Annotated in this window: 104 protein-coding genes and 1 tRNA gene (2 of these 105 only partly in view); 60 read left to right on the top strand and 45 right to left on the bottom strand. The window is 65.3% G+C overall.

Annotation, left to right across the window (positions count from 1 at the left end):
• The 25 genes from J7I79_RS24960 to J7I79_RS13720 all read left to right on the top strand — a co-directional run.
• A protein-coding gene (locus J7I79_RS24960) for an endonuclease VII domain-containing protein (RefSeq protein WP_214953994.1) crosses the window boundary here: on the top strand, window positions 1–278 show its 3' portion. 223 nt of this gene lie to the left of the window's left edge; the window shows 278 of its 501 coding nt (coding positions 224–501); the start codon falls outside the window, past its left edge; its stop codon occupies window positions 276–278.
• A gap of 115 nt (window positions 279–393) precedes the next feature.
• The gene (locus J7I79_RS13835) at window positions 394–579 is read left to right on the top strand and encodes a hypothetical protein (protein ID WP_214953992.1); all 186 of its coding nucleotides are present in this window, start codon (window positions 394–396) and stop codon (window positions 577–579) included.
• A gap of 190 nt (window positions 580–769) precedes the next feature.
• Complete coding sequence (terL, locus tag J7I79_RS13830; RefSeq protein WP_214953990.1) at window positions 770–2,302, top strand: phage terminase large subunit; 1,533 nt, start codon at window positions 770–772, stop codon at window positions 2,300–2,302.
• Window positions 2,303–2,326: 24 nt separating this feature from the next.
• Window positions 2,327–5,221, top strand: a complete 2,895-nt coding sequence (locus J7I79_RS13825; protein WP_251042815.1) for a phage portal protein — start codon at window positions 2,327–2,329, stop codon at window positions 5,219–5,221.
• On the top strand, window positions 5,208–5,606 hold the full coding sequence (locus tag J7I79_RS13820) for an XkdF-like putative serine protease domain-containing protein (RefSeq protein ID WP_214953986.1): 399 nt from the start codon (window positions 5,208–5,210) through the stop codon (window positions 5,604–5,606). The genes J7I79_RS13825 and J7I79_RS13820 overlap by 14 nt, the downstream gene beginning before the upstream one ends.
• On the top strand, window positions 5,603–6,664 hold the full coding sequence (locus tag J7I79_RS13815) for a hypothetical protein (RefSeq protein WP_214953985.1): 1,062 nt from the start codon (window positions 5,603–5,605) through the stop codon (window positions 6,662–6,664). The genes J7I79_RS13820 and J7I79_RS13815 overlap by 4 nt, the downstream gene beginning before the upstream one ends.
• Before the next feature lie 25 nt (window positions 6,665–6,689).
• Entirely contained in the window at window positions 6,690–8,141 is a 1,452-nt protein-coding gene (locus J7I79_RS13810; protein ID WP_214953983.1) for a hypothetical protein, read from the top strand.
• Window positions 8,142–8,200: 59 nt separating this feature from the next.
• Window positions 8,201–8,830 carry an endonuclease VII domain-containing protein gene (locus J7I79_RS13805; protein WP_214953981.1) on the top strand — a complete coding sequence of 210 codons (630 nt, stop codon included), beginning with the start codon at window positions 8,201–8,203 and terminating at the stop codon, window positions 8,828–8,830.
• A gap of 23 nt (window positions 8,831–8,853) precedes the next feature.
• Complete coding sequence (locus tag J7I79_RS13800; protein ID WP_214953979.1) at window positions 8,854–9,762, top strand: hypothetical protein; 909 nt, start codon at window positions 8,854–8,856, stop codon at window positions 9,760–9,762.
• A 71-nt stretch (window positions 9,763–9,833) separates the two neighbouring features.
• The gene (locus tag J7I79_RS13795; RefSeq protein ID WP_214953977.1) at window positions 9,834–10,337 is read left to right on the top strand and encodes a hypothetical protein; all 504 of its coding nucleotides are present in this window, start codon (window positions 9,834–9,836) and stop codon (window positions 10,335–10,337) included.
• Window positions 10,337–10,636 carry a hypothetical protein gene (locus tag J7I79_RS13790; protein ID WP_214953975.1) on the top strand — a complete coding sequence of 100 codons (300 nt, stop codon included), beginning with the start codon at window positions 10,337–10,339 and terminating at the stop codon, window positions 10,634–10,636. Before J7I79_RS13795 ends, J7I79_RS13790 begins: the two co-directional genes overlap by 1 nt.
• A gap of 11 nt (window positions 10,637–10,647) precedes the next feature.
• A complete protein-coding gene (locus tag J7I79_RS13785; RefSeq protein WP_214953973.1) occupies window positions 10,648–10,938 on the top strand; it encodes a hypothetical protein in 291 nt (96 codons plus the stop codon).
• Between the two features lie 16 nt (window positions 10,939–10,954).
• Window positions 10,955–11,947, top strand: a complete 993-nt coding sequence (locus J7I79_RS13780) for a phage tail tube protein (protein WP_214953971.1) — start codon at window positions 10,955–10,957, stop codon at window positions 11,945–11,947.
• Window positions 11,948–12,014: 67 nt separating this feature from the next.
• On the top strand, window positions 12,015–12,530 hold the full coding sequence (locus tag J7I79_RS13775; RefSeq protein WP_214953969.1) for a hypothetical protein: 516 nt from the start codon (window positions 12,015–12,017) through the stop codon (window positions 12,528–12,530).
• A gap of 161 nt (window positions 12,531–12,691) precedes the next feature.
• A complete protein-coding gene (locus J7I79_RS13770) occupies window positions 12,692–13,114 on the top strand; it encodes an HK97 gp10 family phage protein (RefSeq protein ID WP_214953967.1) in 423 nt (140 codons plus the stop codon).
• Window positions 13,115–13,132: 18 nt separating this feature from the next.
• A complete protein-coding gene (locus tag J7I79_RS13765; RefSeq protein WP_214953966.1) occupies window positions 13,133–16,456 on the top strand; it encodes a phage tail tape measure protein in 3,324 nt (1,107 codons plus the stop codon).
• Between the two features lie 16 nt (window positions 16,457–16,472).
• Window positions 16,473–17,138, top strand: a complete 666-nt coding sequence (locus J7I79_RS13760; protein ID WP_214953964.1) for a hypothetical protein — start codon at window positions 16,473–16,475, stop codon at window positions 17,136–17,138.
• Between the two features lie 2 nt (window positions 17,139–17,140).
• Window positions 17,141–18,889, top strand: coding sequence for a hypothetical protein (locus J7I79_RS13755; protein WP_214953962.1), 1,749 nt, complete (start codon window positions 17,141–17,143; stop codon window positions 18,887–18,889).
• 296 nt (window positions 18,890–19,185) lie between these two features.
• The gene (locus tag J7I79_RS13750) at window positions 19,186–20,139 is read left to right on the top strand and encodes a phage distal tail protein (protein WP_214953960.1); all 954 of its coding nucleotides are present in this window, start codon (window positions 19,186–19,188) and stop codon (window positions 20,137–20,139) included.
• 9 nt (window positions 20,140–20,148) lie between these two features.
• Window positions 20,149–21,261, top strand: coding sequence for a hypothetical protein (locus J7I79_RS13745; RefSeq protein WP_214953958.1), 1,113 nt, complete (start codon window positions 20,149–20,151; stop codon window positions 21,259–21,261).
• A 9-nt stretch (window positions 21,262–21,270) separates the two neighbouring features.
• Window positions 21,271–22,284 (top strand): tail fiber domain-containing protein, encoded by a 1,014-nt coding sequence (locus J7I79_RS13740; RefSeq protein WP_214953956.1) that lies wholly within the window; start codon window positions 21,271–21,273, stop codon window positions 22,282–22,284.
• Between the two features lie 12 nt (window positions 22,285–22,296).
• Window positions 22,297–23,187, top strand: coding sequence for a hypothetical protein (locus tag J7I79_RS13735; RefSeq protein WP_214953954.1), 891 nt, complete (start codon window positions 22,297–22,299; stop codon window positions 23,185–23,187).
• Entirely contained in the window at window positions 23,172–23,597 is a 426-nt protein-coding gene (locus tag J7I79_RS13730) for a hypothetical protein (protein WP_214953952.1), read from the top strand. The genes J7I79_RS13735 and J7I79_RS13730 overlap by 16 nt, the downstream gene beginning before the upstream one ends.
• Window positions 23,594–24,385, top strand: coding sequence for a hypothetical protein (locus J7I79_RS13725; RefSeq protein ID WP_214953950.1), 792 nt, complete (start codon window positions 23,594–23,596; stop codon window positions 24,383–24,385). The genes J7I79_RS13730 and J7I79_RS13725 overlap by 4 nt, the downstream gene beginning before the upstream one ends.
• 2 nt (window positions 24,386–24,387) lie before the next feature.
• On the top strand, window positions 24,388–24,654 hold the full coding sequence (locus J7I79_RS13720; protein ID WP_214953948.1) for a hypothetical protein: 267 nt from the start codon (window positions 24,388–24,390) through the stop codon (window positions 24,652–24,654).
• Window positions 24,655–24,720: 66 nt separating this feature from the next.
• Here the strand turns inward: J7I79_RS13720 and J7I79_RS13715 are convergent, their stop codons facing one another.
• From J7I79_RS13715 to galU, 6 genes are all read right to left on the bottom strand, one after another.
• Entirely contained in the window at window positions 24,721–25,908 is a 1,188-nt protein-coding gene (locus J7I79_RS13715; protein WP_214953946.1) for a site-specific integrase, read from the bottom strand.
• An 88-nt stretch (window positions 25,909–25,996) separates the two neighbouring features.
• Window positions 25,997–26,069 (bottom strand) — tRNA-Ala (locus J7I79_RS13710).
• A gap of 58 nt (window positions 26,070–26,127) precedes the next feature.
• Window positions 26,128–26,928 carry an SDR family oxidoreductase gene (locus tag J7I79_RS13705; RefSeq protein WP_214953944.1) on the bottom strand — a complete coding sequence of 267 codons (801 nt, stop codon included), beginning with the start codon at window positions 26,926–26,928 and terminating at the stop codon, window positions 26,128–26,130.
• A gap of 22 nt (window positions 26,929–26,950) precedes the next feature.
• A complete protein-coding gene (locus J7I79_RS13700) occupies window positions 26,951–27,916 on the bottom strand; it encodes a hypothetical protein (protein ID WP_311380580.1) in 966 nt (321 codons plus the stop codon).
• A gap of 166 nt (window positions 27,917–28,082) precedes the next feature.
• A complete protein-coding gene (locus tag J7I79_RS13695; protein WP_214953942.1) occupies window positions 28,083–28,700 on the bottom strand; it encodes a GNAT family N-acetyltransferase in 618 nt (205 codons plus the stop codon).
• Between the two features lie 6 nt (window positions 28,701–28,706).
• Complete coding sequence (gene galU / locus J7I79_RS13690) at window positions 28,707–29,612, bottom strand: UTP--glucose-1-phosphate uridylyltransferase GalU (RefSeq protein WP_214953940.1); 906 nt, start codon at window positions 29,610–29,612, stop codon at window positions 28,707–28,709.
• A gap of 98 nt (window positions 29,613–29,710) precedes the next feature.
• On the opposite strand from galU, the gene J7I79_RS13685 reads away from it, so the two are divergent.
• The 3 genes from J7I79_RS13685 (at window position 29,711) to cpaB (ending at window position 31,540) form a co-directional block, all read left to right on the top strand.
• Window positions 29,711–30,307 (top strand): 5-formyltetrahydrofolate cyclo-ligase, encoded by a 597-nt coding sequence (locus J7I79_RS13685; protein WP_214953938.1) that lies wholly within the window; start codon window positions 29,711–29,713, stop codon window positions 30,305–30,307.
• Window positions 30,308–30,445: 138 nt separating this feature from the next.
• Window positions 30,446–30,697 (top strand): FmdB family zinc ribbon protein, encoded by a 252-nt coding sequence (locus J7I79_RS13680; RefSeq protein ID WP_214953936.1) that lies wholly within the window; start codon window positions 30,446–30,448, stop codon window positions 30,695–30,697.
• A 219-nt stretch (window positions 30,698–30,916) separates the two neighbouring features.
• Entirely contained in the window at window positions 30,917–31,540 is a 624-nt protein-coding gene (cpaB, locus tag J7I79_RS13675) for a Flp pilus assembly protein CpaB (RefSeq protein WP_251042768.1), read from the top strand.
• Window positions 31,541–31,578: 38 nt separating this feature from the next.
• On the opposite strand, the gene J7I79_RS13670 is transcribed toward cpaB, so the two are convergent.
• The 7 genes from J7I79_RS13670 to J7I79_RS13640 form a co-directional block, all read right to left on the bottom strand.
• Window positions 31,579–35,814 carry an AAA family ATPase gene (locus tag J7I79_RS13670; RefSeq protein WP_214953932.1) on the bottom strand — a complete coding sequence of 1,412 codons (4,236 nt, stop codon included), beginning with the start codon at window positions 35,812–35,814 and terminating at the stop codon, window positions 31,579–31,581.
• A gap of 130 nt (window positions 35,815–35,944) precedes the next feature.
• A complete protein-coding gene (gene guaA / locus J7I79_RS13665; RefSeq protein ID WP_214953930.1) occupies window positions 35,945–37,534 on the bottom strand; it encodes a glutamine-hydrolyzing GMP synthase in 1,590 nt (529 codons plus the stop codon).
• 150 nt (window positions 37,535–37,684) lie between these two features.
• Window positions 37,685–38,197 (bottom strand): DUF3817 domain-containing protein, encoded by a 513-nt coding sequence (locus J7I79_RS13660; protein ID WP_104172110.1) that lies wholly within the window; start codon window positions 38,195–38,197, stop codon window positions 37,685–37,687.
• Entirely contained in the window at window positions 38,194–39,081 is an 888-nt protein-coding gene (locus tag J7I79_RS13655; protein ID WP_214953928.1) for an SURF1 family protein, read from the bottom strand. Before J7I79_RS13655 ends, J7I79_RS13660 begins: the two co-directional genes overlap by 4 nt.
• A gap of 68 nt (window positions 39,082–39,149) precedes the next feature.
• Window positions 39,150–39,638, bottom strand: a complete 489-nt coding sequence (locus tag J7I79_RS13650) for a PTS sugar transporter subunit IIA (RefSeq protein WP_214953913.1) — start codon at window positions 39,636–39,638, stop codon at window positions 39,150–39,152.
• 49 nt (window positions 39,639–39,687) lie between these two features.
• The gene (locus J7I79_RS13645; protein ID WP_214953911.1) at window positions 39,688–41,439 is read right to left on the bottom strand and encodes a glycerol-3-phosphate dehydrogenase/oxidase; all 1,752 of its coding nucleotides are present in this window, start codon (window positions 41,437–41,439) and stop codon (window positions 39,688–39,690) included.
• A gap of 112 nt (window positions 41,440–41,551) precedes the next feature.
• The gene (locus J7I79_RS13640; RefSeq protein ID WP_043482875.1) at window positions 41,552–42,688 is read right to left on the bottom strand and encodes a GuaB3 family IMP dehydrogenase-related protein; all 1,137 of its coding nucleotides are present in this window, start codon (window positions 42,686–42,688) and stop codon (window positions 41,552–41,554) included.
• Window positions 42,689–42,951: 263 nt separating this feature from the next.
• On the opposite strand from J7I79_RS13640, the gene J7I79_RS13635 reads away from it, so the two are divergent.
• The 3 genes from J7I79_RS13635 to J7I79_RS13625 all read left to right on the top strand — a co-directional run bounded on the left by J7I79_RS13635 (window position 42,952) and on the right by J7I79_RS13625 (window position 46,033).
• Window positions 42,952–44,850, top strand: a complete 1,899-nt coding sequence (locus tag J7I79_RS13635) for a S8 family peptidase (protein WP_251042767.1) — start codon at window positions 42,952–42,954, stop codon at window positions 44,848–44,850.
• A gap of 244 nt (window positions 44,851–45,094) precedes the next feature.
• On the top strand, window positions 45,095–45,691 hold the full coding sequence (locus tag J7I79_RS13630) for a hypothetical protein (protein ID WP_214953909.1): 597 nt from the start codon (window positions 45,095–45,097) through the stop codon (window positions 45,689–45,691).
• A gap of 6 nt (window positions 45,692–45,697) precedes the next feature.
• Window positions 45,698–46,033: a hypothetical protein gene (locus tag J7I79_RS13625; RefSeq protein WP_251042766.1), complete on the top strand. Its 336-nt coding sequence runs from the start codon at window positions 45,698–45,700 to the stop codon at window positions 46,031–46,033.
• Between the two features lie 163 nt (window positions 46,034–46,196).
• Here J7I79_RS13625 and J7I79_RS13620 read toward each other — a convergent pair whose 3' ends face one another.
• From J7I79_RS13620 to J7I79_RS13605, 4 genes are all read right to left on the bottom strand, one after another.
• Complete coding sequence (locus tag J7I79_RS13620; protein ID WP_214953907.1) at window positions 46,197–48,044, bottom strand: ABC transporter ATP-binding protein; 1,848 nt, start codon at window positions 48,042–48,044, stop codon at window positions 46,197–46,199.
• 189 nt (window positions 48,045–48,233) lie between these two features.
• Window positions 48,234–49,745 carry an IMP dehydrogenase gene (guaB, locus tag J7I79_RS13615; RefSeq protein WP_104172102.1) on the bottom strand — a complete coding sequence of 504 codons (1,512 nt, stop codon included), beginning with the start codon at window positions 49,743–49,745 and terminating at the stop codon, window positions 48,234–48,236.
• A gap of 226 nt (window positions 49,746–49,971) precedes the next feature.
• Window positions 49,972–52,029, bottom strand: a complete 2,058-nt coding sequence (locus J7I79_RS13610; RefSeq protein WP_214953905.1) for an acyltransferase family protein — start codon at window positions 52,027–52,029, stop codon at window positions 49,972–49,974.
• A complete protein-coding gene (locus tag J7I79_RS13605; RefSeq protein WP_214953903.1) occupies window positions 52,026–54,101 on the bottom strand; it encodes an acyltransferase family protein in 2,076 nt (691 codons plus the stop codon). The genes J7I79_RS13610 and J7I79_RS13605 overlap by 4 nt, the downstream gene beginning before the upstream one ends.
• A 211-nt stretch (window positions 54,102–54,312) precedes the next feature.
• Between J7I79_RS13605 and J7I79_RS13600 the strand changes: the two genes are divergently transcribed.
• Window positions 54,313–55,281 carry a DUF389 domain-containing protein gene (locus tag J7I79_RS13600; protein WP_214953901.1) on the top strand — a complete coding sequence of 323 codons (969 nt, stop codon included), beginning with the start codon at window positions 54,313–54,315 and terminating at the stop codon, window positions 55,279–55,281.
• Here J7I79_RS13600 and J7I79_RS13595 read toward each other — a convergent pair.
• The 4 genes from J7I79_RS13595 to J7I79_RS13580 all read right to left on the bottom strand — a co-directional run bounded on the left by J7I79_RS13595 (window position 55,250) and on the right by J7I79_RS13580 (window position 60,066).
• Window positions 55,250–56,368, bottom strand: a complete 1,119-nt coding sequence (locus J7I79_RS13595; RefSeq protein WP_214953899.1) for an NAD(P)/FAD-dependent oxidoreductase — start codon at window positions 56,366–56,368, stop codon at window positions 55,250–55,252. The two genes, J7I79_RS13600 and J7I79_RS13595, sit on opposite strands and share 32 nt — an antisense overlap.
• 50 nt (window positions 56,369–56,418) lie before the next feature.
• Window positions 56,419–56,730, bottom strand: a complete 312-nt coding sequence (locus tag J7I79_RS13590) for a hypothetical protein (RefSeq protein WP_214953897.1) — start codon at window positions 56,728–56,730, stop codon at window positions 56,419–56,421.
• A gap of 94 nt (window positions 56,731–56,824) precedes the next feature.
• Window positions 56,825–58,459, bottom strand: coding sequence for a helix-turn-helix transcriptional regulator (locus J7I79_RS13585; protein ID WP_214953895.1), 1,635 nt, complete (start codon window positions 58,457–58,459; stop codon window positions 56,825–56,827).
• Window positions 58,460–58,542: 83 nt separating this feature from the next.
• Complete coding sequence (locus tag J7I79_RS13580) at window positions 58,543–60,066, bottom strand: ATP-dependent DNA ligase (protein ID WP_214953893.1); 1,524 nt, start codon at window positions 60,064–60,066, stop codon at window positions 58,543–58,545.
• Between the two features lie 88 nt (window positions 60,067–60,154).
• Between J7I79_RS13580 and J7I79_RS13575 the strand changes: the two genes are divergently transcribed.
• Window positions 60,155–60,757 (top strand): dihydrofolate reductase family protein, encoded by a 603-nt coding sequence (locus J7I79_RS13575; RefSeq protein ID WP_214953891.1) that lies wholly within the window; start codon window positions 60,155–60,157, stop codon window positions 60,755–60,757.
• 352 nt (window positions 60,758–61,109) lie between these two features.
• On the opposite strand, the gene groL is transcribed toward J7I79_RS13575, so the two are convergent.
• The 3 genes from groL to J7I79_RS13560 form a co-directional block, all read right to left on the bottom strand.
• Window positions 61,110–62,720: a chaperonin GroEL gene (groL, locus tag J7I79_RS13570; RefSeq protein WP_104172096.1), complete on the bottom strand. Its 1,611-nt coding sequence runs from the start codon at window positions 62,718–62,720 to the stop codon at window positions 61,110–61,112.
• Between the two features lie 84 nt (window positions 62,721–62,804).
• Window positions 62,805–63,098 (bottom strand): co-chaperone GroES, encoded by a 294-nt coding sequence (gene groES / locus J7I79_RS13565; RefSeq protein ID WP_003805290.1) that lies wholly within the window; start codon window positions 63,096–63,098, stop codon window positions 62,805–62,807.
• Window positions 63,099–63,305: 207 nt separating this feature from the next.
• Window positions 63,306–63,692 (bottom strand): hypothetical protein, encoded by a 387-nt coding sequence (locus J7I79_RS13560; RefSeq protein ID WP_214954311.1) that lies wholly within the window; start codon window positions 63,690–63,692, stop codon window positions 63,306–63,308.
• Between the two features lie 55 nt (window positions 63,693–63,747).
• Between J7I79_RS13560 and J7I79_RS13555 the strand changes: the two genes are divergently transcribed.
• On the top strand, window positions 63,748–64,992 hold the full coding sequence (locus tag J7I79_RS13555) for a class I SAM-dependent methyltransferase (RefSeq protein WP_214953890.1): 1,245 nt from the start codon (window positions 63,748–63,750) through the stop codon (window positions 64,990–64,992).
• A 45-nt stretch (window positions 64,993–65,037) separates the two neighbouring features.
• Here J7I79_RS13555 and J7I79_RS13550 read toward each other — a convergent pair whose 3' ends face one another.
• A complete protein-coding gene (locus J7I79_RS13550; protein ID WP_311380579.1) occupies window positions 65,038–65,868 on the bottom strand; it encodes a shikimate 5-dehydrogenase in 831 nt (276 codons plus the stop codon).
• Window positions 65,869–66,006: 138 nt separating this feature from the next.
• Entirely contained in the window at window positions 66,007–67,713 is a 1,707-nt protein-coding gene (locus tag J7I79_RS13545; protein WP_311380578.1) for a glycoside hydrolase family 3 N-terminal domain-containing protein, read from the bottom strand.
• Between the two features lie 138 nt (window positions 67,714–67,851).
• Here J7I79_RS13545 and J7I79_RS13540 point away from each other — a divergent pair, with 138 nt between their 5' ends.
• Window positions 67,852–69,003, top strand: a complete 1,152-nt coding sequence (locus tag J7I79_RS13540) for a glutamate--cysteine ligase (protein ID WP_214953886.1) — start codon at window positions 67,852–67,854, stop codon at window positions 69,001–69,003.
• A 32-nt stretch (window positions 69,004–69,035) separates the two neighbouring features.
• Here the strand turns inward: J7I79_RS13540 and tsaD are convergent, their stop codons facing one another.
• From tsaD to J7I79_RS13510, 6 genes are read right to left on the bottom strand one after another with little or no spacing between them, the layout of a single operon-like run.
• A complete protein-coding gene (tsaD, locus tag J7I79_RS13535) occupies window positions 69,036–70,160 on the bottom strand; it encodes a tRNA (adenosine(37)-N6)-threonylcarbamoyltransferase complex transferase subunit TsaD (protein ID WP_214953884.1) in 1,125 nt (374 codons plus the stop codon).
• Window positions 70,157–70,648: a ribosomal protein S18-alanine N-acetyltransferase gene (gene rimI, locus J7I79_RS13530; protein WP_214954307.1), complete on the bottom strand. Its 492-nt coding sequence runs from the start codon at window positions 70,646–70,648 to the stop codon at window positions 70,157–70,159. Before rimI ends, tsaD begins: the two co-directional genes overlap by 4 nt.
• Before the next feature lie 56 nt (window positions 70,649–70,704).
• Window positions 70,705–71,376, bottom strand: coding sequence for a tRNA (adenosine(37)-N6)-threonylcarbamoyltransferase complex dimerization subunit type 1 TsaB (gene tsaB, locus J7I79_RS13525; RefSeq protein ID WP_214953882.1), 672 nt, complete (start codon window positions 71,374–71,376; stop codon window positions 70,705–70,707).
• On the bottom strand, window positions 71,376–71,960 hold the full coding sequence (gene tsaE, locus J7I79_RS13520; protein WP_214953880.1) for a tRNA (adenosine(37)-N6)-threonylcarbamoyltransferase complex ATPase subunit type 1 TsaE: 585 nt from the start codon (window positions 71,958–71,960) through the stop codon (window positions 71,376–71,378). The genes tsaB and tsaE overlap by 1 nt, the downstream gene beginning before the upstream one ends.
• Window positions 71,957–73,180, bottom strand: a complete 1,224-nt coding sequence (gene alr / locus J7I79_RS13515; protein WP_214953878.1) for an alanine racemase — start codon at window positions 73,178–73,180, stop codon at window positions 71,957–71,959. The genes tsaE and alr overlap by 4 nt, the downstream gene beginning before the upstream one ends.
• Before the next feature lie 42 nt (window positions 73,181–73,222).
• Window positions 73,223–74,314, bottom strand: a complete 1,092-nt coding sequence (locus J7I79_RS13510) for a PfkB family carbohydrate kinase (protein WP_214953876.1) — start codon at window positions 74,312–74,314, stop codon at window positions 73,223–73,225.
• 93 nt (window positions 74,315–74,407) lie between these two features.
• Between J7I79_RS13510 and J7I79_RS13505 the strand changes: the two genes are divergently transcribed.
• Window positions 74,408–75,841, top strand: a complete 1,434-nt coding sequence (locus tag J7I79_RS13505; protein WP_214953874.1) for a 6-phospho-beta-glucosidase — start codon at window positions 74,408–74,410, stop codon at window positions 75,839–75,841.
• Between the two features lie 30 nt (window positions 75,842–75,871).
• Here J7I79_RS13505 and J7I79_RS13500 read toward each other — a convergent pair whose 3' ends face one another.
• Window positions 75,872–76,408: a GNAT family N-acetyltransferase gene (locus J7I79_RS13500; RefSeq protein ID WP_214953872.1), complete on the bottom strand. Its 537-nt coding sequence runs from the start codon at window positions 76,406–76,408 to the stop codon at window positions 75,872–75,874.
• Window positions 76,409–76,529: 121 nt separating this feature from the next.
• On the opposite strand from J7I79_RS13500, the gene mshA reads away from it, so the two are divergent.
• The 3 genes from mshA (at window position 76,530) to J7I79_RS13485 (ending at window position 80,697) form a co-directional block, all read left to right on the top strand.
• Window positions 76,530–77,795, top strand: coding sequence for a D-inositol-3-phosphate glycosyltransferase (gene mshA, locus J7I79_RS13495; protein WP_214953870.1), 1,266 nt, complete (start codon window positions 76,530–76,532; stop codon window positions 77,793–77,795).
• 65 nt (window positions 77,796–77,860) lie between these two features.
• Complete coding sequence (locus J7I79_RS13490) at window positions 77,861–79,558, top strand: formate--tetrahydrofolate ligase (RefSeq protein WP_214953868.1); 1,698 nt, start codon at window positions 77,861–77,863, stop codon at window positions 79,556–79,558.
• A gap of 179 nt (window positions 79,559–79,737) precedes the next feature.
• The gene (locus J7I79_RS13485) at window positions 79,738–80,697 is read left to right on the top strand and encodes a DUF559 domain-containing protein (protein WP_214953866.1); all 960 of its coding nucleotides are present in this window, start codon (window positions 79,738–79,740) and stop codon (window positions 80,695–80,697) included.
• Between the two features lie 45 nt (window positions 80,698–80,742).
• Here the strand turns inward: J7I79_RS13485 and J7I79_RS13480 are convergent, their stop codons facing one another.
• A complete protein-coding gene (locus tag J7I79_RS13480) occupies window positions 80,743–81,252 on the bottom strand; it encodes a DUF2306 domain-containing protein (RefSeq protein ID WP_214953864.1) in 510 nt (169 codons plus the stop codon).
• 100 nt (window positions 81,253–81,352) lie between these two features.
• Here J7I79_RS13480 and J7I79_RS13475 point away from each other — a divergent pair, with 100 nt between their 5' ends.
• A complete protein-coding gene (locus J7I79_RS13475; protein ID WP_214953862.1) occupies window positions 81,353–81,973 on the top strand; it encodes a MerR family transcriptional regulator in 621 nt (206 codons plus the stop codon).
• Window positions 81,974–82,088: 115 nt separating this feature from the next.
• Here J7I79_RS13475 and J7I79_RS13470 read toward each other — a convergent pair whose 3' ends face one another.
• The 8 genes from J7I79_RS13470 to glmS form a co-directional block, all read right to left on the bottom strand.
• On the bottom strand, window positions 82,089–83,174 hold the full coding sequence (locus tag J7I79_RS13470; RefSeq protein ID WP_214953860.1) for an inositol-3-phosphate synthase: 1,086 nt from the start codon (window positions 83,172–83,174) through the stop codon (window positions 82,089–82,091).
• Window positions 83,175–83,336: 162 nt separating this feature from the next.
• A complete protein-coding gene (mgrA, locus tag J7I79_RS13465; protein WP_214953859.1) occupies window positions 83,337–84,374 on the bottom strand; it encodes an L-glyceraldehyde 3-phosphate reductase in 1,038 nt (345 codons plus the stop codon).
• A gap of 112 nt (window positions 84,375–84,486) precedes the next feature.
• On the bottom strand, window positions 84,487–86,235 hold the full coding sequence (treZ, locus tag J7I79_RS13460; protein ID WP_214953857.1) for a malto-oligosyltrehalose trehalohydrolase: 1,749 nt from the start codon (window positions 86,233–86,235) through the stop codon (window positions 84,487–84,489).
• Complete coding sequence (gene treY, locus J7I79_RS13455) at window positions 86,232–88,610, bottom strand: malto-oligosyltrehalose synthase (RefSeq protein ID WP_214953855.1); 2,379 nt, start codon at window positions 88,608–88,610, stop codon at window positions 86,232–86,234. Before treY ends, treZ begins: the two co-directional genes overlap by 4 nt.
• Window positions 88,607–90,859 (bottom strand): glycogen debranching protein GlgX, encoded by a 2,253-nt coding sequence (glgX, locus tag J7I79_RS13450; RefSeq protein ID WP_214953853.1) that lies wholly within the window; start codon window positions 90,857–90,859, stop codon window positions 88,607–88,609. The genes treY and glgX overlap by 4 nt, the downstream gene beginning before the upstream one ends.
• Window positions 90,860–90,948: 89 nt before the next feature.
• Window positions 90,949–92,475, bottom strand: a complete 1,527-nt coding sequence (locus tag J7I79_RS13445) for an NAD(P)H-hydrate epimerase (RefSeq protein WP_214954305.1) — start codon at window positions 92,473–92,475, stop codon at window positions 90,949–90,951.
• Between the two features lie 55 nt (window positions 92,476–92,530).
• Complete coding sequence (locus J7I79_RS13440; protein WP_011692749.1) at window positions 92,531–92,878, bottom strand: holo-ACP synthase; 348 nt, start codon at window positions 92,876–92,878, stop codon at window positions 92,531–92,533.
• A 5-nt stretch (window positions 92,879–92,883) separates the two neighbouring features.
• Window positions 92,884–94,776, bottom strand: a complete 1,893-nt coding sequence (gene glmS / locus J7I79_RS13435; protein ID WP_214953851.1) for a glutamine--fructose-6-phosphate transaminase (isomerizing) — start codon at window positions 94,774–94,776, stop codon at window positions 92,884–92,886.
• Between the two features lie 134 nt (window positions 94,777–94,910).
• On the opposite strand from glmS, the gene coaA reads away from it, so the two are divergent.
• The 3 genes from coaA (at window position 94,911) to mscL (ending at window position 97,315) form a co-directional block, all read left to right on the top strand.
• Window positions 94,911–95,876: a type I pantothenate kinase gene (gene coaA / locus J7I79_RS13430; protein ID WP_214953849.1), complete on the top strand. Its 966-nt coding sequence runs from the start codon at window positions 94,911–94,913 to the stop codon at window positions 95,874–95,876.
• 5 nt (window positions 95,877–95,881) lie between these two features.
• Window positions 95,882–96,823 (top strand): M15 family metallopeptidase, encoded by a 942-nt coding sequence (locus J7I79_RS13425; RefSeq protein WP_214953847.1) that lies wholly within the window; start codon window positions 95,882–95,884, stop codon window positions 96,821–96,823.
• Window positions 96,824–96,919: 96 nt separating this feature from the next.
• Window positions 96,920–97,315, top strand: coding sequence for a large conductance mechanosensitive channel protein MscL (mscL, locus tag J7I79_RS13420; protein WP_214953845.1), 396 nt, complete (start codon window positions 96,920–96,922; stop codon window positions 97,313–97,315).
• A gap of 88 nt (window positions 97,316–97,403) precedes the next feature.
• Here mscL and glmM read toward each other — a convergent pair whose 3' ends face one another.
• From glmM to rplM, 3 genes are all read right to left on the bottom strand, one after another.
• The gene (gene glmM / locus J7I79_RS13415; protein WP_214953843.1) at window positions 97,404–98,762 is read right to left on the bottom strand and encodes a phosphoglucosamine mutase; all 1,359 of its coding nucleotides are present in this window, start codon (window positions 98,760–98,762) and stop codon (window positions 97,404–97,406) included.
• Between the two features lie 163 nt (window positions 98,763–98,925).
• On the bottom strand, window positions 98,926–99,432 hold the full coding sequence (gene rpsI / locus J7I79_RS13410; protein WP_104172070.1) for a 30S ribosomal protein S9: 507 nt from the start codon (window positions 99,430–99,432) through the stop codon (window positions 98,926–98,928).
• A gap of 38 nt (window positions 99,433–99,470) precedes the next feature.
• The gene (rplM, locus tag J7I79_RS13405; RefSeq protein ID WP_078027203.1) at window positions 99,471–99,914 is read right to left on the bottom strand and encodes a 50S ribosomal protein L13; all 444 of its coding nucleotides are present in this window, start codon (window positions 99,912–99,914) and stop codon (window positions 99,471–99,473) included.
• Between the two features lie 334 nt (window positions 99,915–100,248).
• Here rplM and J7I79_RS13400 point away from each other — a divergent pair, with 334 nt between their 5' ends.
• The 17 genes from J7I79_RS13400 to J7I79_RS13320 form a co-directional block, all read left to right on the top strand.
• On the top strand, window positions 100,249–100,932 hold the full coding sequence (locus J7I79_RS13400) for an A24 family peptidase (RefSeq protein WP_251042806.1): 684 nt from the start codon (window positions 100,249–100,251) through the stop codon (window positions 100,930–100,932).
• 225 nt (window positions 100,933–101,157) lie between these two features.
• Window positions 101,158–101,355: a Flp family type IVb pilin gene (locus tag J7I79_RS13395; protein ID WP_251042764.1), complete on the top strand. Its 198-nt coding sequence runs from the start codon at window positions 101,158–101,160 to the stop codon at window positions 101,353–101,355.
• 124 nt (window positions 101,356–101,479) lie between these two features.
• Window positions 101,480–101,887 (top strand): TadE/TadG family type IV pilus assembly protein, encoded by a 408-nt coding sequence (locus J7I79_RS13390; protein ID WP_214953839.1) that lies wholly within the window; start codon window positions 101,480–101,482, stop codon window positions 101,885–101,887.
• Window positions 101,875–102,948, top strand: coding sequence for a TadE/TadG family type IV pilus assembly protein (locus tag J7I79_RS13385; protein WP_214953837.1), 1,074 nt, complete (start codon window positions 101,875–101,877; stop codon window positions 102,946–102,948). Before J7I79_RS13390 ends, J7I79_RS13385 begins: the two co-directional genes overlap by 13 nt.
• A 53-nt stretch (window positions 102,949–103,001) precedes the next feature.
• Window positions 103,002–103,784, top strand: coding sequence for a Flp pilus assembly protein CpaB (locus tag J7I79_RS13380; protein ID WP_214953836.1), 783 nt, complete (start codon window positions 103,002–103,004; stop codon window positions 103,782–103,784).
• Window positions 103,784–104,983 carry an AAA family ATPase gene (locus J7I79_RS13375; protein ID WP_214953834.1) on the top strand — a complete coding sequence of 400 codons (1,200 nt, stop codon included), beginning with the start codon at window positions 103,784–103,786 and terminating at the stop codon, window positions 104,981–104,983. The genes J7I79_RS13380 and J7I79_RS13375 overlap by 1 nt, the downstream gene beginning before the upstream one ends.
• Entirely contained in the window at window positions 104,980–106,458 is a 1,479-nt protein-coding gene (locus tag J7I79_RS13370) for a CpaF family protein (RefSeq protein WP_214953832.1), read from the top strand. The genes J7I79_RS13375 and J7I79_RS13370 overlap by 4 nt, the downstream gene beginning before the upstream one ends.
• A gap of 3 nt (window positions 106,459–106,461) precedes the next feature.
• Entirely contained in the window at window positions 106,462–107,403 is a 942-nt protein-coding gene (locus tag J7I79_RS13365; RefSeq protein WP_214953830.1) for a type II secretion system F family protein, read from the top strand.
• Window positions 107,404–107,414: 11 nt separating this feature from the next.
• Window positions 107,415–108,293, top strand: a complete 879-nt coding sequence (locus J7I79_RS13360) for a type II secretion system F family protein (RefSeq protein ID WP_214953828.1) — start codon at window positions 107,415–107,417, stop codon at window positions 108,291–108,293.
• A gap of 419 nt (window positions 108,294–108,712) precedes the next feature.
• Window positions 108,713–108,976, top strand: a complete 264-nt coding sequence (locus J7I79_RS13355; RefSeq protein ID WP_214953826.1) for a Flp family type IVb pilin — start codon at window positions 108,713–108,715, stop codon at window positions 108,974–108,976.
• 115 nt (window positions 108,977–109,091) lie between these two features.
• Window positions 109,092–109,466, top strand: a complete 375-nt coding sequence (locus tag J7I79_RS13350; RefSeq protein WP_214953824.1) for a TadE/TadG family type IV pilus assembly protein — start codon at window positions 109,092–109,094, stop codon at window positions 109,464–109,466.
• Window positions 109,454–110,485, top strand: coding sequence for a pilus assembly protein TadG-related protein (locus J7I79_RS13345; protein ID WP_214953822.1), 1,032 nt, complete (start codon window positions 109,454–109,456; stop codon window positions 110,483–110,485). Before J7I79_RS13350 ends, J7I79_RS13345 begins: the two co-directional genes overlap by 13 nt.
• A gap of 40 nt (window positions 110,486–110,525) precedes the next feature.
• Window positions 110,526–111,299, top strand: coding sequence for an RcpC/CpaB family pilus assembly protein (locus J7I79_RS13340; RefSeq protein ID WP_214953820.1), 774 nt, complete (start codon window positions 110,526–110,528; stop codon window positions 111,297–111,299).
• On the top strand, window positions 111,296–112,492 hold the full coding sequence (locus J7I79_RS13335) for an AAA family ATPase (protein WP_214953817.1): 1,197 nt from the start codon (window positions 111,296–111,298) through the stop codon (window positions 112,490–112,492). Before J7I79_RS13340 ends, J7I79_RS13335 begins: the two co-directional genes overlap by 4 nt.
• A complete protein-coding gene (locus J7I79_RS13330) occupies window positions 112,493–114,049 on the top strand; it encodes a CpaF family protein (protein ID WP_214953815.1) in 1,557 nt (518 codons plus the stop codon).
• Window positions 114,050–114,059: 10 nt separating this feature from the next.
• Window positions 114,060–114,992: a type II secretion system F family protein gene (locus J7I79_RS13325; RefSeq protein WP_214953813.1), complete on the top strand. Its 933-nt coding sequence runs from the start codon at window positions 114,060–114,062 to the stop codon at window positions 114,990–114,992.
• 7 nt (window positions 114,993–114,999) lie between these two features.
• Window positions 115,000–115,343 carry the beginning of a type II secretion system F family protein gene (locus J7I79_RS13320; RefSeq protein WP_214953811.1) on the top strand. Its footprint extends 541 nt past the window's final position, so 344 of the gene's 885 nt are visible here — the first part of the coding sequence; its start codon is at window positions 115,000–115,002; its stop codon lies beyond the right edge, outside the window.

The following is a 115,343-nucleotide window of genomic DNA, read 5'->3' as shown; positions in this document are numbered from 1 at the left end:
ACGGAATCAGCCTGGACGCGTACGACGCGATGCTCGCCGATCAAGGCGGGGTGTGCTTCATTTGCCGAGAGCCAGAGACTGCAACAGGTGCCAACGGCGTCGTGAGATTCCTCACCGTAGACCACGACCATTCATGTTGCCCCGGCCAGCGCGCATGCGGATCCTGTGTGCGCGGCCTGTTGTGCAGTCGGTGCAACGCTGGCCTCGGACTATTCCGAGACAATCCGGCGATCCTCAATGCGGCAGTCGCCTACCTCGCCCGTCCCGCCCAAGAGTGAGCCGTTACGTAAGATCACGGACCCCAAGCGCGGCGCATAACCGGAACTGACAGCCCAAGCTCACCGGAACCACAAAGAGCGGGCAACCTTTCACCCCACCATCACGGAGGCCGTCATGACCATGGAACCCATCATCTGCGCATGCGGCACCGAAAAGGACGTCGTTCACCTCATCGCCGTCTGCGGTCACTGCGACCAGCCCTGCACAGACCGTGCCGGGTGTGTCCCGTGCGGCACCTTCACCCTCGCCACACGCAAACGAGTCGACGCCGAATACAAGGCCGAGAAGTCCGGTGGCTAAGGGCGACCGTGATCAGGCGGCCCGCTATCGTGGCCGCTCCGGCAAGCGCTGCCCGGATGCCCGGAATGGCGGATGCGACTACTGCATCACCGGGACTTGCAAGCGCCCCACTCGCCGACGAATTCGGCGCCAAGCCAAGGCAGAACTCCGAATGACCGGAAGGTAAACCCTCAGCAGGAAAGGCGGCAAGGTGACGCTCACATGGGCGGAACTCGCCGCCAAACAGTTCGAAACAGGGTCCGCGCCACGGTTCCGCACCCCCGGGGACCTCGCCCGGCACCTCAACCCCCGCAGCGTCCAAACCCCCGCCCTGGACCTTGTTGATGAGGCGCTCCTCCAGGCGTACGAAACCCCCGACTCCCGCACCATGGTTTTCCTTGGTCCGCAGGAAGGCAAGTCCACCCGCGTCGCCGAAGTGTTCCCCCTCTGGGTCCTCGCCCAAGCACCTGACACGCGCATCATCACCGCCTCCTACGCGATGTCACTGGCGCGCCGTAACGGCCGTGCCATCCGCAACCACATCGAAACGCACGGCCGTGACCTTGGCGTCTCCATCCGGCCCGACGTCGCAGCGCAGTCAGAATGGCAGCTCGACGGGCACCGCGGCGGGCTGTACGCCGTCGGTATCGGTGGTGGCCTGACCGGCCGGGCAGCGGACATGATGATCATCGATGACCCGCATTCCGGTATGGACACCGCCGAGTCGGAAACGTACCAGATGCGGGCATGGGACTGGTGGACCGGCACCGCCTCAACCCGTCTCGCGCCCGGGGCCCCCGTCATCCTGATCATGACCCGGTGGCACCAGCTGGACCTCGCCGGCCGCCTCCTCGCCGCTGAGGACGGGCACCTGTGGAACGTCGTGAACATCGCCGCGCAAGCCGACCACAACCCGGACAAAGGCGAATCGGACATCCTCGGCCGTGTCCCCGGCGAATTCCTTGAATCCACGCGTGGCCGCACCCCCGAACAGTGGGAAGCCATCAAGAAACGCGCCGGTTCCCGGGTGTGGAACGCCCTCTACCAGGGCCGCCCCGCACCCACTGAGGGCGGGATTTTCAAGCGCACGGACTGGAAAGAGTACACGGCCCCGCTGTGGACCGAACTCGACGGCGCCTGCCTTGTCACGGGCGCCACGGATGAGCTGATCATGTCGTGGGATATGACGTTCAAATCCACCAAAGCCTCCGACTATGTTGTGGGGCAAGTGTGGCTGAGGCGCGGCCCGAACATTTACCTCCTCGACCAGATCCGCAAACGGATGACGTTCTCCGAGACGCTCGCCGCGGTGCGCGGATTCGTGGCGAAATGGCCGCAAGCCGCCGGGAAGCTCGTGGAAGACAAAGCGAACGGCACCGCCGTCCTTGACGTTCTCCGCAAGGAAATGCCCGGGCTGATCGCTATCAACCCGACCGAATCGAAAGAGGCCCGCGCCTCCGCGGTGTCCCCTTTCGTGGAAGCCGGCAACGTGTTCCTCCCCAACCCGCAAATCCGGGCATGGGTCAGCGAGTTCATCGAGGAAGCCGCAGCGTTCCCCAACGGCGCACACGACGACCAAGTCGACGGCTTCACCCAAGCCGGGCAACGCCTCCTCGTACGCGGCGGCACCGGATCCGCGTACCTCAACGCGCTCAAAGCCCGGGCCGAAGCGAACGGCACCACCATCCCCACCCACTCACGTGACTGGCGGCAAAAAGCCGCCGACCTCAAAAACAACCACTAGCCGGAAGGTGACCCCTTGGGACTTATGGATCTCTTCCGCGACGGCGGACTGCTGAAGCGGGCAACAACCCCGCAGATCATCTCCGACGCCATGGTTGTCCAGGGCATGAGCAACGACGGGTCCATGGGCCCCGGCGCACCCACCGCGCCCGGCCGCGGGTACAGTGTCCGGCCCCGCGCCACCGACTACCCGGCTGGCGTCAACATCAACGTCCAGTCCCGGCGGGCATGGGGACGCACCGGGTACGACGTGCTCCGCGAACTCATGCGGTCCTACGACATCGCCCAGATGTGCAAGAACCACAAGATCGATGAGCTCCGCTCCATGGAGCCGATGTTCACCCCGATGGACGGTTTCAAGGGCGACGGTGAAGCCGCTGTCGCCGCGGCACGCGCTGCCCTGTCCTTCCCTGACCGGGAACACTCATGGGATGAGTGGCTGTCCCTGTGGCTGGACAACCTCCTCACGTTCGACTCCGGGCCCCTGTACCGGCGCCGCAACCGTGACGGGCAGATCATCGCCCTCGAAGTCGTGGACGGGTCCACCATCTACCCGCTCGTCGACGGTCACGGCCGCCGGCCCCAAGCACCGGCCCCCGCATACCAGCAGGTCATCAAGGGCCAGTCCTCGGTGGACTTCACGGCGGAAGACCTGACCTACGCCCGGTTCCGGCCGCAAACTGACTCCCCGTTCGGCATGGCCCCGCTCGAGTCGATCATGATGACCGTGAACACGGACATGCGCTTCCAATGGCACCTCCTGCAAATGTTCACCGAAGGCTCCATCCCGGGCGGCTTCATGGAGCTCCCCCCGGACGTGTCCAGCCCTGACCAGGTCGCTGAGTGGCAGGACTACTGGGATGCGACGTTCATGGGTGATCAGGCGATCGCTCACAAGCTCATCGCGGTCCCGGGCGGGTCGAAGTTCACGGCCACCGCGCCGGCGTCATTCGACCCGGAGTTCCCGAAGTACCTTGCGATCAAGGTCGCTGCAGCGTTCGGTGTGATCCCGCAGGACCTGGGCCTCACTGATGATGTGAACCGGGCGACCGGTGAGACGCAGACGGACACGCAGTTCCGGGTGAACACCCTCCCGTGGGTCCGGTTCGTGGAAGCCATTGTCACCCGCTACCTCCAGCACGACCTCGGCCTCCCGGTCCAGCTGAAGCTGAAGACCGGCCGCGACGAGGAGGACCGCCTCACTGAGGCGCAGGCGTGGAAGGTGTACATCGAATCGGGTATGGCGTCCGCTGATGAGGGGCGCGAGCAGATCCTCGGCCTGCCCGTGGACAACACCCGCCCGGTGCCCCGCGGCATGATCCTGCCCCGTCAGGGTTTCGTGCCGCTGTCCTCGCTGGTGGCGGTGTCCGGCACGGTCGATCCGGAAACGAAAGCGCCCGCTGAGGGGACCCCCGTGCAGGAGGTCCTCATTGATGGCGTGAACGGTGCGCAGCCTCAGGCGCCGGCCGTCATGAAGGAACTCACCGCCGGGGTCACGTCCGCGACGGGGATCACGGGTATCGACATGGTGGGTGACGATGAGCTGGAGAAGTCCGGCCCGACTGTCGCCGGCGCCGCTGTGAAAGCGGCGGACACCGGCCGTGTCCTCATGATCCAGCGTTGCCTCGACCCGGAAGACCCTGCGGCCGGGACATGGGAATTCCCCGGCGGTCACCTCAACACCGGGGAGGACGCGCAAGCCGCGGCTATCCGTGAGTGGGAGGAAGAAACCGGGCTCGACTTCCCTGCCGACGCCAAACTCGCCGGCACCTGGGATTCCCCCGACGGGGCCTACCAAGGCCACGTGTACAAGATCGCCACCGAAGGATCCGTCCCGATCAACACCGGTGACGGGGAAGACGGCGAAACCCTCGCATGGTTCGACCCGGCCCACCTCGACGGTTTCCCGGCGCTCCGCGAAGAACTCGCCGCCAACCTGCCCAGTGATGAACTCGCGAAGGCAGCTGCCCGGGAGCTCGCCAAGTTCCGTACCTTCACCAAGGCGCGGGCCAAGACCGGCAAATGGCGGGACTTCGAATTCACGGCCATCCCCGAACCCGTCGCCAAACACCTGAACGATCAGGCGCGGGCCGACTTCGCCAAGGAAGAGCCCGGGAGTGATGCCAGCCCAAAAGCTGGTACGCCTAGCTGGAGGGACGACCCACCAGTGACGGCGGCCATCCACACCGTGGACCTCGCCCTCACGGACTACTGGTCCCCGCGGATCCGCGACTCCCTACTGGAGATGTGGAAAGCGTCCGACTACCGGGCGGCCATCACGGCCGTGAACGGTATCGGGGATAAGGGCATGGACGTCTTCCGGGACGTCGCCCGTCAGGTCCTCTCCGGCGCGGTCCAGCCCTCCACGCTGGAACGGGTCGTGTACAACGCATGGGCGGACGCGTACAACGTCGGGACCCTCGCCGCGGATGTGCAGATGGGGAAGGTTCCGAAAGGCTGGGACGACTGGGAGCCGGGCATGACCGCGAACAACAAGGTCACCGCGCTCGGCTGGAAAGAAACCCTCGCCGATGCCGACATCACCCTGAAGGGCATCACGGACACGACCGTCAACAAACTGGCGTACGCCATCGCTGACGGTGTGAACGCGGGCGACCCGTCCGATGACATCGCACGGGCGCTCACGCGGATCCTGGGTGACCCGGCACGGGCCGAACTCATCGCGCACACCGAAACGGCCCGGATGCTCAACCAGTCCGCCATGTACCAGTACGAAGCGGCCGGCGTCACCCAGTGGGACCTCATCACATCCTCCGGGGCGTGCACCGCAACATGCCTGCCCGTGAAGGACGCGAACCCCCACAACATCGGCGAAGGCCCCACCGTGCCGCTCCACCCCCGCTGCCGGTGCGCCGCATCACCACACCTTGAAGGGACACCCGCCAATGGCCGCAAATGAGCAACGCTACCTGCTCTCCATCGCCTACCAGGCCGGACCTGACCCGCGCATCGCGACCGGCGCCGACGGCTCACGCGACTTTTTCAGCCCGGAAGAGCTGGAGAAAGCCGCGTGGGAGTTCGCGAAGTCCTCCCGGTCCATCGGCCTGTTCCACAAGGACGGCACCGAAGGTCACGCCGACGTCGTCGAAAGCTACATCTACCGCGGCCCCGACTGGGACCTCGGCGACGGTGTCGTGGTGAAGTCCGGCGACTGGCTCCTCGGCACCGTCCTCGATGACACCGCATGGGCGCTGTACAAGTCCGGGGAAATCACCGGCGTCTCCCCGCAAGGCACCGCGAAACGCCGCCGACCAACCGACCCAGTGAAAGCTGACCAACCATGACCATCCCCGAAGACATGTCCGAACTGGTTGACGTGAACATTGACCGCGTCGACCTTGTTGGCAAGGCCGCGAACGGGCACCGCTTCCTACTGGCGAAGTCCGCCGACTCCCCGGCCCTGATCGACCCGGACACTGTCCGCGAGCTCATCAAGGACGCCGACGCTGAGCCTGCCACCGCGGACCTCGTCGCGTTCGAAGGCATCACGGCCGTCCTGAAAGCCGGGCGTGCACTGTCCAGCGCCAACGAAGCTGCACTGCGCAACGCATCCGCCGCCATCCAAAAAGTACTCGCATCTCTCCCGGCCCCGGAAGAGGCCCCCGTAGAAAAGGAAACCCCCGTGGCCGAAGAAACCGCCGCAGCAATCACCGCCGACGTCCCGCTCCTCGAAGCCGCCGTCGAAAAGGAAACCGCCGAGCCTGGCGCAGTGGAGGAAGTTGAGAAGGGCGGCAGCCTCATGGCCGTCTATGACGCCCGCGGCAACCTTGTCGGCGCCATCAAGCCCTCCGCGCTGACCCTCATCGACTCCAATACCCCGGCCGACGCTGCTGAGGAACCCGCGGACGAACCCTTCGAGGAAGCCGCCGCCGACGCATCCGGTGACGAAGAAATCGAACCCGAAGACGGCGCACCCGCCGAAGCTGTAGGGGAAGACGAAGAGCTCATCCCCGGCACCGAAACTGTCAAGTCCCCCGTCGAAAAGGCGGAGACTGTAGCAATCGTCACAGAGGCACCTGATGTTGCCGCACTGCTCAAAGAGGCCCTCGCCCCGCTGGTGGAGAAGATCGCGCACGCCGCCGATCTTGCCAACGAAGTGAAAGTCCTGAAGGAGCGCGTCGAAGCATACGGGCGTGAACCTGACGACCGGAAAAGCCCCCTCCTCAACGGGGCAGACGGAAAGGCTGGCATCGCCAAGCGCTCCGCAGAGTCCGACGTCCTTGTCGATCTGACCAAGGCCGTCGAAATCGCCAAAGAAGCCGGCGACCCCACGAAGCTCGTGAACGCACAGCAGGCCCTCGCGTTCGCAGCCATCAAAGACCGCTTCAGCGGCAACTCCTAACCACTTTTCCCGAAAGGCTCCCGCCGTGAACCACGACGAAACCACCCTCGAAACCCTCGCCCTGATCAAGGCCCAGACCGCCGGCGTCACCTCCGGCACCGGCATCGTCGGCGTTGACCTCAGCGAACTCGTATCGCTCATCCCGGTCAACACCCCGTTCCTTGACTCCATCAGCCGCAAAGCCGCCACGGACGGCGCCAAGTTCTGCCAGTGGCGTGTCCTGACGGACATCAACAACCTGCAGGCTGACCCCGGCACCGCGTTCGACTACGCCGCACCGCTGGCGCTGCTGAACGAGCTCGACGTCTCCGCACCCTACGGCAAGATCGGTTACGGCTACACGGTCACCGAAGACGCCATCGACTTCGCCAAGGGCTACGCCAACGCGCACGCCATCGCGGTCATGAACGCCATGAACCAGTACAAGATCGGCGCCGACCGTAAGCTCCTCGGCGGCCAGGTCTTCGCGCTGCCGACCCCCGCCACCCCGGTCACGTCCACCGCGACCACGGGCGGCACCGTCGCAGCCGCAACCTACCTGATCAAGGTAGCGGCCCGGACCCTGTCGAACTTCAACTACGGCGGCTCCACCATCGCCTCCGCACAGGCATCGCAGGCCACCACGGGCGCGACATCCACCCTGACCGCGACCGTCGCCGCCGTACCAGGTGCCGTTGCCTACGACTGGTACGTCGGCGGTTTCTACCAGACCACGACCACGGTCAACAAGATGGTTTGGACCACGACCCCGGCCGGTTCCAACCAGCCCGTCCCGAACATCCCCGGCATTTACGGTGTCGCACCGACTGCCGTTCCCGTCGCGGACACCTCGGCGAAGGCCACGGACTTCAACGGTCTGCTCGCCACCCTCGCCGGTGACTACGCAACCGGCGGCGCAACGGGCCTCGTGACCCGCGGCTCCGGCACCAGCTCGGGCGCAACGTTCCAGTCCCTCGACGGCGCCGCGTTCACCAGCTCCGGCCAGTCCATCAACGAACTGGACGCCCTGAACGCTGCCCTGTTCAACAAGATCCAGGCATCCCCGACCCGCTACCTGCTCGCCTCGCAGGAAGCGAACAGCATCTCCAAGCTGCTGCTCTCCAGCGCCGGTGGCGGCACCACGTTCCTGACCCCGAACGACAACGGCCGCAACAACATCACGGCCGGCGGCTACATCGGCTCGTACATCAACAAGGCAGCCGGAGGCGTTCCGGTTCCGCTGTTCGTTCAGCCGAACCTCGCACCGGGCACCCTGATCGCGGCATCCGACTCCGGCGCGGCTTTCGCCGGGGCGAACATCTCCAACACCCTGGAACTCCGCGACCTGCGCAGCACGCAGGACTACCAGTACGCCACCAACCGCGCAGCAGGCGCAGGCGGCGGACCCCGCAACGACGGCGAGGTCTACTCGACGTCCGCGCTGATCAACCGCGCCCCTGTGGCGTTCGGCGTGCTCAGCTGTATTGCCCCTAACTGACGCCGACTTTTAGTGCTTCCGGTGCGCGGTTTACGTGTTTCCAGTGATAAAATTGGAACATGGAGAAAGCGTGCCGGAAGTGCGGCGAGGTCAAGTCGCTAGACGAATTTCACAAATCGAGCAACAGCCCTGACGGGCGGCAGTACCGGTGCAAACCCTGCGCCATTTCAGCCGCCCGTCAAAGGGCGCTCGACAACCCGGACGCAAAGCGCGAGGCGGATCGCAAGTATTCTGCGTCCGCCAAGAGTAAGGCCGCACGGAAGGTTCGCCGTGAGGGTCCGGCGGGTGAGCGCATCAAGGATCAGAAGCGCGAGTCCTACTACCGCAATCACGAAAGCAACCTGGATAAGTTGCGGGCCCGTCAAGTTGACCCGGAGTTTCAGGCGAGGGCGCGCGAGCGTATGGCCAAGTGGCTGGCGAGCGATCCTCGCGGCCCTTGGCGCCTAAATATCAAGACCAACTACGGCCTGACCTTGGATGAGTATGACGCCATGGTGCTCCGGCAGGCGGGCCGGTGCGACATCTGCAGCGACCCTCTGGACAACGGGAACATCGACCACTGCCACGCCAGCGGCAAGGTTCGCGCCCTGCTTTGCGGCCATTGCAATCGCGGCCTCGGCTATTTCCGGGACAGCCCCGAAGCGTTGCGTGCCGCTGCTGCATACCTCGAATTACACGGAGTGGCCTAGCCACGCAATCTTAGGAGCCTGGCTTGGCTATCGTCTACACCCAGAACGTGGCACCAAGCACGGTCGTCCCGGCGCCCAACGTCGCCACCTACTCCACCCGCAAAACCTATGTCACCCCGGCCGAGTTCAAAGCCGCACCGACCGGCGTGGACGTCTCCCAGCTGGTACCGAACGGCACCGCCCAGCAACAGGCCGCCGCGCTCGTGATGCAGCTGCAGCGCGCCAGCGCGTACGCGGACAACTTCTGCCAGAAGGTCATCGCCGCGACCGTCGACGTCCAAGCCGGGCAGTATCGGGTGCAGCGTGACGTGGCCCTCGGCGCGGTCATCAAGGTCCCGCTAGACAACACGCCCGTCGTCGCCATCTCAGACATCCGGATCGGCGCCACACCCGGGGCCCTGGCGCTCATCCCCACGCCCGGAAACCTGTGGATCGGCCGCAAGACCGCGACCATCCCCGTCGCCGCCAGTTACGGCACGCACGTCTTCGCCCAAGTGTCCTACGTCAACGGCTGGGCCAACACCGCACTCACGGCTGCAGGGAACCCCGGGACGCTGAGCATCACCGTGGCGTCAACGCTCGGGATCATGCCCGGGCAGCAGCTGAACATCCAGTCCCCGAACAACGCGGAAACCGTCACCGTGGACCCGTCGTTCATCCCGTCGAACATGAACATCAACGCGCTCGTGCCGATCACCACCCCCCTCGTCGGGACCTACGCCATCGGCGACACTGTCACCGCGTTCCCGCAGGACATCAAACAGGCCGTCATCCTCATCGCCAAGTCGCTGATCAAGACCCGCGGTTCCGAGTCCATCGTCATCTCCTCCACCACATCCCAGCCGGACAGCATCGACAAGCTCGAACACGGCGTTACCTCGGATCTGGACATGGCCCTGGACCTGCTCGCCCCCTACCGCCGGGCAGCCTAACCCCCCCCCATTCCGGGAGCCCCGCCACGTGGGGATACGTGCCGGGGCTCCCCCAAACCAGAAGGACCCTCTTGAGCATCACGACTGTGACCGCCGCCATCCGGTCCTTCCTCGCCCCTGTGCCGGGCATCACGAAACTGTACAAAGACGCGCCGTGGGAAATTTCCGGCGACAACTGGCAGACCAACACCCTGCCCGGGACACCGGCGTTCATCCACATCGACCGGTCCACGGAATCCCGGATCAGTCTCGGCGGTGAGCACGGCGGCCACAAAGAGGTCGAATACACGGTCTCCCTCGTGCTGCTCTACCAATACCTCATCCCCTCCGACCTTGGTGACGCTGACAAGGACGTCTGGGTGGACGGGCTCAACACCCTGCTCGACGCGGTCGTGGACCGGATCCGCTCCGACCGGTCCTTCGGGTGCGCGGCGGCCGGGCCGATCTTCGAAGCAGGCAACCAGGACCAAGGCATCCAGATCGCCCGCGACCTGCCCCACTGGGACACCGGCGGCGGCAAGGTCCGGTCCTGGGTCCGGGTCGAATTCAAGGTCACCGAGATCGTGAACGCCTAATGGCCAAGGTCCGGTCCCGGCTGAAGCGCCGCGGGCAGACCGGGCAGAAAGCCTCGAAGTCACGGGCGGCCCGCCGCAAGGTGCAGGTCGAACGCCACTACCACCGCAAGTACGCCGGCGCCAAAGGCAAGGGCTCCACCCCCGTCCGGAAACGCTCCGGCACGGCCTCGACCTTCCGGAAGCAACCGGCGCGGCGCACCACCGTAGCGACGAAGCCCCGCGTGTACCGCAAGCGCATCAGCAAGCCAGCCCCGAAGCAGGCGCCCATCAGCGCCGCATCCTACCTGTCCATGTTCTAGGAGAACCTGCCATGACGAACTACCACTTCACCGGCGCCCACCCACGGGTGCTGGCCGGACTCTCGCAGGGCGTGAACGCCACCATCACCCCGGCCGACGGCGACGCACCCCCGCACGGCGCGACCCTCGAAGCCCGGCTCGGGGACGCCGTCCGCACTGACGAACCGTACGAGCACCCGGAACTCGCTGAGGTGATCGAGGAAGAGCCGCCCGTCGATGAGGACGGCTCCCCGATCCCGGTCCCGAAGCCGCCAAAACCCTCATCGAAGTCCCGCCCGGCGCCCGCCGACCCCACCGAATAACTGAAGGACACCCGACATGCCAACAACACCCCGTCCGGGTAGCCAGCAGTGGCTCGGACTCGCCAAAGAAACCACGTACGGCACCCCCGTCGCCACCCCCACCATGTGGATTCCCGTGGACTCCCCCAAATGGGAACCGAAAGTCACGCCCCTCGTTGACAATGCGCTTCGCGGCTACATGGGCACCGACTACGGCCAGACGCAGGGCATGCGCTACGACGAACTGTCGTACAAGACCATGATCTACGCGGACTCGATCTTCCCGCATCTCATCGCCATCCTCGGCGGCGCCGACACCATCACCGGCGCCGGCGACCCGTACACGCACGCGACGTCCCTGAACAACGCCGCGTCCACAACTCTGAACGGGCAGCCGCCCAGCTACACCGGCTTCCTGTACCAGCTCGACGGCAAGGTTGTGCAGATCCCGGGCATGATCATCTCCGGCCTGAAGATCAGCATCAAAGCCAACACCCTCCCGACGGTGGACGCCACATGGATGGGCCTCCCAGGCGCATTCATCACAGCACCGACGAACACCCCGTCTACGGTCCCGCCGATGCCGCCGTTCACGACCGCCATCACCGTCGGCGGTGTCGCGGCCACGAAGTACAGCGACTGCAGCTTCGACATCAAACGCGCAGCTGAGGCTGTCCCGGTCCTGAACGGCACCCAAACGCCGCTCGCGATCTTCGCCGGGCCCCTGTCGGTGTCCGGTTCACTCCTGGCCATCTACGAGGGCAGCACCGACGTGGACCTTGTGAGGCTCCTCGCGAACACGCAGCCGACCCTGTCCGTCGCCATCTACCAGCAGGGCGACGCCACGCATCCGCTCACCCTCCAGTGCTCCAAGATCGCATACGACTCCTCCGCGCCGGCTGGGTCGAACGGCTCGTACGCCACCATCGCGTCGAACTTCAAGTCGCTCATGAACACCACGGACGCGCTCGACGGGAAGCTCTCCCCGATCAAGGCGACCATCCTCAACGCACAGTCCACCGCCTACTAAACCCCTCCACCGCGGCGGCCGCCCACCACCGGGCGGCCGCCGCACGTATCCCCACAGGAGTATCCCCATGTCTGTCACCGTCACCATCCCCGGCGGCACCGCCGAACTGTTCGAAGCCAAAGAGCTCACCCCGCGCCGCCGCATCCCCGCCAAGGCCCTCCTGTACCGGGCAGATGACCTGCTCACCAAGATCGCCGGCGCACGCAAAGTGACCTCACCCAACGGCGACGTTGACGAAAACCCCGCCCTGCGCGGCGCTGAATACCGGCTCAGCCAGCACGAAGCGGAAACTCTCGAACACCTCCAGTACGCCACAACTTGGGGATGGCTGAAGTCGTGGACCCTCGACATCCCACTCCCCGCCACGTGGGAAGACCTCCTCGACGTCAACTCCGACATCACTGACGCCCTCAACGCGGCAGTCCAGCGGCTCGGCGACACCGACGTGGCCGCCGACTTTGAGATGAGCGAAGAGACGCTCGACAACAAAGAGTCTTTTACTGGCGCCTCCGGATCCTCACCGACGCGATCCGGGGCGAAAGGCAAGCGTCGGAACTCGACCCGGAAACCCGCGACCTCCTAAGGGCCCGGCTCTGGATCAAAACGTACGGCGGTACGTGGGCCGACTACATGAACACCCCCGAATGGGTCATCGAAATGATGCTCCGCGTTGATGACGTATACAAGCAACCCGCGCCCGTACCACTCGGGGCCGACGCCACGCCCACGATCGGCTAGGTCACCATGAGCGATTTCGACATGGACTGGACGGGGATGGACCAGCTGCAGGCGGCGTTCGTGCGGGCCGGCTCCCAAGTGGACGCCGCTGCCCGCGCCAACGTCACCCAGGCGTCCATGATCCTCATCAAGGACGCGCAAGGGAACTTCGAAGGCTCCCACAAGAAGGGTCAGCCGCACGTCGGCGGGAGCAAGCCGAACGTTGTCACCGGCAACCTGCGCCGCTCCATCATGGCCGACGGCATCACGCACATCGCCATGGGCAGTTACGCCACCACGGTAGGCCCGACGATGCGGTACGGCCGTCGCGTCGAACTCGGCCTCGCCCCCACCGGCGCCTACCCCTACTTCGGTCCCGCCGCAGCTGACCTGCGCCACCAAATGGGCTCCATCGCCGCTGCCAACTGGGAGCGGCACATCAAATTCTAAACAGCCTCGGAGGCACCCATGTCACTCCCCCCTGTCGTCATGGAGATCCGGGCCAACGCCGCACAGTTCCTCAGCACACAGGACAAGGTCATTGCCTCGGCCAAGAACACGGCGACAGAGACGGCCGCGGCCGCGCAGAAAGCCTCCGCAGCGTCACGCACCGCAGCAGCTGAAGCTGTCGCCGCCACAGACAAGCGCATCGCCGCTGAAGCCCGCGCCACGGAGGCAGCCAAAAAGGCCAACCAGATGCAGGCCAGCTCCCTCGGCGTCATGACGGAGAAGCAACGGGCCGCCTACGACGCGCAGGTCGCCGGCGCGCAACGCGCCGCCACGGCCGCCGAACTCGCCGGGGCCAAGGAAGCCCAAGCTCAGATGAAGGCCACGGCCGCAGCGGAAGCGTACACCACTGCGCAAGCCAAGGCCGCCGCCGCGGCGAAGTCCTCGCAGACGGTCATGGGCCAACTGACCGCCTCTGCTGAAAAGCATAGTCAGGCGTGGTCCACGGCCGGGACCACTCTGCTCGGCTTCGGCACCGCCGCACTTCTTGGAGTCGGCGTGGCAATCAAGTCTTACGCTGACTTCGACAAACAGATGTCATCCGTACAGGCAGCGACGCACGCAACCGCCACCGAAATGCTCCAGATGCGCGACGCCGCGATTACCGCAGGCGCTGACACGTCGTTCTCCGCCAAGGAAGCAGCGCAGGGCATCGAGGAACTCTCGAAGGCTGGCGTGACCACCGCCGACGTCCTCAGCGGCGGACTCGCTGGCTCACTTTCCTTGGCCGCCGCCGGGGCGTTGGGTGTTGGTGAGTCCGCCGAACTCGCTGCGACGGCAATGACCCAGTTCAAGCTCGGCGGGGAGAAGATACCGCACCTCGCTGACCTCCTCGCGGCGGGCGCCGGTAAGGCTCAAGGCTCCGTGCAGGACCTCGGCATGGCCCTGAAGCAGGGCGGCCTTGTGGCAGCATCCACGGGCCTGTCCATCGAGGAAACCACGGGCGGACTCGCAGCGTTCGCCTCCGCGGGCCTCCTCGGTTCGGACGCGGGCACGTCCTTCAAAACCATGCTCATGGCCCTCACGCCCAACTCAGTAGCCGCAGCCTCCGAAATGGAGAAGCTGGGCATCCACGCCTACGACGCGCAGGGCAAGTTCATTGGCCTGTCGAACTTCGCAGGGAACCTTCAGGACTCCATGAAGGGACTCTCGGCCGAGTCCCGCAACGCGTCGATGAAAATCATCTTCGGGTCCGACGCCGTCCGCGCCGCGAACATCCTGTACGAACAGGGCGCCAAGGGCATTGACGACTGGACCGCCAAGGTCAACGACGCCGGGTACGCCGCCGAAACGGCGGCCATGAAGCAGGACAACCTCGCCGGCGACGTCGAAAAGCTAGGCGGCTCCCTGGATTCAGTGTTCCTCAAGTCGGCGTCCGGGGCCAACGAGGCACTGCGCGGGCTAACCAAGGGCGCGGAAAGTCTTGTCGATGCCATCGGTCAGATCCCGGGGCCCATCCTTCAAGCTGTTCTCGGCCTGACAGGCATCGCAGGCTCCGCAGCCCTCGCGGGCGCCGCCTTCCTCACCGTGTTCCCGAAGATCATGGACGCCAAGAAGGCCTACGACCAGCTCAAGGAATCGAACGATAAAGCAGCCGGTGCACTCGGCGCCGCGGGCAAGGCCGCCGGAGTCGCAGCAGGCGCCTTCGCTATCGCCTCCGCCGGATTGATCCTGATCGCCGCAAACACGGAGAAGGCCAAGACCCCCATGGGGGAAATGACCAAGGCCATGTACGACTTCGCGGATTCATCGAAGGCCGCCGGCAAGGTCCAGGTCGACAACATTTTCTCCAAATGGGACAAGGTATTCGGCAACGCAACCTCGGAAGTGACCGGACTGGACGAAGCCATCAAGCGTTTCTCCAATCAGGACTTCAACATGGCAGTCAACCACTCGGTGGACGGCCTCGCGGGCGCTCTTGGTCAGGCAAAATCCGAAGCGGGGCAGACGGAAGACAAGCTCAAAGGCATCGGTGACACTCTCGGCGAAATGGTTGGCGCCGGCAACGCTGACATGGCCGCTAAGTCTTTCGAGCGGCTCGCCAACAAGTTCATTGAGAGCGGCAAGTCCACCGAATTCGCCCTCGACCAAATGCCCGCCTACAAGCAGGCGCTGATCGACTCGGCCGCCGCCGCTGGCGTGCAGCTCCAAGGTCAGGAGCTCGTCAACTACGCCATGGGCAAGGTCCCTCAGGGGATGCTCGACGCCATGGTGGCAACCAAGAAATACACGGACGCCGCCGGATCCATCAAACCCATCCCGCCGGAGCTGCAGGCTTCCCTCGATGAGGCTGGCGTCTCCGCTGAGGGCCTCGCCACGGACCTTGAGAAGGTCCTCGACGGGATGCTCGCCAGCGGCCTCGCCACCCTCACCACCCGCGACGCGACAACGAAATTCAATCAGGCCACGGAGGAAGCTCGCACCGCCATGGCCGGGCTCGTGAAGTCCAACGTCGACGTGTCGCAGGCCCTGAACGCGACGGGCACCGACTTCAACCTCTCGAGCGAAGCCGGCCAAACCCTGAACGGTAAGTTCCAAGACATTATGCGGTCAGGTATCAACCTGGCCAAGTCTGTTACCGGCACTGGCGTGGATGCTCAGAAACAGGTCCAGTCCGCCATGCAGGGGACGTACGACTCCATGATCAAGGCCGCGGACGGCATGGGCATCAGCGGGCAGAAGGGCATCGACCTGACCCGTGAGCTGCTGAAGATCCCGCCGAATGTGGACATCAAGACGTGGATTGACGAGTACGCGAAGGGCAGGGCTGAGGCACTGATCGGCACGCTCGATAAGGTGCCCCGGCATCTGACGACGTTCATTGATGTCCAGACCAACGCGCAGGGCGCCATCGCAGACTACGCGAACGCTGTGGCGCAGGCGAAGGCTGCGGGCAAGTCCCTCGCGTACGCCGACGGCGGGCTTGTTGCGTTCGCGGACGGCGGCCTCATCGGCGGCTACCCCGGTGGCGGGCTCCTCACGGGGCCCGGCACGGGCACGTCGGACTCCATGATCGCCCGCGTCTCCAACGGCGAGTTCATCGTCCGGCAGGCGGCCGTCGCTAAGTATGGCGTCGGTTTCCTCTCGGCGCTGAACAAGGGCACGCTCGCCCCGGCGTCCGGCTACATCGGTGCGACCGGTTCATCGTCACCGACCGGCATGGGAGCCCCGTCCGGGTCATCCTCCGGCAGCGCCACGCACATCACCAACAACGTCAACGTCCAAACAAACGCCACCGGGGCGGACATCGCCCGGGAAATCGGCTGGGAAATGCGCACTCAATAACTGAAAGGGGTCCCTCGTGACCTTCACCTTCCCCGCGGCAGTCGCTTGGGACCCCATCGGCAAGCAGGCCGTCAAGAACACCTCCTTTCAGGCGTTCGCGACGGCCGACACGGGATTCGTTACGCCGCTGACGATCACGGACACGTTCGGCAACCCGATCCCCGGGAACATCCTGAACTCGGGAACGCAGGGTGTGTTCCCCGAATTTGAGAACGCAACAAACCCGACCGTCGTAATCACCGACCCTTCACGAACCTACGTGTGGACGGTTACCGCTGTCATGGCGGACGCCTCCGTCGCCGCGTTCGTGGGCCAGTCCGGTTCCTCCACCAAGACGGCTGTGAAGAACGCCATCACCGATGAAATCAACGACCCCACCAGCCCGGCAAGGGTCTCGCTTTCTGCCACTTATGCCGGACTGATTCAGCTCGCCAAGAACCCGGATACGCTCATCGCTGGTGCGGTCACGGTGGACGGTTCGGACCTTGTGACGAGCGCCGCCGTGCTGTGGCCGGACGGTTCACCGGGGACGCTGACGATCACCGCCAGGCACGCCACCGGGGCAGTCAACGCCTACAACATCACCTACGGCTCGCCCGTAACCAAGACCTTCACGCAGCCGACGATCACGCGGAACTCGAACGGCGCGGCAACCAACGTTCCTCAGATTGTGGTGAGCTAACTATGGGAATCCTTGACGCGCCAACGATAGCGAAAGACTCCACCGGGCGGCGGCTCGATTCGTTCGCGGTCGCCCCGGCGCCTGTCGGGCAATTCGAACTTCAGCCGATCTGGGTCACAGGCCACTCGTGGTTCGGGAACAACGCCAACGCGACCCCCGGTGCCCGGTTCTTCGAGCGGGTACAGAAGCGCCTCGGCATGGGGACCATAACCAACAAGGGCGTCTCCGGCCGCACCGCTGGCGACATGGCGAACCTGACCCTGGCGGGCGCCAACTCGTGGACGCTTCGGTCCAAGGCCCTCGTGATGATGTGCTGCACCATCAACGACGTGACGATCTTCGACGGCTCCGCAGCGGCCCGCCGGCACTACTCCCACGCGTGGCGGTCAATGCTCGCCACGATCACCGCCAACGGCTCCATCCCAGCGAACACCGCAAGCTTCGTGTACTCCTCCGGCTGGACCACGGAAGCTGTCGTCGGCACTAGCGGATCGGCGCAGGGCGCGACGGCTAACTCGACCGGTGGCACCCGCTGGACGACCAGCACAACCGGGAGCTACTTTGAGTTCACCTTCACCGGCACCGATGTGGACGTGTTCCTCGTGGCACGCACGGCCGGGGCCGGGCTGGCGACCTTCACTGAAGGCGGCACCGCACGCGGCACCCTTGACCTGACGGCAACCATGGGGCAGGACACGCCCGCAGTCCACAAGATCCGCGGCCTCAGCGCAGGCACGCACACCATCCGTGGCACGCTCACGTCGGGCGCTTCCCTCACGGTGGACTCGTACCGCATCCCGTCCACCGCGCCCGTCCCCGTCCTGGTACTGGGTGAGCCGCAGGTCATCCCCGCAGTGGGCGACCAGTCCACATACCTCGCGGACGTCGAGCTCCTGAAAACGGACCTCGCTGTCGTGGTGGCCGAGTACCCGTCAGTGAAGTACCTGGACCTGAACACGACGGGCTGGGACACCGCCACCATGCTCGTGTCGGACGGAAAGCACCCGCAGGACTGGGGCTCCGCATGGATCGCGGACAAGGTTGTTTCCAAACTGGCAGAGTTCCCGTTCTCGACCGGACTGAACGTCCTCGCAGCGTCCTACCCGTCCGCCTACGCAGCACCGGCAGGGCCGACTGTCCCAACAGGAGGCAAGGACGGCACCGGCTCCGGGCCTATGACCGTCGTTGCAACGGACGACTTCAACCGGGCCGACGCCTCCACCCTTGGCACCACGACAACCGGCTCCAAGACATGGTCCGTGCTGCTCGGGACCGGCGTCAGTGCGGCAACGGCGGGCATCGCATCTAATGTTGCGAAGATCCTCTCCCGCACCGCATCGTCTGGCTGGGCTGTCGCGGCAATCGACACGGGCGCAACGAACCACCGCGTCTCCATGAAGCTCGCCAGCACACCCACCAACCTGCACGGCATGATCTTCGCCGCGGTGGACGCCGACAACTTCATGTACGCACTCGCGGATGCGTCAGGCGCGGGCTGGACAATTAAGCGGGTAGCGGCCGGCGCAGTAGTTGCGGGCGAGACGGTCACACCAGGAGGCGTGCCGGTCGTCGGTGATGTCGTAGAGGTGGACATCTTCGGCACGAGCGTGTCACTGCGCGTCAACGGTTCGCCGATCTACAGCGGCACCCACGCGAACCGGCCCAACGGCTCAAAGGTTGGATTCGGTCAGGCAACATCCAGCGCGTTCACCGCAACCTGGGACGACCTGACCGCGTCGATCCCGGCTTAGGAACCGTGGGAAGCGTCCCTGCATCCGCAAGGTAGCCCAGACTGGCCGCTGTAGTCGTACACGTTGTACTGGCAGGCAGCGGGCAGCGTCGGCAGGCCCAGCCATTTGCGGAGCAGGGACGGCCTCCTCGGCTCAGTAACCGACGGATGTTCGCACGCCACGCATTCAGTCCCCATGCACTGAGTATAGGGGTCGGATAAATCCGGTTATGCACCATAACTAAAAACGCTTCACATTCAAGGCCCTCGCCACCTCGGCGGGGGCCTTTGCTGTACCCAAAACCATAGGAGGCTGCTTTGCCCGCCGTCGTATTCGCAGCCGTAACCCTTCAGCAGTACCAGCTGTACATCTCCTCGACCGGCACGATCCTTGGCGCCGGGACGGACGTTGGCCTCATTGCCACTACCGGCCTCCGCGACCTCCCGGACATCCGGCAGGGCGACGTGAATCGCGGGCAGCGTGACGGGGCACTCCCCGGCCTGAACCTCGTTGGCTCACGCACCGTCGGCGTGACGTACCAAATCACCCGGTCCTCGACCACAACCGAGGCTGCCCTGGCGTCCGTCACCGCGGCACACCAAAACGTCATCGACCCGTCCACGATCTGCATGACCGCCGGGGACTACCTCCGGCAGAAAGCCGGGATCGGCGCCGTCAAGCCCGTCTACTCCGCGATGATCCAGCTGCCCAACCGGGCAGACCCTCTGATCTTCTTCGGCCGGCCGGTACGGTTCCGCGCCCCCATCGACGCGGACTTCCAGTACGGCCGCGTCAACATCAACACCGAATGGTCCTGCCCCGACGGGCTGCTTTACGACAACACCGTCATCTCCGGGCAGTGCGGGCTGCCCAACCCAACCTCCGGCGCGACCTTCCCTGCCACGTTCGACCTGACCTTCGGCGCGTCCTCCGGCGGGTCCTTCCAAATGGTCAACACCGGCGCGTACCCGACTGCTCCGTTCTTCACCATCACCGGGCCCGTCGCGTACCCCATCATCACAAACCAGACCACCGGGGAACGGATCAAACTCAACATCGTTCTCGGCTCCACCGACAAGCTCGGCATCGACTGCCAGTCCGGCACGGTCACCCTCAACGGATCCGCGAACCGCAACAACACGGTCGGTATCTCCACCACGTTCTTCCAGCTCGCGCCCGGCGCCAACACCATCGGCTTCGCATCCTCAGACTCGACGGCCGTCACGTCGCAGCTCACCGGGTACGCGCTCCCCGCCTACTCAGTCGCCTAGGAGGAACCCATGGCCAATATCCCCACCATCACAGCCTGGGACCTAAACACCAACACCCTCCTCACCCACCTCCGCGCCAGCCAGCCGACGTACTCAGTCCGCATGAACGACGCTGGCGAGTTCAACCTGCAGATCAACCTGACCGACGCGCAAGCCGCGAAGCAGGCCGCCGTGATCCTGGCCCTCGAAGGCATCCCGTTCAAGGTCGTGTTCTCGCAGGGCACTGATTCGATCCAGTACACGGGCATCGCTTGGAACACGAACATGTCCAGCAAGTCCACGCACCTGACGATCGCTGGTAAGGCGCTCCCGTCGTACTTCACACAGGTCGTGGCAACCAAGTCCTACGACACCACGATCAGCCCCGCGAACCTGCTCGCCAGCGTCATCAACGACACCCAGAACCAGCCCGGCGCGAACATGCGCCTCACGCCCCGGCTGGCCCTGAACTCCCCGCCGGCCCCGATCACACCCTCATACACGGTCAACCAATATGTGACCGCGGCGCAGATCATCGCCGACGCGACGGCCGCCATCACCCCCGGCACGGGCGGAGTGGACTACTACATCACGGACACGTTCGTGAACGGCGCACCGGTGCACACCTTCAACATCGCCGCCCCACGCTGTGGCCGGGACAAGAGCGTCTCGCAGGCCAGCATCGACCTGACCCAGACCATCGACTGGAACTGGCCCAGGAACGCCTCGCAGTCCGGGAACCAAGCCATTGTCGTCGGCGCCGGATCCGGCGGCGTGCAGCCCAAGTCGATCAAGAACTCCACCAAGCCCCGCGGCGGACTCGGGCAGGCGCCCCTCCTGCAAATGGTGTACCAGTTCAACCGGCTCAGCACCCAGCCGGAACTCGACGCGCAAGCGAACGGCCTGATCCAAATGTTCGGCCAGCCCGTCACGGTCCCGGTCATCACGCTCCCTGTTGACTACGCGCCCCTCCCGCTTGGCTCGTTCATCATCGGCGACGACGTGCGCGTCTACTCGCCGCCGTCCCCATGGTTCCCGCAAGGACTGGACCAGTGGTGGCGGATCGCCGCCTACACCGTCACCTACCCGGACGAAGGCGTGCCCACCTACCAGCTCACCCTCAACCGCCCACCCGTCTACTAAAGGAGCCCCGTGGTAAACGCAGTCCTCGGCATGGGGTACGACCTCAGCCAGACCATCGCCAAGATGCAGGCCCAGCTCCGGGACCTCTCCACCCAACCGATCCTCCTCAACGCATCCACCGGGCAGGACGGCGGCAAGGGCCTCACCACCGACAAGGACGGGCTGCACGTCTTCAACCCGGACGGCACCGAAGTCGCCCGCCTCGAAACCTCCGACGGCGCCCTCGTCATGTTCGATGCCTCCGGCAGTGAGATCGCCCGCTACGGCCTGCTCACGCACACCGCCGCCGGCACGTACGGCGCGGAGGTGCTCGTGGGCGCCACATGGGTCCAGCTCGGCGCCCAGACAAGCACCTGGGGCACACTGTCCGGCATCCCCGGCACCTACAACACAGGGAACCAGAAATGGGCGCCTGACGCGCACACCCACCCCGGCGGGGAAGTAACGTCCCGCACGGCCGCCGCGACGGACGCGATCGGCTCGCAGTCCGGCTGGACCAACAACGTCGGCGGAACCAGCTTCTACGCACTCTGGGTGGGTAACGACACCGACTACTCATTCGGCCGCAACGTCTCGAGTATCCGGTACAAGGAGAACGTTCGCGAGCACCGCACCGACCCGGCCAACGTCCTCGGCATCACCCCGGTGATTTACGACCGCAAGGACACGTACCCGCCCGTCCTCACAGCCGACGGCGAACCGGCGGAAGGCCCCGTCCTCCGCGTCATCGGCGCCAAGGGCGAATACGGGCTCATCGCGGAGCAGGTCGCCCAGCACTGCCCCGAGCTCATCTCGTGGTTCGACGGGAACATCGACTCCGTCCGGTACGACCTCCTGTCAGTCCAGCTGCTGAACGTCGTCAAACATCAGGACGCGCAGATCCAAGCCCTCAACCAAGCGATGGCAACCCTGATCCCCGGCTACGCGGCGCCGGGCCCTTCGCCTGTCGCCGCGAGCGTGCCGGCGTCGGCGGCCCCTTCCCCGCAGCCCGAGCCGCTGCCCTACACCATTCAGCCCCAGTAACAGGAGTCCCGCATGGCCTTCAGCGCCGTACCCTACGCACTGCAAAACAGCTCGCACAGTGCGGACCTGTTTCGGCAGGCAGTCTCATCCCTTGTCCCGCAGGGCGGCGTCGTGTCCCCGACGGACCTTGCCGTCGCCCAGACCGGCACGCCCTCCATGAACGTCTCGATCGGCGTCGGCCGGGCATGGGTCCCCGGCACGAACGTCGGCAACGTTGTCGGCGGCAATTTCTCAAAGCAGGCGATGTATTTCGTCCTGAATGACGCCGCCTACACGACCTCCGTGGCAACGTCGGACCCGATCAATCCGCGCATCGATGTCGTCTACGTCGCCATTGAGGATTCCCAGTACGCAGGCTCGACCAACGCGGTCGTGCCCGCTGTCGCTACGGGCGTCCCGGCGTCCGGCGCAACGTACCCGGCGAACGCGCCGGCCATCCCGAACAACGCCATCCCCCTGGCGTGGATCACCGTGGCCGCCAACGCAGTGTCCATCGTGAACGCCAACGTCACCTCCCTCCGCGTCACAGCCATACCGTACTTCGCGTCGGTCATCACGACGGACACCAACTGGTCGTACAGCGGTGGCCTCTACGTGGACCCCTCCCCTACCGGCAAGACCCGGGTGCACCTGAACCTGCGCCTCACGCGTATCGCGGGCGGCTCGGTGGCGCTGACGACCTCCTACATTCAGGCGCTCGACTTCATCCCCGTAGGCCTCCGGCCGGACGGGTACGGCATCACACGGCAATCGGTCCTTCAGTCGTCCGCTGGCGCGGACGTGTGGGGCCTGTACACCCGGCTCGACAAAACCGGGAAGCTGTTCCTCCGCACCGACACCGGCACGACGGGCATTGACGTCAACGAGCAGTTCGAAATCGACATGACATGGCTGCTCCCATGATGCCGGCCTGGATCAGTGACCTCATCACCGTCTCACCCATCCTCGGCGGCATCGGCCTCGCAGGCTTCATCGTCTGGAAAGTCGCTCCCGTCTTCCGCAAGTGGTCCCGGTTCATTGACCGGGTCACCGGCGTTCCCGCAGACCCGAAGACCGGCCAGCACGAGGTGCTTGGACTCTTCGAGCGCATGGACCACCAGGACGCCAAGCTCGAAGAGCACAGCGCGGCCACCACTGCGCAGAGCCTTGAGCTGGCCGAACAGAGCGCCGTCCTCGAAACCATCCGGCACGAAGTCGAGTTCAACAACGGCTCCAGCGTCAAGGACGCCGTGACGCGGATCGAGAAGCAACTCGACGATCACCTCACCCAGCCAACCACCACCATCAACGTCAACCCCGGAGGCCCCGAATGAGGCAGCTCATCACGCCAAACCCGGACATCCCCTGCAAGCCGGGGTGGTGCCTGGCCTACGTCAACGAAGCGTTCGGCGTGCCGAAGAGGTTCGGGTCCGCTACGGACGCATGGTTCGGTTCCACCACCCAGCACCGGAACCGCAACTTCCCCGCGGGAGTCTGGACCCCGGTTTGGTACGGACTGGACACCACCCCGCTGGGGCACGTGGTGCTGCTGGCCCCCGACGGTTCGGTGTACTCCACATCGGACCTCACCAACACCCCGCACCACCACCCCCACCTGGCCGACCTCGAAGCCTACTACGCCTACTACGGGATGACGCTGACCTATCGCGGCTGGACCGAAGACGTTGAGGGCACCCCCGTCATCGGCGGGGACGGCCTCGCCTACATGGGCGAAACCATCACACCAACATCCGAGGAGGATGACATGGCCTACACGCCAGCAGAACTGAAGCAGCTCGTCGCGGAAGGCGTCCAAGACTACTTCCGCCTCAAGGGCGAGTTCCAGGATGGCCGGAACGCCATCGACCACCTGAACCAGATCCGCACGGACGTCGTCTCCGCGAAAACCGTGGCGATGACAATTCCGCAAGCGGTCCTGTTCGACACGAAGGTGGACGGCCGGAACCTGTTCGACTCCATCAAGCAGGTCCGGACGGACCTGTTCGGGACCCGCGGCAACATCGACATCCCGGCACTCGCGAAGGAACTCGCGTCCCAGCTCGAAGCCACGGACATCGCGGCACTCGCCGCGCAACTGCAGATCACTGTGAAAGAAGGCTGACCATGCTGACCGCTATTCTCCGAACCCTCATCCCTGCCCTGTGGGGCAGCTTCATCGCGTGGCTGATCGGAGTCGTGCCACTGCTGTCCCCGTTGGAGTCCCAGCTGGCCGGCCTCGCGGACGTCGCCCTGCCCATCATCACGGCAGTGATCATCGGCGCTTGGTACGCGTTCTGGCGCTGGCTGGAACCGCGCCTGCCGGACTGGCTGACCCGCGCCGTGCTCGGCTCCGCGAAGACGCCGTCCTATGACGGCAAGAACGAAGCTTGACCCCTGAAACGAAAGACCCCCACACGTCCCTCATCGGGCGCGTGGGGGTCTTTTGTCGTTTCCCGGCTATGCCGCGTCTTCGTCGTCCGGATCCTCTGCTGCCTCGATGACGACCTCCGGCACGGCGCCGCCGAGCGCCTTGTGCGCGAACGCCGCACCTTGGAAGTGCGCGTCCGGGAGCAGGTGCGCGTACAGGTCCACTGTGACTTGGATGGAGGAGTGCCCCATCCGGGTGGAAAGCTTGTACATGTCCATCCCGGCCGCCAGCATGATCGCGGCGTGCAGGTGACGGATCGAGTGGACGGTGACGTGCTTTTCCGAACCGATGCCCAGCCCAGCCTCCCGACGCGCTTTCTCCCACGACTTGTTGTAGAACGCTTGGGCGGTGAACTCCCCGCCCTCCCGCATCTGGAACACGGGGCCTCCGCTGACGGCCGCTGCTTCCACGAGCGGGCGCACGGCGGCGACCGTTGACGGGGCCAGCGAGACGCGGCGCCGGGACTTCTTAGTCTTGGGCTCCCCCACGTACCGGCCGCCGGCAGCCGCCAGCTTGTGAGCCTTCGTGATCATCACGAGCGGCGGCGCGGCGTCCAGGTGGAAGTCCTTGGCCATGAGCGGTGTCGCTTCACTGAATCTGCACCCGGCGCCGACGAGGAAGTCAAGGAACGGGTGGAAGTGGCGGTCCGTCCGGGTCCTGATGGCTTTGAAATCTTCGAGGGTGATATCGTCGCCGTCGTCGCCGATCCGGACGTCCTTCGGGAGTCTGACGCCGCTGCACGGATTCCGGTCGATGACTCTCTGCCGCACCGCGGTTTCCATGGCGGCGGACAGGAGCCCGTGTTGCAGGCTGATTGTTTTCGGGCTCCGCGGCCGCAACTCCATCCACTTGATCCAGTCGATCACGCTGTCTTGTGACACCGACTTGACCTTCATCTGCCCGAGGGTCCCGCTGAAGTGGAGCCGCACGGCGTCGTGATAACGCTTGACCGTGTATTCCGTGGTTCCCACGAGCTGGTTGATGTGTGTGGTGATGGATTCGGCGACGGTTGGCCCGTCCGTGTTGGAGTCTTTGTAGACTTTCTCGGCCCGGGCCAGGGACTCGCCGTTCGCTTCGATGAGGCGCTGCCACATTTCGGCTTCTTCACGGGTTTGGTGGGTCCAGCGTTCCTGCTTCCGGGTGTCCCGGTCACGCCATGCGAGCGTGTAACTGTAGGTGCCGTCCTTGCGGGGACCCCTCGCGTGTATCGATGCCATCCGATCATTCTACCGTTCCGTGATAACACTTAGCGGGACTTAGATAACAACATCAATGTTGTATGCCTAGATCTAGGGGCGAAATGGGTGGAGCTAAGGGGATTCGAACCCCTGACCTCTTCGATGCGAACGAAGCGCTCTACCAACTGAGCTATAGCCCCCCGGGCCGCCGCCACTCCTTGGGATGTTCCCCAGGAACAGGCAACCGGTGTCCCTAGGCTACAAACTATCTGCGTGCTTCGCCAGCCAGCTCCCGAATGTCTCGCTTCCGTAGCGCTGCTCCGGGACCAGGTTCCGGCCCTCCCGCAGGAATTTGCCCATGGCACCCGGAAGGGGCAGGTGTAGCAGGCGGCCCCAGGAACCGGTGTGGCGCTTCCAGGCTTCCGCCAAATCCCCCATGGCGATGACTTCCGGTCCACCCATGGTCCGGAGCCTGTGGAGTTCCTGCGCGGGCTCCTCGAGGGCTGCTTCGAGCAGTGCAGTCGCCACTTCAGCCGGCGCGATGGTTTGGAACCGGGCGCCCTTGATCACCGGAATGAGCCCTACTTTGGCGCCGGCAGCGAACAGTTGCACCGGGAGGCTGTGAAACTGCGTCGTGCGCACGGTGACAGTCTCCAAGAGGGACCCCGCATAGACATCCTCCTTGTCCGCCTTGGACCGGTAGAACCGCAGGGGCACCTTGTCACAATTGATGATGGAAAGCAGGACGGCCTTGCGGACACCCGCGGCGTGCGCCGCCCGGAGGAGTCGGGTGCCGCCGTCGGCAAAGTTCCTGAGGGCCCTGCCCGACTTCCCTTCCAGGCAATCAATCACGACGGCGGCGCCGGCCAGCGCGGCCGATAGCCCGTTCCCGGCGGTGACGTCTGCCCGGAAGTAGGTGGCGCCGTCGTTATCCACTGACCTGCCGGAGGCCGGCGGGTTACGGCTGATGACGGAAACCTCGTGGCCCAGCGTCAGCGCTTGGCGGACCACCTCGCGGCCAACCTGTCCGGTGCCGCCGGCAACGCAGATGTGAGTCATGCTCGGGGGCTAAAGTTCACACTCAGGCGCGCCGGCGCTGCAGGACGTCGTCCAGGTTGCTCAAGGCACTCTGCGCCTTGGTGAGGGGCTTGGCAGAGGCCGCGCCGGCTGCCGGAGCTGCCGCCGGACCTTGCTTGAGGGACGGCTTCCCGGCGGCCTTGGGGGCCTCGGGGAGGTCAAGCGGCTCAGGGGCTGCCCGTTCGGCTTTGGCGGCTTCGACGTAGGTGGGTTTGGGAACGTCAACCGGCTTCCAGCTGGATTCGGTGCTGACAGCAGATCCCGGTGCAGTGGCGGTCCGCAGGGCGGTATCGCCCGAGGCCTTGGCCTCGGCGAGGGCAGCCTCACGCAGTTCCTGGGCCGTCAGCGGTTTTACTTTGGGTTTGTTGCCCGCCTCAGCGTCGAATAGCTGGCTTTCCGGGGCGTCCACGGCCGGTTCCCGGGTGGGACGCGGGACAGCAGCGCGCATCTGGCGCTCCGGGGCAGTCATGGCCGCACGGAAGGCCGCATTCATCCTGACGCGCCGGTCCCGCACCGCCAACCGCCGAAGCGACGCCACAGCCAGGACAGCCGTCAGCAGGGACACGACAGGCAGCCACGACCAACCAATCCCGAAGATGAGGAGGACACCCGACACGATCCCGGTCAGCAGGGACACGAACGCCATGAGCGCGATCGCACATCGTCCGTAACGGATCCTAAGTACACCCGGACGCGCCTTCGCCGGCCCCGGGCCGGCGGCGGGGGTCAGGGATCCCTGGGCGGATCCGGTGGCCTGCTTGGTTTCCATTGATTTCTCCTGCTGGGCGGCCATTTTCATGACGTTTCCGGCTTGGGGGGTTGCGGGTTCAGCGAAGTTGAGTTCGGGCATCAGCTCGACGGCGGGCTGCAGCTGATGCCGGCGGTTCCGGAGTACGTACGGGGCCACCCAAACAATCCAGAGCACGACAGCGACCACAAGGATCACTGAGCTGCTAAGGGGGAAGTCCACAATCAAAACCGTATGAGCATTTCGCCCCCCGCACTCGCATTACCTCCGGTGTGTCGCGGGGCAGGTGGCAAATCAATGGATTTATGACGAAGGACACTGCAGCCGACCGTCAGGGCAGCCGCAGGGAGTGCAGCAGGAGCGCGTCAGGACGGGCGGCAAAAAGGGGTCAGGACGGGCGGTTTCTCAACCATCTGGCCAGCAGCCCTTCAGGAATCTCCTCGGCGGTGAGGGCGAAGGACCGGTGGTCTGCCCATTCCCCGTTGATGTGCAGAAACCGCGGCCGGTAGCCTTCGTCACGGAAACCAAGTTTTTCGACCACCCTGAGGCTGGGCGCATTTTCGGGACGGATGTTGATTTCCATCCGGTGCAGCCCGAGCGTGCCGAAGCAGTGATCAGTAACCATGGCCACAGCCGTGGGCGCAATCCCCCGGCCGGCACACGACCTGTCCACCCAGTAGCCGAGCGTTGCCATCATTGCGGAGCCCCAGATGATCGAGGACACCGTCAGCTGCCCAACGATAAGGGGATTGCGCTGCCCCGGCGTCCGCTCGGTAATCACAAACGGCAACGCCGTGGCCTGGGCCGCCTGCGCGTTGAGGGACCTGACCATCTGCCGGTAGTCGGGAAGCGCCCCGCCGGGAGCCGGGTTGGACGCCTCCCAGGGAGCCAGCCATTCGGAGTTGCGGGACCGGACCGCCATCCATTCCTTACGGTCGCGGTACCGGATGGGCCGCAGCACAAGGTCGCCGCATTCCAGCGTCACCGGCCAGATGCTGCCCCGCATGGGCCGTTACTTGACCAGCGAGGCAGTGAATTCCGGCAGCCATTCGCGCAGCCCGGGGCCGAGGTCATCGCTGTCGCAGGCGAGCTGGACGCAGGCCTTGAGGTAGCTGAGCTTGTCACCGGTGTCATAGCGGCGGCCGCGGAACACAACGCCGTAGACGCCGTAGCCCTCACCGGTTCCCGCAGCAAGTTCCTGGAGTGCATCGGTGAGCTGGATTTCCCCGCCCCTGCCCGGCTCGGTACGTTCGAGGACGTCGAAGACGGCGGGGTGGAGGACATAGCGGCCGATCACGGCAAGGTTCGACGGCGCTTCATCGACGTCGGGCTTTTCCACGAGCTTCCTGATCCGCACGAAACCGTTCATGTCGGTTTCGTCGATGTCTGCGCAGCCGTACGCGCTGATCTGGGAAGGTTCGACCTCAATGAGCGCAACCACGGAGCCGCCGGTCTTAGCCTGGACCTCGATCATGGTGCTCAGCAGTTCGTCCCGGGCGTCGATGAGGTCATCGCCCAGCAGTACGGCGAAGGGCTCATAGCCAACGTGCTGCTTGGCCCGCAGCACTGCGTGGCCAAGGCCCATGGGGTCGCCCTGGCGGACGTAATGGATGTCGCCGAGGTTGCTTGCAGCCTGGATGGACTCGAGCTTGGTAGTGTCGCCCTTGGCTTCCAGCATCGACTCCAGCGAGGGAACCCTGTCGAAGTGGTCTTCCAGGGCACGCTTGTTCCGGCCGGTGATCATGAGGATGTCGTTGAGGCCAACGTTGACCGCTTCCTCCACGACATACTGGATCGCAGGCTTGTCCACTACGGGCAGCATTTCCTTGGGCATGGCTTTGGTGGCCGGGAGGAACCTGGTGCCGAGACCCGCAGCAGGAATGACAGCCTTGCGGACGGAAGTATTGGTGGTAGTCACTGGACTAATCTAACGTCAGGGACCAAACATTGGGTAATTGCACGGACCACCCGGTTCCGCCCGCACTGAGGCCTCCGGGCATGGAAGGACAGCCGCTGATGCCATCGAAGGAAGAGATCCGCGCCGCCCACAGAACCGAACGTGCCGCTGCCTCCGCCGCCGGGCTGGAAGCCGCCGGCGCCGGCATCGCCCGCCACGGACTCCAGTGGGCCACCATGGTTGCAGCCGGTGAGCGCAGCACTTTTGCCGCGTACCTGGGAGTGGGATTCGAACCCCCAACCCTCCCGCTCATCGCTGCACTTCACGGGACCGGGCACAGGGTGCTGTTGCCGATCTGCGGGCCGTCGCTCACCCTGACCTGGGTTTACTGGACTCCGACGACCGAATTTGTGCGCAGCAGTTACGCACCCATCGAGGAACCCGTCGGCGAGCAGCACGGCATTGAGGTCATGCACGACGTGGCCGGGATCTTCGTCCCCGCCACCGCCGTGGACCTGTCGGGTAACAGGATCGGCCAGGGCGGCGGCTACTACGACAAGTTCCTGGCGGGGCTGGAGGCAGAGGGCCTGCCGGTGCCTGCGGCAGCTGTGGTCTACGACAGCGAAGTCCTTCAGGCCGGCAGCATCGCCGCAGAGTCCTATGACCGCCGGGTTCCCGTTGCAGTCACCCCGTCAGGCCTCACACAGCTGATGTAATGCTCCCCTGCCGCTGATGATAGAATTGGCACTCAGGCCCTGCGACTGCTAAGGGACGGAACACGCCGAGGGAAATATCGGCGGTGAACCGCGCCCGGCAGCACGGGACCTGTTCGTTGTCCCAGAGGAGGATTTCCAGTGCCCACGTATGCATATGCCTGCAAGGACTGCAGCCACGCCTTCGAGATCGTGCAGTCGTTTACCGACAGCTCCCTCACGTCCTGCCCCGAGTGCGAGGGGACGCTTCGCAAGAAGTTCAACAGCGTCGGCGTCGTTTTCAAGGGCTCAGGCTTTTACCGGACCGACTCCCGCGACACCAAGGGCAGCAGCGTCTCGTCCGCCCCGGCGGCGGCTCCCGCACCGGCCGCCGCAGCCGCAGCCGCCAGCTGACGGAACCGCCCGACTCCCCTGCCGCACCCTAGCGACCCCGACCGCAACAACGGGTTGTCCACATAGGATTTCATCAGGCTGTCCGCACCACGCGTACCCTTCTAGCGTGTCGGTATGCCATCCACGCTCCGCACCAACGGATTTTCGTCACGCCGGCACGGCTTTCGGTCAGGACACCCTGGCCGTTCGGGACCATCTGCCAGGCGTCGCCTCGCTGCCTTGCTCAACCGCAACCGCAGGCTCGCCGTCGCGCTCCTGCTGTGCGCCGCCGCCGGCATCGCCGTCCAGCAACTGACACCGGCGCCCGCCCACACAGTGACCGCCATGGCCTCAGCCAGGGACCTTCCTGTCGGAGCAACCCTCTCAGGCAATGAGGTGGTGGCCATCAGGGTACCGCCCGGGATGATTCCCGCCGGCGCCTTCACCGACACCGCCGCGATCCAGGGCAAACAGCTCGCAGCCCCGCTGCGGAAAGGCCAGCTGATCTCCGACACCCAGTTACTTGGACCCGGGCTGCTGGCGGGCACCGCACCCGGCTCGGCGGCGGTGCCCCTAAGGATGGCGGATCCGTCGTCCATCCAGTTGGTGGCACCCGGCCAGCTGGTCAACATCGTCATGACCAACGGCACCGACTACGGCCAGGCGGCGGAATCGGAGGTGCTGGCGGCCTCTGTCCCGGTCCTGTGGACCTCCGGACAGGGCGGACAGACCGGCCAGTGGCTGGGCACGGCAGAAACAGAGGGGCTCATGGTGGTCGCCGCGGATCCTGACCAGGCCCGCCGACTTGCCGGCGCCTCAACGCAGGGCAAACTCTTCTTCGTACTCGTGGGAGCGCCGGGCTAGCCGCTTAACGGCCGGACAGCTCCCGTCGAGCACGCCCGTCAGCCCCAGTGCGGCGGTTTCTGTTCCTGAAGCCATGCATCGTGGTCGTAATCCGAGGCGTGATCGCCCCAGCGCTTCGGATCGTCCTCAGCGGCCTTGTTCGGCAGCACTCCGGCGGGCACGCCGGCGCCCGCGGTCTGGCGGCTCCGGTTGGCCTCGTCGGCATTCGAGCCAGGGACGCCGCCCTGGTTGCCCGCTTCGCTGCTGTTCGTCTCCATGCCGTCTTCCTTGCTGTACTCCACTGAACCGGGTCCGGCACTCATGGGCTCATCCCCGCCCGCGCCGCCCTGTTCCAAGGGTATCGAGGGATTGCCCGTCGATGCCACGCTGCCGGACTCGCTGCGGTCCTCGTCGCGAGACTCGGTCCCGGATGCGTCCTCCTGGAAGACCTCGCTGCCACGCTCGGAGCTGGTGAGAGTCAGGTTGTCCACATCGTCCTCGAAAAACCCCTGCGAAGCGGGTGCGAATCCGGTGACTGCCGGCTTCTCCAGCCCCAAGTAGCCGCCGATCCGGTCGGCACAAGCGGAAGGGTCAGTGAACACTTCGATGGTCCAGAGAGGCATGTAACGCCACCCCAGCCGTTCCAGCAGCTGCGGACGCAGCCTGCTCCGTTCCCGCACGCTCATTCGCCGGTATTGCTCCGTGCCGTCGGACTCAATGGCCACGGGCCTGGGGATTTCAGCATCATCATGACCGATGGAATTCACCGGGTCCGCGGCCGCAGCCACGTCGATAACGCCGTCGTACTGGTGCCAGACCCTGGCACCGCGGGCACGCAGTCTGTCGCCCAGGTCGGCCACGAGGGGGTCGGCACCCAGTGCCTGTTCGCTCGCGGCTGCACGGGACGCAGGGGTCCCGAGATCAGTGTTGCCGGCAATCTCACGGTCAAGGAGTTCATAAAAGTCGACGGCCCCGTGGCTGAGGCGGCTGACGTCCAGGTCTTCCGGTTTGAAGCAGCTGAGTACGTGCAGGGAACGCCGGGCACGGGTCATGGCCAGCGCGAATTTCTCCCTCCCGCCTTCGGCGGACAACGGACCGAAATTGTGGAGCGCGCGGCCATGCGGCGTGCGGCCATACCCCGGGGAAAAGATCACGTGGTCGCGGACAAGGCCCTGGGCGCGTTCCAAATCCACCACACGGAAGGATTCGGCTCCGGCCGTGAAGAAACTTGCCAGCAGCGGGTAGTTGGGCAGCTGCAGCCGGATGGCTTCACCGATCCTGGCAGCGTGGCGGAGACTCGCCGTAACCACGGCGAGCGAGGTCCGGGGCCGCAGCCGGGCGTGCTCGAACACGAGGCCAACCACCCGGTTTACCTCGGCGACCGCCGATTCCACGCCTTCCTGGTCAGCGCTCGGAAGGCCGGTGCCGTCCGGGAGGTACTCCACCAGCAGGGCCCGGTCCAGTCCGGTGGCTGTCTGTCCCTCGGGAAGCCTGCGGAGACGGCCGTCGTAGAAGCTCTTGCTCAGCTGCAGCACGAGGTCTTCGTCGACTGCCCGGTACACGGAAGTCAGCCTCCGCGTGGGCAGCACTGCGGACAACGCGGTGTACGCACTCTCAACGCTCTGGTGGGCGGTCTCGCCCGCAGCGAGCCGCTCGACGCCCACGGTGAAAGTGCGCGGGCTTGCGATCTTGTCGTCGCCGAACGCGATGACCTGCCTTGCCCGGGCGATCGCCGGAAGGACAGCTTGCAGGGACGTCGCTTCAGCATCCAGGATAACCACGGCGTCGAACTTCTGCTCGGCCGGCAGCAATCCCGTCATGAGGTAGGGGCTGACGGACCATACCGGCACCAGCATGGGAACCAGCGCAGGGGCCTGTGCCGTGAGCGCGGCCAGGGTGACCCGGCCGTCCTTCAGGAGGCTCCGAAGCAGGTCGGCCTGGCGGGGGTTTTCGCCGATACCGGCGCGCCAGCGCTCGGCGAGGGCCCACCGCAGCCGCGCCGCCCCGCTGGCGATGTGCGCATTGTCCGCCAAACGGTACTCGGCTTCGAGCTGCCGGAGGGCGTCGCCGTCGGACATTGCCAGGTAGTCATCGCCGCTGATCATCGCTTCCAGGGCGGACTGCCACCAGGCGAGTTCCAGCTCCGACGCGACGGACTCCGCGGGTACTTCGCGGTCAGCCAGGTCGGCGAGCAGTTCCCCGAGCCCGTGCTCACGCATGTTCTCAATGAGCAGCGTCCGCTCCGGAAGCGTCTTGAGCGTCCGGGTGTCCGCCACCAGCCGCTCCAGGCGCCCCATCAGTTCTTCATACGGTGTGTGCTGGAGGTCGCCGCCGGCGGCCGTGTACTTCACGGCCGCACCCAGCTGGACCAGTTCACGCTCAAGGCTGCGGTACATCACGTTCACTTCGCCGAGGCCGGACGGCACTGCAGGGTGCCGCTGCGTGGTCGCGTAGCCCGCCCAAAGCGCCCGCTGCTCCTGGACCAGCACCAATGAGCTGTGGAGGTCGGAAATGTGCACGCCGGGACGGACGTATTCCTTGGCGACACGGCGCAGCCGCGAACGCTGCATGGACGGCATCTCGATATTCCGCTCACGACGCCACGGGGACGTGGCGGTCGCGGAGATGAGGTCGTGGACCGGCCTGTCAAAGATATCCGGAGTGAATTTGTCCAGGCTTTCCCGAACGGCCATCAGCAGCTCCAGCTGGGCGCCCCACTCCGCGAATGTGGCTCCGAGGCGGATCTGGGCGTGCTCCGCCACCTCGTTCATGCGGTTGCGGAGCACCGGCAGGTTCTTCTCAACCGAGCGCGCAACCTCCTGCGCTTCCTCCGTTTCCTTGCGGGTCAGGAGCCGTGCGCCGTGCCAGGGGCTGGTGGTGGATGCCCGGCTGAAGCTGCCGAGTTCGGCTGCCCGGTGCAGGCGGCCGGCCAATTCCTCACGGTCCCGGATGTTGTCCAGGACGCTCCGCTTCAGCCGCACGGTCGTGGCGGGAGCCGGCTGGATGGACGTCAGTTCAGCCAGCGACTGCATGGCCTGATAAGGCGAGCACCCCCACCGCTGGCGGACGTTGTGCAAGGATGCCACGTGGTCCATGAGCGCGTGCCGGTGCTCGGCCAGTGTGGTGTGCAGGTTCTCGAGTTGGGGCTGAAGTGACTTCTCATTCCGCACAATGGCACGCACCAGCTGACCCTTGAGCTGAAGGGGCGACGCCGTTCCGGACAGCGCAAACAGGATGGACTCCAGGCCAAGCGTCTCCAGCTGGCCGGCAATCTCGCTGAGGCTGGCACGGCGGTCTCCCACCACCAGGACGGTCTTGCCTTCGTCCACCAGCGCGCCGATGGTGTTGATGGCGGTCTGGGTCTGGCCCGTTCCAGGCGGGCTGCTGACAACGAGGGAGTCGCCGGCGCGCACGGCGTCCACCACATACTGCTGGTCGGCGTCGGCGTCGAGCAGCAGCAGCTCGTCGGCAGGATCCCGCTGGTCGATGTCCTGGAAACGGTCTTCCGCCAGTTCGGCAACGTCTACGGCCTCCCCGGCGGCGGCGCGGGCCAGGGCTGCCACTACGGCATTGTTCTGGTTGATCCACGGGTCGTCGAGGTTCCCGGAAAGGTCAGCAAACGTTGAAACGAGCAGATTGTGCTCCACGTCGGCCCCGTGAATGGGTTTGATGAGGGTGCCCAGGCGGTCCAGGACGGGAAGGGGATCGAACCGGGCCGTGCTGTAGGCCATCCGGGTCACGGCGTTGACGTCGAACACGATGCCGTGGATGCTCTTCAGGTGCCGGATGAGAGCCGGGTTGATGTGGGCCTGCTCAGTCAGCTGGAGCTCGTAGTCATCCTCGCCCGGGCGGACGGTCAGTGATATCGCGGTAAGCATCACCGGCGCAGACACCCGCTGGGGCTTTCCGCCGACGGCCGATGTCCAAGACACCGTCCCGGCCGAAAAATAGCCGGCATCGATGCCGCGGTCGTTCCCGAGTTCGAAAATCTTGGAGCGGAGGTTGCGCGAAGCCCTCGCGGCGACAACGTACTGATCGTGGTCGCGGATCAGCGTGGACAGGCGCGTGCGCCTTCCCGCCATGAGCTGGGCCAATCCGGACGGATGGGCATGCGTGAGGTCGATGGACCCTTCCGGCGTCTTGGTAAAGCGCAGCATCGTGTCTGCTCCGGTGACCGGCTTAAGCCCCGACAGCCACTTCTTGAGCTCCTCGGAGCCCTCTGGGAGGCCTTGACCAACTGACACTACTGCCTTCTTTTCTGCGCTTGCACGTGACGCCCTGGACCATACCGGCATACTTTCGAGCGTAGCCCGAATCGGGGCCCAGTGAGAGACCGCAACACTGGGACGGGGCAAAATTGCGCCGGATTTAGCGTGAATAAAGCAAAGTGGCCGGCCTCATTGCTGAGACCGGCCACTCAAAGTGCTATTCCCACTCGATGGTTCCCGGCGGCTTGCTGGTCACATCCAGCACCACGCGGTTGACGCCTTCCACCTCATTGGTGATGCGGTTGGAGATTTTCGCCAGCAAGTCGTACGGAAGCCGTGACCAATCGGCGGTCATGGCGTCCTCGGACGAAACGGGACGAAGAACGATCGGGTGGCCGTAGGTCCGGCCGTCACCCATGACTCCTACGCTGCGGACGTCTGCCAGCAGGACAACCGGCATCTGCCACACTTCGTTGTCCAGGCCGGCGGCGGTCAGTTCGGCGCGGGCAATCGCGTCGGCCTTGCGGAGCAGGTCCAGGCGTTCCTTGGTCACTTCGCCGACGATGCGGATGCCGAGGCCCGGCCCCGGGAACGGCTGGCGGCCGACGATTTCCTGCGGCAGTCCCAGCTGGGCACCGACAGCGCGGACCTCGTCTTTGAACAGCGCACGAAGCGGCTCGACGAGCTCGAACTGCAGGTCTTCCGGCAGGCCGCCCACGTTGTGGTGGCTCTTGATGTTGGCTGCACCTTCGCCGCCGCCGGATTCGACGACGTCCGGGTACAGCGTTCCCTGCACCAGGAACTTGATCTTTTCGCCGTGCGCAGCTGCCTCGGCGATGATGGCCAGTTCGGCTTCCTCGAACGCACGGATGAACTCGCGGCCGATGATCTTGCGCTTGGTCTCGGGATCGCTGACCCCGGCCAGGGCAGCCTGGAACCGCTCCTGCTCGTTGGCGACGTAGAGCTTGACGCCCGTGGCGGCCACGAAATCGCGTTCAACCTGCTCTGCTTCGCCTTCGCGCAGCAGGCCGTGATCCACGAACACACAGGTCAGCTGGTCGCCCACCGCGCGCTGGACCAGGGCCGCCGCCACGGCGGAGTCGACGCCGCCGGAGAGGCCGCAGATAACCCTGGCGTCACCGATCTGCTTGCGGATACGGTCAACCTGTTCCTCGAGGATGTTCCCCGTGGTCCAGTTCGGTTCAAGCTTGGCGCCCTTGAACAGGAAGTTCTCGAGGACCTGCTGGCCGTAGGCCGAGTGCTTCACCTCGGGGTGCCACTGCACGCCGTAAAGGCACTTCTCTTCATTGGCGAATGCCGCCACTTCGGCGCCGGCGGTGGTGGCCAGCACTTCAAAGCCTTCCGGCGCCTCGTGCACGGAGTCGCCGTGGCTCATCCAGGTGCTCTGGTGCTGCGGCATCCCCTCAAGGACGGAGCGGCCCTCGCCGAGGATGGTGGTCTGCGTTGAGCCGTACTCGCGCAGGCCGGTCTTGTCCACTTTCCCCCCGAGCGCGTTGGCCATGGCCTGGAAGCCGTAGCAGATGCCGAAGACAGGGATCCCGGCTTCGAACAGGTCTGCACCAACACTCGGTGCACCTTCCGCGTACACGCTGGAGGGGCCACCCGAAAGGATGATGGCGGCGGGATTTTTGGCCAGCAGCTGCTCGGTGCTGTAGGTATGCGGAACCACTTCCGAATACACATTTGCTTCCCGGACGCGGCGTGCAATCAGCTGCGCGTACTGGGCACCGTAGTCAACAACCAGCACCGGCTTCTGGGAAGTCTGGGATGCAGTGGGAGTAGTCACCGTCCTAGACTACTTGGGCGCTTGCCGAGTCGCACGTTGAGACGGCCGTCCGCGGCCTGAATCGGCCCCGGGCGTTAGCGATCTCACACACCAACGCCGGTGCAAGCATCGTGCGGGCAACGCCTGAACGCCGGCAGGACCCTGGTTCGGTCAGTAGCGCTTGGACGCCTGCGGATTCGCAGCGAGTTCGGCTTCCACCTCGGCGTGGAACTTCTTCTCCACGATGAACGACAGGAACGGAATCACGCCGCCCAGTGCCAGGAGGATGAGTTTCGCGAACGGCCACCGCATCAGCGACCACAAGCGGAAGTTGGACATCAGGTACACAACGTACATCCAGCCGTGGACAATCAGCACGGCCACCGAGAGGTTCACTCCCCCGAGCACGCCCTGCGGCTCGGCGTCGGCGAACCCGAAGCCGAATGGCTGTCCGGTGACCGCGTTGGTTCCGCCTGCGAACAGGTACTGGCCGAAGGCGTACCGCGCAACCAGTTCGGCGCAGAGCAGCAGGAGCATCCCACCGGTCAGGTATGCCAGGACTTTATAGAACTTCAGGGCGGACCGGATCTGGGCTTCCGTCCCGCCGAACCGACGCTTTTTCACGGTGCCTGATCCGCTGGTCTTGGACTGCTGGGGCTGAATGGCCGGCTTGGGATCGATCATGGCTGTACCTTTTGTTCAGACGTACTGGATTTTTCTGACGGGTTGGCTTGCTGTGCTGACTGCGGCGTTTCTTCCGTGTGCTGGTGGTGCTCGTCGCCCTCGTCGTCGAACTCGTCCTCGAGGTCGCGGCGGTAGTCATCCTTTACCATGCGCCACCAGATGAACAGGGCGAAGCCGGCAAACACGATCCATTCCACGGAGTAGAACAGGTTGAGCCAGTTCACTTGCTGCGGCGGCGGCTGCGGGCCGATGCGCAGGGGCTTCAGCTCGCCGCTGACAGCCGAAGCGCTGACGTCGGCGCCACCGACGACCTCGGATGTGGCCGCCACAAACCCCGGATAGCTGCTGATGTCCCAGACATTGATGAGTTCGGCCACGGATACGGCAGTGGCGCGTCCGGGTTCGGGGGCGGTGTTGGGCAGCGGGGCCTCGGACGGCAGGAGCCGTCCGGTCAGTTCAATAGTGCCCGACGGCGGGGGGCTCGCGTCCGCGGGATCGGCCACCCACCCGCGGGCCACCGGGATCCAGGTCCCGGGTGACGCAGCAACACCGCTCAGCGCAGGGGCATCCTGCACCGAAAATGCCGACACCACCCAGTATCCGGTAGCGCCGTCGTGGAGCCTGCCCGGCACCAGAACCTGCTTGTCGGGATCGTAGGACCCTGTGGCCGCGACCATTTGGTCGGCAGCGGAGCCGTGAAAGAAATCACCCGGCTGCAGCACCGAAACAAGGGGCTTGGTGTCTTCGGTCCCGGTCGAAACCGGGGCCTCAGGCTGGGTTGATCGGCCGAATTGCCACTGGCTGAGCAGCACAAAAACCCCAGAAATGACGATCGCAAAGACCAGGCCTGCGATCCAGCGGGGTTTGAGGGCAGTTTTCAACACACATTAACCGTACTTCGTCCTCGTGTAGAACAACGAACCGCGGTTATTGCCGGGCAGCCGGGTCCCCTCTAGTGGTCGAAGAACACCAGGCTTGAGTTGATGAGCTCGGCGATGACTTCGGCATCGTAAGCGCGGCGCAGGGATTCCCGGAATGATTCCTTTGACAGCGAGCGGGCCAGTGTGGCGAGAACCTCAAGGTGGTCCGAGAACGAACTTGCCGGCGTCGCGATCAGCAGGATCACGGTTGCCGGTCCGTCCGTCGCGCCGAAGTCCAGGGCCCTGCCGTATTTGGTGATCCCAACGGCAATGGAGGTCCGGGACACGAACTCGCTGCGGGCATGCGGCAGCCCGACTCCGCCGGGCAGCCCGGTGGCGAGCTGGTGCTCACGGGCATTGACGTGCTTCAGGAAGCCTTCCAGGTCCGTTACGCGCCCTGCTGCATAGAGCCGTTCCGCGAGCTGGGTTGCCGCGTCCGCCTTGTCAGCGGCATCAAGCTCGAGAATCACCATGTCCGGTGTGGTGAGTTCGGCATCGTACCGGTCCAGTGGTTCCGCCAAGAGGTGTCCCTTCAGTGAGGCAGGAGGCGCGCGTCAGTCATCCACCTTGTCACCGCAACGGGACGATGTCCTCGACGCCCAGGCGCGCGGCGTCGGCAGATTCATCGTCAGGCTGCTCCTGGCTGAGCCGTTCGGCTTCCACCCGGGCAAGGTAATGCTTGATTTCGCTTTCGCGCTGCGCATCGCTCCAGCCAAGAATTTCTCCCATCAGCTTAGCGACAACGGGGACAGCGGACACACCCCGGTCCCAGGACTCTATGGAAATACGGGTTCTGCGCGTCAATACGTCATGCACATGACGGGCCCCCTCGTGAGTGGCCGCGTAGACGGCTTCGGCCTGGAGGTAGTCGTCGGCGCCCGGCAACGGCTCGGCCAGTGCCGGGTTTTCCTTGATGAGCGCCAGGACCTCGGTGGCCATGGAGCCGTACCGGTTGAGCAGGTGTTCAATCCGGGCCACGTGCACGCCGGACTCCTCGGCCGTCCGGTTCCGGCGGTTCCAGGCCGCCTTGAAGCCGTTGGCTCCGAGCAGCGGGATGGAATCGGTGCAGCTCGGCGGCACGCGTTCGTCCATGCTCCGGGTGGCCTCATCGACGGCGTCCTTGGCCATGACGCGGTAGGTGGTCCACTTTCCGCCGGCCACCACCACGAGGCCCGGCACCGGGTGGGCCACCACATGCTCGCGGGAAAGCTTGGCGGTTGAGTCGTTCTCGCCGGCCAGGAGCGGACGCAGCCCGGCGTAGACACCTTCCACGTCTTCCCTGGTCAGGGGCCGCTTGAGCACTTTGTTGACGTGCTCAAGGATGTAGTCGATGTCCTTGCTGGACGCCGCCGGGTGGGCTTTGTCCAGGTGCCAGTCAGTGTCGGTGGTGCCGATGATCCAGTGCCGGCCCCAGGGGATAACGAAGAGCACGGATTTCTCGGTCCGGAGGATCAGCCCGACGGTTGACTGGAAGCGGTCGCGCGGCACTACGAGGTGGATGCCCTTGGAGGCGCGCACCTTCAGCTGCCCGCGGTCCGTCACCATGGCCTGGGTTTCGTCGGTCCACACGCCCGTTGCGTTGATGACCTGCTTGGCGCGGATGCTGAAGGTGGTGCCGTCCTCGCGGTTGACCACCTTGGCGCCCACCACCCGCTCGCCTTCGCGCAGGAAGTCGACTACGGCCGTCTGGTTGATAGCGTGGGCGCCATAGTGCGCGGCGGTGCGGATCAGGTTGGCCACATACTTGGCGTCGTCCACCTGCCCGTCGTAGTACCTGATGGAACCGACGAAGGCGTCATCCTTCAGGCTCGGCGCGGCGCGGAGGGTGCCGCGGCGGCTCAGGTGCTTGTGGAACGGCACGCCCCGTTTGTGCCCGCCGGAAATGGACATGACGTCGTACAGGGCAATGCCGGCGCCGATGTAGGGCCGTTCGAAGAAGGGCTTGGTCAGCGGGTAGAGGAAGGGTACCGGCCGGGCGAGGTGCGGAGCGATCTCGGACAGCAGCAGCCCGCGTTCATGCAGCGCTTCCTTGACGAGCCCGAAGTCAAGCATTTCGAGGTAGCGCAGTCCGCCGTGAATGAGTTTGGAGGAACGCGAAGACGTGCCTGCGGCCCAGTCGTTGGCCTCCACGATGCCGACACTCAGGCCCCGCGTGACGGCATCGAGGGCAGCGCCGGTCCCGACGATGCCACCACCGACAATGAGGATGTCGAGTTCCTTGCCCGGCTCCATCGTCGCCTTGAGCGCCGCAAGCGATGCCTCCCTGGCGGCCGGGCCAAGGGCCCCCTGTGCAAAGGACGAACCACCGGAAGAACTGAACATTTCAAGCCTCCATCCGCATCAAACCTCGTAGTTCACAGACTACTTCCTAGGCATGCGGATGGGCAGGGCTCATTTGCAGCCGGTCCCGGACAGCCCGGGACCGGCTGGAGCGTCAGTTTCCGGAGTACGGGGACACGACGACGTCGACCCGCTGGAATTCCTTCAGGTCCGAATAGCCGGTGGTCGCCATGGAGCGGCGGAGGGCGCCGATCAGGTTCGACGTTCCGTTGGTGTGGTGGCCGGGGCCGAAGAGGACCTCCTCGAGCGGGCCCACCGTGCCGACGTTTACCCTGTCGCCGCGCGGGAGTTCCAGGTGGTGGGCCTCCTGGCCCCAGTGCCAGCCCTTGCCCGGCGCTTCTTCCGCCCTGGCCAGTGCACTGCCGAGCATCACGGCGTCTGCGCCCATGGCGATGGCCTTGACGATGTCACCGGAGGAGCCCATACCGCCGTCGGCAATCACGTGAACGTAACGGCCGCCGGACTCGTCCATGTAATCGCGGCGGGCCGCGGCGACGTCGGAAATTGCCGATGCCATCGGTGAGTGGATGCCGAGGGCGCGGCGGGTGGTGGTCGTGGCGCCGCCGCCGAAGCCCACCAGTACGCCGGCAGCGCCGGTGCGCATGAGGTGCAGGGCGGGCGTGTAACCGGCGGCGCCGCCCACAATCACGGGGACGTCCAGCTCGTAGATGAACTGCTTCAGGTTGAGCGGCTCGTGGTCCTTGGAGACGTGCTCGGCCGAGACGGTGGTTCCCCTGATGACGAAGATGTCCACACCGGCGGCCACGACGGTCTTGTAGTGCTCCTGGGTGCGCTGCGGGGTGAGCGAGCCGGCGACGGTCACGCCTGCGGCTCGGATTTCGGCCAGGCGGGACGTGATCAGTTCCGGCTGGATGGGCGCCTGGTAGAGCTCCTGCATGCGCCGGGTGACGGCGGGGCTGTTGGTTTCATCCTCCAGCGCCCCGATCTGGTCGAGCACGGACTGCGGATCCTCGTACCGCGTCCAGAGCCCCTCCAGGTCCAGCACGCCGAGTCCGCCGAGGCGGCCCAGGGCAATGGCGGTCTCGGGCGACATCGCCGAGTCCATGGGCGCGGCGATAACAGGCATGTCGAACTTGTAGGCGTCTATCTGCCACGAGACCGAAACGTCCTTGGGATCACGCGTCCGACGGTTGGGGACGATCGCGATGTCATCCAGGGAGTAGGCACGACGCCCACGCTTGCCACGGCCAATCTCAATCTCATAAGTCACGTGACCACTTTACTTGACCCCGCGGGATACGGCGGGGCGACTCCCCCGAACCCGTTCTGGAAACTGATAGTCAACCCTTTATTGACATGATTTGTCAACCATTTACAAGTTATGAAAATATCTTTACGTTTACTCTCGGTTACCACCTGATACACCACGTGACCATCCATCACTCCATCATCAGGGCCACCCGTGTGCCCGATCCGAGAAAGAAGATCCTTTTGAGAAGAGCAGGAAGTGCATCATTCAGGCGCCACCGCATTTTGGCCCTGTCGCTCGCCGCAGCAGTCGGCACCCTGGCCTTCGCCAGTTCACCGGTCTTCGCCACCACTGAAGCCGGGGACGCGGCAGCCGGCGGCCGCGCCGCTGCAGGGCAAAATGCCACTGTTGCTACGGTGCAGGACGTGACCGCCGGCGAGGCCTATACCAAGTTCATCGTGGACTACAAGGAGAGCGCGGCCAACGCCACAGCGAACGGCCGTGCCAACGCGTGGGGCAAGGCGGCCAAGGAACAGGGCGTGGCCGTGAAGGAGGTCCGCACCCTGGCCACCGGGGGAACACTGATTGAGGCGGATCGGGCCCTCTCCGGCCAGGCCGCCGAGGACTTCATGACTGAAATTGCAGCGTCCGGGTCGGTCGAGTCCGTCGAACCTGACGCCCGCATGACCGTGGCGCTTACGCCGAACGACCCGCGCTACGGCGAACAGTGGGATTTCACGGCCACGAATGGTATGCGGATCCCCGGCGCGTGGGACGTCGCAACAGGTACCGGCGTCACCGTGGCCGTCATCGACACCGGCATCACGGCTCACGCCGACCTCGACGCGAACGTGCTGCCCGGCTATGACTTCGTCTCGGACGCCACTGCCGCACGCGACGGCAACGGCCGCGACGCCAACGCGCAGGACCAGGGCGACTGGTACGCCGCCGGGGAGTGCGGCCAGACAGCTGCCGGCAACAGTTCCTGGCACGGAACACATGTCGCGGGCACGATTGCAGCCGTCACCGGCAACGCTACCGGAGTGGCGGGCGTCGCTCCCAACGCCAAGGTGGTGCCGGTCCGGGTTCTCGCCAAGTGCGGCGGCTCACTGTCCGACATCGCCGATGCCATCATCTGGTCAGCCGGCGGAACCGTCGCAGGCATCCCGGCCAACGCCAATCCCGCCAAGGTCATCAACATGAGCCTGGGTGGATCAGGCGCCTGCGGCAGCACCTATCAGGCAGCCATCGATTCCGCAGTTTCCCGCGGCACCACAGTGGTTGTCGCTGCCGGCAACAGCAATCAGGATGCTTCCGGCTTCCGCCCGGCGAACTGCGGGAGCGTTGTCAGCGTGGCTGCCGGCAATCCGAGCGGCAGCCTCTCCTACTACTCCAACTTCGGCGCCACCGTTGACCTGACCGCTCCCGGCGGCGACGTCAGGGTGGCCGGCGGCGGAATCCTCTCCACTATCAACACGGGCACCACCACACCGGCTTCGGCAGGCTACGCAAACTACCAGGGCACGTCCATGGCGGCCCCGCACGTGGCCGGCCTGGCGGCACTGATGAAATCCAAGACATCCTCCCTCACGCCGGCCCAGGTTGAGTCCACACTCAAGCAGGGAACGCGGGCCATGCCGGGCGGCTGCACCACGGGCTGCGGCGCGGGACTGTCGGACGCCACCAAGACCATGGGCCTGCTGGGCGGGACTACTCCCCCGCCGTCAGGCAATCTCCTGCTGAACCCGGGCTTCGAAGAGGGCGCGGTTTCCTGGACTTCCGATCACGCCGACACGTTTGAGACCGGCACCAATGCCCGGACCGGTACCCGGTTCGCCGGCCTCAACGGCTGGGGCCAGGCAACGTCCTACAAGCTCGACCAGGCATTTGCAGTCCCCTCCGCCGTGTCCGCCGTGTCGCTGTCCTTCTACCTGAAGGTGCAGTCTGACGAAACCACTGCCAGCTCGGTCTACGACACCCTCAAAGTCCAGGTGATCAGCGGCGGCTCCACCTCCACGCTGGCCACGTACTCCAACCTCAACGAGTCCACCGGCTACGTCCAGAAGCAGCTGGACCTTTCCGCCTACAAGGGCCAGAGCGTGACCGTGCGTTTCCTGGGCGTCGAGGATTCATCGCTGTCGACGTACTTCTTCCTTGATGACACTTCCGTGACCGCCTCCTAGCTCCTGGCTGGGAGAAATCCCGGAACCGCCGGCCGCGCAGAGTGCGCGGCCGGCGGTTCCTGCATGGCACGGCTGCCGACGCCGTCGGCGCACACGGGGGAACTTGTCCCCATCGCGGGGTACGGCTTCATGAAATAGTTTGAACTGAGGAATCCCCAGGCCTTCATGCCGGCACGAACAATTTGGGGGAATTCATGGCGTCAGGCTCTTTCGGTACGGTCCGCTCGCTACTGGCCGGTCCGGAATGACGGGCACGGGGCTGACGGGCTCCGGCACCGGGACGGTTTCCCGCGCGACGGCGTTGTTTTCGGAACTCGCCTTGGGGCATGCGCACCGCCGCAACCGCGTGTTCTTGTTTTGGTGGATGGGCATGGTCTTCGCCATTCCGGGATTGGCGTACGCCATGGCAGAGGCCGCCACCGGCCAGTCCCCCGAGACCGGCCTTCTGACAGCGGCCCTGGGCCTCGTCCTTTCCGGGGTCGGCTGGCTGGCTGGCATCGGCCCGAGGTTCACGCGCAGGCCGCCGCGGCCGGCAACGGACTTTGCCCGCACGGACCAGGAGATTCGGATAGCACCCGGAGTTGCCGCCGCAGTCCCGATCGTGATGCTGGCGGTCGTGGTCCCTTTAGTGACCCTCACGTCCAACGGAACGTCGCCGGAAGCCCTCCCGATTTTGTGGTTACTGGCAGCCTTTCCCGTCCCGATATCCGCAGCGCTGCTCTATTCACGCCGTCACCTGCTGGCCCGGCGCGACGAACTGTATGCCCGGTGGCTGGCGCGTACCAGTCCCCTCTCAGCGGAAGACCTGGATCATCGGCTGCCCGAGGGGCTGGGTTCCTAGTCCGGCATGACATTTTCAAGTCCCTTCGCGGCTGACCAGCCCGCGCATCCCCTCGATTACTGGATCTCCCCGGAACGGGCCCGGATCAGTCCACCGAATGCCCCTTCCCGTTTGCGGCAATTGGCCGACGCCCAAGGCGCCTTGGCGGCAGCCTGGAGCAGCGCAATCGGCTGCGGCCCCGTCCTGGTCCTGGGTGGCGGGTTCGTCTCCGTCATGTCAGGCAATCCGGCCGGGGCCCTGGTCCTCGGCCTGTTGGGCGCTGCCCTGTTCGTACTGGGCGTATTTTTCTGGAGGCGGGATCCTGGCGACGGCCTTGCCGGGGCTCGCTTCATCTCCTCATAGTGATTCTCCTGGTGACCTGCATCTTCGTCCCGTCGGTGGTATTGGGCAGGGCCCGTCAGTCCTTCCGACGAAGGGTCCAGGCGAACCCTGTTCTACTCGCGGCGGTGGAAGATGACCTGGCCACGTGGCGCGACCGGTACGGTACCGCGACTTATGGCCCGCTCTAAGCGTCGAGGCTCAGCTGGGATTCGAACATCCGGAAGTAGCGGCCGCCCAGTGCCACCAGCTCCTTGTGGGTCCCCTGTTCCACGATCTCCCCGTCCTCAAGCATGTAGACAATGTCGGCTTTCTCTATCGTTGCGAGCCGGTGGCTGATGGCAATGATGGTGCTGCTCCGGTCCGCGAAAAGCCGGGTGAAAATCCGGTGCTCGGCCAGCGCATCAATGGCGGACGTCGGCTCGTCCATGACCATGAAGGTGGCGTTCCGGTAAAAGTTCCGGGCCATCGCGAGCCGCTGCCATTGCCCGCCGCTGAGTCCGCTGCCCTTGCGGCCGCGCGGATCCTCCATCCAGTTGCTGACGTGGTTGTCGAGGCCGTTGGGCAGCTTATTGATGAAATCGAGCGCCTCGGCGTCGGAGGCAGACCGGCGGATCCGTTCATCGTCCCGCGGCGAATCGACGTCGCCAAAAAGAATGTTTTCCGCAGCCGTGGCGAACTCGTACTTGAGGAATTCCTGGCTCAGCACCGCCAGATGGCGGTGCCAGGACTTGACGTCGACGGCGGCGAGGTCGACGCCGTCGAGCATCACCTGCCCGGAATCGGGGCGGTAGAGCCCCGCGAGAATTCGGATCAGCGTGGACTTCCCGGCGCCGTTCTCCCCCACGATGGCGATGTGCTGGCCCTCGCGGATGGTCATGGTGATGCCTCGGATCACCTCGATGTCGCTGCCGGTATATGTAAAGCGGATATCCCGCAGCTCCACAGTCTTCGGAGCCTGCAGCAGCGGCGGTGCATGCTCCGAGTGAACCGGCATTGCCATGAATAGCTCGTAGTCCTTGAGGTTCGCCAGGTCCTCGTCGATGGAGCTGAGCGAAGAGACGAGGTTGTTGGCCGTGGACAGCGCCCTGCTGACGATCTGTTGGACGTACAGGAACTGCCCCACAGGCTGCGCGCGGGCGATGATCTGGCCCACCACCCAGATCAGCGAAACGACCTCGGCCCCGTACTGCAGGGCGTCCGCCGCGAGCTGCTTGGGGATGTAGTGCTTTTGGAAATCCAGCCGCCTTTTCTCATCGGCGTCCCTGAGACGGGAGCGCAGTCCCATGAGATGCCCGACGATCCCGTACAGGCGCATCTCGGCAATGTGCTGGGGACGCAGCAGGTTGGTCTCGATCATCCGCCGCTGGCGGCGTGAATCAACCTGCGTGTTCCAGTGGGCAATCTGTTCCCGGGAAAGCTTGAACTGCAGATACACGCTGGGGACGATGGCCACCAGGACAATCACGGCGATCCACCAGCTCACCAGCAGGAGCGCCCCGACCGCCAGGATCACGGAGACCAGTTGCGTGAAGATCGCGGCGATCCGGTCCAGGACCCTGGCATAGGAATCGGAGAACCTCTTGGCGCGGTCGTAGAGGTCAACCGTCTCCTTGTCGTCGTAGCGCCAGAATTCGAGGGCGAGGAAGCGCTCATACATCTGGTCGCCGACAATCGCCCCCACCTTGAAGCTCATGAGCTGCTGGATGTAGCGGTCCACACTGCTGAAAGCGCCCCAGAACAGGCCCAGGGCGGCTGTGATGATGACGTAGATGATTGCCTGCTGGCCGGCAGCGGCATCACCGGAATAAGCGGCGGCCAGGGCGGTGGTGGTCAGCGCAGCAAAGTAGGTGGTGACCAAGGGCAGCAGCGCCGAGATCAGCGAGCCGACCACCTTCATCACGACGGCGGCCGGCGAGGCACGGAAGCTGACCCGCAGCACCTGTGCCACTGCCCGGGCGTAGGGCCTCACAGCGAGTTTTCGCTTGGGATCCCGCTTGGGGCTCAGTTCTGCGGGATGGCGTGGTTCGGGCATGACTACAGCCTAGTTCCGCACGCCCTGGCCGGGCGGCAGGGTCAGTACTTCTCGCCGTACTCGTACTCGGGTTGTCACGCATCCCCCATGCAGTCAGCGTGGAATCCCCGCGGTCACGGCCGACGATACAGGCGCAGACACAAAGCGGGCCATGGGGACAGTTCCCCATGGCCCGCTTGAACAGTGTTCTTAACGTGAACCGTAGTTCGGAGCTTCAACCGTCATCTGGATGTCGTGCGGGTGCGATTCCTTGAGTCCGGCCGGCGTGATGCGGACGAACTTGCCCCGTGCCTTCAGCTCGGCCACGGTCGGAGCGCCGGTGTAGAACATGGTCTGGCGGAGGCCGCCGACCAGCTGGTAGGCAACTGATGCCAGCGGGCCGCGGTAGGCGACGCGGCCTTCGATGCCTTCCGGGATCAGCTTGTCGTCGCCGGACACGTCCGCCTGGAAGTAACGGTCCTTGGAGTAGGACGTGTTCTTGCCGCGCGTCTGCATGGCCCCGAGGGATCCCATGCCGCGGTAGCTCTTGAACTGCTTGCCGTTGACGAAGATCAGCTCGCCGGGTGATTCGTCACAGCCGGCCAGCAGGGATCCGAGCATCACGGTGTCGGCGCCGGCAACCAGCGCCTTGCCGATGTCGCCCGAGTACTGGAGGCCGCCGTCGGCAATCAGCGGAACGCCGGCCGGGATGGCCGCCTTAGCGGACTCGTAGATGGCGGTGATCTGCGGGACGCCCACACCCGCCACAACGCGGGTGGTGCAGATGGAGCCCGGGCCCACGCCCACCTTGATGCCGTCGGCACCGGCGTCGATCAGCGCCTGCGCACCCTCGCGGGTGGCGGCCTGGCCGCCGATGATGTCCACGTGCGCCGCCACGGGATCGGACTTCAGGCGGCGGATCATGTCCAGCACGCCCTGGGAGTGCCCGTTGGCGGTGTCCACGAACAGGGCATCCACACCGGCGTCGATGAGGGCCATGGCACGTTCCCAGCCGTCACCGAAGAAGCCGATGGCGGCGCCGACGCGCAGCCGGCCTTCGTCGTCCTTCGTGGCCAGCGGGTACTGCTCCGCCTTGGTGAAGTCCTTGGTGGTGATGAGGCCCTTGAGCCGGCCCTGCTCGTCCACAAGGGGAAGTTTTTCAATCTTGTTGGTGGCCAGCTTGTGCGAGGCCTCCTCGCGGCTGATGCCCACGTGCCCGGTGACCAGGGGCATCTTGGTCATGACATCGCTGACCAGGCGGATCGGGAAATCCGCTTCCGGCACGAAGCGGGTGTCGCGGTTGGTGACGATGCCCAGCAGCCGCATGCCCTCGTCCACAACGGGCAGGCCGGAGACGCGGTAGTGCGAGCAGATCTCGTCCAGCTCGGCCAGCGTCGCTTCCGGCCCGATGGTCAGCGGGTTGGTGATCATCCCGGACTCGCTGCGCTTCACGCGGTCAACCTGGTCGGCCTGGTCCTGGATGGACAGGTTGCGGTGAACCACGCCGAGGCCGCCCTGGCGGGCCATGGCGATGGCCATCCGGGACTCCGTGACGGTGTCCATGGCCGCGGAGAGCAGCGGTGTCTGGACGGAGATGCGCTTGGAAATGCGCGAGGACGTGTCTGCCTCTGACGGGATGACGTTGGTGTGTCCGGGCAGGAGCAGGACGTCGTCGTAGGTCAGGCCGATGAAGCCGAACGGGTTGTGTTCGGGCTGGGTCATGAGTGCGCCTCTTACCTTAATTTCTGGGGTTCACGGGTAGGGGTTGCAACTGATGACCAGCCCGTCATTACGGGACTGGCCTGTGCAGAATTTCGTGCGGGGGTTGCTACGTTCGTGCGGAAGTATTGAATAAATTCTAGAACCTCGGCGGCGATCCCCATATTCCGCGGCGGTAATGTGAGGAACCGCACCCGCCGGCCCCGGCTCCGGCGGGGTGCCCGCCGGCTCAGGTCCAGCCGGTGGCGGCGAGCAGCCGCTTCTCGAACATGGGAATCATGCTCTGCACGTACGTCTTGGTCAGATGGTTGTCATCCTTGTAGACGTATACGTTGCCCACCACGGCCGGACAAATGCCGTCCGCGCAGATGAAGTCGCTCAGGTCCATCAGGTGGAGGCCGTCCACCTTGCCGCGGTATTCGTCCAGCGGTGACGAGCCGGCGAGCGATTCACTGAGCGGCGGATTGCACTCCTCCGCGGCGGCGCCCCTCTTCTGTACGCACTCCGGCATGTTGAAACCGAAGCGCGGGTTGTCCCGGACTCCCACGACGTCCATGCCGGCGTCGGTGAACGGTTTGATGCCCTCAAGGTAACCCGGCACTTCCGTTTCGAACGGCGCCTCCACGTGCGTCTGTGACGCAACGGTGAACACCGCGTCCGGCTTGTGCTCAAGCACATATTCCGCGCTGGCCTTGTTGAAGGCATTGCACTCCGCGTCCCGCTCGGCCGACTCTGCGCCGAAGCGGCAGCTGCCCTTTAGGAGGGTGACCACTTCCCAGCCGTGCTCCTTGGCGATCGGGCCCAGCGCGGCCATGTACTGCTGCGCGTGCGAATCGCCAAGCACTACGATCCGTTTGGTGACAACTTCGGGTTTGCTGTTCTGCAGGCAGCCGGACAGCAGCGGATCACTGGGCACGTTGCCGTCCGTGCACAGCCCGTCGATATCCGCCCACTCATCCTTCATGGCAGCAGGCGCCGGGATGATCTTCGCTTCCGGCGTCGGCTTACCCGCGTTTTCCGGGGCCAGGGCTGCGGCGCCGGGAGTCAGTTCCCTGGGCTGCGCGGCGGCGGCGGCTTCCTCGGCAGTCAGGTTGGTCTGCCACAGGGACACCGGCCCGGCGAGCAGCGCGCCGCAGGCCACAATCACGACGGCGTTGCGCCAGATCCGCCGCTGCGGCCAGTGCCATTCACGCAGGGGCTTCTCCACAAAGCGGGTGGTGAGGACGGCCATGACCACGGAAGCGGCCACGATCGCGAGGCCCTGGACGAGGTTGGGTGCCACAATTCCGGTGCCGGCGAGGGCAAGGACCAGCAGCGGCCAATGCCAGAGGTACAGCGCGTAGGAGTTGTCGCCGAGGGACACAAGCGGTTTCCAGCTCAGCAGGCGGTCGGCGCCGAAGCGGCTGCCGCTCTGGCCGGCCACGATGATGGCGGCGGCCGCCAAGGTGGGCCACAGCGCCACGAACCCGGGAAAGGACCGGTCCACGGTCAGCAGCAGGCCGCAGGAGACCATGGCCGCGACGCCTGTCCAGCCCAGGATGACCCGGACGATTTTTCCGGGCTTCAGGTAGGGCAGCGCCAACGCGAGGAGTGAGCCCAGCGCGAATTCCCACAGCCTGGTCCGGGTGTCGAAGTAGGCGTAGGCCTGGTTCGTGGCGGTCTGGTCAATGGAGTAGGCAAGCGACACGGCAAAGATCGCCCCGAAGGCAACGGCCAGGAGCAGCCGGTAGCTGACGGCCGGCCGGCGGAGGACCCGGTGCAGCACGGCCACTCCCGCAAACACGAGCGGCCACAGAATGAAGACCTGCCCCTGGATGGACAGCGACCAGAAATGCTGGAGCGGGCTCGCGCCCGAGTGGTCCTGGGCGTAGTAGTCGACGGCCGAGTCCGCGAGCAGCCAGTTCTGCCGGTAGAGCAGGGAGGCCCATGCCTCGTCCAGGACGTCCGGCCAGCGGCTTTGGGGCAGGATGGCCCACGTCCCGATGAGGACTCCCAGAATAACCACGACGGCGGCCGGCAGCAGCCGCTTGAAGAGGTGCAGCCAGTGGCTGACCAGCTTGAGGGGGCTGCCGTTTTCCACCTTGCGGACGAACGAGAGCGTAAGCAGGAAAGCGGAGATGAGCAGGAAGATGTCCACGCCCCCGGATACCCGGCCCAGCCAGACGTGGTACGTGACCACCATCAGCACGGCGAGGGCCCGAAGGCCCTGGACCTCCGGGCGGTACTCCTTCCTGGCCGCCTTGTCGCCGCTGGCGTTGTTAGTTTCCGTCAGTGTTTGCGCCGTCATTGTTCCTTCCAGCCGGTTGCCGCCAACAGCCGATCCCCGAATGCGGATGACATGCTGGCGACGTACGTGCGGCTGAGGTGATTGTTGTCCAAATAGACAAAGGTGTTTCCGACGACTCCCGGGCAATTGGTGCCGTCACAGATCAGGTCGGTCATGTCCATAAAGGTCATGCCGCGGACTTTTCCCTCCAGTGGTGCAAACGGACTCTCGGTGGCCAGCAGGTTGGCCTGGGCAGGCCGGCAATCCGGGCTGTCTTTGCCTTTCGTCACCACGCAGTCGGCCATGTTGAAGTCGAACCGTGGATTGTCCCGGATGGCAACCACGTCGATGCCCTGACCCGTCCATGTTGTGGCCAGTTCCTCGAGCCCGGGGGTGAGGACTTCGGCAGGGGACGAAGGCGCCGCTGCCGTTCCGACCAGCATGATGGCGTCGGGAGGGTTCTTGGCAATCTGCTCCTGCACCGCATCGTTGTAGGCGGCGCAGTCCGGGTTCGTTGCACGGAAATCATCTGTCGACGGCTGGACCTGGCATCCGCCCTTGAGCATCGCGTAGACGGTCCAATCTTTTTGTTCCCCGACGGCTGCGATGGCTGCGAGCCACTGCTGCGCGTGCGAATCGCCCAGCACCAGAACGGATTTCGACGAGTCGTCGGATTCCCGGCTTTGGCTGCATGTGTTCCGGACTGCATCGTCGGCAGGCTCCAGCGCACCCGTGCAGGGGCCGGAGAGAGTTGCCCAGTCCACGGGCAGCTGCTCCGCGGCAGGCAGTATCGTGGCGTCGCTGTCACTCTTGTCAACAAACCCGGGAATCAACGCCTGCGCGCCCGGGTTGTTCCGCTGGGCAGCGGCCTGCGCCGCCTCGGCCGCGAAATGCTGCTGCATCTGGACTCCGGTCAGGGGGACCACAACGATGAGCAGGCACGCGGCCACCGAGACAGCTGCGCGGCGGCGGTTGACCTCGGGCCATTTCCACTCCCGCCACGGCTTCTCGACAAAGCGGGTGGTGAGGTACGCCAGCCCCATCGACACGACGATGATGACGGCACCGGAGAGGGGTCCGGCGTGGTCGCGCCCCGTTGCGGCGAGGGCGATGACCAGGACTGGCCAATGCCACAGGTACAGGGCGTAGGAGTTGTCCCCGAGCCGGACAAGCGGGCCGGTGCTCAGGATCCTGTCCACACCGAACCGGCTTCCGGTTTGTCCTGCGGCGATAACGCTGGCCGCCGCGAGCGTTGGCCAGAGCGCGGCAACGCCAGGGAAGGCCGCCTGGACGTTGAGCAGGATTCCGCAGCTGAGCATGGCCAGGATGCCCACCCAGCCCATGATGATGCGTCCCGTCCGGGGAATGCGAAGGCCGGGCAGAATCAGCGCCACGAGGGTACCGAGCGCGAATTCCCACAGGCGCGCACCGGTGTCGAAGTAGGCCTGCGCCTGGTTGGTGATGGTGAAGACGATCGAGTAGGTGAGGGACACCAGGAAGACCCCGGCGAAGATGTAGCAGAGCAGGATGCGGTAGTGCAGCCGGAACCGTTTGGCGAGGAGTGCGGCGCCGGCAAACGCCAGCGGCCAAAGAATGAAGACCTGGCCCTGGATGGACAGGGACCAGAAGTGCTGGAACGGGCTGGCCAGGCTGTGGTCAGTCGCGTAGTAGTCGACGGCACGCGCCTGGAGCAATGCGTTTTCATAGTAGAAGAGGGACGCCCAGGCCTGGTCCATGATGTCCAGCCAGCGGGTGCGCGGCAGGAGAACGTAGCTCGCCGCCAGGGTGGCGGTTATGGCCGTGACGGCTGCCGGCAAAAGGCGCCGGAAAAGGTGCAGCCAGTGCTTGAGCAAGGCCATCGGCCGGCCCTGCTCGTACTTGCCTACGAACTGCAGCGTCATGAGGAAGGCAGAGATGAGCAGGAACACATCAACGCCGCCCGACACCCGGCCAAACCAGACGTGGTAGCTGACCACCATCAGTACGGCCAGGGAACGCAGGCCCTGGATTTCGGGCCGGAACTTTGATTTTCGGTTCGGCTCAACGCCGGCGCCATTGCGGCGCGGCGAGGCTAGGGCTCTCGCTACAGACATAGAAAAACCCCTCAAGCGGATAGACAAAGCGTCCATGTTACCGAATCGTAATGTTCATCGCCAATCGCCGGCGCAGCGAAGGAGCCCCGCCTCCCATTAAGTCACTGCAAGCTGGGAGTTTCCAGAGCAGTGCTCCGGCCGTCGGCCGGTCCGGAAACTAGGCTGGTGCGAGGCCGGACCGTGAAGCCGGCAACACTGAGGAGTGGCCAACATGATCGTTCAGGTGCGCATCTGCATACCCGCGGAGCTCTCGGACCTTGTGGTGGAAAGCTGCACACAGCAAACCGGGACGGCGGAAGTGGCCGTCCACAAAGGCGCGTCCATCCAGCCGCCCGGCGATGTGGTGGTGGTCCACCTCGCCAGGGAATCGGTGGAGGAGCTGCTCGAAAAGCTGCATGTCCTGAAGGCTCAGGAGCTGGGTTCCATTTCCATCTCCATGCCGGAGCTGGTGCTCTCCCGGCGTGCCGACCAGGCCGAAGCCGCAGCACCCGGCGACGGGGCCGACGCCGTGATCTGGGACGAGGTGACCCGCCAGACGGGAGAGGATGCGCGCCTCACGTGGAGCTACTTGGCGTTCCTTGTCCTGGCAACCCAGCTGGCCGCCATTGGCATCGTCACGAATTCGACCATCGCCATTGTCGGGGCCATGGCGGTCGGGCCGGAGTTCGGGCCACTCGCAGCCCTGGCAGTCGCGCTGGCCCAGCGCAAATGGAAGCTGGGTCGGAGTGCCGCCCTGGCGTTGGGCGTCGGTTTCCCGGTAGCCATGCTCCTGGCTGCCCTGAGCGCCTGGCTTTCGGTGCCGCTGGGGCTCTTTCCCGCCAATGCCCTCGACACCGGGTCCGCCGTCGAGTTCATCTACCATCCCGGCCCCTACTCGCTGATCGTTGCCGTACTGGCCGGCGCCGCCGGGATGCTCTCGCTGATCAGCCGCCGCTCGGCCGCCCTGGTCGGGGTCTTCATTTCCGTGACCACGGTTCCCGCTGCAGGCTTTGTGGCAGTTGCGCTCGTCCTGGGCGAATACCAGAAAGCGGCAGGATCGGCGGTTCAGCTGCTGCTGAACCTGGTGGGAATCGTGGCTTCGGCTCTGGCCGTGCTGATCTTCTATCGCATGATCACCAGGCGGCTGCCGGAGAGCATGGCCCGGCGGCTCAGGAACCAGGCGCTGCGTGCCCGAGGCTAGCCGGCGGCCGGATCTTCCCGGCCAGGTATCGGGCGTCCCGGCATGAACCGGGGAGGGTCGCCGAAACCGCGGCGTACATGAATTCCTCGCCCAGGAAGAACAGCCCGGGCATGTCGGTCGCGACGCCGCGGTGCTGTCTGGGCCGCCCGCCGCCGTCGAACACCCGCGGCTCGATCCAGTCGAACGATTCACGGTAGCCGGTGCACCAGATCACGTTGGACACATCATTAAGGGGGCTGCCTGCCACAACGGGCTGTCCGTCCTGCACACCGGTGACCCTCGGGACGAACTCGACGCCGGCGGCAGCCAGGTCTTTGCTCTTGGTCCTGATCAGGGGGTCGGCATGGGTCAGCTTGTGTGGTGCCGCCTTGCGGCCAATCGGAGTGTCAAGCGTGAGCACATGGAGCCCGAGGAAACGCACCACGGGGAGGGCGAAGCGCGCCGCGGCCCGTCCGTGCCGCACCGGCAGCTCGCCGCCCGGCTTGCCCGCGATCACCGTGGGGTGCGTCCGGCTGACTTCAAGGGCAATTTCCGCTCCCGAGTTTCCCAGCCCCACAATGAGGACACGGCCGTCCTGGAGCTGGCCCGGATTCCGGTATTCGCTGGAGTGCAGTTGGATTATGGACGGCGCAAGCTCTGCCGCAAAGTCCGGCAGCCTGGGCGCCTGGGTGCTGCCGGTGGCCACAACGACGTTGCCGGCTTCCCACCGGCGGCCGTCCGAGGCCGCCACGTACCGTCCCTGTTCGCGCCAGAGCCTCTCGACCCGGATGCCGCTGCGAACCGGGAGGTCAAAAGCGGCGGCGTAGGCTTCAAGGTAGTCCGCGAGCTCGTCCTTGGTTGGGAAGGACAGCCGGTCTCCCGGAAACGGCAAACCGGGCAGGCCGTCGTACTTCGCCGGTGTGAACAGCCTCAGGGTGTCCCAGCGCTGCCGCCAGGCGTCGCCGATTCGCGCATTCGCGTCCAGGATCAGGAATCTCCGGTCCTGGCGCTTGAGGTAGTGCCCCATGGCAAGGCCGGCCTGTCCCCCTCCGATGACCAGGGTGTCGAGTACCTCGCGTGCCCCGCCGTCGTCGTTCCTGTTGTTCATTGTGGTGCCTCCTGTTCAGGCGCTGCGGATTCATTCGATGAACCGTCCCGTCAGTTGGCGGGCGCCCCGCTGATTCCCGGCCGCCCTCCATCCGGACCGGGCCGTACGTTCCTGTAGCGCAGCCACCACACGAGCATCAGTGCGGATGCAACTACGTATACCGCGTGGAGCAGCCAGATCGGCCCGGCCGGCAGGTGGAACACGTAGACGGAATGGACAGCGTTGGCCACGTTGCTCAGGACCAGGTTGCTGAGGCTGTACGACGCCAGGTCCTTGGTCCGCGCCGCCTTGAGGAGCATCGGCAACATTCCAAGGGCGAACAGCACGGTCGAGAACGTGCCGGCCAGGACGGGAAGGTTCATGTTTTGAGGCTACGGGCGGGGGCCCATGGCCCGCGTCGGCTAAATTATGCAATTCTGCAGCGGACGCCGATGGGTGATTTTGTGCAGTTCGCCGTCATCCGGCGAGCCCGTGCTCGAAGGCGTATCTGGTAGCCGCCGCCCGTGAGGACAGCCCCAGCTTCAGGAAGATGTTGCTGATGTGCCGGGCCACGGTTTTTTCGCTGAGATACAGCTCTGCGGCGATGGCACGATTTCCCTGGCCCGAGGCCACGAGCCGCAGCACTTCGGTTTCCCGCGGGGACAGCGGTCCCTTGGCGCCGCTGTTTCCTTCGCGCGTCAGGGCGGCCGCCCAGGCGGCAGCAGGCGCTGCGCCCAGTTCCAGTAATTCCGCCTGCGCCGCTTCAAAGTCCATCAGGGCCGACGTTTCATCGCCGAGGGCGCGGCACGCGGAGCCGATCAGCACGCGGCAGCGGGCGGCCTCATAGGGAACGCCGAGTTCAAGCCACAACCGCCAGGCCTCCCGCAAGGGTTGCGTGGCTGCCGCGGCATCGCCGGTTGCGAGACGGAGAGCGCCCACCGCCTGGCCGGCAAAGGCACGGACCATGGAGGTAGGGCATTCGCGGGCCATGACCTCCAGCTCCTGAACGCCTCGCCGCGCGGCTTCCGGATCGGACGCAGCCAGTTCGATCTCCACCAGTGCCGGCAGCATGTTCCGGCGGGTAGCGAGGTCGGCCGCGTCAGCCGCCCGCCGGATCATCGCTTGGGCCTGGTGCGCATTTCCCCGGGCCAGCCAAAGGAGTGCTAGGCCCGGCTGCGGCTCGTAGCCGGTCCGGGCTGCCTGCTTGTAGGACGCTTCGGCGTCGTCCAGTTTTCCACTAAGCCGTTCCACCTCGCCCTGCTGGTAGTAGGCGCCGTAAAGTGCTTGCGGGTCTCCCTTGACGGAGAGTCCCTGCGCTGCCCCGGCTGCCATCAGCGCCTCGTCCCACGCCCCATGCAGCATAAAGAGTTCGGCGCGGTGTGCCTGGCACTGGCCGCTGAAGGACACCATGTCAGGGCGTGCACTACACCAGCGGTCCAGGGCCGCCGTCCATTCCAGCGCCCTCTCCAGGTCGAAGGCCAGGTGGCAGTTGCCGATGACTGCGCAGTAGATAATCCCTGACGGAATCGCCGAGAGCTCACCGGCCGTCACGGCCACCATCACCTCGTCGAACATCTTGAGTCCTTTGTCAGGATGGCCAAGCATCAGGGTGGCCTGGGCCGTGCCGAGGAGGCCCAGTGCAGACAGGTCTCTGTCGTGGAACCGCTGGCCGAATTCAGCCACGCGGGAGAAGGCATGCAAGGCGCCCGCCGGATCACCGCCGTAAAGTTTGCCCAGGCCCTCCGGGAGGAGCAGGAGGCCCTGCACGGCGCCAGGCTCGGCCATTTCATCCACGAGGCGCTGGCCGCGGGCAAACCACCCTCCGGCCCGGGCCTGTTCCCCGAAGAACATCAGTTGCATGCCCATCCAGCCCGCGCAGCGTGCGGCGCTTTCGACATCGCCCATCACCAGGTACTCCTCGTGGGAGCGGGTCAGGGTGTCCAGCCCCGTGGTGCCGGCACCAGTCAGGATCTCGGCAGTAGCCAGCCGTTCAAGGTCGGCAGCCGGCAGCCCGCCGCGCTCATCTGCGTCGCGGAAGCGCCTCCGGGCTTCGGTCCAGCGATGCTCCTGAAATGCTGACCTGCCCCGGTCGATGTCCGTCTCGGCTGACATGCTGGCCTCCTGATACCACCCGCCCGGCCGGTTAAGCGTCACGGTACGCCCGCCGGAGAACCGGCACAAGCGGACCGCCGGTGCTACGAACGCAGCAGCGTGCGCAGTGTCTGGATGGTGTCTGCCTCTGCCGCCGTCTTGTCGTCACGGTAGCGCTTGACGCGTGCGAACCGAAGGGCAATGCCGCCCGGATAGCGCGGGGAGTTCTGCACGCCGTCAATTGCTATTTCGACGACGGTGATGGGCTCCAGCCAGACGGTCCCCGCAGTGCGCCGCACCTCAAGTTCCTGGAACCTCCCGGTCTGCCACCGCAGCAGCGCGTCGGTGAGGCCCTTGAAGGTCTTGCCCACCATCACGTAGCCGCCGGGTTCGCCGAACTCACCGGCCGGGTCGAGGGCTCCGAGGTGCAGGTTCGACAGCAGCCCCGTGCGCCGTCCTGACCCCCACTCGCAGGCAAGCACCACCAGGTCATAGGTGAGCACGGGTTTCACCTTGACCCAGTTGGAACCGCGCCGGCCGGCGCCGTAGGCCGATCCGACCGCCTTGACCACCACTCCCTCGTGCCCCGCGTCGAGCGCATCCCGCGACACTCGTTCAGCCACGTCCGGATCCACCGTGATCTCCCCGGGGATCCGGTGCCCCGGGGCGATACGTTCCAGCACGCCGATGCGCGTGGACAGCGGCTCGTCGAGGAGGTTCCGGCCGTCAAGGTGCAGTACGTCGAAGAACCATGGATGCAGCACGGTGGTGCGTGCCGCGTCCGCCCCGAACCGGGACATGGTTTCCTGGAAGGGCCGCGGGCCGCCGTCCTCATCGAGGGCGAGGGTCTCGCCGTCGAGGATCACATCGTGCACCGGAAGGCTGCGCACTACTGCCACCACCTCGGGCAGCCGGTGGGTCACCTCCGCAAGTGTGCGTGTAAAGATGCGTACTTCGTCGCCGGCGCGGTGCACCTGGATGCGCGCGCCGTCGAGCTTGTATTCCACGGACGCCTTCCCCGTGATCTCCAGCGCCGCGCTGGTACTTGCCGCGGTTGACGCGAGCATGGGCTGCACGGGACGGCCCACGACGAGGCCCACGGCGTCAAGCTCTGCGGCCGTGCCCGTGATGGCCAGCAGGGCGGTTCCGCCGAGGTCGCCGGAGAGCATCGCGGCGCGGCGCACGGCGTCGATGGGCCGATCGGCGGCGCGGGCGATGGCATCCGTCAGCACCCCCTCCAGCGCACCGGTTCGCAGTTCGCCGAGCAGCACGCCGGCGATGAATGCCTGTTCGCGCTCGGTGGCGGCGGCAGTGAGCAATTTAAGAGCCGCGGCGCGCTCGGCGGCCGATCCGGCGCCTGCCGTGCCGAGCAGCCGATCCAAAGCAGCGTCGAGATCCGCGACCGTAAGGCTCGGCTCGCCGGCCGGCTCACCCATGGCTGCTGCCATACCGCGCCAGCCGACCCCCACCCGGCCCTGCCGCGGCCTGGCGATGAGCAGGCCGACGGCCGCTGCGATGTCTGCGGGCTCGAGCCGGCGCAGCAGGCCTGCCAATGCATCGACCTTCGCGAGCCGTGAGCGGGTGGACGCGACGGCATCCGTGGTCCTCACGAGCTCCTCGAGCAGCATGGGACCAGTCTGCCACGCCTGCCGGCGCCGAACACGGATCCGGCCGGCGGCGCTGGACAGTTCCGGACCACAGTTCGAGAATGAACGCATGGGAATCATCGTCGCGAACCTGTTCATCACCCTCGACGGCGTCTACCAGGGGCCCGGCGGCCGCGAAGAGGACACTGAGGGTGGCTTCGCTTTCGGGGGCTGGCAGGCGCCGGTATCCGACAACGAGGCTGAGGCGGCCATCGAGTCCGAGATCAGCAACATCGATGCCCTGCTGCTCGGCCGGAAGACCTACGATATCTTCGCTGCATATTGGCCCCACCAGTCCGACGACATCGGCGGCACGCTCAACCGGGTGCCGAAGTTCGTGGTCTCCAGCAGCCTGACTGATCCCGGCTGGGCCGGCACTACGGTGCTGCCGGATGCCGCCTCCGCAGGACGGCTTCGCGAGGAGTACGGCCAGGTGCACATGTTCGGCAGCGGCGTCCTCATTCGCTCACTGCTGGCGGCGGATGTGATCGACCGCCTCCACTTCTGGCTCTATCCGGTCACCCTGGGCCAGGGCAAACGCCTGTTCGACGCCGGCACGATCCCCGCTTCCTTCCGCCTCACCGAGCCGGCGCGCACCTTCCCGAAGGGAGCGGTTTCGCTGGTCTACGAGCGTGCGGGCGACGTGGAAACGCAGGAAATGGGGGCCACGTAATGGGCAAGGTCATCGCAGCCATCACCACGTCGGTTGACGGCTACATCACCGGCCCCGAGGACGGGCCCGACTACGGCCTGGGCAAGGGCGCGGAGAGCGCCTGCACTACTGGGTGATGGGTGGTCCATGGACCTACGACGGCGGACGCTGTTCGTGCTCACACACCGCCTGCGGGACCAGCCGGCGGCTGCGTCCGGTTTTACCTTCGTGTCCGGGCTCGACGTTCGCCACGCACGTGCGCTACGCGGTCAAAAGGTAGGCGACGTCCCGCGCACCCGGGACGCAAAGAACCGGCCCAGCAACGCTGGACCGGTTCTTTGTTCGCACAGGTGAGGAAGACGGCGGCTACAAGCTAGTGCTGGTGGCCTGCGTGCTCGTCCTCGTCGGCCGGCTTTTCGACAACGAGGGTCTCGGTGGTGAGAACCAGCGCTGCGATGGAGGCGGCGTTGCGGAGGGCTGCGCGCGTCACCTTGACGGGGTCGATGACTCCGGCAGCGATGAGGTCTTCGTATTCGCCGGTCTTGGCGTTGAAGCCGTGGTGGATGGCGGATTCCGCGACCTTGGCAGCGACGACATAGCCGTCAAAGCCGGCGTTCTGGGCGATCCAGCGCACAGGCTGGACCAGTGCGCGGCGCACGATGCCCACAGCTGCTGCTGCATCACCTTCGAGCGCCGTGACGGCAGGGTCCTCGTCCAGTGCCTTCAGGGCGTGGATGAGGGCGGAACCGCCACCGGCAACGATGCCTTCTTCGAGGGCAGCGCGGGTGGAGGACACGGCGTCCTCGATGCGGTGCTTCTTTTCCTTCAGCTCAACCTCGGTGGCTGCGCCGACCTTGATCACACCGATGCCGCCGGCCAGCTTGGCCAGGCGCTCCTGCAGCTTTTCCTTGTCCCAGTCGGAGTCGGTGCGGGTCAGCTCGGCGCGCAGCTGGGCAACCCGTGCCGCAACGTCCTCTGCCGATCCGGCACCATCAACGATGGTGGTGTTGTCCTTGGTGACCGTGATGCGGCGGGCCGTACCCAGCACCTCAAGGCCAACGGAGTCCAGGCTGAGGCCCAGTTCCGGGGAGACAACCTGTGCACCGGTGAGGGTGGCGATGTCCTGCAGCATTGCCTTGCGGCGGTCACCGAAGCCCGGAGCCTTGACGGCAACGACGTTCAGGGTGCCGCGGATGCGGTTGACGATCAGCGTGGACAGTGCCTCGCCGTCGACGTCTTCGGCAATGATGAACAGCGGCTTGGAGCTCTGCAGCGCCTTCTCCAGCAGCGGCAGGAAGTCCTGCACCGAGGAGATCTTGCCCTGGTTGATCAGGATGAGGGCGTCTTCAAGGACAGCTTCCTGGCGTTCCGCGTCGGTGACGAAGTACGGGGACAGGTAGCCCTTGTCGAACTGCATGCCCTCGGTGAGGACCAGTTCGGTCTGCGTGGTGGAGGACTCCTCGATGGTGATCACACCATCCTTGCCGACCTTGCCGAAAGCCTCGGCCAGGAGCTCGCCGATCTCGTCGCTCTGTGCCGAAATGGCGGCGACGTTGGCGACCTGGGTGCCTTCGACCGGGCGGGCGTTCTCGAGCAGGCGGGCAGCAACGGCTTCCACTGAAACCTCGATGCCGCGCTTGATCTGGCCCGGAGCGGCGCCAGCCGCAACGTTGCGCAGGCCTTCCTTGACCAGTGCCTGTGCCAGGACGGTGGCCGTGGTGGTGCCGTCACCGGCAACATCGTTGGTCTTGGTGGCGACTTCCTTGGCCAGCTGTGCGCCAAGGTTTTCGAACGGGTCATCCAGTTCGACTTCACGGGCGATGGTCACGCCGTCGTTCGTGATGGTGGGAGCGCCCCACTTCTTGTCCAGCACGACGTTGCGGCCGCGCGGGCCGAGCGTCACCTTGACCGTGTTGGCGAGCTTGTCGATGCCGGCTTCAAGCGACCGGCGGGCAGCGTCGTTAAACGCAAGCTGCTTTGCCATGGTTTTGTCCTTTCAAGACAGAAACCCCGCGCAGCTGATCTGTCAGACATGCATCAGACGATCGGCGGCGCGGGGGTCCAAGAGTTACTTTACGACGATCGCCAGAACGTCGCGGGCGGACAGCACGAGGTACTCGGTGCCGCCGGTCTTGACTTCGGTTCCGCCGTACTTCGAGTAGATAACAACGTCGCCGACGGCTACGTCGACCGGAACACGGTTGCCGTCTTCGAAGCGGCCGGGGCCTACTGCGACAACTTCGCCTTCCTGCGGCTTCTCCTGCGCGGAGTCCGGGATAACCAGGCCGGAAGCCGTGGTCTGCTCGGCTTCGAGCGGGCGGACAACAATACGATCCTCAAGAGGCTTAATAGAGACCGACACTCGGACCTCTCCTTCTACGTCAGTAAATTCATGGACTGGAAAACTGTTGCGCCTCGGCGTGCAAACCGTCGTCGCGGTGCCGGCAGCAGCGTGGCTGGCAGTTCTCCATGTGTTAGCACCCTCCTAGGGAGAGTGCTAATGATGACTCTATGTAAGTGGTTAGCACTCGGTCAAGGCGAGTGCCAGAATTTCGTCCCCGGTGAACGGTTAGCGCCCTGCCAGGTCCTCAAAGTCGACGTCGTCGCCGTCGTCCGTGTCGTCGTCTCCCGTAATGTTGCGGTTCCGGTAAAGCACGACGGCGGCGGCGAGCGCCGTGACCACCGAGGCAATCAGGAACACCAGTCCGCCCGCGCGGACGGCAGTGTACGACTCGCGGATTTGCCGCGCCTCGTCGGTGGCGTCCTGGATGTTCTTGCCGCCCACCGAGTACACGGTCGCGTTGAAGGAATCCAGGACGAAAATGATCACCAGGAGCGCCAGGCAGACTACGGCGATGGCGGAACCGGCGATCAGCGCCGGCCTGGCGTACTTCGCAAGGCCCGTTTGGTGTTGGTGGTCATTACTCTCCGGCTGCGGCCCTGCACTGTCTTCCATGCTGCCCACACTATCCGCACCGTGCGTGTCCGCCGCCTCGATTAGGCTTGATGACATGGCTGACGCACCGCAGGACCTGATCGCCCCGCTCCTGACCAGCGAAGGCTGGGAGCTGCTGGCCTCGCTGGGGCCGTACCGGGAGGACGATGCGTTCCGGCTCAATGAATCACTCCGGAAGGCCGGCCACTCCCCCGCCCTGGTTTCGGCGGTCCTCACCCAGTCCCGGCTGCGGACCAAGGCTGAAGCCAAGTTCGGCGAATTTGCCCGCCAGATGATTTTCACGCAGGCGGGGCTGGAGCAGGCCACGCGACTCAACGTCGCGGCCAGGCACGCGGAACGGTTCGCGACCGCCGGAATTGAACATGTGGCCGATCTCGGCTGCGGGCTCGGTGCCGATTCCATGGCACTGGCCTCGATGGACATCAGGGTCACCGCCGTGGAAATGGACGAGACCACTGCCGCCTGCGCCACCATGAACCTGATTCCCTTCCCGCACGCCAGCGTGGTTCACTCCGACGCCACCTCCGTTCCCCTCGACGGCGTGGACGGCGTCTGGCTGGATCCGGCCCGCCGCACCACCTCCAGCTCCGGGACGCGGCGAATCTGGGATCCGGAGGAATTCTCCCCGCCGCTGTCCTTCGTGGAATCCCTTGCAGGGTCGGGACGGGCAGTGGGCGTGAAGATGGGACCGGGCATTCCGCATGATTCCGTCCCGGCAGGCTGCGAGGCGCAGTGGGTTTCCGTGGGCGGCGACGTCACCGAGGTGACATTGTGGTTCAACGCGGTCAGCCGGCCGGGCATCCGGCGGGCTGCGCTTCTCCTCGGGCCGCAAGGCGCCGCAGAAATCACCAGCGCAGAAGAGTTCGACGCCGGCCCCGTCGCCCCCGTGGGCCCGGTGGAGGGCTACCTCTACGAACCTGACGGCGCCGTCATCCGGGCCGGCCTCGTGGCGGACGTGGCGGCCCGGCTCGGCGGCCACCTCCTGGACGAACACATCGCGTACATCTGCGCGCCCGAGCTCGTGGATACGCCGTTTGCCAGGGCCTACCGGGTCCTGGAGGTCATGCCCTTCAACGTCAAGGCCCTCAAGGCCTGGGTGAAGCAGCACAACATCGGCGTGCTGGACATCAAGAAGCGGGGCACGTCGGTCACCCCGGAAGAACTCCGCAAGCAGCTTCTCGCCGGGGGCAAAAACAGCGGCAAGGGGTCCAAAGGCAAAAAGTCAGCCACACTGGTCCTCACCAGGATCGGCGAGGACCGGGTGGCCATCTCGGTGGAGCCGGTACAGCCCGGCGCCTAGCCCGCTGCCTGTTGCCGGGCCCTCTCCGGTACCGGGCCTTCTCTGTTACTGCGCCCGCATGAAGTCTTCTGCCGCCCGGACTTGCTCGTCGGTGGGCCGGACGCCGGTGTACAGCACAAACTGCTCCAGGGCCTGGATGGTGGCTACTTCTGCGCCGGTGATGACCGTCTTGCCGGCAGCACGGGCTGCCCTGATGAGGGGCGTCTCGGCGGGCAGCGCAACGACGTCGAAAACCACCTGCGCGGCGTCCACCGCCTCCGGCGGGAAGGACTGCGAATCGACATCCGGACCGCCCGCCATCCCCACCGGCGTCACGTTGATTATCATGTCCGCCGTGCCGCCCGCCTCCGCCGCGGGAAGCTCGGGGCTCCACTTGAACCCGTAGAGATCCGCGAGCGGCTTACCGGATGATTCGTTGCGGGCGATGATGGTGACGTCCCGGAATCCTGCGTCGCGGAGGGCGGCGGCGGTGGCTTTGGCCATGCCGCCGGAACCCTTGAGCAGCACCGAGTGGTGGGCGGGCACGGCGTTGCGCTGCAGCAGCTGCTCGATCGCCGTGTAGTCGGTGTTGTACGCCGTGAGGCGGCCGCCGTCGTTCACGATCGTGTTCACCGAGTCGATCGCTTTGGCCGAGGGGTCCATGACGTCAACCAGCGCAATGACGTCTTCCTTGTACGGCATGGACACAGCGCAGCCCCGGATGCCCAGGCCCCTGACGCCGGCGATGGCCTGCGCCAGGTCCGTGGGCGCGAAGGCCTTGTAGATCCAGTTCAGGCCCAGCTGCTCATACAGATGGTTGTGGAAACGGGTTCCGTTGTTGCTCGGCCGGGCCGAGAGGGAGATGCACAGGGTCATGTCTTTATTCAGAATTGGCACGTGGTCCATTAAACGCCCGGCTGCCGCAGATCCCCCTTAAGGACGGGGCAGGTCGCGAACTAAGACGGACGGGACGGCACTATTACGCGGCCGGGATTAGTACGCAGCCGGGCCTGTTGCGCAGCCGGGCAGCGTTGCTCAGCAACCGCTGCCGGGGGCGAAGGGGCCGACGGCGACAGGCAGCTTTCCGGGGGCGGTCGCCTTTCCCGCCAGCACGGCAGCCAGGGCGTTGAAGGCTTCCTGGCTGCGGCCGTACAGTGCCACCTTGGCCGGCGCTGCCGAGCCCGCCAATGACCACGGCGCATCGAGGGCCACCACAACATCGCCTTGGGCCGGCGGCTCTTCGTAGCCGATGAGGGTCACAAGCGGGCCTGCGCCGACGGTGATACCGGCCGCACGCGCGGCCTGGACAAAACGTGCCCGGTCCTGTTCACTGCCTCCGACCAGCCGGACGCTGCCGGGCACCATCGCACCCCGGCACGGTCCGGCAAGGACGGTGACTGCCGCTGCGGAAACCCGCTGGGAGAGGGCGGAACCGCTGCCCGGCGCGGCGCCCTCCGGTGCAGGGGTCCGGGCGCGCCACATCATCATCGTCACCACCCGCTGGGCCGCCTCCTCCAGGCGCGGCAGAGGCAGCGTGCCGGATTTGACGGCACTGACCACTGCCGCGTGCGCCGCTGCCACGTCCCCGGGCATCAGCAGCAGGTCCGCACCCGCGGCCAGCGCCCGCGGTGCGGCTGATTCATCGGGGAACTGCTTTTGCACCGCGCCCATGTTGAGCGCGTCCGTTACGGCAACGCCTTTGAAGCCCATGCCGCGCAGGGCCGCGTAGCTCGATTTGGACAGCGACGCCGGAATTCCCGGCTCCAAAGCCGGGACGGAAATGTGGCCAGTCATGATCATCGGCAGGCCGGCATCGATCGCGGCCTGGAACGGTTTCCAGTCCTTCGCCCGGAGTTGCTCCACCGTGGCCTTCTGCACGGGCAGGCTCTCATGCGAATCGACGGCTACGGAACCGTGCCCGGGAAAGTGCTTGGCCGAGGGCAGAAGCCCGGCCGAGAGCATCCCCTGGGCAAAGCCAACGCCCAGGCTGGCCGCCGCGTCCGCGTTCCCGGACATTGACCTGGCGCCGATGGTAGGATCCTGCGGCCCGGCGGTGACATCAGTGGCAGGCGCGAAGTCCGCGTTGAATCCCAGCCCGGCCAGCTCGGAAGCCAACGCCTTGCCGGCGTCGGTTGCCAGCGCGAGGTTGGCTCCGGCGCCGTAGCTCATGGGAGCCGGCCATTCCGTCAAGGGAGCGCGGAGCCTGGCCACCACGCCGCCCTCCTGGTCCACACCCAAGATGGCCGGCCAGGTGCGCCCGTCCGCCCTGGCCGCTTTCTGCAGGCGGGCCAGTCCAGCCGCCATGGCGGCGGTGTCCACGGTGCCGTCGGCGGCGCGCGGCACGTTATCGCCCATGACGATTGATCCGCCGAGGTGCAGCCGTTCCATGGTGGCGGCGTGGGCTGCGAAGTCGGTGCCGGCGAAGAACGGCATCAGCACCTGTCCGGCCTTTTGTTCAACGCTCATTTTCGCGACGGCTGCGCGCGCCGCGTCTTCGTCCTTCTGCTGCGGGCCCCAGCCCAGTTGCCGCTCCCCCGGGGCCGGCGTGGAAGGTTTCGGGGTTGCCGGGCGGCCCGAAACAGCGGGGCCGGAGCGGGTGGCGCTCCCCGACGGCGCTGCCGACGCAGTTTCCGGCGACGTTCCGGAACCGGACGGAGCGGGCACACCGGTGCAGGAGACGGATGCAAGCACTGCCGCCGTCACCGCCAGAGTGGCTGCTTTTTTGGCTGCTGTTTTGGTCACTGTGTTCCTGTGAGCACTTTCACTGCGTCCCTGAGTCCAAGCCATCACCTCGATGCTACCCCTGCACTAGACTTGAACCACCCGTTGCCCGCCCGCAGGCGGCTTCGGCAGGTGACGGCGGAACAGTGAAGGGACCACATGAAGATTGATTTCGCTTCATCCAGGCAATCAACTCTTGGTGTGGAATGGGAGCTGGCCCTGGTCAACGCGCAGACGGGCGAGCTGGCCTCGGTAGCCAATGAGGTGCTCCGCGGTGTGGCGGCCAATCATCCCGAGCTTAATGAGGATGACGAACACCCCCACATCAAGCAGGAACTCCTGCTGAACACCGTGGAACTCGTCACCGGCATCTGCGAAACGGTGGCCCAGGCCAAAGCCGACCTCAGCAGTTCCTTGGCGGCAGTCCGGGAAGTCACCGACCCCATGGGCGTCGAAGTCTTCTCCGCCGGAAGCCACCCTTTCAGCCCTCCCCAGCTGCAGCCGGTGACGGACAAGGCCCGCTACGCCAAGCTGATCGACCGCACGCAGTGGTGGGGCCGCCAGATGGTGATTTACGGAGTCCACGTGCACGTCGGCCTGGACAGCCGTGACAAGGTCCTGCCGGTGCTGGACGGCCTGGTGAACTACTTCCCGCACTTCCAGGCGCTGTCCGCGTCCAGCCCGTTCTGGGGCGGCGAGGACACCGGCTATGCGTCCCACCGTGCCCTGATGTTCCAGCAGCTTCCCACTGCCGGCCTGCCATTCCAGTTCTCCAGCTGGGCAGAGTACGAGTCCTACGTCGAGGACATGTTCACCACCGGAGTGATTGACACCATCTCCGAGATCCGCTGGGACATTCGCCCGGTCCCCAACCTCGGCACCATCGAAATGCGCATTTGCGACGGCCTGGCCACCCTGGAGGAGGTCGGCGCCATCGCAGCCCTGACCCAGTGCCTGGTGGACGAATTCTCCACCACGCTGGACAACGGCGGCACGATTCCCACCATGCCGCCCTGGCACGTCCAGGAGAACAAATGGCGCGCGGCCCGGTACGGCCTCGAGGCGATCATCATCCTCGATGCCCAGGGCAACGAGAAGCTGGTCACCGAGCACCTGCTAGAAATCCTGAACCGGCTCGAACCCGTGGCCGCGAAACTCGGCTGCTCGGACGAACTCGCCGACGTCGAAAAGATCATCAGCCGTGGAGCCGGCTACCAGCGGCAGCGCCGGGTGGCCGCGGAGCACGGCGGCAACCTCCAGGCCGTGGTGCTCGACCTCGTCGGGCAGATGCGGAACGGCCCCACCGCCTGAGGCGCAGCGCCTCCATTCGGCCCTGCCCGGGACTACGCCGAAACCGTGGTGACCGGCATGGACGAATCCGGGGCGAAGCCGATCCCGCTGGGGTCGATTCCCGCCATGACCAGCTGGGCCCCCAGGGCGGCCACCATGGCACCGTTGTCGGTGCAGAGCTCGAGCGGCGGGACGGTCAGCCTGATCCCGGCCGCGCTGCACCGCTGTTCGGTGAGCTGCCGCAGCCGCGAATTTGCCGCGACGCCGCCCCCCAACAGGACTTCGGTGATGCCGTTTTCCTTGCAGGCGAGCACCGCCTTGGACGTGATGACGTCCACCACTGCCTCCTGGAAGGCAGCCGCGATGTCCGCGACCGGCACCTCTTCCCCGCGGGCCTCGAACTGTTCCACGCAGCGGGCGACGGCGGTCTTCAGTCCGCTGAAGGACCAGTCGTAGCGGTGGGGGCCGGGTTCCTCCGCAGTGCCCATGTACTTGGGCTGCGTCAGTCCGCGCGGGAACCGGATGGCTTTCGCGTTGCCGGTCCGGGCGAGTTTGTCGATGGCCGGTCCGCCCGGATAGCCGAGCCCCAGGAGGCGTGCCACCTTGTCGTAGGCTTCCCCGGCAGCGTCGTCGATCGTGGACCCCAGGAGCTCGACGTCGTCGGTGATGCTCCTGATCCGGAGGATTTCGGTGTGCCCGCCGGAGACCAGCAGGGCGCCCAGGTTCTCCGGCAGCGGGTTGGCCGGCGACGCGTTCTCCGGCGACGAACCGGTGAACGGGCCCGGGCCGCCGTCGTCCGGCTGCAGCAGTCCAACGCCGACGTGCGCCACCAGGTGGTTGATGGCATACAGGGGCTTGCCCGTGGCCACGGCGAGCGCCTTGGCGGCGCACACGCCCACCATCAGTGCCCCTGCCAGCCCCGGCCCGGAGGTGACGGCGATCGCGTCGACGTCGTCGAGGGTTACCCCGGCGTCTGCCAGGGCCTCCTGCAGCGTGGGCACGAAGGCGTCCAGATGCGCACGGGACGCGATCTCGGGGATGACGCCGCCAAACCGTACATGCTCATCCATGGAGGACGAGACGGTGTTGCTGAGCAGGGCGGTTCCGCGAACGATGCCCACACCCGTTTCATCGCAGGAGGACTCGATCCCCAGGACAAGGGGCTGCGTTCGGTTCATGGGGTGTCTGCCTCCGTTGCCGGCGAGTGGTCGGTGCTGGGCGGTCTTGCCACAAGGCTGGAGTCCTGCAGTTGGAGCCGCATGATCAGGGCATCCACGCCGTCCCGGTAGTACCTCGGCCGGACGTGGATCTGTTCGAAGCCGAACCGCCGGTAGAGGCCCTGGGCGCGGGGGTTGTCCGCCCGGACTTCCAGCAGCACGTCCGCGGCCCGGCGCCGCCGGCTTTCTGCAATGAGCTCGGTCAGCAGGGCCGAGCCGATGCCCTTGCCTTCGCATTCGGGCACCACCGCAATGGTCTGCACGTCCGCGATCGGTTCGATGCACATCAGCCCGGCGTAGCCCACAATCTCGCCGGCAATCTCGGCCACGAAGTAGTGGCGGGTCCGGGCCTGCGCCAGTTCGTCATGGAACATCTGGAGCGGCCACGCGTCGACGGGGAACAGCCTGCGTTCGAGCACGTGCACGGCCGGGATGTCCGCCCCGTTCATGCTGCGCAGCGTCACCCCGCCCGGCGCCGCGCCGGCTGCGCCACCGGCAATGCCGCTCACAGCGCACGCTTCCGGGGCCCGGGCACCTGGGCGTCGGACTCGCGGAGGTACAGCGGCGTGGAGTCCAGCAGCTGCTCCCCCGCGGCGAGCCTGGCCAGGGCGAACTGCCCCAGGTAGAGCGCATCGGGCTGTTCGGAACTGAAATCCGGATCGGCGCGGAGGACGTCCTCGTAAATGCCCGCGCCGGCGCCGTAAGCCGGGAGGTCGGGCAGGTCGGCCGCGAACCCCACGTGCGGTCCGTCCACCAGGCGGGGCAGCTGGCCGTCAGCGAGGGAGTAGCGGGCCCAGTACACCTCTTTGCGCCGGGCGTCGGTGGCCACCAGGAATTCCGGCACGGCGGACGTGGATTCCGCCACTTCCAGTGCCATGGCATCCAGGCTCATCAGGCCGTACAGGGGTTTGCCCCACACGTAGGCCAGGGTCCGTGCGGTGGCGATCCCGGACCGCAGTCCCGTGAACGGCCCCGGGCCCACGCCGGTCACGACCGCGTCGATGTCCGAGCCCGTGATCCCCGCGTCGGCCAGAAGGGCGTCGATGCCGGGGGCCAGCACTTCGGCGTGGCTGCGGGTGTCCTCGGTGGAGAAACTCGCCAGCACTCCTTCGGGCGCATCGTCCGAAACCAGCGCCGCGCTGGCCACGGCTGAAGTGTCGATGGCAAGGATGAGCATCAGGAGTTCCCTTTCAAGGCGGCCGGCAGCAAGGGCTGCTCAGCCCAGCGCGGGCCGAAGCCGCGGATCACGATGGTGCGGGGCTCGTCGTCGTCGTCCGTGTCGAAGTCCAGAACGCCGTCCGCGCCGTCCGGGGTGGAGGTACCGGGTAGGGCGGCGCCGCCCAGCGGCCGGTGCAGTTCGACGTCGAGCAGGCTTTCACTGAGGTGTTCCACCCGGCCCCGGCCCCACTCCACCACCGTTACGGTGCTGTCCATGGTGTTTTCCAGGTCGATGTCATCGATTTCCGCCGCGGACTCCAGCCGGTAGGCGTCGACGTGCACCAGGTCGGGTCCGCCGGGGCGCGGCCCGTCCGGAAGGCTGGGATGGATGCGGACCAGGACAAACGTGGGGGAAATGATGCCGGCCCGCACGCCCAGGCCTTCGCCGAGACCCTGGGTGAAGGTGGTCTTGCCGGCACCGAGCTCGCCCGTCAGGATAACCAGGTCGCCCGCCTCGAGGACGGAACCGAGGGCCGCTGCGAGGGCATGGGTTTCCTCGGCGCTCTGCACTGTCAGGGACAGTTCCCACTGCGGATCGCTCATCCGGCCCCGCCCTGCCCCTCAGCCTGGGCCTCGTTGATGTAGTACCGCGGGACGCGCGGACTGATCCGGGTCACGATCTCGTAGTTGATGGTGCCGGCCGCGCGGGCCCAGTCATCCGCCGTCGGCCCGCCGTCGGCACCGTCGCCGAACAGGACCGCTTCGGCTCCGAGCACGCTGGCTCCGCCGGATGCCACACCCCTGGGTCCGAGGTCGATCACCATCTGGTCCATGGCGATCCTGCCCACCACCGGGTAGGTGCGGCCCTCCACACGGACAGGGCCGCCCGTGGCCACCCGCGGCACGCCGTCGCCGTAGCCCATCGGGATCAGCCCCAGGGTGCTGGCGCCGACGGTGTGGTAATTGAGTCCGTAGGAGACACCCTGGCCGGCCGGGACGTCCTTGCAGTGCGACACCTTGGTGCGGACGGTCATCGCAGGGCGGAGTCCCAGCTCGGCCGGGGTCTGGCCCTCAAAGGGTGAGAGACCGTAGATCCCGAGGCCCACGCGGACCAGGTCGAAGTGTGTGTCCGGGCGGGACAGCGTGGCGGGGGTGTTGGCCAGGTGCCGGACTTCGGGGTCCACCCCGGCGTCCTCGGCGATTGCCAGGACTTCGCGGAAGGCCTTCAGCTGCTCGTCCGTCTCCGGGCGGTGCGGTTCGTCCGCCACGGCAAGGTGGGAGAAGATTCCCACCACGCGGAGCAGGCCCTCGTCCTGGTACTCCATTGCTTCGCCCACCAGGCTGTCCCACGCCTCCAGCGTTGCGCCGTTGCGGCCCAGGCCGGTGTCCACTTTCAGGTGGACGCGCGCGGGGCGTTCCTGCTCCCGGGCCGCCAGGACGATCTTTTCCAGTTCCCAGCCGGAGCAGCCGATGTCGATTCCGGAGGCAACAGCGGCACTGAAGTTGCTCTCCGGGGTGTGCAGCCAGGCCAGCAGGGGGGCCTCGATGCCCGCAGCCCGCAGGGCCAGCGCCTCGGAAATATGCGCAACACCAAGCCAGCGGGCCCCTGCCTCGAGGGCTGCCCGGGCCACGGGAACGGCACCATGCCCGTAGGCATCCGCCTTCACCACGGCCATGACCTTGGCCGGCGACGCCACCGCCGCCACGTGGCGGACGTTGTGCCGGATGGCGTCCAGGTCGATTACTGCTGAGCGTTCGTTGGCGGGGCCGGACGCGGAGTCCGGGACGGGCCGGACGTCGCCGCCTGCTGCTGGGTAAGTCACCCTAGTGATTCTAGTGGCGGCGGGCCGGGCGGCTTAATTGGCCTAGGCGTCGGAAAGGTGGGCGATTGTGGCAGTGGCCCGGCGCAGCGCCTGCGGGGGTACATCGCGCACGATCTCCTCCAGGAAGCTGAAGCGCCGCAGCCACTGGCTGCTTTGCCGTTCAGGCCTTGCGTTGGCCCGCTTCCACCAGTCGGCGATGTCGCCCCAGCCCGGCGCGGCAAGGGAACCGCCCACTTCCTGGACCGCCAGGGACGCGCACAGGTTCGCGAACCGGAGCCGGTCCGCCAGCGGCCAGCGCGCCAGGCTGCCCACGATGAACGCCGCTCCGAAGCAATCCCCTGCCCCGGTCGGGTCATAGGCCGAGACGGGCAGCGACGGGACCCATTCCTCCTCCCCCGTTTCGGAGTCCACGGCCATGGCGCCCTGCGGTCCCAGGGTCACCACCGCCACGGGAACCCGGTCGGCGAGCGCATACAGTGCCGCCCACGGCGTGTCCCTGCCGGTGAAGGCCATGGCCTCGCGCTGGTTGGGCATAAAGGCATGGAAATACTGCAGGTTGTCCAACCGGGTGGAGGACCATTTGCCGGTGGCGTCCCAGCCGACGTCGCCGAAAAGCTTGACCCCGGCGCTGTGGGCGGCGACGGCCCACGGGGCGAGTTCCTCGTCCAGGTCCGCGACGGCGGCGAGCGCCGCGGGCGGCTCCCCGATCAGCTCCGACGAGGTGACCGGGGCAGGGTGCCCGTGCGTCACCATGGAGCGGTCGTGCTGCACGCTGAGGGATACCGTCACGGGCGAGTGCCAGCCGGGGACGCGTTTGGAGAGGGACAGGTCAACATGTTCCTGTGCAGCCAGGATCTTCCAGTTGTAGTCGCCGTAGCCGTCGTCGCCGAAAGCAGCCGCGAGCCCGGTCCGCAGCCCCAGGCGCGCGGCGGCGATGGCCTGGTTGGCCACCCCTCCCGGGCAGCTGCCCATGCCCTCGCTCCAGATCTCCGTGCCGGGCTCCGGCGCGTGGGGCAGCCCGGTGAAGATGATGTCCTGGAAAACCGTCCCGGTCAGGAGCAGATCGAAGCTTCCGTCCGTTGGCGTGCGGACGTGGGAGAGGGGGTCGAACCGGCGCCCCGGTATCGCGTCCATGTTCGGCACACTACGCCCTCGCACTTGCCCTGCAAAGTGCCGCGCCGGACGGGACCGGGACCGCGCGGCACTGCCCGGAATAGACTGCGTGTTATGCGGCTCATGATTGCCGGTGGCGGCGGGTTCCGGGTCCCGCTCGTATACCGGGCGCTCTCCTCCGGCCCTTTCGCGAGGCTGGTGCACGAGCTTGTCCTGTTCGACGTCGACCCTCTGCGGCTCGCCGCGATCAAGGCCGTCCTGTCGTCAATCGGTTCTGGCCCTGCCGGCGCCGGCTTGGCCGGTTCAGGCGGTGCCGGGCCCGGCCCCGCCGTCAGGACAACCACGTCCCTGGCAGACGGGCTCGACGGCACGGACATGGTGTTCGCTGCCATCCGCCCCGGAGGAACCGCGGGCCGGATCGCCGACGAACGGGTGGCCCTCGGCCTGGGCCTCCTGGGCCAGGAAACCACGGGCGCCGGCGGAATCTCCTACGCCCTGCGGTCCATTCCCGGGATGCTGGAGCTGGCCCGTGAGATGAAGCGGCGCTGCCCGGAGGCCTGGCTGGTCAACTTCACCAACCCGGCCGGAATGGTCACCGAGGCGCTGGTCCCCGTGCTGGGCACTAGGGTGATCGGCATCTGCGATTCGGCCGGAGCCCTGGTCCACCGGGCGGCCCGCGCGGCGGGCGCCCCGCTGCCTGAGGGAAAGCTCGACGGCGTTGGCTACTACGGGCTCAACCACCTGGGCTGGCTGTACCGGCTGGAGTCCGCCGGCCAAGACCTGCTGCCCGGGCTGCTGGCGGACGCGCCGGCCCTGTCCGGTTTCGAGGAGGGCCGGCTCTTTCCGCAACCTTTCCTCCAGTCCCTGGGCTGCCTGCCCAACGAGTACCTGTACTACTACTACGACACGGGGCGGGCCGTCGGTGCCATCCGCGCCATGGCGCAGACCCGGGGCGAGTCGATCCATGAGCAGCAGTCCGGGCTGTACCCGGCGCTTGCCGCGGCCGGTCCCCGGGCCTATGACCTCTGGGACGCTGCCCGCCGGTCCCGCGAGGAAGGCTACCTGGCCGAGGCGCGTGCCAGCGGCGAACAGCGGGACGAGGACGACCTCGCCGGCGGCGGGTACGAACGCGTTGCCCTCGGCGTGATGCGGGCCCTGTCCGGGGGCGTGTCCGGCGGCGCTTCCGGCGGCGCATCGGGCCGGGCGTCCGGCGGGGGTGCCGAGCTCATCCTGAACACCCCCAACGCCGGAGCGGTTCCCGGCTTACCGGCGGACGCCGTCGTCGAGGTCCCCTGCGTGGTGACCTCCGACGGCGCGGTGCCGCTCCCGCAGGACCGGCCGGCTGACGCGCAACTGGCCCTCATGCAGCGGGTCAAGGAGGTGGAGCGGCTGACAGTGTCTGCCGCGGCGCACGGCCGCCGTGACGACGCCGTCCGGGCCTTCGCACTCCACCCGCTCATCGATTCGGACAAGCTCGCCGTCGAACTGCTCGCAGGCTACGAAGCGGCGTTTCCGGCGCTCGGGCTGCTGTGGCGCGGCGGGGATTAGGCGCCGTAGTGCGGATTGGACCCGCAGTACCTACAGCTTCCGGTACATCAGGTGCAGCCCCACATAGCCCAGCGTCGGATGGTTGAAGGCCTCCGGGATGGTGGCCAGGACCTCGAACCCCATGGCCTGCCAGGCGGCCACCGCGCGGACGTTGCTCTCCACCACGGCGTTGAACTGCATGGCACGGAAGCCTGCGGCCCGGGCCGCGTCCAGCGAGTAGGCGCAGAGCGCCCTGGCCAGCCCCTTGCCGCCGTGCTCGGGGTGGACCATGTAGCCGGCGTTGGCAACGTGGCTGCCTCCCCCGCCCTGGTTGGCATGCAGTTCGCCCGTCCCCAGCACCTGACCGTCCCGGACGGCCACGAATGCCTGGCCGGGAGCGTCCTTGAACCAGCGGGCCCGGGCGTCGTCCTCCGTGGTGCCGCGGTCCCAGGTGAAGGTGTCGCCGGCCCTGATGACGGGTTCCAGGATTGCCCACATGCCGGGCCAGTCCGCGGCTGTAGCAGGACGGATGTCAAGGCCGGCTGCGTGCCTGTTTGACTCTGCGGTTGCGTCTGCGGTTGCGCTCACAGCCGCCACGTTAGCAGGAGGGCCGGGGATGCTGTGCGCAGGACGCCGGGCGCTGTGAAGGACGGGTCGGTACAGGAGTAGTGTTTTATCGGATGCAGTTCCGCCAGCCGAAGGGAGAGCCGTGACCCTGATCCGCCGTGTGGCATTCCTTTCGCTGCACACTTCGCCCATGGAACAGCCCGGTTCCGGTGACGCCGGCGGCATGAACGTCTACGTGCGGGGGCTGGCCTCGGCGCTCGCCGCAACCGGCGTGGAAGTGGAGATCTTCACGCGGTCAACGTCCTCGGAACAGCCCGCCGTCGAGCACCCGGACCCCGGCGTGTGCGTCCACAACGTGATCTCCGGCCCGCCGCGGAAGCTGCCCAAAGAGGAACTTCCGGGACTGCTGCACAGCATGGTGGCGGAGATCGAGCGCATACGGCAGCGTCAGCCGCACGGCCGGTACGACCTCATCCATTCGCATTACTGGGTCTCCGGGGTGGCCGGCTTGGAGCTTTCCGGGCTCTGGGGCGTGCCGCTGGTGCACACCATGCACACGATGGCCAAGGTCAAGAACCTCCTCCTGCACTCCGGCGAGAAGCCCGAACCGAGGCGGCGGGAGGACGGCGAACACAGGATTGTGGACGGCGCAGCGCGGCTGATCGCGAACACCCCGGCCGAGGCCGCCGAGCTCGTCTCGCACTACAACGCCGACTTCGACCAAATCGACGTGGCTCCCCCCGGCGTGGACCTGACCGTGTTCAGCCCGGCGTTCCGGACCCGTTCCCGGGCGCAGCTCGGCGTGCCTGCCGGCAAATTCCATCTGCTGTTCGCCGGCCGGATCCAGCGGCTCAAAGGCCCGCAGATCCTTATCCAGGCAGCCGCTTTGCTCCGCTCGCGCCGTCCGGACATCGACCTCCAGCTGACCATCCTCGGCGCCCTCAGCGGGGCCAAGGACTTCGACCTCAAGTCGCTGATCCACGCTGCCGGAATGGACGACGTCGTCACCCACCATCCGCCGGTCAACGCACCGGAGCTGGCCGCCTGGTTCCGCTCCGCCGACGTTGTGGTAATGCCGTCCTACAGCGAATCCTTCGGGCTGGTGGCGCTGGAAGCCCAGGCCTGCGGGACGCCCGTGGTTGCCACCCGGGTTGGCGGACTCTCCAGGGCCATTTTCGACGGACGGACCGGCCTGCTGGTGGACGGGCACAAGGCCGCGGACTGGGCGGACGTATTCGAGGCGCTCTACGACGATCCCGCCACGCGCGAGGACATGGGGCGGGCTGCGGCGCTGCACGCCCAGAGCTTCGGCTGGCAGCGGACCGCCGCCATCACGCTGGAAAGCTACCACGCCGCCGTCGACCAGTACATTGATAGTCACAGAATTCCGGTGGGCCACACGCCCTAAGCCGGGTAGCGCCGGGCGGGAACCCCCGAACGGCTTTCCCTGGAGCCACGAACTGAAGGACAAAGATGTCTGACACCAACGCCATGAGTGACCTCGAAATCGCCCAACGGGCCACCATGCGGCCCATCGGGGAGATCGCCGCCGCGGCGGGCATCAATGCTGACGCCCTGGAACTCTATGGCCGGTACAAGGCAAAGATCGACCCGGCGAAGCTCACGGACCCGGCCGGTGCGCCCGCCCGCCAGCCTGGCCGGGTGGTGCTCGTCTCGGCCATGTCCCCCACGCCGGCAGGAGAAGGGAAATCCACTACAACGGTGGGCCTGGCGGATTCGCTGGCCCGGACGGGGCAGAAGGTGATGATTGCGCTGCGCGAGCCGTCCCTGGGTCCCATCCTCGGCATGAAGGGCGGCGCCGCTGGCGGAGGGTTGTCCCAGGTACTGCCCATGGATGAGATCAACCTGCATTTCACCGGCGACTTCCACGCCATCACCTCCGCGAACAACGCACTCATGGCCCTCGTGGACAACCATATTTTCCAGGGCAACGACCTCAGCATCGATCCCCGCCGGATGACGTTCAAGCGGGTGCTGGACATGAACGACCGCTCGCTCCGCGAAGTGGTGATCGGTCTCGGCGGGCCTGTCCAGGGCGTTCCGCGTCAGGACAGTTTCGACATCACCGCGGCGTCCGAGATCATGGCGGTCTTTTGCCTGGCCACGGACATCGCCGACCTGCGTGCAAGGCTGGGCCGCATCACGTTCGGCTACACCTATGACCGGGAGCCCGTCACGGTGGCCGACCTGGGGGTTCAGGGCGCGCTGACCATGCTGCTCCGGGATGCCATCAAGCCCAACCTCGTACAGACCATCGCCGGCACACCTGCGCTGGTGCACGGCGGACCCTTCGCCAACATCGCGCACGGCTGCAATTCGCTGATCGCCACCCAGACGGCCCGCCAGCTGGCGGACATCGTGGTCACCGAGGCCGGTTTCGGCGCGGACCTCGGGGCCGAGAAGTTCATGGACATCAAGGCGAGGGTGGCAGACGTGGCGCCGTCCGCCGTCGTGCTCGTAGCCACCGTGCGGGCGCTGAAGATGCACGGAGGGGTGGCCAAGGACCGGCTCAAGGAGCCCAACGTGGAGGCCCTTGCAACCGGCGTGGCCAACCTCCGGCGGCACATCCGCAACGTGGAGAAGTTCGGGATCACCCCGGTGGTGGCCGTCAACAAGTTCGCCACGGACACGCAGGAAGAGCTCGACTGGCTGCTGGAGTGGTGTGCCGGCGAGGGCGTGCAGGCTGCCGTGGCCGATGTCTGGGGCCGCGGCGGCGGCGGGGACGGCGGCGACGACCTCGCCGCCAAGGTGCTCGCAGCACTCGATGCGCCGCACAGCTTCCGCCACCTGTATCCTCTCGAACTTTCTGTGGAGGACAAGATCCGGACCATCGTGCAGGAAATCTACGGCGCCGACGGCGTGGACTTCTCCGTGCCCGCCCTGAAACGCCTGGCCGACATCGGGAAGAACGGATGGGCGGGGCTGCCGGTGTGCATGGCCAAGACGCAGTATTCCTTCAGCGACGACGCCGCCCGTCTCGGTGCGCCCAAGGGCTTCACGGTCCACGTCCGCGACCTCATCCCGAAGACGGGCGCAGGGTTCATCGTGGCGCTGACGGGCGCCGTGATGACCATGCCCGGCCTGCCCAAGGTTCCGGCGGCGATGCGGATGGACGTGGACGACACCGGCAAGCCCGTGGGCCTCTTCTAGACGCTCTCTCACTTCCTGCCGCCTTTTCCCCGACGCTCCATCACTTCCTGCCGCCTTTTCCCCGACGCTCCATCACTTCCCGCCGCCTTTTCCCCGACGCTCTCTCACTTCCCGTGCGTCCAAGGGCTGCCTGTGGATATCTTCTGCGGTGTCATCGAGTTTCGGGTCACAATGCCAGCATGGAAAAGTGCAACGATCTGCCCGGGATACTCGCGACTGCTCCGTTCACCTTGGATTCGGCGCGGGCCTCAGGAGTATCCACAGACCGGCTGCGGCGGAAAGACGTGGTCCATGTTGGACGCGGGCTGTACCGCCCCTCGGACTGGGGATTTGAACTGGAAGCCGCCGCACGGGCGCTGTCTGCCGCATCGCCTGGTGCTTGGATCTCACACCTCACTGCAGCTCGGCTCCGGTGCCAGCTGTTGCCGTCTTGGCTGGCGGACTCAACGGAGCTCCATCTGAGCAAGCCCAGGACGTTACCCTCGGTGCGTCGCAAGGGCGTAGTCGGCCATACGGTCTTCGCCCGGGACGATGAGGTTGAATCGATCGACGGCATTCGCGTCAGCACCCGATCGCGGACGTGGCTGGATCTGGCGCGGCAGCTGTCGGTACGTGACCTCGTGTGCATGGGCGATCAGCTAATCCGCATTCCGCGAGTGGACTTCGAGGGCCGGACGCAGCCGTACGACACCCTGGACGGGCTCCGCTCCCTGGTCGGCCGCCATCCAAACCTGCAGGGCATTGTCCGCGCCAGGGATGCCCTGGACCTGATGCGGGTGGGGGCGGACTCCGCGCCCGAGTCGCTGCTGCGCTTGGCGATGGCCGATGCCGGCCTTCCCGAACCGGACCTCCAGCTGGCGTTGCGTGACGCTGACACCATGTCCCCGAGCGCCGATCTCGGTTACCGTCACCGGCGGATCGCCATCCAGTACGACGGCGAGCATCACCTTCTTGACTCCCAGTCCCTTCGTGACAGACGGAGAAACAAGGCGTTCGAATCGGCTGGCTGGACTGTCCTGATATTCGACAAGGACGATCATGCTGACGGCTTCCAACGCGCCATCGGGAAGATCAAGCGGACGCTTCGCACTGCGTGGCTGGATCATCCCCATGCATCCGGATTCGCCGACGCGGGGTGAGAGAGCGTCGCGCCAAAACCCACCAAAAGTGAGAGAGGATCGGCCCTAAACCCGCAGGAAGTGAGAGAGCGTCCGTTCTTTTGAACCGCCCGATGCGCCCGTGCGGCCGCCGCGCTTGAGCGAAACGAACACCACCACAACGCTCAGCGCCACCAGTCCGGCAACGTATGCCGCGGTGGCCGGGTCCCCGGCGAGGAGCTGCGGAATGGCCCGCCCCGGCACGGCAACGGCAAAGGCGAACGCCACGGCAATGCCGATGTAGCTGCCGATCATGTTCCCCAGGTGCGACCGGATGTTGCCGCGGATGGCGCTGACAAGGCCAAGGGTGACCGTCACGATGGTGAAGGCGGACAGCCCGTGCAGCCAGGTGAAATGTCCGGCCGTCACGATCCAGAAACTGCTGATGCAGACGTAGTACATGGCTGCCACCCACAGGTAGCCCATGGTGCGGTGGATGCGGTCACGGCGTCGGCGAAGGATTTGGAAGGGACCGATCGCGAGCACGAACAGTGCGGCGATCACGTGGCTGACCAGCAGTATGTTCCAGTGCTCCATAGGTTTAGGATAGAGCCACTATCCAATGCGTGTACATCAGGATAGTTAGCGCCGGATCCGCTATCCAATGGATCCGGCCTCCGCGGGAAAAGAGGGCGGCATGCAGCTCAAGGAGCTGAGCGGGCAATCGGGAGTATCGGCCGCCAGCATCAAGTACTACCTGCGCGAGGGCCTGCTGCCGGCCGGCGAGACCGTCCACGCAACCCGCGCCCAGTATTCCGCCAAGCATGTCGAGCGTCTCGAATTGATCCAGGCCCTCCGCCGGATAGTCGGGCTGAACATTGAGCAGATCCGCGGCCTCCTCAAAATGGCCGACGACGGCGCCCCGCGCCTTACGGTCTTAGCGGCGGTTCAGCGGGTGGTGCTTCACCTCGACACCGCCGCCGCCAGCGGCGACCGTCCCACACCGGCGGCTGACGCCGTCGTACGCCTCAGAAACTGGCCCGATTACCCAAGCGACGCCCGAAACGCTTTGAACGTCCATCTGGAACTGATGGAAAGCCTGCACATCCCCGTAACCCGCGAACTCCTGGACACCTACAGCAAAGCCATGGACGACGTCGCCGGCCTCGATATTGCGGTGACCACCGCTCCTGACAGCGTCGATCAGCTCATCCTTACAGCCGCCGTCGGCATGCACATGCACAGCCAGCTGCTGCTGAAGCTCCTCGCCCTTGCCCAGGCGAGCCATGCCATCCGGCGCTACGAAGAGGACGCTTAACGCGCAACGCTCCCCCACCAAAAGTGAGAGAGCGTTGCGCGAAATCCCGCAGAAAGTGAGAGAGCGTTGCGCGAAATCCCGCAGAAAGTGAGAGAGCGTCGCGGAAGGACTGGGCCTAGCGCTCCAGGTCTCCGCGGATGAAGGCCTCAACCTTGTCACGGGCGAGGTCGTCGTTGAACTGCTCCGGCGGGGACTTCATGAAGTAGCTGGAAGCGGAGAGCAGCGGGCCGCCGATGCCGCGGTCCAGGCCGATCTTAGCGGCGCGGATGGCGTCGATGATCACGCCGGCGGAGTTGGGTGAGTCCCACACCTCCAGCTTGTATTCGAGCGACACCGGCGCATCGCCGAAGTTGCGGCCTTCGAGGCGGACGAAGGCCCACTTGCGGTCGTCGAGCCACTGGACGTAGTCGGACGGGCCGATGTGGACGTCCTTGGCAGCCAGTTCGGCTTCGACGTTGGAGGTGACAGCCTGGGTCTTGGAGATCTTCTTGGACTCGAGGCGGTCGCGTTCCAGCATGTTCTTGAAGTCCATGTTGCCACCGACGTTGAGCTGGTAGGTGCGGTCCAGCGTGACGCCGCGGTCTTCGAAGAGCTTGGCCATGACGCGGTGCGTGATGGTGGCACCGATCTGGCTCTTGATGTCGTCGCCCACGATCGGCACTCCGGCGGCCGTGAACTTGTCCGCCCAGGCCTTGGTGCCGGCGATGAACACGGGCAGCGCGTTGACGAACGCCACACCGGCATCGATGGCGGCCTGGGCGTAGAATTCGGCGGCTTCCTGCGACCCGACGGGCAGGTAGCAGACCATGACGTCAACCTTGGCGTCCTTGAGGGCCTGGACAACGTCGACCGGCTCTGCAGGGGACTGCTCGATGGTTTCGAGGTAGTACTTGCCGAGGCCGTCCAGGGTGTGGCCGCGCTGGACGGTGACACCGGTGGGCGGGACGTCGGCAATCTTGATGGTGTTGTTTTCGCTGGCCAGGATGGCGTCGGCCAGGTCAACGCCGACCTTCTTGCCGTCGACATCGAAGGCTGCAACGAATTCAACGTCGTTGACGTGGTACTTGCCGAACTCCACGTGCATCAGACCGGGAATCGTTGCCTGGGGGTCGGCATCCCGGTAGTAGTGGACACCCTGGACCAGGGATGCGGCGCAGTTACCCACACCGACAATGGCAACACGAATCGGATTTGAAGACACGGAACTCCTTTGAGAACAAACTTCACGTGCCCGGCGCGGCTGCACTCTGATGTGCGGCGGCGGCTGATGGGCACAGCGCCATGGGGCGCCCTTGCATTCTAGCTAACACCGCCGGGGCCGGAGATGTTCCCGGCCGGCCCCGGCGGCTCTGTTACGCGTCGGCTACTTCTGTGCCCAGAGGTTGATATCGGATTCGACGGCGAACTCGTCGATCTCCTTCAGCTCCTCCTGGGAGAACGCCAGGTTGTTGATGGCGGACAGCGTGTCCTCCAGCTGCTTGACGCTGGACGCGCCGACCAGTGCGGACGTTACGGGTGCGCCCTTGGGCTGGTCGCGGAGGATCCAGGCGATGGCCATCTGTGCCAGCGACTGCCCGCGGTCCGCGGCGATTTTGTTGAGTCCGCGGACCCGGTCCAGCTTATCCTCGGTCAGTGCCGATTCGGACAGGAACCGTTCCTTGGCCGCGCGCGAATCGGCCGGGATGCCGTTCAGGTAGCGGTCCGTCAGCATGCCCTGGGCCAGCGGGGAGAACGCGATGGAACCGGCGCCCACCTCTTCGAGCGCCTCATACAGGTTCGGCGTCCCGTTCTCGGTCCAGCGGTTCAGCATGGAATAGCTGGGCTGGTGGATGAGCAGTGGGGTGCCGAGCTCCTTGAGGATCCGGGCCGCCTCGATGGTCTGCTCGGGCGTGTAGGAGGAGATGCCCGCGTACAGTGCCTTGCCGGAGCGCACGGCGTAGTCCAGCGCCCCCATGGTTTCCTCCATGGGCGTTTCCGGATCCGGGCGGTGGCTGTAGAAGATGTCCACGTAATCCAGGCCCATGCGCTGCAGGGACTGGTCCAGGCTGGAGATCAGGTATTTGCGGGAGCCCCACTCGCCGTAAGGGCCGGGCCACATGTAGTACCCGGCCTTTGTGGAGATGACAAGCTCGTCGCGGTACGGCTTGAAGTCGTCCTGCAGGTGGCGGCCGAAGTTGGTTTCGGCGGAGCCGTCCGGCGGGCCGTAGTTGTTGGCCAGGTCAAAGTGGTTGACGCCCAGGTCGAAGGCGCGGCGGAGGATGGCGCGCTGCTCATCAAACCGCTTGTCGTGGCCGAAGTTGTGCCAGAGGCCAAGGGAGATGGCCGGAAGTTTCAGGCCGCTGCGTCCGACGCGGCGGTAGGGCATGGATTCATAGCGGTTGTCCGCTGCCGAATAAGTCATACTATCTATCCTGCCAGCTGTGACGCAGGCTACACCCCCTAAAGCCCGTGTTACGCCGCGGGCTGACACAAACAGCCCGCGGCGAAACAGGAACTACAAACAATACCGGCGGCTACGCCCTCACAATGGCGGCGCTCCAGGGGGCCAAGGCAAGCGAGGCGCCGTCCGGCCGTGTCACCTCGTCGGTGGAGAGCAGCAAGGTTCCTCCGACGTCGTCAAGCTTGACCGCCTGCTCCGAGAAGTTCAGCGCCACGTGCACGTCTCCGCGCCGGAACCGCAGCCAGCCCTCCTCTTCGCTGTAGTCCACCGCGGTGTCCGTGAACCCCAGGCCTGCCAGTTCCGGGGTGCTGCGCCGCAGTGCGGTCAGCGACCGGTAGAGGTCCAGGAAGCGGGCATGGTGGCCCTCCGCGGCCTCGTCCCAGTTCAGTTTTGAACGCCGGAAGGTTTCCGGATCCTGGGGGTCAGGCACGACGGCGGGATCCCACCCCATGCGCTCGAACTCCTTGATGCGGCCTTCCGCCGTCGCCTTGCCCAGCTCGGGCTCGGGGTGGGACGTGAAGAACTGCCAGGGCGTGGTGGCGCCGTACTCCTCCCCCATAAAGAGCATGGGGGTGAACGGGGACGTCAGCGTGAGGACCGCCGCCAGGGCCAGCTGGCCGTAGGACAGCGACTGGGACAGCCTGTCGCCGGTGGCGCGGTTGCCGATCTGGTCGTGGTTCTGGCTGCACACCACCAGTGCGGCAGGATGCACCAGCCCGGTGTTGATGGGCCGTCCGTGGTGCCGGCCGCGGAAGCTGGAGTAGCTGCCGTCGTGGAAGAAACCGGTGCGCAGGACCTTGGCCAAGGCGCCCAGCGAATCGAAGTCGCTGTAGTACCCCTCCGTCTCCCCGCTGATGTTCACGTGGACGGCGTGGTGGAAGTCGTCGCTCCACTGCCCTTCCAGCCCGTACCCGTTGACGTCCCGGGGATACAGCAGGCGGGGGTTGTTGAGGTCCGACTCCGCGATCATGCTGATCGGCCGGCCGGTTTCGGCGGACACGGCATCGCCGAGGGCGCCGAAGTCCTCCAGGAGATGGACCGCGCGCTCGTCCTTGAAGGCGTGCACGGCGTCGATCCGCAGCCCGTCCACGTGGTAGTCGCGGAGCCACATGGCCGCGTTGTCGAGGATGTAGCGGCGGACCTCGTCTGACCCGCCCCCGTCCAGGTTGACCGAGTCGCCCCAGGTGTTCCCCTCCCCCGACTTCAGGTAGGGCCCGAAGCGCGGCAGATAGTTGCCGCTGGGGCCGAGGTGGTTGTACACCACGTCCTGGATGACGCCCAGGCCCGCGGCGTGCGCGGCGTCCACGAAGCGCTGGTAGGCGGCGGGCCCGCCGTAGCCCTCATGGACGGTGTACCAGAGGACGCCGTCGTAGCCCCAGTTGTGGGTGCCGTTGAAGCCGTTGACGGGCAGCAGTTCCACAAAGTCGACGCCGAGCTCCTTGAGGTAGCCCAGCTTTCCGGCCGCGGCCTCAAGGGTGCCCTCGGGAGTGAAGGTGCCGATGTGCAGCTCGTAGATGACGGCGCCCTGCAGCTCCCGGCCCGGCCAGTTCCCGTCCGCCCACTCATGGGCGGACGGGTCAAAGGTGCGGGACAGGGAATGGACGCCCGCCGGCTGCCGCCGGGACCGGGGATCCGGCAACGGCGTGGTGTCGGTCCCCGGCAGGTAGCCGTAGTCAACGTCGCCGTCGGCGGGGGCAGCCGGAGCTGTCCACCAGCCCCCGCCGCGTTGGCTCATCGGATATTCAGAGCCGCCCGCCAGCAGGGTGATGGCGCTGACATCGGGTGCCCAGATATCGAAGCGATTGCTTGCAGTCGTCGTCATCCGTCGTTCTCCGATCGTTCGGAACTGGCAGAGGTGGCAGGAACGAGCAAGGCAACGGGGTAGCTGGCCAGGACGTCCGCAACGGACACCTGCCCGCGCCCGAAGCTGGTGCCCGTCAGCTCATCGGTCATTGCAACGGGCAGGGTAACGGTGGTGTCCTGCCAGCCGCCGGCCTGTTCCAGCCGGCGCGGCAGCCTGGTGGCCAGCGTGACGGCACCGGCTGAGCCGGTCGCGGTGGCGGTTTCCGAGCCAGCGGAACCCGTTCCGCGGCTGAAGGCCACCAGGTGCGCCGCTGCCGGGCCGGCCGCGGCGACTGCCGCGTAGCCGGTGAAGAGCTCCGGCCGGTCGCGCCGGAGCCGGAGCGCCCGTGAGGCCACCAGCAGCTTGGCAGCGTCATCCTGGTACGATGCCGGACGCTCGCCGGCGTCCAGTGCGGCCAGTGCCCGCTGCCTCGCGGCAAAGTCGACGGTCCGCCGGTTGTCCGGATCGGTGAGGGAACGGTCCCAGAACTCAGTGCCCTGGTAGACGTCCGGCACCCCGGGCATGGTCAGCTGCACCAGTTTCGCGGACAGCGCGTTCGCCGCACCGTACGGCTCCAGGAGGGCCACGAAGGACTCCAGCTCCGCACGGACCTCCGGGTTATCGAAGACGGAGTCGACGGCGGCTGCCAGCTTCTGCTCGAACGCTTCGTCCGGGTCGAGCCAGTCAGTCGAATTCCCGGCCTCGCGGGCTGCCTTGGTGGCGTACTGCTGCAGACGTTCCCGGGAAGCGGGCCAGGCACCGGCGATGGCCTGCCACAACAGGCTGGAGAGCGGCCCGTCAGGCAGCGGGGCCAGTTCCTGCAGCCTGGTCAGTACCTTGTCCCACTCCCCGACGAACTCGGAAATCACCGAAATCCGGGCCCGGGTGTCCTCGCTGCGCTTGGTGTCGTGCGTGCTGAGCGTTGTCATGGACAGCGGAAGTTCGGCTTCGCGCCGTTCCATCCGGCGGTGGAATTCCGAAGGAGCGAGAGCGAACTCGGTGGGATCGGCGCCCACCTCGGTCAGGGTCCCCAGCCGGGTGTAGCGGAAGAAGGCGGTGTCCTCCACCCCTTTGGCCATCACCATGCCGGACGTCTGCTGGAACCGCTGCGCCAGCGCCGAACCGGAGTCCAGCAGCAGCGGCTGCAGCAATTCCACCGCCTGCGCCAGGTCGGGCCGGTTCCGCGCAGCCAGGCTGCAGGCCTCCTTCAGGACTTCCTCCCCGAACGGAAGGTAGGTCCGGTACACCGGAAAGGCGGCAATGATCTCGGACAGCGCGTCCGCCGCAGGGCCGGCGTCGGGTTCCGTTCCCGCCGGAATCAGCCGTCCCAGCCGCAGGATCTCCGAGTGCAGGATGCCGTCGGTGATCCTGCGCTTGGTCCCGCGTATCATCTCCTCGTAGTCGGCGGATTCGCCGCCGCGTAGCCTGCCGTCGAGCTGGTCCAGGGCCGTCTGGGCCTCGGGGTCGACGAAGAGCCGGTCCACGTCCGCCAGTGCGTCGTAGCCTGTGGTCCCTTCGCATTCGAAGGAGGACGGAAGCTCCTCCCCCGGTTCCAGGATCTTCTCGACCAGCAGGTAACTGCCGCCGGTCGCGTCGCGGAGCCGCCGGAGGTAGCCCTCAGGGTCCGCCAGCCCGTCCGGATGGTCGATCCGGAGGCCGTCCGCCAGCCCCTCGCGGAACCAGCGCACCACTTCCTCGTGCGCCTCGTCGAACACCCGGGGGATTTCCACCCGGATGCCGGCCAGCGTATTGACGGCGAAAAAGCGGCGGTAGTTGAGCTCGTTGTCCGCGCGGCGCCAGCCCACGAGTTCGTAGTGCTGGCGGGCGTGGACGTCGCGGGGGTCGTCCCCTTCGGAGTAGCTGCCGTCCGCCAGCGGGAACCGGTGGTCGTAGTAGCGGAGTTCGCCGCCGCGGATTTCCAGCTTGTCGAGGTCGTCGTCGCTGCCCAGCACGGGCAGGCGCACGCGGCCGCCGGCGAAGTCCCAGTCGACGTCGAAAGCCTCGGCGTAAGGGGACTGTTTGCCTTCCTTAAGGAGGGACCACCACCAGGGGTTCTGGTACGGCGACGCCACGCCAACGTGGTTGGGCACAATGTCCACGAGTACGCCCATGCCGGCGTCCCGGGCTGCCCGGGATACCGCCTTCAGCCCTTCCGGGCCGCCGCGGTCGGCGTCGACGGCGGACGGATCGGTGACGTCGTAACCGTGGTCAGATCCCTTTTCGGCCGTCAGGATCGGCGAAAGGTAGATCCAGTCCACGCCCAGCGACTTCAGGTAGGGCACCGTGGCGGCAGCGTCCTGGAGCGTGAACGAGGGGCGGATCTGGAGCCGGTAAGTGGAGACCGGCGTCTTCATGAGTCCACCGGCTTCCTCTTGGTTTTCTTGACTTGCCCCGGCTCCGCGATCATGGGGCTGGTCAGCGCCGCAGTCTCGCTGGTGGAGGTCTGGGACAGTGCCGCGAGCGAGGCCGCCACAGAGTGGTCCGGCTCGACTTCCGGGGTGCTGTGCGCGCGGAGTACCACCAGGGACTTGGCGTCGACGGGCAGGACGCCGCCTGCTTCGACGGGTTCGGTGTCAGCGTTGTGTCCGGCGGTGTCGATGATGACGTCCCAGGCCCGGGCGTGTTCGTCGGATGGCAGGGTGAACTTCACTTCTTCGACGTCCGCATTGAAGTACAGCACGAAGTTGACGTCGGTGATCCGCCGTCCCCGCTCGTCCAGGCCCTGGATGCCATCACCGTTGAGGAATACGCCGATGGACCGGCCCAGGCCGCTGTCCCAGTCATCGGGCTTCATCGTGGAACCGTCAACGTCCAGCCATTCGATGTCCGGAAGCCTTTCTCCCTCGCCGCGGAGCACCGGCCTGCCGTCGAAGAATTTGCTGCGGCGGAACGTGGGGTGCCTGTGCCGGAGTGCGTTGACGGCGGCCGTGAACTCCACGAGCGGCTGGTCCACGTTGTCCCAGTTGATCCAGGTCAGTTCGGAGTCCTGGCAGTAGCCGTTGTTGTTGCCCTGCTGGGTGCGGCCCAGTTCGTCGCCGTGAAGCAGCATGGGGACACCCTGGGACAGCAGCAGCGAGGCGATGAAGTTGCGCTGCTGCCGCGCTCGGAGGGCCAGGACCTTGGGGTCGTCGGTGGGGCCTTCGGCGCCGCAGTTCCAGGAACGGTTGTGCGATTCGCCGTCGTTGTTGCCTTCGCCATTTGCGTCGTTGTGCTTCTCGTTGTAGGACACCAGGTCCGACAGGGTGAAGCCGTCGTGGGCTGTGACGAAGTTGATGGATGCCACCGGCCGGCGTCCGGAATGCTCGTAGAGGTCGGCGGAGCCGGTGATCCTGGACGCGAACTCGCCCAGGGTGGACGGTTCTCCCCGCCAGAAGTCGCGGACGGTGTCCCGGTATTGGCCGTTCCATTCCGTCCACTGCGGTGGGAAGTTACCCACTTGATATCCGCCGGGGCCGACGTCCCAGGGTTCGGCAATGAGCTTGACCTGCGACACCACGGGGTCCTGCTGGATGAGTTCGAAGAAAGTGGACAGCTTGTCCACGTCGTAGAATTCGCGGGCCAGGGTGGAGGCGAGGTCGAACCGGAAGCCGTCCACATGCATTTCGGTGACCCAGTACCGCAGGGAATCCATGAGCAGCTGCAGGGAGTGGGGGTGCCGGACGTTGAGCGAGTTACCGGTGCCCGTGTAGTCCATATAGTGCTTCTCGTCGCCGTCCATCAGCCGGTAGTAGGCGGCGTTGTCGATGCCCTTGAAGGACAGCGTGGGGCCCAGGTGGTTGCCTTCGGCGGTGTGGTTGTACACGACGTCGAGGATCACTTCGATGCCTGCCTGGTGCAGCGAGCGGACCATGGCTTTGAAGTCCTGGACCTGCTGCCCGACGTCCCCGGTGGAGCTGTAGGTGTTGTGCGGGGCGAAGAACCCGATGGTGTTGTAACCCCAGTAGTTGTTGAGGCCCTTGTCTTCGAGGATGCCGTCGTTGACGAACTGGTGCACGGGCATGAGCTCGATCGCGGTGACGCCCAGCTTCTGCAAGTGGGAGATGGCCGAGGGGTGGGCCACGCCGGCGTAGGTGCCGCGCTGCTCCTCCGGAACCTCGGGGTGCAGCTGGGTCAGGCCCTTGACGTGGGCCTCGTAGATCACCGATTTGTGGTACGGCACGCGGAGGGCGTGATCGCCGTTCCAGTCGAAGAACGGGTTGATCACTACGCCCATCATCATGTGCGGCGCGGAGTCTGCGTCGTTGCGGGAATCGGGGTCGCCCATGTTGTAGGAAAACAGCGCGGGATCCCAGTCGATCTGGCCGTGCACGGCCTTGGCATACGGGTCCAGCAGCAGTTTGTTCGGGTTGAACCGGTTTCCGGAGTCGGGATCGTACGGCCCGTGGACCCGGTAGCCGTATTTCTGCCCCGGCTGGATGTGCGGCAGGTAGCAGTGCCACACGTAGCCGTCTACTTCAAGGAGCTCGATCCGCGACTCAACACCGTCGTCGTCGAAGAGGCACAGTTCCACCTTGTCGGCTCGTTCGCTGAACAGCGCAAAGTTCGTTCCTGTGCCGTTAAAGGTGGCTCCCAGCGGGTACGCCGATCCGGGCCAGACTTCCATGTGTACTCCTCGTGCGTGACGAATAAATCTCTAGACAGACTACTAGTAAGTAGGATTACTATTAATTTCCCGCGCTTGGCGGCCGATCGTTACAGCGTCCGCATCACCTCGGGCACGTAGTTGGCGATCGCGCCGGCGGTCACAGGGCCGCCGGCTGAGGCAAGGATCCCGGCGCGGCCGTGCAGGCTTGCCGCCATGGCGCCGATGGCCGCCCAGCGCTCGTCCGGATCGATGCCCCGCGCAGTGAAGCGTCCGACGTCGGAACCCAGTTGCGCCATCAGCGCCCCAATGATTCCGGCCAGGACGTCGCCGCTGCCGGCCGTGGCAAGCCAGGGTGTGCCGTCCGCCTGGCTGTAGAAGTCCTGGAAGGGCGAGGCCACAAGCGTGGTGGCACCCTTCAACAGGATCGTGGCCTCGGTCAGGCCCGCGGCCTGTCGCACGGCGGCAAGCGCGGAGGCCTCCACGGCGGAGCGGTCCAGCTCCGCACCGAGGCGCCCCAGCAGCGCTGACAGCTCGCCGGCGTGGGGTGTCAGAACAACCTGCGGGGCCAGCACATCGGGAAGTGCCGGCAAGGCGCCGGCGTCGGCAATGGTCGGCAGGCCCGAATCGGCGGCGTCACGCGCACGCTGCAGTTGCTGCCCATCGGCCTCGTCCAGGCCGCAACCCACCAGCCAGGCCTGGACGTGGGCTTCAGCCACGGTCCCGGTGCTGCAGACCACTTCCGGGCAGGCCTGGCGGACCAGGTCAGCGACTTCCGGCGGCCCGAGGTAGCGCACCATGCCCACACCCGCGGCCAGTGCCCCCCGGCAGGCAAGCACGGCTGCGCCGGGATAGGTGGCTGAGCCGGCAACAACGCCGAGCACCCCGCGGGAGTATTTGTGCGCGCGCCTGGCCGGCCGGGGCAGCAGGGCGCCCAGGTCCTCGACTTCGAGCCGCCGCAGCGCCGGCCACGGGAGCCGCTCTTCGATGCCGATGGGGATGACCAGCACCCGGCCGGAATAGTCCGCGCCGGGATCGGAAAGGAGGCCGACTTTTGCACCGCCGAAGGTCACCGTGACGTCCGCCGGAAGGACCGGGTCATGGGCCTCACCGGTGTCGGCATCCACGCCGCTGGGAACGTCGCAGGCCACCACGAAGCCGTCGTTCGCAGTCCGCAGCTTCCCGACGAGGGACGCTGCGGCGCCGCGCAGTCCGCCCCGGGCTCCGGTCCCCAGCACCGCGTCAATCACGACGTCGGCACGGGCGGTTAACGCTGCCAGCTCACCGGCGTTGTGGTCGGTGAGTGTCAGGACGCGGCCGCCTGCCCGTTCGAAGGCGGCAAGGCCTTCCGGGTGGGCCTCCCCTGCCGTGAGCACCGCCGTCGTACGCATTCCACGGCCGGCCAGGAAAGTGGCGGCGAACAGCCCGTCTCCGCCGTTGTTGCCCTTGCCCGCCAGGACCGCAACACTCGCCCCGTAGCGGCGGATGCCACGCGACGTGAGTTCACGGACCACGGCGTTGGCCAGCCCGTAGGCGGCCCGCTGCATAAGAAGAGCGCCGGTGCCAGCGCCCAGGCTTGCCTGGACAAAGCGCTGTTCGGCCTCCCGTATTTGGGTTCCGGTGTAGGCGCTGATCATGTTCAGTCCAATCGGTGCTGGGTCCACGGCAGGGCTGTCAGGGTGAAAGGCCGCGTCAGCCCTCCGCGAGGACGGTCGCCGTGGCGATCCCGCCGTCGTGGCTCATGGACAGGTGCCAGCGCTTGACGCCCTTGGACTCGGCGACGGCCAGCACGGTGCCCTTGACCTGGATGGTGGGGCCGTTCTGGTCCAGTCCGATCCAGCAGTCCTGCCAGTTCATCCCGGCGGGAGCGCCCAGGACCTTCGCCACCGCTTCCTTGGCCGCAAAGCGCGCGGCCAGGGAGCGCGTGTTCAGCTCACGCTCGGCCGGGACGAACAGCCTGTCCCGGAGCCCGGGGGTCCGTTCGAGCTGCCTGCCGAACCGTTCAATGTCTACGACGTCTACGCCAATGCCAACAATCATGCGGCTTATTCTACGGTCACGCTCTTGGCCAGGTTGCGTGGCTGGTCCACGTCGTAACCCTTGGCCGTGGCGAGTTCGAGGGCGAAGATCTGCAGCGGCACGGTGGCCAGCAGGGGTGCCAGGAGCACGGGTGTCTCCGGGATGTAGAAGACGTGCTCGGCGTAGGCCTTGACCGCTTCGTCGCCTTCCTCGGCGATGACGATGGTCTTCGCACCGCGGGCCCGGACCTCCTGGATGTTGGAGACCACCTTGGCGTGCAGCGAGTTCCGGCCGCGCGGGGAGGGAACCACCACGAACACCGGCTGGCCTTCCTCGATCAGGGCGATCGGGCCGTGCTTGAGCTCGCCGGCGGCAAAGCCCTCGGCGTGGATGTAGGCCAGTTCCTTGAGCTTGAGCGCGCCTTCCATGGCCACCGGGAACCCGACGTGGCGGCCCAGGAACAGCACCGACTTGGCCCCGGACATGGACCGGGCCAGTTCCTTGATCTCGTCCACGTGATCCAGGACCTGCTGGATCTTCGCCGGGACCTTGGCCAGGTCGGCCAGGATGTCCTTGATCTCGCCCTGGAACTTGTTGCCGCGCAGCTGTGCCAAATACAGGCCCAGCAGGTACGCGGCGGTGATCTGGGCCAGGAAGGCCTTGGTGGACGCGACGGCGATCTCCGGACCGGCGTGGGTGTACAGCACGGCGTCTGATTCACGCGGGATGGTGGAGCCGTTGGTGTTGCAGATGGAGAGGGTCTTGGCGCCCTGTTCCTTGGCGTACCGGACGGCCATCAGGGTGTCCATGGTCTCGCCGGACTGGGAGATGGACACAATCAGCGTGTTCTCGTCCACGATCGGGTCCCGGTAGCGGAACTCGTGGGAGAGCTCCACCTCGGTGGCGATCCGGCACCAGTGCTCGATGGCGTACTTGGCCACCTGGCCCGAGTACGCGGAGGTGCCGCAGGCGAGCACGATGATCTTGTTGATCTTCTTCAGGTGCTCGGGGTCGATGCGCATTTCATCGAGGGTCAGCTTGCCGTCCAGGTCCGAACGGCCCAGCAGGGTGTTGGCGACGGCGTCGGGCTGGTCGTGGATTTCCTTTTCCATAAAGGACGGGTAGCCGCCCTTCTCGGCCGAGGCCGGATCCCAGTCAACATGGTATTCCTTGCCCTGGGCAGGGGCGCCGAAGAAGTCGGTGATCTCCACGGTGTCCGCGGTGATGGTCACGATCTGGTCCTGGCCCAGTTCCACGGCGCGGCGGGTGTAGTCGATGAAGCCGGAGACGTCCGAGCCGAGGAAGTTCTCGCCCTCGCCCAGGCCCACCACGAGCGGGGAGTTGCGCCGGGCGGCGACGACGACGTCGGGCTGGTCCGCGTGCACGGCCAGCAGGGTGAAGGCGCCTTCCAGGCGCTGGCAGGCAAGCTGCATGGCCTTGGCCAGGCCGCCGTTGGAGGGGTCACCGCCCAGCTTGTTCCGGAAGATGTCGCCCAGGAGCACGGCGGCCACCTCGGTGTCCGTTTCGGACGCGAACGTGGCGCCGCCCTGGAGCAGTTCGAGCTTGAGCTCGGCGAAGTTTTCGATGATGCCGTTGTGGATCAGGGCCAGCTTGCCGCCGTCGGCCAGGTGCGGGTGCGCGTTCTGGTCCGTGGGGCCGCCATGGGTGGCCCAGCGGGTGTGGCCGATTCCGGTGACGGAATCCGGCAACGGCCGCTCTTCCAGTTCGGTGAGCAGATTGCTCAGTTTCCCGGACTTCTTCCGGGACGAAATGGTCCCGTCCGCCACCACAGCAACGCCCGCGGAGTCATATCCCCGGTACTCCAGGCGGCGGAGTCCCTCAAGGACAACGTCCAACGCGCCGTGGCCAACATTTACCCGGCCTGACGAATGGCCTACGTATCCTACGATTCCACACATAGAGGCAAGCTTATATGGCGGAGCGGGCCGCCGGCGTCGAACGCGGCCTCCTTGACGGGTCGCAAGCCGTCCTTTACGGCCCTTAGGGCGGCATCCATTTCGCTCTCAGCGTCGCGCGGGGCAGAATCTCTTAGGTGACTTTGCAACGCAATGAAGCGAACGGAGAGGGAGTCTCCCCGTTCGTGGAGCTGGACAGGCAGACCTGGTCCCGGCTCGCAGCCCAGATGGAACAGCCCCTGAATGAAGAGGACGTGGTCCGTCTCCGAGGGCTCGGCGATCCGCTGGACATGAAGGAAGTCCGCGAAGTCTACCTGCCGCTCTCCCGGCTGCTTCACCTCTATGTGGAGGCCGCGGGCCAGCTGCACGCCGCCACCACGACGTTCCTCGGCGAACAGACGCAGCGCACCCCGTTTGTGATCGGCGTGGCCGGTTCCGTGGCCGTAGGCAAATCCACCATCGCCCGCGTGCTCCGAGAGATGCTCCGCCGCTGGCCCGGCACCCCCAACGTGGAGCTCATTACCACGGACGGGTTCCTGTATCCCCTGGCCGAGCTCAAGCGCCGGCACCTCCTGGAGCGCAAGGGTTTCCCGGAGTCCTACGACCGCCGCGCACTCCTGCGGTTTGTGAGTGAGATCAAGGGCGGCGCGGAAGAGGTCCGGGCCCCCTGGTACTCCCACGTCACGTACGACATCGTGCCCGGCAAGGAAGTGGTGGTCCGCCGCCCGGACGTGCTGATCGTGGAGGGCCTGAACGTCCTTGCCCCGGCACGTCCCCGCCACGACGGCAAGCAGGGGCTGGCGCTGAGCGACTTCTTCGACTTCTCCATCTATGTGGACGCGAAGACCTCCTACATTGAGGAGTGGTACGTGGACCGGTTCCGCAAACTGCGCACCACTGCCTTCGCCCAGCCGGAGTCCTACTTCCACCGCTATGCGACCCTTTCCGACGATGAGGCCGAAAGCACCGCCCGCGACATCTGGAAGCGCATCAACGAGCCCAACCTCGAGGAAAACGTCCTCCCGACGCGGGGCCGGGCGCAGCTGGTGCTCACCAAGGAAGCAGACCATTCCATCCGCCGCATGCTACTGCGGAAGGTCTAGCACACATGTGCCACAACTGTGCTGCAACGGCCGAATCTGGCTTGGCCGCCGGAACCTTGCCGACCGCCGGGACTGTGCCGAGCAGGAGGTCCGTCGCCAAGCTTCTGGCGCTTGGCGCCGGGCTGACTGCGCTGGCAGCGTGCACGCCCGACGGCGGGACCCAGCCGCCGTCGTCGTCCTCCCCGCCCGGAACCTCCGCCTCCGTCTCGCCGGTGTCAGCGACGCCGTCAGCAGGGCCGGGGACGTCCACTGCTCCCGCCACTGAACCGGGGACAGCAGCGGCGCCCGCGCCGGCAACCACTTCCGCGCCGACGCCCACCTCGCCTGCGGCGGGGCTGGCGAAGCAGCATTCCCTGACGGATCCCGCCAGCCCGTGGCTGGTGGTCAACAAGCACCGCCCGCTCTCCCCCGCCGATTATGTACCGGCGGATCTGGTTCAGCCGAACATTGCACTGGCAGTTTCCGGCGAAGCGGCACAGTTGAACAGCACGACGGCGGCCGCCGCGGAACAGATGTTCGCCGCGGCCGCGCGGGACGGCGTGACCGTGACGCTGGCCAGCGGTTACCGTTCCTACGGCACCCAGGTGGCGACGTACAACAGCTATGTTGCGTCCAGGGGCCAGGCCGAGGCGGACACGGCCTCGGCCAGGCCGGGGTTCTCGGAGCACCAGACCGGCTGGTCTTTTGACATCGGCGACGGCGGCGGGGCCTGCAGCTTCCAGCCGTGCTTCGCTGATCAGCCTGCCGCGGTGTGGGCCAAGGCCAACGGGCACCGCTTCGGCTTCGTGGTCCGGTACCCGTGGATGCTCCACGAGATAACGGGCTACTACTACGAGTCCTGGCATCTGCGCTTCATCGGGGTGGAGGCCGCGACGGACATGGCTAACCGCGGAATCGCGACGCTCGAGGAGTACTTCGGGCTGGAAGCGGCGCCGGGGTATTTGTAGGGGCGAACCTGGCGACAGCCAGGTGACGGGCGACACACCCCGCGAAATTACCTGGCTGTCACACCATGTTTACGGGGCTGCATTAGCTTGGAAGCTATGTTGACCGGATTCAAGAATTTCATCATGAAGGGCAACGTCGTAGACCTTGCCGTCGCCGTGGTCATGGGTGCCGCCTTCGGCGCCGTCGTGACCTCAATCGTTGAAGGCTTGCTGACTCCGCTGATCGGCCGCCTGTTCAGTGCCAAGGGCATCGAAGAGATGCAGTGGGAGGGATTCATGTACGGGTCCGTCATCTCCTCCATCATTTCGTTCCTGCTGGTGGCCGCCGCCATCTACTTCGTGGTCATCATGCCCATGAACCACATGATCGAACGCCGCAACCGCCGGCTCGGTATTGGTACCGAAGTCAAGGAAGAGGCCGCCGAAGACCCTCATATCGCACTCCTCACGGAAATCCGGGACGAGCTTAGGAGCGGCAGTCGCCGGGCGTAGTTTTCCATTATGACGAAAGTGGTCCGCCTCCGGCTGGAGGCGGACCACTTTTGTTTGGTTCTCGAGTGCTGTGTCAGATCGTGTTGGCTCAGACGGCCGGTGCAACCGCCAGGCGTTCCTCCACCACGGCAGCGAGCCGCTTGCAGATACGCTCCGCGGTGGGCATGTCGGCGGCTTCCACCATCACGCGGACCAGGGCCTCGGTTCCGGAAGGCCGCAGGAGCACCCTGCCGGTGTCGCCCAGTTCCGCGGAAGCCTCAGCCACTGCGGCGAGGACTCCCTCGTCGGTGCCCGCCCGCGCCTTGTCCACGTTTTTGACGTTGATCATCAGCTGCGGGAGCTTGGTCATGACGGTGGCCAGTTCTTTCAGCGGCCGGCCGGTGAGCGCCACCTGCGCTGCCAGCTGCAGGCCGGTCAGGAGGCCGTCGCCCGTGGTGGCGTGATCGGCGAAAATAACGTGTCCGGACTGTTCGCCGCCCAGGTTGAATCCGCCGTCGCGCATTTCCTCGAGGACGTAGCGGTCCCCCACGGCAGTTTCGCGGATGCTGATGCCCGCATTGCGGAGGGCGATCTTCAGGCCGAGGTTGCTCATGACGGTGGCCACCAGGACGTTGTCCTTGAGTTTTCCGGACTCCTTCAGCGCCACGGCGAGGATGGCCATGATCTGGTCGCCGTCCACTTCGTTGCCTTCGTGGTCGATGGCCAGGCAGCGGTCGGCGTCGCCGTCGTGCGCGATGCCTAGGTCGGCACCGTGCTCCACCACGGCCCGCTGAAGGGCGCCGAGGTGGGTTGAGCCCACGCCGTCGTTGATGTTCAGGCCGTCGGGCTCCGCACCGATAACCACAATCTCAGCGCCGGCGTCGTTGAAGAGCTGCGGGGAACAGCCGCTGGCGGCGCCGTGGGCGCAGTCCAGGACGATCTTCAGCCCGTCGAGGCGGTGCGGGAGGGTGCCCAGCAGGTGGACGATGTAGCGGTCCTCGGCGTCGGAGAAGGTCTGGATGCGGCCCACGTCGCTTCCTGTGGGCCGGAACGCGTCCTTGCCCATCTGCGCCTCGATGGCGTCCTCAACCTCGTCAGGCAGCTTCTGGCCGCCTTTGGCGAAGAACTTGATGCCATTGTCCGGAGCAGGGTTGTGGGAGGCGGAGATCATCACGCCGAAATCTGCTTTGAGGTCGGCAACCAGGTACGCGGCTGCCGGTGTGGGAAGCACGCCGGCGTCATAGACGTCGATGCCTGAACTGGAAAGTCCCGCCGAGACGGCCGCGGAGATGAACTCACCGCTGGCACGCGGATCGCGGGCCACCACGGCGCGCGGCCGGGCACCGTTCGTAGTGCGCTGGTGGCCGAGTACGACGGCGGCCGCTTGCGCCAGCTGCATTGCCAGCTCTGCTGTGAGCAGGCCGTTTGCCAGGCCCCGGACACCATCTGTTCCAAATAATCTAGACATCGGGTCAAGTTTAGACGATGGACCCGGCGGCGCTGACTTTGGCTCGCGCCGAGGCGGGCATTGGCGCTCCCTGCCCGGCCGTTATTGCTCCCGGGAGCAATGGTGCTTTAAGCGACGGAAGCCCGCCCCGCCAAATGGCGGGACGGGCTTCCGGTAAGCGGATTTAGCGCTTGGAGTACTGCTGAGCCTTACGGGCCTTCTTGAGACCAGCCTTCTTGCGCTCGATGACGCGTGCGTCACGGCGGAGGTAGCCGGCCTTCTTCAGGGTGGCGCGGTTGTTCTCGGTGTCGATCTCGTTCAATGAACGGGCGATGCCGAGGCGCAGGGCACCGGCCTGGCCGGAAATGCCACCACCGTGGATGCGTGCGAAGACGTCGTAGGCACCATCCAGATCAAGGATCTTGAAGGGCTCGTTGACATCCTGCTGGTGCAGCTTGTTCGGGAAGTAGTTGGCCAGCTCGCGGCCGTTGATGATCCACTTGCCGGTACCGGGCACGATGCGAACACGTGCAACGGCTTCTTTACGACGGCCAACTGCGGCGCCGGCAACGGTCAGTGCCGGGCGCTCCTTCTTGGGCGCTTCTGCTTCCGCAGGACCGCTTTCCGAGGTGTAGCTGGTCAGGGTTTCCTCAGCCGCAACGGCTTCGGTGGTCTCTTCGTTCTGAGCCACGGTTCTCCTTGTATAGATAAGTTGTTTGGTGGCCAGGACTACTGGGCGACCTGGGAAATTTCGAAAGTCTTGGGCTGCTGAGCGGCGTGCGGGTGCTCTGCACCGCGGTAAACCTTCAGCTTGCCCAGCTGCTGTGCAGCGAGGGAGTTCTTGGGGAGCATGCCCTTGATGGCCTTCTCCACGGCGCGAACCGGGTTGGATTCCAGCAGCTCCGCGTAGGTGACGGAGGTCAGGCCGCCCGGGTAGCCGGAGTGCCGGTAGGCGCGCTTCTGCTCGAGCTTGGCGCCGGTGAGGGCAACCTTCTCGGCGTTGATGATGATGACGAAGTCGCCCATGTCCATGTGGGGAGCAAAGGTGGCCTTGTGCTTGCCGCGCAGCAGGATTGCGGTCTGGCTGGCAAGACGACCAAGGACAACGTCGGTGGCGTCAATGACGTGCCACTGGCGGTTGATATCGCCGGGCTTCGGGGTGTACGTACGCACGGTGTTTGCCTCGTTCTTGTTCTGGCGTTCTTGTTTAGGTGTCACGTAAGCGTGTGCACCTACTATCTATGCGCTACCGGAACAGAGGTGAGGGCTCTATGAATCCAGTGGTCCCGGAGTCTCGAATGTGCCCGAGGAGTAGTTATCCTGCAACCGGATTCTCAGCGGGCACGCATCATCGAGAAAGGACACGCACAACGACTATCAAGAATAGCGGGTATAGAGGCCGCTGGTCAAAATAGGCTCTAGGTGGCCAGCCTGCGCCGGTCCTGATGCTCGGATCCGGCGCTTAGGACCACGAGTGACTCCGAGCTTAGGTGCCCCGTTGACTGAAATGCCCCCGGCTCCCCTGTTGGTAATTCTGTGCGCCCTGCTGGGGCTGGCCACAGCGCCCCTCGCTTTGGCGTTAACGCGGCGGTTGCTGCCCGCCGTGGAGTTGGCGCAGGTCCGATGGCAGAGCATCGCAAGTTTTTCGGTCACGGCGCTGCTGTTTGCCGCGATGGCCTGGCGATTCGGCTGGTCGTGGGTGCTGCCGGCGTTCCTTTTCCTGTGTGCAGCCGGGCTAGTGCTATCTCGGATTGACCTCCAACACAAGTTGTTGCCCAACAGGATCGTCCTTCCGACGCTTGGAATTGGATTTGTGCTGCTGCTTCTGGATGCCGGCATGAACCAGCGATGGGGAAATCTGCTCGCGGCGGTCATTGGATGTGCCGTAACCTTCGTGATTTACCTGATTTTGGCCCTAATTTCTCCCCGCGGAATGGGTATGGGGGACGTCAAGCTATCGGCGCCACTTGGTTTGTACTTGGGCTACCTCTCTGTCGGGCATTTGATACTGGGTATAGCCCTTGGTTTTATTGTGGGCGCTGTTAGCAGTGTTCTTCTTGTTACAAGCGGATTGGCGGGGCGGAAGACCGCGTTACCGTTCGGACCCTCCATGTTCCTGGGCTGCGTCTTGACGGTGCTGTGGGGCGTCGACATCGGGCACATCGTCCTGCCTACGGTGTTCCCGCGCTAGCAGTTTCCGAGTACTCCAAGTAGTCGTGTACTTGAGTGCCCAGGATAAAGCGATGTAACGGCAAGTAGACGGCCGATTCTGTTGTGAAAAAGACGAGTACAACCACTCATTGTGTGTCTATTTGTGACTCCTGTATTCCTTTGTGTATCGAAGTTCCAGCAACGCCAAGTTGGGGGGAGCCGGAAATTCGAAATCCAATTCAGCACTCACAAAAGGAACACGAAAATGAACTCAGCACTGGTCTCCCTCGTCGCTTTTGTCGCCGGCGTCAAGAACCGCCTCACGGGCGAAGAGAAGGGCGCAACGATGGTTGAGTACGGCCTCATGGTCGCCCTCATCGCAGTAATTGTCGCAGTCGGCGCCGGCGTCCTGGGCATCGGCATCAACGATCTGTTCGTAGCCGTCGACGGCCAGCTTCCGTAGCTATTTCTTCATCGGTTAGTTCTGGCGACGGTCAGTAGACCGTCGCCAGAACCAATTCAGCTCTTATTGGCAAGACCCCCAAGGCCCAAAAACCCGTTGGGGAAACTAAGTCCGGGAGACGGCCTTGAAACCGAAACAGAAAGAGCGCGGCGCAGTAGCCGTTGAGATGGCATTTATCCTCCCTCTACTGCTTTTGATTCTGATTGGCACCATGGAATTCGGCAGGGTATTCAATGTCCAGAATTCATTGACCCAAGCCGCCCGTGAAGGAGCCCGGCATGCGGCCATCCACTACAACAAAGCCGACTTGGACGTTGAAGGAACGGCGCTAGCGGCCGCACCATCCCTCGATGGGCTGGGTGTGACCGTCACCGACGACGCCAGCAGCTGTGGACCTGGCTCAGACGTCGAGGTAACCACGAGCGTTAATTTGTCCTCAATGTCCGGCTTCCTGGATGCCGGCTGGTTCGGATCTCCGGGCCTCTTTCCAATGACACTGACAGGCGTAGGGGTGATGAGATGCGGTGGCTAACACAGCGTCCCAAGAATGGATCAGCAGCTACCCGAGAAGGCGCTTCCGACGAACGTGGTGCGGCCGCGGTCATGGTTGCGTTCTCGATGGTGGTACTTCTCGGCTTCGCCGCTCTGGCTGTGGATGTTGGCGCCATGTATGCAGAGAAAGCTCAGCTACAGAACGGTGCGGACGCTACGGCTTTAGCCATTGCGGGCGACTGCGCCAATGGCCTCAACTGCGCGACCGCTATGGCAGCATCGGCCAACCGACTTGCCGACGACAATGCCAATGACGGTTCCAGCGGGGTGTTCTCCGTAACCCAACCCAATGCCACAACCGTGCGGGTCGAGACCAATGCTCAGGCCGCAGGGTCGACGGACGACGGCTTCGCACTCTTCTTTGCCCGCGTTTTGGGTCATGAAACGAGCGTCATTCATGCAAGGGCAGAAGCTTCCTGGGGGGCACCATCCGCGGCCACTACCCTTCCTTGGACAGTCAGCGAGTGCATCTTCAAGAAATTCCTGACCCCGAGCCAACTCGCGTCTCTAACTAGCACTGGAAATTTCACGGGGTACCCCACTGACACACACCTTCTCTTGCGCTACGACGAAAACACTCCAACCTATCCCGGTTGTGCAGCACAGAACGGCTACCGTCCCGGTGGCTTCGGCTGGCTCGAAACCAATAGTGGCTGTTCCACAGACATCGACCTCTCCAAAACCGTGAACGGGCAGACTGGCAATCACTTCCCGAACGGAAAAGTGTGCGATGAATTGCACTCCACAATCATGGACGAGCCGGCTCTCATTCCGCTCTTTAGCTCAAACACTGGCAACGGCGAAAACACCGTGTACTCACTAATCGGCTTCGCAGCCTTCCAGGTAACAGGCTACAAGTTCAGTGGCACCGATGAGCATATCGACCCTCTGGCCCCGAAATGTTTGAACGCCAAGGGAAAACCAGACGGCAATTGCCGGTACCTGGCGGGGTACTTTACCCGCTTTGTCTCCCTCGAGGAGGGAATGACGTTGAGCGGAGGGGCGAACTACGGCGGTTCCATAGTTGCACTCACGGAGTAGCTGCCGGGCTCTCCGCCTGAAATGACACAAACAATCGAAAAGGAGCTAGTGAAGTGAAATCACGCCTACTGGGAGGCATCGTAGCGCTGCTGTTGGCAATCACCGGAACCGTACTACTCGTCGTATACGTTCAGGGAGCCGACAACAGGGCAGCGCAAGGTCTCGAACCCGTAAATGTATTAGTTGTCAAAGAACCGGTCCCTGCCGGCACCAAAGCAGAGGACCTGAACAACAAGGTCCAGCTGGAGTCGATCCCGCAGGCCGCCGTGCCCGAGGGCGCCATCGAAAGCCTCAATGACTACAAGGGCAAGATCACCTCGGTTGGTTTGGAACCCGGTGAACAGCTCCTGGCCGCAAGGCTGGTCGATCCCCGCGATCTCTTGCCGGGTACGGTTCCCGTGCCGGACAGCCTGGAGGAGGTCACCTTTCTCCTTGCACCGGAACGCATCCTTGGTGGCCGGCTTGAGGCCGGCGACAAGGTCACCGTCTACACCTCTTTCAAGTCCGAGGATGAGATGCCGGCCAACGCCAATGTTCCCGCCGAAGTCAAGGGATGGAAACAGTCCACGGGCCTGCTGTTTCATGATGTCCTGGTAACCGCTGTGCAGAAGGCGGCACCCGATACCAAAAAATCCGGTTCAAATTCCGACTCAGCTGCCACAGAAAATGGCGTAGCGATGCCTAACGGATCCGCTTTTGTCACAGTGGCCAGGAGTGACGCCGACGCAGCAAAGATCGTCTTCGGCGCCGAATTCGGAACCATCTGGCTGGCCAAGCAGACCGACACCACCGCAAAGAGCGATCCCCCAGTCACTACCTTCGGAGGGCTGTACTAATGAGCCGTTTTGTGGCAATCACGGCGGTTCGCGACTTTGAAGGACGCGTCCGCCAGGCCATCACCGGTGCACTGCACGGTGAATTACAGACCCTCGCCCCCGACGTCTTGGCTGGTGGCCCGGACGACGTGTTCAAACAGCTCAATGGCGCACCGCCGGAGGTTCTTATCCTTGGCCCCGGCGTGGCTCCAGAGGATGCGCTGAAGCTGGCGACCGTATTCGACCTCCAGTACCCGGAGGTCAGCCTGCTCCTGGTTGCCGAGCCCACACCGGACTTGGTGCTTCGCGCCATGCATTCCGGTATCCGGGACGTCGTCACCCCGGAAATCGTGGTGAACGACCTGCGCATACTCCTTGAGCGTGCTTGTCTTGCCGCGGCAAGCCGTCGCCGAGGAATGGCCCCGGCCGCAGAACCAGCCCAGGATCGTGGGCGAGTGATAGCAGTCATGTCACCCAAGGGAGGCGTAGGCAAGACGACTGTAGCCACCAACCTGGCCATCGGATTGGGCAAGGTGGCGCCCATGGGCGTGGTGATCGTCGATTTGGATTTGCAATTCGGTGATGTGGCTTCCGGTTTGCTATTGGAGCCTGAACACTGCATCACGGAGGCCGTCCATGGCGCCGCTTCCCAGGATTCAATGGTCCTCAAGGCCTTCCTCACGGTGCATCCTGCCGGCATCTACGCACTCTGCGCTCCACGGACCCCCGCGGAATCCGACTACATTACCGCCGACCATGTCACCCGGCTAATCAACCAACTGGCGAGTGAGTTCAAATACGTGGTGGTCGACACCGCACCAGGTCTGGGCGAGCACGTCCTAGCGACACTGGAACAGGCCACGGACGGCGTGTGGGTCTGTGGCATGGATGTTCCCAGCGTCCGTGGCCTGCGCAAGTGTTTCGGCGTTTTGAAAGAGCTGCAACTCTTGCCCCAAGGACGGCACACGGTTCTGAACTTTGCCGACCGGAAGAGCGGGCTCTCGGTGCTAGACGTCGAGGCCACCATTGGCGTCCCAATTGATGCCGTAGTTCCCCGTTCAAAAACACTTCCATTCTCAACAAACCGCGGAATTCCAGTGCTGCAGAGCACCACCAGGGATTCAGCGTCGAAAGGTCTAAAAAAGCTGGTGGACCGATTCGATCCCCAATGGGTGTCCACCACCCACAACAAACTCCATCGAAGGGTGGTTGTCTCGTGAGACTGTCAGATCGCCTCTCCAGGTCACAGAAAGACGTGACATCACTCGCCCCGGAAGCGTCTTCCAGCGCGGCATCGGAGGGTTCGTCGGCACCGCAATTCATTGCGGATCAGCCGTCAACCCCGGTACGTGCACCGTATGCGTCGCCGTTGTCGTCCCTGAGTGGGACTCCTGCGCCTGTCGTCGATGCGTTGGCTGGACTCAAGCAGAGGGCCGCGTTGGCCCTGTTTGAGAGGATGGGAACGCGCTTTGGCGACACGTCCTCGTCATCTGAAGACGAACTACGGGCATCAGCAATAGAGGAGCTGTCCGCCGTCATCGACGACGAACAGGTTCCTCTGTCTCCGGAAGAACGCCGTCGCCTCATTCGCGAAATCGCGGACGAAGTCATGGGGCTCGGCCCGCTCCAGCGACTCCTCGAAGATCCATCAGTGACGGAAATTATGGTCAATCGCTATAACCAAATCTACATCGAACGGAACGGCCACCTCGCGTTGACCGGTTCGCAGTTCAGTTCTGATGACCATCTGAGAAAAGTCATTGAACGGATTGTTTCCCGGGTGGGCCGCCGCATCGACGAATCGTCGCCGCTGGTGGATGCACGGTTGGAGGACGGCTCTCGTGTCAACGCGATCATCCCTCCTCTGGCCGTGAATGGACCTTCGCTGACTATTCGCAAATTCAGCCACGTGCCGTTGACGGTGCGGAACCTGATTGAATGGGGATCCATAACCGTAGAAATGGCCGAACTGCTAAGCGCCTGCGTGCGTGCACGATTGAACATTATCGTCTCCGGCGGAACGGGTACCGGTAAGACGACTCTGCTGAACGTACTGTCGTCTTTCATTCCGGAAGATGACCGCATCGTGACGATCGAAGACGCTGTTGAACTTCAGCTCCAACAGGAGCATGTTGTTCGGCTTGAAAGCCGGCCAGCCAACATAGAAGGAAAAGGCGCCGTCGGCATCCGCGAGCTCGTCCGGAATTCCCTCCGCATGCGCCCGGACCGGATCATTGTGGGCGAGGTTCGCAGCGGAGAATCCCTCGACATGCTCCAGGCGATGAACACCGGCCACGATGGTTCGCTGTCCACTGTGCACGCCAATTCCCCTCGCGATGCCGTGGCCCGCCTGGAAACGCTAGTGCTTATGGCAGGGATGGACCTTCCCCTTCGAGCAATTCGGGAACAAGTGTCATCAGCCGTGGACCTCATCGTCCAAGTCACCAGGCTGCGTGATGGCAGCCGACGGGTGACGCACGTTACAGAAGTGCAGGGGATGGAAGGCGACATCGTCACGCTTCAGGATGTGTTCCTGTTCGACTATGCGGCGGGAATCGATGCGCAGGGACACTTCCTGGGTAGGCCAGTGTCGACTGGAATTCGGCCCCGGTTCCTGGATCGTTTTTCGGAGCTCGGGATCAGCGTGTCGCCAGCAGTCTTTGGCACCGCAATGACCCCCACCGGGAGGCGGTAGGCCATGGGAACTACCGCATTTCTCATTTTGGCCATCGCTCTTTGCTTTGGCGCGCTTCTCCTGCTGTTCTTCGTGGTTCTCAAGCCCCGTTTCGGCGCCATTCCGGTAGATCGACGGCGTCCGGACGCCAATCCCGAGGAGTCATCATTCAGTAGGGTTTCACAATCGGTTGTGGATGGTATGGGAGGTGTCCTGGGTAAGTCCGGGGGACCGTACAACCGGGACCTTCTCTACAACGCCGGCGTAAAGATGGCTCCGGCAGATTTCACCGTCATGGTCACAGTCGCAGCCTTCCTCGCTGGTTTGTTTGGAACGCTGTTAACCAATCCCGTAATTGGCACACTTCTCGGTGTGGCCACACCCTTCATGGCACGTCTAGTCCTCGCTATCCGGACAGACAAACGCCGAGGGAAGTTTGAAGCCCAGCTCATCGATACCATCATGATGCTGATCGGCGGCCTACGCGCAGGCCACAGCGTTATGCGATCGATCGAGGCAGCCGGCCTCGAATCCGAGACGCCAACGTCGGACGAACTCCGGCGCGTCGTCAACGAAACACGCATCGGCAAAGACGCCCGCCAAGCCTTGGAGGAAGTCGCAGACCGAATGGACAGCGAAGACTTCCGTTGGATTGGCCAAGCCATCCAAATTAATAGAGAAGTCGGAGGGGATCTCGCCGAGGTACTCGAACAGGTGGCAGGGACCATTCGTGAGCGCAGCCAGATCAAAGGGCAGGTTCGTTCATTGAGCGCAGAGGGCAAGATGTCGGCAATGGTCCTGATGGCCATGCCAGTTGCGGTCGCAATCATGCTGACCGTCATCAACCCGGGATACATGAATGTCTTTGTCGAAGGGCCAGTAGGCATAACGATGATGGTCGTAAGCCTGGTCATGTTCATCATCGGCGGTTTCTGGATGAACCGCACAGTAAAGATCAAGTTCTAGGGGGAAATGCCATGACTCCAATAGCGTGGTTGATCATCGAAGCGGTTGTGCTGCCGTTGGCCTATTTCACTTGGGTGCTGGTCACCTTAGACCGCCGGGGCGCGTTGGCCGTCCAAACGAACCTGGGTCAGGGGTTTACACAAAACGGAACCGCTGCCACCCAACGTCCGCCGATGTTGCTGGGAATATCCAAGAGGCTGACTCCGGGAAGCTATGAAGCGAAGCTGGACCGATGGCTGGCACTGGCGGGCCGCCCTGAATCGATGCCCTTGGAAAAGCTCATCATCGCGAAGCCGCTCCTCGCGCTGGTCGGAGCCGTGCTTGGCATCCTTGTCTTTCGCAATTCACCAAGCCTGCAGAACGTCGGCATCGGGATCTTCATTACAGTACTTGCGTACTTTGTCCCTGACCTTCTGGTGCACAACAAGGGAGTAAAGCGTCAGCAGGCGATAGAACTCGAATTGCCGAATACGCTCGACCAGATGCTGATCTCTGTTGAGGCCGGGCTGGGTTTCGAAGCAGCCATGGCGAGGGCGGGTGAATACGGGGAGGGACCCTTGGCGCAGGAGCTTGTGCGGACGCTTCAGGACATGCAGGTTGGGCGTCCCCGTCAGGAGGCGTACCAAGCACTCGCGGACAGATCCTCTGTCCAGGACCTGCGTAGCTTCGTCCGGGCCGTGGTTCAGGCGGACAAATATGGAATCGGCCTCGCCAAAGTCCTTCGTACCCAAGCTAAGCAGGCCAGGGTTAAGCGCCGGCAACGGGCGGAAGAAAAGGCGATGAAGCTTCCCGTCAAAGTTCTCTTTCCGCTGATGCTGTTCATCTTTCCAGTGCTCTTCATCGTTCTCCTTGGCCCTGCAGCCATCAACATCATGGAACTTCTGGGGTAGTAGCCCGGACATGATGCCAAGACCCGGCGCCTCTCGGCACCCAGAACCGAGAGGTGTCCGTTGCCACCCGGCACCGAGGAGCGGCACCTCGCACCGGGGAGAAGGCCCTGGGCGCGTGTGAGTGCACGTTCAGGGCCTTCATGGAGACCAAGTGTTCACCGACAATCCCTAACTAAACTCAGGACTCCCCCCAGCCGATAGAGCTGAGGGAGTCCTTTTGTGTTTCCGTGGCGGGCGGCGAACACGCGGGTTGCGCATCAAAGGAGCAGCAGAGACGCAGGATTAACGCAGGCAATGCGCAAGCCGGACAGGCTTGGCGCAGGATGCGCCAAGCTCCGGCCGAAAGCTGGAAAGTGGTTGCTACATTTTTGGCAGAGCTGGTGCAGGACCAGCCCACCCAAACTCGCTCAGGAGTCCCCATGCTTTCCCTTATCGCCAATGTTCAGTCCTTCGGATTTTCTTTCAACAACCGCCTTCGCGAAGAAAAAGGCGCCACCGCCGTCGAATACGGCATCATGGTCGCCCTCATCGCCGTCGTCATCATCGTTGCCGTCACCCTCCTCGGATCGACCCTGAGTGACACATTCAGCGGGATCCAGTGCAATGTCGCGGGCAAGGGCGCTTTTATCCCAACAGCCGGTACAGGAGCCACTGCAGTAGCCGGCCACTGCACCATCCCGTAACCACTCGCCCCAACCCCGGATGTGCACCGGCACATCATCCAGCACGGTGGCGGCGGCAACTAAGCCGCCGCCACTTCGGCTGTAACTCCCCATTGGCCTGACGGAAAGGCAACCCATGTCCAGGGCATCCGAGCGTGGAGCCGTAGCGGTCGAGTTTGCGATCCTGGCGCCCGTCCTCGTGATGCTGCTACTGGGCATCACGGAGTTCGGCCGGGCCTACAACGCCCAGTCGTCGCTCTCCAGCGCAGCGCGCGAGGGTGTCCGGGTCATGGCCATCTCCAACGACCAGGCAGCTGCCCGCACCGCGGCCAAAAACGCCGCAGTTTCGCTCAAGCCCGCTCTCACGGACGCGAACATCAGTTTCGGCGTTGCAAACTGCGCACCCAATGCCCAAATGACCATCACCATCAGCTACAACTTGTCCACCATGACGGGCGTAGCCGGCCCATTTCCCATGACGGGCAAAGGAGCCATGCTATGCGGCGGCTGACACCCCGGTCCCTGAAACACGGCGGCGAACGCGGCGCCGTGAGCGTGGTCGTCGCCCTTCTTCTGGTAGCGCTCCTCGGCTTTGGAGCGATCGCCGTGGACGTCGGGATGCTCTACGCCGAAAGGACCCAGCTTCGCAATGGCGCCGACGCAGCAGCCCTCGCCATCGCCCAGAAGTGTGCCAAGAGCGCCACCGATCCTGACTGCTCCAACACATCATCGTTGGCAGCAGGTTTCGCCAACGGCAACGCCAACGACGGCCTCAGCAACATCAAGTCAATTGTGCTGGACAAGACGGGTGGCACTGTGACCGTCACAGCCGGCTCTCAGGAGGCAGGACATACGCCCAACCAAGTGTCGCTGTTCTTCGCTCGCGTCTTCGGCCTCAACACCACCGAGGTCAGCGCCCCTTCGACAGTGCGGTGGGGCAGTCCGGTGAAGGGCACCACGGCGTTTCCCATCACCGTGTCGATCTGCCAGGTTCGCAACAACACAGACATTATGCAGCTTCTGCGCCTGCATGGGACCGGGGCTAATCCCGGCTGCTTCTACGGACCGTCCGGCGCCGCCGTCGAGGGCGGCTTCGGTGGTCTCCAGCAGGACCCCAATTCCTGCGGAGCTTTCATTGACATTGCAAAGAGCTTGGCCAACGGCGACACCGGCAACAACCCCCCGCCCAACTGTCAGGCCACACTGAACTCCTGGGCGGCGGACATGAATGCAGGCAAGGACGTCATTATCTTGCTGCCCATTTTCAATAAAGTAACCGGCACAGGAACAAATGCAGTCTTCGGACTAACCACCTTCGCCGCGTTCAAGGTTGCCGGGTGGAAGGTTGGCAATCCGGGGCTTCCGTTCACCTTCCGCAACCGAACTCCAGACGTCCCGGCTGCCCTTGAATGCAGGGAACCATGCCGCGGCATCATCGGAACATTCGTCAAATACGTCTCGCTGGCGAACGGTTACACGCTAGGACCAATAAACCCGGACGGCGCCACCGTAGTGGCGCTCAGCAGTTAGCCATGCGACACGTCGATTTTGAAACTTACAGGAGCATCCAGTGAAGTCACGCATGTTGGCAGGAGTGGTGGCAGTCCTCCTAGCCATTGTCGGGGCGGTCCTCGTCGTCACCTACGCCCAAGGGGCTGATCAGCGGGCAGTCAAGGACCTCGATCCGGTGGGAGTCCTCGTGGTCACCAAAGCCGTACCGGCAGGGTCTTCCGTAGACACACTGAAAGCATCGGTCGCCCTGGAACAAGTGCCGGGAACCGCCGTCGCAAAATCCGCCCTGAACACTCTCGACGCGTCCACCGGGAAGGTGGCCGCCGCCGACCTCGTACCCGGCGAGCAACTGCTGGAAGAGAAGCTCATTGCCCCGGAAGACCTCCAGACCTCCGGCTCGGTGAAGGTGCCGGCGGGCCTTCAGGAAGTCTCCTTCCAGCTGGAACCGAAGCGCGTCGTCGGCGGTCGCCTTGAGCCGGGCGACCATGTGGGCGTCTTCATCTCCATGCAGGTGGGCGGTATCGAGTCGAAGGCCGACAAAGAGACCACCCAGCTTTCCATCCACAAAGCGCTGGTGACCGCGGTCCAGCGCGCCCCCGAGGGAGCAGTCGCCAATCCCACTCCGTCGGCGAGCGCCGGAACAGAACCTGACCCCCGGGACGTGAACCTCCCCACCGGATCCCTGATGATCACCGTGGCGGTCAACGACATCAACGCGGGCAAGATCGTGTTCGCATCTGAGTTCGGCGATGCCATCTGGCTGACTCGGGAACCGCTCGACGCCGAGGATAACGGGCCACGCGTTTTGATCCGGCCGGACGTCTACAAATGAGCCGCTTCGTCCTCATCACACCCGACGCCGCCTTCGACGGCCGTCTTCGCCAGGCCGTTTCCGGCGGCCTCCAAGGCGGCGTGCAGACCTTCTTCACCAGCCTGCTCCCCGGCGACCCCAACGACCTTTTTGCCCGCCTCAACCAAGAACAGCCCGAGGTCCTCGTCCTGGGACCGGGCGTCCCCGTCGACGAAGCCCTGCGGCTCGCGACAGTCATGAACGTCCGGTTTCCAGAGATCAGCGTCATTCTGGCCACTGAACCGGATCCCGACTTCATCCTGCACGCCATGCGGTCCGGCGTCCGGGACATCCTCTCCCCCGATGCCGATGCCGCGCAGATCAGGGTCCTCCTGGAACGCGCCAGCCAGTCGTTCGCGAGCCGGTACCGCGCGCACGCAGCGCCCTCAGCCGCCGAAGCCAACAAGGGGCTCGTCATCGGTGTCTTCTCCCCCAAAGGTGGAGTAGGCAAAACCACCATTGCCACCAACATCGCCATCGGCCTGGGCAAAATCGCCCCAATGAGCGTGGTGATCGTTGACCTGGACCTGCAGTTCGGCGACGTCGCCTCTGCCCTGTACCTCGACCCCGCACACACCGTCACGGACGCCGTCTCCCCCGCTGCCAGCCAGGATTCACTCGTCCTGAAGGCCTTCCTCACCGTCCATCCGGCCAGTATTTACGCTGTCTGCGCTCCGCCCACCCCCGTGGACGCCGACGAGATAACCCCGGGCCAGGTCAGCAGGCTGCTCGAACAGCTTGCCGAACAGTTCCAGTACGTCGTGGTGGACACAGCCCCGGGCCTGCCCGAAATCGGCCTCGCTGCCATGGAACAGTGCACCGATGTGGTGTGGGTCAGCGGAATGGACATACCCAGCGTCCGGGGCCTGCGCTCCGGGCTGGACGTCCTGCGCCAGCTGGACATCCTGCCCGAGACCCGGCACGTGGTGCTGAACATGGCGGATTCCAAGCTCGGGCTAACAGTCCAGGACCTCGAGTCAACCATCGGTGCCCCCATTGACGTGAGCATCCCGCGGTCCAAGGCCGTGGCGCTCTCCACCAACCGGGGCATACCCGTCCTCCAACAAACAGTGAAGGACCCGGCAACCAAGGGCCTGAACCAGCTCGTCGACCGCTTCAACCCCGCATCACGGGCTAAATCGCAACGCAAACTGCACCGGAGGGTAGTGGTCTAAATGAAACTTTCAGAGCGCATCAATGCTGCGCAGGCAAAAACCCAAGCAGGCACACACCCGGCGCCCGCACCGTCACACCGCCCGGGGGGCTCCACCGCAACCCTCGAGCTGGACCGGCCGGACGTGGCCACCCGGCAGCCGGAACCGTGGGCAACGCCTCGCACTGAAAAGCGTACGACGGCGGCGCAACCTGCCGCCGTCGTCGTTCCCTCAACGGGGGCTGATCACGCGGACGAGGTGAAACCGAAAGCCCAACAGCCCGTGGACGCCTTTGCCGCACTAAAGGAGCGGGCAGCCACCGCGTTGTTCGAGCGAATGGGGTCCCGATTCAACGACAATGCGGTCACGGAGCAGGAGCTCCGGACATCGGCCCGTGAGGAGCTCACGCGCATCATCGACGCCGAGCAGGTCCCGCTGTCCGCGGAAGAGCGCAGCCGCCTGGTCCAGGACGTCGCCGACGACGTGCTGGGCTACGGCCCCCTGCAGCGGCTGCTGGATGACCCCGCCGTCACCGAAATCATGGTCAACCGGATGGACCAAATCTATGTGGAGCGCAAGGGCCACCTCACTCTGGCCGACTCCCGCTTCAGCTCGGAGGAGCACCTGCGGAAGGTCATTGAGCGGATTGTGTCGAAGGTTGGCCGCCGCATTGACGAGTCCTCTCCCCTGGTGGATGCCCGGCTGGAGGATGGCTCCCGTGTCAACGCGGTGATTCCGCCCCTGGCCGTCGGCGGATCTTCGCTGACCATCCGTAAATTCAGCAAGGTGCCGCTGACGGTCCGTAACCTCATCGATTTCGGAACCCTCACTCCGGAAATGGCCGAGCTCCTGAATGCTTGCGTGAAAGCCAAGCTCAACATCATCGTGTCGGGCGGAACGGGAACTGGAAAGACCACGCTTCTGAACGTTCTCTCGTCCTTCCTGCCGGCGGACGAGCGGATTGTCACCATCGAGGATGCCGTAGAGCTGCAGATCCAGCAGGATCATGTGGTCCGGCTGGAAAGCCGTCCTCCCAATACCGAAGGCAAAGGCGAGGTGACCATCCGTGAGCTCCTCCGGAACTCACTGCGTATGCGCCCCGACCGTATCGTGGTGGGCGAGGTCCGCGGCGGCGAGTCACTGGACATGCTCCAGGCCATGAACACCGGGCACGACGGCTCGCTGTCCACCGTTCACTCCAATTCGCCCCGTGACGCCGTCGCCCGCCTTGAAACGCTGGTGCTTATGGCAGGAATGGACCTGCCCCTGCGGGCCATCCGGGAACAGATCGCGTCCGCAGTGAACCTGATCGTTCAGATTTCACGGTTGCGTGATGGCAGCCGCCGCATTACCCACGTGACCGAGGTGCAGGGAATGGAAGGCGACATCGTGACCCTCCAGGACGCCTTCGTCTTCGACTATTCCGCCGGCGTCGATGCCCACGGCCGCTTCCTTGGCCGGCCAGTCGCCACGGGGATCCGTCCGCGGTTCATCGATCGCTTCGAGGACCTCGGGATCCACGTCTCGGCCGGGGTCTTCGCCACCCCCGCCGGTCCCGCCGGCGAAGGAAAGGCCTAGGAGCGCGGCCATGCTCATGACCGTTGGAGCCGCGCTCCTCCTCCTGGCACCAATCCTTTTGGCTGCGGCAATACTGATACCCGGAACGCCCGAGATCGCCCTCAACCGACGCCGCCCATATGACTCCGCCCCGCCCTCCCGACTCACCAGGCTGGCCGGCATCACCGTCGGGGCGCTCGGCCGCTTCCTGGCGGTCAGGAACGTCCGCCTCTACAGCCGAGATGCCCTGGAAAACGCCGGCGTCCGGCTCAGCCAGGCCGAGTTCATCGTCCTGGTTATTGCCGGCGGCATCGTAGGCGCCCTTGTGGGCCTTGTGATCGGCGTGCCGGTCCTCTCCGTCCTCCTTGTCATCCTGGCGCCTGTTGTAGGGCACCTGGTCCTGGGCTTCCTGGCCGGAAAACGACGGGCAAAATTCGACCAGCAGCTCGGCGACACGCTCCAATTGCTGGCCGGCGGGCTGCGGGCGGGCCACAGCATCCTCCGTGCCATCGACGCCGCGGCTACCGAATCACAAAGCCCGACGTCGGAAGAGATGCGTCGGGTCATCACGGAGACCAGTCTGGGCCGAGACCTGCTGGCCTCATTGACCGACACGTCCGAGCGTATGCGGAACGAGGATTTCGTCTGGATCGCCCAGGCCATCCAGATCAACCGCGAGGTCGGCGGGAACCTGGCGGAGGTCCTCGATCAGGTGAATGAAACCATCCGGGAGCGTTCCGAGATCAAGGGCCACATCAAGGCGCTTGCGGCGGAAGGCAAGTTCTCGGCCTACATCCTGATTGCCATGCCCTTCGGGATCGTGGTCATGCTCATGATGGTGAACCCGGGCTATATGAATTCGATGTTCACGCATCCGCTTGGATGGGGCATGATGGCTGCGTCGGCCGTCCTCATGACCATCGGCAGCCTGTGGATGCGCAAGATCATCGATCTGAAGTTCTGAGGTACCAATGAATCCCGTAGTGCTTTCCTCGCTCCTCCTGGTGTGCCTCCCCATTGGCTATCTCGCCTGGTCCGTCCTGTCCGTGGACCGCAAGTCCCGCGCCGCCACAGTCGAAATACTCTCCAGGGGAAGGCGTGCTCTCGAAGCACCGGCATCCAGGCAGCGCAGCCTCCTGGACACATTCGGCTACTGGCTGACCCCGGCCGCATATGTCCGCAAACTCGACCGGCTGCTCTCCCTGGCCGGCCGGCCCACTGCCTGGCCTCTGGGGCGCATCCTGGCGGCAAAGCCCATCCTGGGGCTGGTGGGGGCATCCCTTTTTATTCTCATCAGCATGAGCAGCCCCAGCCC

It is taken from the genome of Arthrobacter sp. ISL-69 (genome assembly GCF_018613775.1).
In the GTDB taxonomy this organism is placed as follows: domain Bacteria; phylum Actinomycetota; class Actinomycetes; order Actinomycetales; family Micrococcaceae; genus Arthrobacter.
The sequence above is the reverse complement of the archived record's forward strand: the minus strand, read 5'-3'. Positions and strand labels throughout refer to the sequence as shown.

Coding starts and splice junctions, on each gene's coding strand:
- J7I79_RS13835 (WP_214953992.1), top strand. CDS start 394: ATGACCATGGAACCCATCATCTGCGCATGCGGCACCGAAAAGGACGTC.
- J7I79_RS13825 (WP_251042815.1), top strand. CDS start 2,327: ATGGATCTCTTCCGCGACGGCGGACTGCTGAAGCGGGCAACAACCCCG.
- J7I79_RS13820 (WP_214953986.1), top strand. CDS start 5,208: ATGGCCGCAAATGAGCAACGCTACCTGCTCTCCATCGCCTACCAGGCC.
- J7I79_RS13815 (WP_214953985.1), top strand. CDS start 5,603: ATGACCATCCCCGAAGACATGTCCGAACTGGTTGACGTGAACATTGAC.
- J7I79_RS13805 (WP_214953981.1), top strand. CDS start 8,201: ATGGAGAAAGCGTGCCGGAAGTGCGGCGAGGTCAAGTCGCTAGACGAA.
- J7I79_RS13790 (WP_214953975.1), top strand. CDS start 10,337: ATGGCCAAGGTCCGGTCCCGGCTGAAGCGCCGCGGGCAGACCGGGCAG.
- J7I79_RS13785 (WP_214953973.1), top strand. CDS start 10,648: ATGACGAACTACCACTTCACCGGCGCCCACCCACGGGTGCTGGCCGGA.
- J7I79_RS13780 (WP_214953971.1), top strand. CDS start 10,955: ATGCCAACAACACCCCGTCCGGGTAGCCAGCAGTGGCTCGGACTCGCC.
- J7I79_RS13775 (WP_214953969.1), top strand. CDS start 12,015: ATGTCTGTCACCGTCACCATCCCCGGCGGCACCGCCGAACTGTTCGAA.
- J7I79_RS13770 (WP_214953967.1), top strand. CDS start 12,692: ATGAGCGATTTCGACATGGACTGGACGGGGATGGACCAGCTGCAGGCG.
- J7I79_RS13765 (WP_214953966.1), top strand. CDS start 13,133: ATGTCACTCCCCCCTGTCGTCATGGAGATCCGGGCCAACGCCGCACAG.
- J7I79_RS13755 (WP_214953962.1), top strand. CDS start 17,141: ATGGGAATCCTTGACGCGCCAACGATAGCGAAAGACTCCACCGGGCGG.
- J7I79_RS13745 (WP_214953958.1), top strand. CDS start 20,149: ATGGCCAATATCCCCACCATCACAGCCTGGGACCTAAACACCAACACC.
- J7I79_RS13735 (WP_214953954.1), top strand. CDS start 22,297: ATGGCCTTCAGCGCCGTACCCTACGCACTGCAAAACAGCTCGCACAGT.
- J7I79_RS13730 (WP_214953952.1), top strand. CDS start 23,172: ATGGCTGCTCCCATGATGCCGGCCTGGATCAGTGACCTCATCACCGTC.
- J7I79_RS13725 (WP_214953950.1), top strand. CDS start 23,594: ATGAGGCAGCTCATCACGCCAAACCCGGACATCCCCTGCAAGCCGGGG.
- J7I79_RS13720 (WP_214953948.1), top strand. CDS start 24,388: ATGCTGACCGCTATTCTCCGAACCCTCATCCCTGCCCTGTGGGGCAGC.
- J7I79_RS13715 (WP_214953946.1), bottom strand. CDS start 25,908: ATGGCATCGATACACGCGAGGGGTCCCCGCAAGGACGGCACCTACAGT.
- J7I79_RS13705 (WP_214953944.1), bottom strand. CDS start 26,928: ATGACTCACATCTGCGTTGCCGGCGGCACCGGACAGGTTGGCCGCGAG.
- J7I79_RS13695 (WP_214953942.1), bottom strand. CDS start 28,700: ATGCGGGGCAGCATCTGGCCGGTGACGCTGGAATGCGGCGACCTTGTG.
- J7I79_RS13685 (WP_214953938.1), top strand. CDS start 29,711: ATGCCATCGAAGGAAGAGATCCGCGCCGCCCACAGAACCGAACGTGCC.
- J7I79_RS13670 (WP_214953932.1), bottom strand. CDS start 35,814: ATGCCGGTATGGTCCAGGGCGTCACGTGCAAGCGCAGAAAAGAAGGCA.
- J7I79_RS13660 (WP_104172110.1), bottom strand. CDS start 38,197: ATGATCGATCCCAAGCCGGCCATTCAGCCCCAGCAGTCCAAGACCAGC.
- J7I79_RS13645 (WP_214953911.1), bottom strand. CDS start 41,439: ATGTTCAGTTCTTCCGGTGGTTCGTCCTTTGCACAGGGGGCCCTTGGC.
- J7I79_RS13630 (WP_214953909.1), top strand. CDS start 45,095: ATGACGGGCACGGGGCTGACGGGCTCCGGCACCGGGACGGTTTCCCGC.
- J7I79_RS13625 (WP_251042766.1), top strand. CDS start 45,698: ATGACATTTTCAAGTCCCTTCGCGGCTGACCAGCCCGCGCATCCCCTC.
- J7I79_RS13620 (WP_214953907.1), bottom strand. CDS start 48,044: ATGCCCGAACCACGCCATCCCGCAGAACTGAGCCCCAAGCGGGATCCC.
- guaB (WP_104172102.1), bottom strand. CDS start 49,745: ATGACCCAGCCCGAACACAACCCGTTCGGCTTCATCGGCCTGACCTAC.
- J7I79_RS13610 (WP_214953905.1), bottom strand. CDS start 52,029: ATGACGGCGCAAACACTGACGGAAACTAACAACGCCAGCGGCGACAAG.
- J7I79_RS13605 (WP_214953903.1), bottom strand. CDS start 54,101: ATGTCTGTAGCGAGAGCCCTAGCCTCGCCGCGCCGCAATGGCGCCGGC.
- J7I79_RS13600 (WP_214953901.1), top strand. CDS start 54,313: ATGATCGTTCAGGTGCGCATCTGCATACCCGCGGAGCTCTCGGACCTT.
- J7I79_RS13595 (WP_214953899.1), bottom strand. CDS start 56,368: ATGAACAACAGGAACGACGACGGCGGGGCACGCGAGGTACTCGACACC.
- J7I79_RS13590 (WP_214953897.1), bottom strand. CDS start 56,730: ATGAACCTTCCCGTCCTGGCCGGCACGTTCTCGACCGTGCTGTTCGCC.
- J7I79_RS13585 (WP_214953895.1), bottom strand. CDS start 58,459: ATGTCAGCCGAGACGGACATCGACCGGGGCAGGTCAGCATTTCAGGAG.
- J7I79_RS13580 (WP_214953893.1), bottom strand. CDS start 60,066: ATGCTGCTCGAGGAGCTCGTGAGGACCACGGATGCCGTCGCGTCCACC.
- J7I79_RS13575 (WP_214953891.1), top strand. CDS start 60,155: ATGGGAATCATCGTCGCGAACCTGTTCATCACCCTCGACGGCGTCTAC.
- groL (WP_104172096.1), bottom strand. CDS start 62,720: ATGGCAAAGCAGCTTGCGTTTAACGACGCTGCCCGCCGGTCGCTTGAA.
- J7I79_RS13560 (WP_214954311.1), bottom strand. CDS start 63,692: ATGGAAGACAGTGCAGGGCCGCAGCCGGAGAGTAATGACCACCAACAC.
- J7I79_RS13555 (WP_214953890.1), top strand. CDS start 63,748: ATGGCTGACGCACCGCAGGACCTGATCGCCCCGCTCCTGACCAGCGAA.
- J7I79_RS13540 (WP_214953886.1), top strand. CDS start 67,852: ATGAAGATTGATTTCGCTTCATCCAGGCAATCAACTCTTGGTGTGGAA.
- tsaD (WP_214953884.1), bottom strand. CDS start 70,160: ATGAACCGAACGCAGCCCCTTGTCCTGGGGATCGAGTCCTCCTGCGAT.
- rimI (WP_214954307.1), bottom strand. CDS start 70,648: ATGAACGGGGCGGACATCCCGGCCGTGCACGTGCTCGAACGCAGGCTG.
- tsaB (WP_214953882.1), bottom strand. CDS start 71,376: ATGCTCATCCTTGCCATCGACACTTCAGCCGTGGCCAGCGCGGCGCTG.
- tsaE (WP_214953880.1), bottom strand. CDS start 71,960: ATGAGCGATCCGCAGTGGGAACTGTCCCTGACAGTGCAGAGCGCCGAG.
- J7I79_RS13510 (WP_214953876.1), bottom strand. CDS start 74,314: ATGGACGCGATACCGGGGCGCCGGTTCGACCCCCTCTCCCACGTCCGC.
- J7I79_RS13505 (WP_214953874.1), top strand. CDS start 74,408: ATGCGGCTCATGATTGCCGGTGGCGGCGGGTTCCGGGTCCCGCTCGTA.
- J7I79_RS13490 (WP_214953868.1), top strand. CDS start 77,861: ATGTCTGACACCAACGCCATGAGTGACCTCGAAATCGCCCAACGGGCC.
- J7I79_RS13485 (WP_214953866.1), top strand. CDS start 79,738: ATGGAAAAGTGCAACGATCTGCCCGGGATACTCGCGACTGCTCCGTTC.
- J7I79_RS13480 (WP_214953864.1), bottom strand. CDS start 81,252: ATGGAGCACTGGAACATACTGCTGGTCAGCCACGTGATCGCCGCACTG.
- J7I79_RS13475 (WP_214953862.1), top strand. CDS start 81,353: ATGCAGCTCAAGGAGCTGAGCGGGCAATCGGGAGTATCGGCCGCCAGC.
- mgrA (WP_214953859.1), bottom strand. CDS start 84,374: ATGACTTATTCGGCAGCGGACAACCGCTATGAATCCATGCCCTACCGC.
- treZ (WP_214953857.1), bottom strand. CDS start 86,235: ATGACGACGACTGCAAGCAATCGCTTCGATATCTGGGCACCCGATGTC.
- treY (WP_214953855.1), bottom strand. CDS start 88,610: ATGAAGACGCCGGTCTCCACTTACCGGCTCCAGATCCGCCCCTCGTTC.
- glgX (WP_214953853.1), bottom strand. CDS start 90,859: ATGGAAGTCTGGCCCGGATCGGCGTACCCGCTGGGAGCCACCTTTAAC.
- J7I79_RS13445 (WP_214954305.1), bottom strand. CDS start 92,475: ATGATCAGCGCCTACACCGGAACCCAAATACGGGAGGCCGAACAGCGC.
- J7I79_RS13440 (WP_011692749.1), bottom strand. CDS start 92,878: ATGATTGTTGGCATTGGCGTAGACGTCGTAGACATTGAACGGTTCGGC.
- glmS (WP_214953851.1), bottom strand. CDS start 94,776: ATGTGTGGAATCGTAGGATACGTAGGCCATTCGTCAGGCCGGGTAAAT.
- J7I79_RS13425 (WP_214953847.1), top strand. CDS start 95,882: ATGTGCCACAACTGTGCTGCAACGGCCGAATCTGGCTTGGCCGCCGGA.
- mscL (WP_214953845.1), top strand. CDS start 96,920: ATGTTGACCGGATTCAAGAATTTCATCATGAAGGGCAACGTCGTAGAC.
- glmM (WP_214953843.1), bottom strand. CDS start 98,762: ATGTCTAGATTATTTGGAACAGATGGTGTCCGGGGCCTGGCAAACGGC.
- J7I79_RS13400 (WP_251042806.1), top strand. CDS start 100,249: ATGCCCCCGGCTCCCCTGTTGGTAATTCTGTGCGCCCTGCTGGGGCTG.
- J7I79_RS13395 (WP_251042764.1), top strand. CDS start 101,158: ATGAACTCAGCACTGGTCTCCCTCGTCGCTTTTGTCGCCGGCGTCAAG.
- J7I79_RS13385 (WP_214953837.1), top strand. CDS start 101,875: ATGCGGTGGCTAACACAGCGTCCCAAGAATGGATCAGCAGCTACCCGA.
- J7I79_RS13375 (WP_214953834.1), top strand. CDS start 103,784: ATGAGCCGTTTTGTGGCAATCACGGCGGTTCGCGACTTTGAAGGACGC.
- J7I79_RS13365 (WP_214953830.1), top strand. CDS start 106,462: ATGGGAACTACCGCATTTCTCATTTTGGCCATCGCTCTTTGCTTTGGC.
- J7I79_RS13360 (WP_214953828.1), top strand. CDS start 107,415: ATGACTCCAATAGCGTGGTTGATCATCGAAGCGGTTGTGCTGCCGTTG.
- J7I79_RS13355 (WP_214953826.1), top strand. CDS start 108,713: ATGCTTTCCCTTATCGCCAATGTTCAGTCCTTCGGATTTTCTTTCAAC.
- J7I79_RS13350 (WP_214953824.1), top strand. CDS start 109,092: ATGTCCAGGGCATCCGAGCGTGGAGCCGTAGCGGTCGAGTTTGCGATC.
- J7I79_RS13345 (WP_214953822.1), top strand. CDS start 109,454: ATGCGGCGGCTGACACCCCGGTCCCTGAAACACGGCGGCGAACGCGGC.
- J7I79_RS13335 (WP_214953817.1), top strand. CDS start 111,296: ATGAGCCGCTTCGTCCTCATCACACCCGACGCCGCCTTCGACGGCCGT.
- J7I79_RS13330 (WP_214953815.1), top strand. CDS start 112,493: ATGAAACTTTCAGAGCGCATCAATGCTGCGCAGGCAAAAACCCAAGCA.
- J7I79_RS13325 (WP_214953813.1), top strand. CDS start 114,060: ATGCTCATGACCGTTGGAGCCGCGCTCCTCCTCCTGGCACCAATCCTT.